Source organism: Streptomyces sp. NPDC001700 (assembly GCF_053596435.1).
Map to the genome: position 1 here is coordinate 112,303 of NZ_JBSFGE010000015.1, position 106,219 is coordinate 218,521.

Here is a 106,219-nt window from a genome sequence, read left to right on the forward strand (position 1 = left end):
TGGCGGGGATCACCGCCGCCCTCGCGGTGCTGACGCTGGTGGCGGTGGGGGTGGTGTGGCTGCTGAGCGACCGCTCGGAGGGCACGACCGGCACCGGCGCGCCGAACGACGCCTCCGCCGAGGCCGGGTTCGCGCGCGACATGTCCACCCACCATCAGCAGGCGGTGGAGATGTCGCTCATCGTGCGCGACCAGACCGACGACGAGGACGTGCGGCGGCTGGCGTTCGACATCCTCACGGCGCAGGCCACCGAGCGCGGGATCCTGCAGGGCTGGCTGGACCGGTGGGGTCTCGACCGGGCGTCCGAGGACGCGCCGATGACGTGGATGAAGGACGCCGAGACGGACCCCATGGACGGCATGGACGGCATGGACGGCACGGACGGCACGGACCATGGCTCGATGAAGGGCATGGACCACGCCTACAAGCCGCATGACGGCTCGCTCATGCCGGGCATGGCCACCAACACCGAGCTGGACAAGCTGCGTGACGCCAAGGGCAAGGCGGCCGAGGTGCTCTACCTGAAGCTGATGACCGCCCACCACAAGGGCGGTGTCGCGATGGCGAAGGGTGCGGTGGAGCTGGTCGCGGACCCGACCGAGAAGCAGCTGGCCACATCGATGGTCAAGGCCCAGCAGTCGGAGATCCAGCTGATGGCCGACATGCTGAAGGAGCGCGGCAGCGGCTCCTGAAGGCCCCGGTGACACCCCGCTGACACCCCGGTGACGCCCCCGGCCCGCTGCTCACGGGCCGGGGGCCTCGCCGTCCCTGCGGAACGCCCCCGCGCGCGCCGCCTGATAGACCGCCTCGGCGCTGGTCCGCACCAGCCGGGCGTCGATGGTCCCGCGCAGGATGAGCACCCGGTAGTAGAACGGCGCACCCAGCGCGGCGATGACGTCCATCGCGTCGGTGTCCGGGGGCACCTCGCCCCGGTCGGCCGCGTGCCGCACGATCTGCGTCACCTGCTCGATCCGGCCGACGAAGGCATTGCGGACGATCTCCTCGGCCCGTGGATCGTGGGCGGCGGCCGTCAGCAGCGCCTGGATGAGGTTGCGGTTGTTCATCGCGGTGTTGAAGTCGGCGATGGTCTGGGCGAGTTGGCGCAGATCCCGCCGGAAGTCGCCCGAGTCGGGGGTGAGCAGCGCTGAGCTGCGCTGGTCCAGCAGATCGACGACGACGCCCTCCACCGTCCGCCAGCGCCGCCGGATCGTCGACACGTGCACCCCGGAGCGCTGGGCGATCTTGTCGAGGGTCAGCTCGGTGTACGCGTCGTCGCCCAACGCGTCGTAGGCGGCGGCCAGCACGGCGGCGCGGGTCCGTGCCGTGCGCCCGCCGGGGCGCGCCGAGCCGTGGGGTGGTCGGGCGTTCATGGATGGTGAGCCGCCATGTCTCCTGTGCCGCGAGTGGGGTCCGTAACGGGGCCGACCCTACGTCCCGCCAAACCCGGGTGCACGAGATCTTCACTACTTCAAGCCGCTACTGGCCGGTACTGCATTGCGTGACGTGCCCACGTCTGGATACGGTGACGCCCCCAGCTTAACGCGCGCCCATGAGCATTAAGGGTGAGGCGTGAAAGTAGGCGTGCTGGACCTTCCGTACGCGGGGAGGGAAGGTCCAGCGCGCTTGCAGCCCCGCGTTCCTGGGGTCACCCCTCCGGCACCGAGCGCTCCATGATGCGCGCCATCTGCCCCTGCGTCAGGGCGGGTTCGGCGATGGCGCGGGCGGCGTCGGCGCGCAGGCCGTCGAGGAAGAACGCCAGGCAGCGCCGCCAGGCCCGGGGCGCCGTGTCGATGGACTCCCGGATCACCTGGGACATCGCCCAGACCAGCACGGCGAGATCCTGTGGCGCGAAGTCGGGGCGCAGCGCGCCGCTCTCCTTGGCACGGTCGATGATCTGCTCGGTGTGGCCGAGGCAGCGGCGGGACGCCTCGTTCAGCTCGGCGGCGGCGGGGAAGCGCCGGGCGAGCGCGTCGTTGAGCCCGCGGTCCTCGGCCTGCAGGGCGAACAGCCCCTCCACGTAACCGGTGAACCCGCCCCAGGGGCTGGGGTCGGCGAGCGCGGCGGCGGCGATCCGGTCCAGGGCGGCGAGCCGCTCCGGGAAGATCGCGTCGAGCAGCGCCTCCCGGGTGGGGAAGTGGTTGTAGAGCGTGCCGATGCTGACCCCGGCCCGGCGGGCCACCTCCTCCAGCGGGGCTTCGAGGCCGCGCTCCCCGAACACCTCGGTGGCGGCGGTCAGCAGTTTGCCGCGATTGCGCGCGGCGTCGGCCCGCAGGGGCCTGGATCCGGCTGTCATGGCGGCCATTCTACAAAAGTCGAGGCTTCCCTCATGTTCCGTGCTACCGTCACGAACGTAAGGTGAGGCACCCCTCAACTTCTTCTTGCTCCGGAAAGGACATCCGTATGTCCGCACCACCTCGCAAGACCGCCGTCGTCATCGGAGCCGGGCCCGGCCTCGGCATGTCCATCGCCCATCGCTTCGGCCGCGAGGGGTACACCGTGGCCCTGGTGTCGCGCAGCGGAGCGCGGCACGCCGGATATCTGGAGGAGCTGGCCTCGGCGGGCGTCGAGGCCGGGTCCTTCCCGGCCGACGTGCGCGACGCCGGGAGCCTGCGGTCCGCTCTGGACGCCATCGCCGAGCGGTACGGAACCATCGACCTCGTCTACTACGGACCGGCCTCGGCCGATGCCGACGCCTGGCCCACCCCGATCACCGAGTCCGACGCGGCGAGCGTCGCCGACGCGATGACCTGGATGTACCCGGCCGTCGACGTGGTCCAGCAGGTCCTGCCCGGCATGACCGAACGCGGCGGCGGGGGGCTGCTGTTCGCGACCGGCCTCAGCGCCGTGCTGCCGATGCCCGCGCTCGGCAATCTGGCGATCCTCTCCTCCGCGCTGCGCGCCTACGGCGTGACGCTCAACGCGGCCCTGGCGGAGCGGGGGATCTACGCGGGGGTGCTGGTCATCGGCGGGGCCGTCGAGCGCGGCGACATCTACCGGATGGTGGCGTCCCAGCCGGAGCGGTTCGGGGAGGTGAAGAACATGTCGCTGGACCCCGATGACATCGCCGACACCGCGTGGGACCTGTTCTCCGGACGCGACCGGCCCGAAGCGGTCTTCAACGCGCTGCCGAGCTGAGCCACCGGCGGGCAGCGAACGGCCCCGGCGGTGGCTCGCATCGCCGGGGCCGGGGGGGGACGGCGGGTCAGCGGGTGAAGGCCGGGGTGAAGTCGACCGGGATGGACGACACACCGCGCATCATCAGCGCGGAGCGCCACTGCAGTTCGTCGGGGGTGACCGACAGGGCCACGTCCGGGAGGCGGTCGATCAGGACCTCGATCGCGGCCATGGCGATGTTCTCGGCCAGCTCGCGGGCGGCCCGGGGGCAGCCGTGCGGGCCGTGGCTGAAGGACATGTGGGCCTGGTTGCCGGACGCCCCGGCCCGGAAGTCCGGGCGTACGTCGGGGTCGGCGTTGGCCGCCGCGAGGCCCAGCATCACGCAGTCGCCCTTGCGGATGTGGCGCCCGGCGAACATGGTGTCCTCGGACGCCCAGCGGCCGACCCAGTTGGGGACCGGGGTGGCCTCCCACAGCACCTCGTTGAGCGCCTGGCCGACGCTGCGCCGCCCGCCCGCCATCGTCACCGCGAACCGCTCGTCGGTGAGCATGAGCCGCAGCGCGTTGCCGATGAGGTCGGTGGTGGGCTGGTGGGCCGCGTAGACGTTGCCCAGGAGGTCGTTGATGATCTCCTCGTCGTTGAGGCCCGCCGGGTGGTGCGCCAGCACCGAGGCGATGTTGGACGCGCCGGGGTTGGCCCGGGCGTGCTCCAGCAGCGCCACCATCCGGTTGGTCAGCCGCTCGAACGCGGCCGGTCCGGCCTTCCCGCTGACCAGGTCGACCATCTCCTGCGTCAGGGCCGGGTCGTCGTCCAGCCCGTACATGGGGTTCAGCACCCGCAGCGGGATCTGGCTGGCGTACTCGGCCATCAGATCGGCGCGCCCGCTGCCCGCGAAGACGTCGATCAGCGCGTCCGCGACCCGCTCGCACTGCGCCCGCAGCTCGGACGGGTCCACGGACTCCATGCTCTCGATGATCGCCTCGGAGCGGCGCTCATGTTCGGCGCCCTCGGAGAACAGCATCGTCGGCCGGTAGGCGACGAACGTCATCAGCTCCCAGTCGGCCGGGACCCGGTCCCAGGAGTGCCAGCGGCGTGAGTCGCGGGCGAACAGGTTGGGGTCCGTGGTGACCCGCAGCAGCTCCCGGTAGCCGAGCACCAGCCAGACGGGGATGTCCGGTTCGAGCAGTACGGGGACGACGGGACCGTGCTCGCGGCGGAGCCCCCGGTACAGCTCGTCCGGATCGGCGCGGAGCAGATCCATGTCCAGCCGCACCGCGCCGGGCTGCTCCGGCCAGCCCTGCGGGGGTGGTGCGGCGGGGGCGAAGGGGTCCTCTGGTGGGGACATGGGGTCCGGGGTGGTCACGCGGTGGTCTCCCGGGCGGCGGAGGAGGTGGACAGGGAGTAGAGGTGACGGGCCAGCGCGACCAGCACGGCCTTGCTGGAGTCGCGCTCACGGGCGTCGCAGTCGATCATGGGGATGTCCGGGGGCAGATCGAGCGCGTCCCGGACCTCCTCCAGGGTGTGCTGCGGTTCGGTGAAGTTGTTGCGGGCCACGATGAACGGCGTCCCGTGGTATTCGAGCCGGTCGATGGCGTACCAGGAGTCGGCGAGCCGGTTGGTGTCGACCAGGACGACCGCGCCCAGGGTCCCGGCGAAGAGCCGGTCCCACAGGAACCAGAAACGTTCCTGCCCGGGTGCGCCGAACAGATAGAGCACCATCTGCTCGTCCAGGCTGATCCGGCCGAAGTCGAAGGCGACCGTGGTGGTCGTCTTCGACTGGACGAACGAGGCGTCGTCGATCCCGACGCCCGCCTGGGTCATCGTCTCCTCGGTGCTGAGCGGGCGGATCTCGCTCACCGACTGGACCATGGTCGTCTTGCCCACGCCGAATCCGCCGACGACGACGATCTTGAGGCCATCGCTCGCGCTCGCCCGCAGTGGCGCCCGGTCGTCGGCGCGTTCAGAGGTTCTGGAGTGCAACGAGCACCTTCTTCAGCGTTTCGGGCTCCGGCAGCCCTCCGTTGTCGGGGCGGGCCGCATGGGGATGGCGCGCGGTGATCTTGCCGGTGTCGAGCAGGTCGCAGAGCAGGATCTTGACCACGCTGACGGGCAGTCCCAGGTACGAGGAGATCTCCACGACCGCCATGGGCCGACGGCACATCCGGAGGATCTTGACGTGCTCGGACTGCATGCCGAGTGAGGGGTCGGATTCGCTGACGATGAGCGTGACCATGTCGAACACGCTCTCGTCGGCGCGGCTGCGGCCACCGGTGACGGTGTACAGCCGGTCAGGGTCCTCGCTGTCGAGCGGCCCTCGGATCATGCGTTCGCCCCGCCGCCCCGGCCGCCGTTCGCGAAGGTACGGGGCGCCGCCCGCAGATGGTCGCCGATCTGCTCGACCATCTCGTTCATGTTGTGGCCGATGATGCCGACGTCGGCCTCGTCGTGCGCCACGACGGCCAGGTGAGCGCCCTCGCCCGCCTCGACGATGAACAGGATTCCCCCGTGGAACTCCGTCATGGACTGCCGGACGCCGCCGCTGCCGTCCCCGAACTCGATCGACGCGCCGTGGGAGAGGCTCTGGATACCCGAGGCGATGGCCGACAGCTGGTCCGCCTGGTCCACGGAGAGACCGGACGTCAGGCACAGCTTGAGACCGTCCCGGGACAGCACCAGCGCGTGCCGGGCCCCCGGCGTCTTCTCCAGCAGGTTCTCCAGCAGCCAGTCCAAGCTGCGGTCTGTGGTGTTCATCGGCGTTCCTATCATCACGGCTGGTCGTTCTCAGCGGACTCAGCGGACTCGGCGGACTCGGCGGACGGCGCGGGGCAGCCGCGCGTGGCGTCACGGAAGGCACCGAAGCGGGCTCCGGCGTCGGTACGCGGGGGCTTCGGCTTGGCATCGGGCGCGGGCTTCGGCGTGGCCCGGGTGGCCGCGGCGAGCGTCTCGCCCCGGCGCCGCCGGGGCAGCCCGTTGATGCGCGGCTCCGCCGGAGCGTCGGCGCCGGAGGGGCCATCGGATGAGCCGGGCGCGCCGGAGGGCTCGGCAGCCGGGGACGGCTCCGCCACGGGCGGCGCGGACGCCGCCGGGGCGGGCTGGGCCACCGGAGCCGAAGGGGCCGCCGGTGCGGGTGCCTCGGCCACCGGCTCGGGGCGCTCGGCGCTCGCGGCGACGCGGGGGTCGGCCGCCGCCGGGGCGGCGGTACGCGGCCGGGCGGGCTCGACCCGGTTCCGTACGGGCGCCTCGGGCACCGCGTCCTGGTTGATGTGCGTGATCAGCTGCTGCGGGATCAGAACCACGACGCCGGTACCTCCCCGGGCGGACGGCCGGAAGGAGACCGTCAGCCCGTGCTTGCGGGCCAGACAGCCGACGACCGCGAGGCCGAGCCGGGTGCCGGACAGGGTCGTCAGGTCGAGTGTCTGCGAGGAGACCGCCTTCTGGGCGCGGGCCAGCGCGGACGGGCCCATGACCAGGCCGCCGTCCTCGATGGTGACCACGACGCCGGTGTGGGTCTCCTCGACGTAGACGTGCACCTCCTCGGTGGGAGGCGAGAAGCTGGTGGCGTTGTCCATCAGCTCGGCGAGGGCGTGCATGACGCCCTCGGCCGCGTAACCGGCCACCGCCGCGTTGCTGGCCGCGTGGACCCGTACCCGCTGATAGGCGCTGATCCGGCCGACCGCGCCGCGCAGGATGGACTCCATCACGATGGGCTTGGTCCAGCGGCGCCCGGAGCGGGCGCCGGTGAGCACCGCGATGCTGTCCGCGATACGGCCCGTCTGGGCGGTGGTGTGGTCGAGCTTCAGCAGGTCGCCGAGGACGCTCTCGTCGTGCCGGTTCTCCATCTCGCGCAGGTCCGCGAGCATGCTGGTGGCCAGGGCCTGGACCCGGCCGGCCGCGTTGGCGCAGGCGGCCATCGCGGAGGCGCGCATGCGCTCACCGGTGCCGATCTCCTGCACCACCCGGCGCAGCACCCGGCCGTGCGCCTGGTCGCCGGGCTTGGTCACCTGCATCAGCACGGTGTCCACGGAACCGCCGTCCCGCAGGCCCTTCACCGCAGCGGGAATCGTTTCGTCAGCGAGCCGGGCGGCCTCCGCGGAGTACTGCGCGGCGGAGGCTTCCAGGCTCGCGATCCGGGACTGGAGACGGCCGATGGTCCGCGACCGGTGGGCGGCGACCGCGAGGGCCACGCCCAGCAGGACGGCCGCCAGCGCGCAGAAGACGGCGACGAGGACGCGCTGGGCTTCGGGCACCTCTGCCGTCACCCACGCTCCCGCCCCGCCGGCGACGACCGCGGCCCCCAGGGGCACGGCCAGGGCCTGCCGGGTCACGGCAGGCCCTTTGTAGGGATGGCTGGATATATGTGCTGACATCTATCAGGTCCTCATGGGCGCGTTCGTGGGTTGAGGGTGGACCACGCGGACATCAAGCCGTGGGCGGCACATGGTAGTACTGCTCAGAGAATTTTGAACGACCGCGCTCGGCACACGGACCATGACGACCTGTCAGCATCGAGGTCCGGCACCGGACGTTGTCCGATCGCGCCAAAGGTGAACGGTTCTGAGCTGGGGTCACGTATCCCTATTCGACAGACAGCACACCTGACGGCCGGAGCTAGAATGACTAGCACTACTAGACACGCCCGGACGCGTGAGCCGACGGCTCCAGACCGGCCTCCGGCGGTTCCGGCAGGGCCAGTTCGGCCCAGATGACCTTGCCGCCCGGGGTGTAGCGGGTACCCCAGCGCTCGGCGAACTGCGCGACCAGGAACAGCCCGCGGCCGCCCTCGTCGATCGGCGTCGCGTACCGCAGATGCGGTGAGGTGCTGCTGGTGTCGGACACCTCGCAGATCAGGGCGCGGTCGCGGAGCAGCTGCAGCCCGATCGGGCCGGTGGCGTGCCGGATGGCGTTGGTGATCAGCTCACTGAGGACGAGTTCGGCGGTGAACGCGATCTCCTCCATGCCCCACTCCGCCAGCTGCCGCTGCACCTCGGCCCGGACCCTGGCCACCGCGGCGGGGTCGTTCGGCACGTCCGAGGACACCACCCGGCCGGGGCCCAGCACCCGGGTCCGGGCGGCGATCAGCGCGATGTCGTCGCCCGGCTGGGTCGGCAGCATCGCGTCGAGCACCTCGGTGCAGACCTCCTCGGGCGACCGCCCCGGGTGCGACAGGGCGTCGCGCAGCATCTCCAGACCGATGTCGATCTCCCGGCGGCGGTCCTCGATGAGCCCGTCGGTGTAGAGGACGATATGGCTGTTTTCGGCCAACTCCAGTTCGGCCGTGTCGAACGGCAGCCCGCCGAGGCCGAGCGGGGGCCCCGCGGGCAGGTCCGGGAACTCCACCGAGCCGTCCGGGCTCACCACGGCGGGCGGCGGATGCCCGGCCCGGGCCATGGTGCAGCGCCGGGTCACCGGGTCGTAGATCGCGTACAGACAGGTGGCGCCGGTCGCCCCGGTGGTGGGCTCGCCCCCGGGGACGCCCTGGCCGAGCGGGCTCTCGTCCTGGTCGATGCGGGCCACCAGGTCGTCCAGGTGGGACAGGATCTCGTCGGGCGGCAGGTCGAGGGTGGAGAAGTTGTGCACGGCGGTGCGCAGCCGCCCCATCGTGGCCGCCGCGTGCAGCCCGTGCCCGACGACGTCGCCCACCACCAGCGCCACCCGCGCGCCCGGCAGCGGGATGACGTCGAACCAGTCGCCGCCGACGCCCGACTCGGCGGGCAGATAGCGGAAGGCCACGTCCAGCGCGCTCTGCACGGGCACGGCGCGGGGCAGCAGGCTGTGCTGGAGGGTCACCGCCATGGTGTGCTCGCGGGTGTAGCGGCGGGCGTTGTCGATGCACACCGCCGCGTGCGAGGCCAGCTCCTGGGCGAGAATCACCTCTTCGTCCTCGAAGGGGTCGCGCTCCGCCATCCGCCAGAAGTTGACCACCCCGAGCAGCACGCCACGGGCCCGCAGCGGCACGGTGACCAGCGACCGTACGCCGTACTCGATGACCTTGCGGGTCTGGTCGGGGTCCTGCGCCTGCCAGCCGTACGCCTGGGTCAGATCGTCCTCCACGACCGCCTGACCGCTGCCCAGGCCCCACGCCTGGGGCGTGGACTCGGCGAACGAGAACCGCTCGCCCACGCGGTAGAAGGGGTGGTCGGACCGGATGCCGTGGACGGCCGCCCGGCACATCTCCGCGCCGCCGACCGCGGGCGGCTCCTCCCCGCGCGCCACGGGATCCGCCAGGTCGACCGTGACGAAGTCGGCGAACCGCGGCACCGCCACCCGCGCCAGCTCCACGGCGGTACGCCCCACGTCGAGCGTGGTGCCGACCTCCACGCTGGCGTCGTACAGCAGCTTGAGCCGCTTCTGCGCCACGTCGGCGCGGCCCGAGAGGGCGCGCAGCTCGGTGGAGTCGCGCAGGGTCGCGACGCTGCCGGGCGGGCCGCCGTCGCGGTCGGTGGGCCGGTTGTTCACCGCCAGCAGCCGGTCGCCCTCCACCAGCACCTCGTCGGTGACGACGCGCCGGGAGAGCAGCAGCCCGGCCATCCCGGGATCCAGGCCCAGCTGGCGGATCGGGCGCCCCTCGGGGCGCGGCGGCAGGCCGAGCAGCCGGGACGCCTCGTCGTTGGCGAGCACCAGCCGGGCGTCGCCGTCGACGATCAGCACGCCCTCGCGGACGGCGTGCAGCACCGCGTCGTGGTGCTCGTACATCCGCGTCATCTCGCCCGGGTCAAGACCCCGGGTCTGGCGCCGCAACCGTCGGCTGACCATGGCGGTGCCGCCGGTGGCCAGCGCGAGCGAGGCGGAGATGGCGCCGATGAGCAGCGGCAGCTGGCGGTCGGCGAGCCCGCTCACCGTGTTGATCGTGATCCCCGCGCCGACCGCGCCGACGACCTTGTGGTGACGGTCGAAGATCGGCGCCACCGCGTCCATCGCCTGCCCCAGGGTGCCGGGGCCGACATCGGTGGTGGTATGCCCCCGCATCGCCGGTTCGATGGTGCCGATGTAGTGCTTGCCGATCCGGTCGGGCTTGGGGTGGGTGAGCCGGATGCCGTCGGTCTTCATGACGACGACGAAATCGAGCCCGGACTGCTTCCGGACGGCCTCCGCCTTCGGCTGGAGCACGGCGGTCGGATCGCGGCTGCGCAGGGCCTCGACCATCCCCGGCGAGTTGGCGAAGGACTCGGCGACCGCGACCGAGCGGCTGCGGGCCTCGTCGGTGGCGTCGTGCCGTACCTGGAGCACCAGGGCGACGGTCGCCGCGGCACCGAGCAGCAGCACGATGATCAGCTGGAGGACGAAGACCTGGCCGGCGACGCTGCGGACGCTCATCCACGCCCGAGGGCGTCCCGCCTCCTGAGGGCGCTCACGCCGCCGACTCCGTGGGCGCCGACCGGGGAACACGCGGGCAACCCACGATCGACCCATGAACCGGGCCATAGAGATACATCTACACCGCTCATCCCCGGAAGGCGAGCCCCATCCGCCCGGTATGCCCAGGAGAGTCACCATCCGCCGGGAAGGGATGACTTTGCGTGCAGGCGGCCGCCCGGAACGCGGGGTGCCGAGCCCGGCGGACTGTGTAAACCTGACATCAGGGCAATTCACCCGAATTGCCGCGAAACGGCGGCCGCCGGGCCGTCGATCGCGCCTGACGAAGGAGCCCGACATGGCCACTCACGCGGGTGGAGTCCACCCCGGAACCGCCCCACGCGCCCACGGCGCGGTAAGCGGACGTCTCGTCTTCGGTGCCGTCATGATGCTCTTCGGTGGTCTGATGACCCTGGCCCAGGGCATCGCGGCCGTACGCAACGACAGGGTGTTCGTGGAGACCCAGAGCTACGTTTTCAGCTACGACCTCAGCGGGTGGGGCTGGATCCACATGATCGTCGGCATCGTCCTGGTGGTCGCCGGACTGGCGACGTTCACCGGAGCGATGTGGGCCCGGACCGCGGGTGTGGTGATCGCGGGACTCGCCCTGCTGGCCAACTTCCTGTGGCTGCCGTACACCCCGCTGTGGGCGACGGTCCTGATGCTCATCGACGCGTTCGTCATCTGGGCCCTGTGCACCGGGGGCCAGGGCACGGAACCCGGAATGGGCGGAGCGCGAATGAGCGCGGCGGGCGGCCCCACGGGCGGCGGCCAGGGGTACGACACCCGAGGCGGCGGGGGCGGCCAGGGCTACGACACCCGAGGCGGCGGGGGCGGCCAGGGGTACGACACCCGAGGCGGCGGCCAGGGCTACGACACCCGCGGCGGCGGTCAGGGTCCCGACCCCCGGGGCGACGGACCGGATTACCCCGAAGCCCGATGACGACGGGGGCGGTGTCATCGGCGGCCCGTCCGCCGGTGACACGGAGCCCGTCGGTGTAGCCACGGGCGCGCCCGGGCCGTACGCCACGGGCGCGTACGCGACGGCGTGCGGCCGGGCGGTGGCGGAGGCAGGGTGGAGCCATGCTGCTGGCCGATGTCGCACGCACCTCCCGGCAGGTCGCGGCCACCTCCGCCCGCTCGGAGAAGATCGCCGCCCTGGCCGGGCTGTTCCGCCGCACCGAACCCGCCGAGGCCCCCGTGGTGATCACCTATCTCGCGGGGAAGCTGCCGCAGCGCCGCACCGGTGTCGGCTGGTCCACCCTGCGCCACCGGCACGAGCCCGCCGCCGCGCCACGGCTCGCCGTCCTCGACGTGGACGCCGCGCTCAGCCGGATCGCCGCCGTCTCCGGCACCGGCGCCGGGGCGGAGCGAAAGCGCCTCGTCGGCGCGCTGATGGCCGACGCCACCGAGGACGAGCAGCGCTTCCTGCTCGGGCTCATCGGCGGGGAGCTGCGCCAGGGCGCGCTGGAGGCGCTGGCCGTGGAGGGGCTGGCGCAGGCGGTCGGCGCGCCGCCCGCCGAGGTGCGCCGGGCGGTGATGCTCGGCGGTTCGCTGGGCGCGGTCGCCGAGGCGCTGCTCACACGCGGCCCGGCCGCGCTGGCCGACTTCCGGCTGGAGGTGGGGCGCCCGGTGCTGCCGATGCTCGCCCAGAGCGCGGGGAACCTGGACGAGGCCATGGACCGGCTCGGCCCGTGCGTGATCGAGGAGAAGCTGGACGGCATCCGGGTCCAGGTGCACCGCGACGGGGACGACGTACGGATCTACACCCGCACCCTGGACGAGATCACCGACCGGCTGCCCGAGGTCGTCGCGGCGGCCCGCGAACTCGCCGTGCGGCGGGCCGTACTCGACGGCGAGGTGATCCTGCTGGACGAGGCCGGGCGGCCGCGCCCGTTCCAGGAGACCTCCGCCCGGGTCGGCTCCCGGCTCGACATCGCCGGGGCGTCCGCCGCGCTGCCGCTGTCCCCCGTCTTCTTCGACCTGCTCGCCGTGGACGACCGCGATCTGCTCACGCTGCCGACCCGCGAGCGCCACGCCGAGCTGTCCCGGGTGGCCCCCGCGCCGCGCCGGGTGCGGCAGCTGCTCGCCGAGGACCCGGCGGCCCCGGAGATCCGGCGGGCGGCGCGCGCGTTCGCCGCCGACGTGCTGGAGCGGGGCCACGAGGGCGTGCTCGCCAAGGGCCTGGAGGCCCCGTACGGCGCGGGCCGCCGCGGCGCGTCCTGGCTGAAGGTCAAGCCGGTGCACACGCTGGACCTGGTGGTCCTGGCCGCCGAATGGGGCCACGGCCGCCGCACCGGCAGGCTCTCCAACCTCCACCTGGGCGCCCGCCGCCCGGACGGCACGTTCCTGATGCTCGGCAAGACCTTCAAGGGCCTGACCGACGCGCTGCTGGAGTGGCAGACGGAGGCGCTGCTGGGGATCGCGGTCAGCGACGACGGCTGGGTGGTGCGGGTCCGTCCCGAGCTGGTGGTGGAGGTGGCCTTCGACGGCCTCCAGCGCTCCTCCCGCTACCCGGCGGGCGTCACCCTCCGCTTCGCCCGCGTCCTCCGCTACCGGGAGGACAAACCCGCGGCCGAGGCGGACACGGTAGAGATGGTGTTGGCCCTGCGGCGCCCCTGAGACGGCCCCACGCCCCGCGCCCGGCCGCCGGGCGCACGCCGGTGTGCCGCGAGGTTCGCGTGCCGCACGGTCGACACCGTGCTGGCGCTGCGACGGCCATGAGCCGGGCCCGCGCCCCACGCCCCCGCCGCGGACCGCGGGCGCCGCACGCCTGCGTGCGCCACGCGGCCGAGACCGCACCGGCGCTGCGACTGCCGCGAGCCGGTCAATGCCCCAAGGGCCCCGGCGGCCCGGCCGGACCGCCGGGGGCGGGGACCGGCGGCCGGGTGCGCCACGAGGCCGCGGGGCCGGGGGCTGACTTCCCGGCGTTGCTGACGTGACGTCAATGCCGCCCACACGCAGCCTGGTTGCGGAACCCCAGGGCGGCTCGGGGTTTCGGGGTGGGCGCGGGACAATGGGCGTTCCCTCACCGAACGAGAGGCCCCGCGTGGAGACGACTGTCGTTGCGGACCGTGCCGACGGGCGCGAGTCCGGTCGGCGGGCCGCTGTCCGCCGCCTTGTCCGGTTACCCGAACGGGGCCGAGTGGCGGCCTGGTGGGCGGTGGCGCTGCTCGGCGGGGTGAGCGTCGTACTGGGGTGCCGGGCCGTGGGGACCGATGGCGTCACGCCCGTACCGCAGCTGCTGGCCTTTCTGCCCTGGCTGCTGGTCCCCGCCCTGCTGGGGCTGCTGCTCAGCGTGGCCGCGCGCTGGCCGCTGGGGTGCGGCTGGGCGCTGCTGACCGCCGCGGTGACCGGCTGGTTCATCCAGCCGTACGACCCCGGCCCTGCGCCCGCGCCGCGCGGCCCGGTCGCCGCTCAGCTGCGGGTGCTCAGCGCGAACCTGGAGTTCGGCCAGGCCACGGACGGGCTGCTGGCCGCGCTGCGCCGGGAGCGGCCGGACGTGGTGTCCGTCCAGGAGTGCGACGTCCACTGCGCGGACGCGCTCGGCTCGGCGGCCGTCCGTAAGGCGTATCCGTACCGGGAGATCGTCACCGGCAGCCCCGCCGAGGGCTCGGCGATCCTCAGCGCCTTCCCGCTGACCCGGGCGCGGGGCGTGGCCGGGGAGCTGTCGATGCCGGGCGCGGTCGCGCGGATCGCGGGCGTACGGCTGCGGCTCCAGGTCGCGCACCCGATGCCGCCGATGCCGGGGCAGCTGGACGTGTGGCGCACCGAGCTGGGGCGGCTGCGCGCGTACGCGGCCGGGCGCGGCGACGCCCCCACGCTGATCGCGGGCGACTTCAACGCGACCCAGGACCACGCCGCCTTCCGGGACCTCCTGGACACCGGCATGCGGGACAGCGCACGGGCCACCGGGCTGTCCCGGACGCCGAGCTGGCCGAGCACCACGACCCCGGTACTGGGCGCGCAGATCGACCACGTGCTGGTCAGCGACGCGCTGCGGCCGCGCACCGCCCGCTTCCTGGACCTGGGGAACACCGACCACCGGGCGCTGCTGGTCGACCTGGACCTGCACGCGGGCTAGAGGGCGTCCGGGTCGTCCGCGGTGGCCAGTTCGAAGGGGTCCTGGGCCGGCCCCTCGCCGGGCCCGTGACGCTCGCGCCGCCACCGCTCCTTCTCCGCCTCCAGCGCGTTCCACAGCAGGTTGAGCGGATGGTCGGCGCCGTACCCCGCGCGCTCACCGCGCCGGGTGAAGGCGCCCAGCAGCACCTCCAGCTTCGGCCCGGTGTCATGGGCCAGTTCGACGGCGCGCAAGCCCCGCGCGTACGCCGCCTGCGGGTCGCCCGCCGCGTCCGCGACGCCCCCGGTGACCAGCATGCAGCCGCGCACCACCCCCGAACGCAGCAGCTCGAAGCCGTAGTTGACGTTGTCGATCTCGGCGGCGATGCGCAGGGTGTCGCGGTATCCGGCGCCGAACCAGGCGTGCAGCACCCCGGCCATCACCCCGCCCGCCGAGACCACCAGCGGCAGCGTGGCCAGTTCGCCGCGTTCGACGGCCGGTCCTGGCAGTTCGTCCACCGGCAGATTGGTCACCAGCGACACCGCGCTGCGCCGCCACTCCATCACGTCGAAGGCGTCGAGTTCGGTGGGCTGGGTCCCCGGCTCGGTCACCACACTCCCGCACACCAGATCGATTTCCTTGGCGCGCAGTTTCGCCAGCACGTCCCGGGTCCGCACATGGCCGACCCTGAGGTCGATCCCGCGTTCCCGGAACTCCCCGGCGACCCGCTCCCGGGCGCTCGCGAGATAGCCGAGGGTGAGGCGCGTGGTGCCCACCATCAGGCTCCGGCCGAGGCGACGGCGGGAGCCGTGGATGCCGTCCAGCCAGTCGCCCAGCGTTTCCCCCGCCAACGCGACGAGCGCCTCGCCCGTGCCGGTGAACAGCACATCCTTGCCGCGCCCCTGCTTGAGCACCAGAGGCTCACCGCACAGCTCGGAGAAGTTGCGGTTCATGGTGTCGAGCTGCTTCTGCACACTGGCCTGTTCCCGCCCCAGCGCCCGGGCGGCGCCCAGCGCCGTACCGGTCTCATGGACCACGACCAGCGTGCGGAGCTGGTCCATCGTGGTGTCCATGAGCGCGAGCGGACTGTCCAGCAATGCGGTCCTTCTCATTGTTTCCCCGTCCCCGTCGTACTTCCCCGTCGTGCTTCCCCGTATCTCCCCTCGCTCCCCGCCAAGGGGTCCCGAAATGCTCTTCCCCTACGGCGTCATCACCAAATCGGATCTCGCGAACGACGTGAACGACCCCTGGGCCCGTGCGGGCACCAGGGGTCGTTCGCCGCGCGGTGGTCAGGCGCCGATGTCGCCGCCGTCGCGCCGCCAGACGCTCACCACCGACGGGCGGACCAGCGTGCCCGGCCCCTCCGGCCACGTGGACGCGGGCTTCTCCACGCTCGCGCCGTCCAGCTCGCCCGGATGCTGCACCGCGACCAGCACCCGCCGGTCCTGCACGATCGGGCCGCAGGTCTCGGCGCCGTTCGGGACGGTCAGGAACTGCCGCACCTCACCGCGCCTGCCCCCCGCCGTCGCCACCCCGAACAGCCCGTCGTGGTTGCCGAGCGCGTTGCCGTCGGTGGAGATCCAGAGGTTGCCGAACGCGTCGAAGGTGAGGTTGTCCGGGCAGGAGATCGGGCTGACCTCGTCCTTCGGGAAGCCGCCGAAGTACGTGCTCGGGTCCTCCGGGTCGCCGCACACCAGGAACAGCCGCCAGTTGAAGCTCTTGGAGCCCGGGTTGTTGCGGCGCTCGGTCAGCTCCAGGATCTGGCCGTGCTTGTTGCCGTTGCGCGGATTGGCCTCGTCGACCGGCGCCTTGCCGTCCTTGCCTCGGTCGGTGTTGTTCGTCAGCGCGATGTAGACCCGGCCGGTGCGCGGGCTCGGCTCGACGTCCTCGGGGCGGTCCATCTTCGTCGCGCCCACCTTGTCGGCGGCGATCCGCGTGAAGACGTACACCTCCTCGGCGGTCATCCCGTCCACGTGCGAGGTGTCGCCGGTCGCCAGCGGTATCCACTCGCCCGAACCGTCGAACTCGCCGTCGTCGGGCAGCTTCCCGGAGCCGTCGATCTCCTTCGCCGGGCTGTCACCGGTGAACTTGGCGACGTACAGCGTGCCCTCGTCCAGCAGCGTGCGGTTGTGCTCGCGGGCGGTGCGGCTGCCGCCCTTCATCATGCGCTTGGCCGACACGAACTTGTAGAAGTAGTCGAACTTCTCGTCGTCGCCCATGTAGAGCACCGGGCGGCCGTCGGTCGTCAGCCTCGGCTCGGCGGCCTCGTGCTTGAAGCGGCCCAGCGCGGTGAGCTTGCGCGGGGTGGAGTCCGGGTCGAACGGGTCCACCTCGATGACCCAGCCGAACCGGTTCGGCTCGTTGGGCTCCTTCGCCACGTCGAAGCGGTCGTCGAAACGCTCCCACTTGCGCTCGGAGGCGCCCTCCTCGAAGCCGTAGCGCTTCAGGCGCGTCTTCGAGGTCGCGTCGGGGGCCTTGTCGGCGTTGGCGAAGTACTGGTTGAAGTTCTCCTCGCCCGACAGCACGGTGCCCCACGGGGTGATGCCGCCACCGCAGTTGTTCAGCGTGCCGAGGATGCGCTTGCCGGACGGGTCCGCCGTGGTGCGCAGCAGCTTGCCGCCCGCCGCCGGGCCCGTCACCTCGAACGGCGTCGTCGCGGTGATCCGCCGGTTGAGCTGGTGGCGCGGGACAGCCGTCAGCTTGCCGACCGTACGGTGCTCCTCCGCCACCACGACCGACAGCCCGTGCGCCGCCCAGCCGATCTCGGCCTGCTCCCGGGTGGGGTTGTCCGCGTCGTACCCCGCGAACATCAGCACCTCGTCGGTGTACTCATGGTTGACCACCAGCACCTGGCGGTCGCGCTCGTGCGGGACGTCCAGCACGGCCATGTAGTCGTTGTTGTAGCCGAACTGGCCCGCCTGGGCCTTCGCCGACTGGTTGTCCGGGTCGAAGGCGGGAGCCCCGCGGAGGATCGGGTCGCCCCAGCGGATGACAAGGTTCTGGTCATGTCCCTCGGGGATGACCACCGCGTCCTTCGTGTTCGGCGCGACCGTGGGAAAGCGCAGCCCACGGGCGGGCTTGCCCTTGGGATCCGGCTTGCCCGACGCGGCCTCGGCCCGGGGCGCCTGCCCCACGGCCGCGACCCCGGTCGCCGCCGCGACGGTCACCACGGCACTCGCCCGCATCAGCGAACGGCGCGACAGGGCGCCCGCGATGACGTCCCCCACGTAGGCGTTGTCACTCGTGTTCGGCGTCTCGTGGAAACAAGCGTCACCACAGCGGTACCGGCAGGTCAGTGCGGAACGACCGCCCGGATGTGAGCTGATGAGCGGCAGGAGCTTGGGCACGACTTCCCCTCCGTAGGACGTCACATCGTGGCGGCCCCCGCCGACATGACGTCGGAATCCTTTGGCCGCGAAGCTAGGCGTGTAGAACCGCACAACGACGACCGCACCGTGAACCGAAGGTGAACGACGGGCGACCGGAATCGGCGACCGAAACCAGCCGGTCGGACCGCTAGCCTTTCGACACCACGGTCATGCGCCGTCATGCACCGCACTCGAACACGTGAGAGGTATCTCCCATGGGCATACGGGACCTACTGCGCAAAGTATTCGGACGCTCCCGAGACACCCGGGTGGACGATTCCGCTGCGCCGGAGGCGGCAGTTGTCCCGGCCCCCCAATCCGAGTCGGAGTCGGCTCCCGAGCCGAAGCCCGACCCGGCGCCGGAAGAACCCGCCCACGACCCGGCTCTGGCCGAGCCCCTGAAGACCCTGGACGAAATCCTGGGCACCCCCGCCACCCCCAAGGCCCCAAAGGACCAGCCCAAGTCCCCGGCCGAGACGCAGCCCACGTCGGCGGACGAGGACGCCGAGGCGAAGGCGGCCGCCGAGAGCGAGCCCGTGGCAACCGCCGACGACCAGCCCGCCCCGGCCGACACCGCCACGGCCGAGGCCAAGCCCGAGCCGACCGCCAGCACCGACGCAGCGCCCGAGCCGGTGACGGCCGAAGCCGCCGACGAGCCCACCCCGGCAGCAGAAGTCGCCACAGCTGCGGACGCCGAGGACACTTCGGCGGAGGACGCCAAGGCCGAAAGCGCCAGCGCGGAAGCAACACCCGCCCCGGTAGCGACCGCTACGCCGGACGACCAGCCGACCGCAGCGGCGGAAGCTCTCGCTGACCACGCCCCCGAGCCGGTGGCCGCCGCGTCCGCCGAGGACGCCCAGGCCGAGCCGGAGGTGGCCGCCGCCGTCGCAGGCGAGGTCATCACCCCGGCCGACGTCACAACCGACGCCGCCCCGGAGCCCCAGCCCTCGGCCGCCCCGGTGGCAGAAGCCGCCGCCACCACGCCCGACAGCACGCCTGCCGCGACTGCGGACGCCAAGGACACCCCGGCGGACGACGCCAAGGCCGAGGCGGACGCCGAGAGCGAGCCCGTGGCGAAGGCCGACGACAAGGCCACCCAGGCCGCGCCCGACGTGGCCGCCGCCGTCGCAGGCGACGTCGTTACCCCGGCCAACGTCACGACGGATGTCGCACCGGCGCAGGAGGACGCGGCCGCCCCGGTGGCCGAAGCCGCCGCCACCACGCCCGACAGCACGCCTGCCGCGACTGCGGACGCCAAGGACACCCCGGCGGACGACGCCAAGGCCGACAGCGCCAGCGCGGAAGCAACACCCGCCCCGGCAGCGACCGCTACGCCGGACGACCAGCCGACCGCAGCGGCGGAAGCCCCCGCTGACAACGCCCCCGAGCCGGTGGCGGCCGCGTCCGCCAAGGACGCGGTGGCCGAGCCGGAGACAGCCGCTGCGGACGACGCCACGGCCGAGGCGAACGCCGACGACAAGGCCGCCCCGGCCGCGCCCGAGGTAGCCGCCGCCGTTGCGGGCGAGGGCGTTACCCCGGCGGACGTCGCACCGGAGGCGCAGGCCGCCGCCGCCCTCGGTGGGCCGCTGGCCGGGATGGGGGCCGCCGCGTCCGGCGCCCTGGCGGGGCGCGGGCTGGGCGGCACGCGTGCCGTCGTCTACCTCGTACTGGACCGCTCCGGCTCGATGCGGAACTACTTCAAGGACGGCACCGTCCAGCACTTCGCCGAGCAGACGCTCGCCCTCTCCGCGAGCGTCAACGACAGCGGCACCCTGCCCATCGTGTTCTTCTCGACGGACATCGACGGCACCGCCGAGATCGGCGTGGACGACCACCAGGGCCGCGTCGAGGAGCTGCACGCCTCGCTCGGGCACATGGGGCGCACGAACTACCACCGGGCCGTCGAAGCGGTGATCGAGCACTACAAGGCGTCCGGCACGAAGGACCCCGCCCTGGTGATCTTCCAGACGGACGGCGCGCCCACCGGCAAGGCGGCGGCCGAGAAGGCGCTGTGCGAGGCGGCGGGGCTGCCGCTGTTCTGGCAGTTCGTCGGGTTCGGCGACCCCGAGGCGAAGGGGTTCGACTTCCTCCGTAAGCTCGGCACCTCCCCGGCCCTCGCCGTGCCGGAGAAGCGGGCGCTCGACAACGCGGCGTTCTTCCACGCCGGTCTCGACCCCCGGTCACTGTCCGACGCCGAGCTGTACGAGGAGCTGCTGAAGGCGTTCCCGGGGTGGCTGGAGAGCGCCCGGGCCGCGGGCGTGCTCAAGTAAGACCGACACAGCACACAGACGAGGGCCGTCCGCGCACCGGAATACCGCGCGGGTGGCCCTCACTGCTCAGATACGATATGGGCGGCCGTCGCCGCCCGCGCGGCAGGCCGAAAGTCACCCACCGTACCGACTTGGGAGCAGCCTGCAATGGCTCGACACCTCATCACCAGCGCCCTTCCCTACATCAACGGGATCAAGCACCTGGGCAACATGGTGGGGTCCATGCTCCCGGCCGACGTCTACGCCCGCTATATGCGCCAGCGCGGCCACGAGGTGCTCTACATCTGCGCGACCGACGAGCACGGCACCCCGGCCGAGCTGGCCGCCAAGGAGGCCGGGCTGCCGGTGGACGTGTTCTGCGCGCAGCAGCACGACGCGCAGAAGGCGATCTACGACGGCTTCGGCCTGGCCTTCGACTACTTCGGCCGCAGCTCCTCCCCGCAGAACGTCGAGATCACCCAGCGGATCGCGCGCGAGCTGAAGGCGAACGGCTTCATCGAGGAGCGCTCGATCCGGCAGGTCTTCTCGATCGCCGACGACCGCTTCCTCCCCGACCGCTACATCGAGGGCACCTGCCCGCACTGCGGCTACGACCGGGCCCGAGGCGACCAGTGCGAGAACTGCACCCGGGTGCTGGACCCCACCGACCTGATCGACGCCCGCTCCGCGATCAGCGGCAGCAGCGATCTGGAGGTCCGGGAGACCAAGCACCTGTTCCTGCTCCAGTCGAAGCTGGCCGAGGAGGTCGGCGCCTGGGTCGAGGAGCGCGGGAAGGACTGGCCGACGCTCGCCTCCTCCATCGCCCGCAAGTGGCTGACGGAGGGGCTCCAGGACCGCGCGATCACCCGCGACCTGGACTGGGGCGTTCCGGTCCCGGCGGACACCTGGCCGGAGCTGGCGGCCGAGGGCAAGGTCTTCTACGTATGGTTCGACGCCCCGATCGAGTACATCGGCGCGACCAAGGAGTGGGCGGACAAGGACCCGGCGCAGCGCGACTGGAAGTCGTGGTGGTACGACGTGGACACGACCGTCCGCTACACCGAGTTCATGGCCAAGGACAACGTCCCGTTCCACACGGTGATGTTCCCGGCCACCCTGCTCGGCACCCGGGACGTGTGGAAGAAGGTCGACATCGTCAAGGCCTTCAACTGGCTGACGTACTACGGCGGCAAGTTCTCCACGTCGCAGAAGCGCGGGGTCTTCACGGACGCCGCGCTGGAGGTGCTGCCCGCCGACTACTGGCGCTACTTCCTGATGGCGAACGCGCCCGAGTCCGACGACACCTCCTTCACCTGGGAGCACTTCACCGCCACGGTCAACAAGGACCTGGCGGACACCCTCGGCAACTTCGTCAACCGGGTGCTGTCGTTCTCCCGTAAGCGGTTCGGCGACGAGGTCCCGGCCGGGAAGGCCGCGGGGGAGGCCGAGGAGCGCCTCGGCGAGGAGATCGCGCGGCTGCTCGCGGAGTACGAGGAGCACATGGACGCGCTCCAGTTCCGCAAGGCGGCCGCCGCGCTGCGCGCCCTGTGGAGCGCGGGCAACTCCTACCTGGAGGAGAAGGCCCCCTGGCTGGAGATCAAGGCCGACCCGGAGGCCGCGGCGCTCACCCTCCGCACGGCGATGAACCTGATCCACCTCTACGCGATCGTCTCGGAGCCCTTCATCCCGGCGTCGGCGGCGGCCATGCGGTCGGCGTTCGCGCTGGCCGGGGACACCGCGCGGTGGGTCGGCCAGGAGGAGGCCAGGTCGCTGTCCTCGGTCCCGGCGGGCACGGCCTTCACGGTGCCGCCGGTGCTCTTCGCGAAGATCACCGAGGAGGACCTGGAGTCCTACCGGGAGCGCTTCGGCGGCACGGAGGAGCCGGTGGCGGCCGAGGAGCCCACCGAGCCCAAGGCCAAGTAACGGCGTCGATCGTTCGGCAACCGTACGTTTAGCCCGCGCGATGACCCTGTGGAGGAAACCTCCACAGGGAAGTCGAGGAACCCAGTGCCGGACCCATGTGTCACGGTGTCGGTCCACGGCCCCGATCCGCTCGCGCGGGCCGGGGTCGTCCGCCATCTGGATCAGCAGCCGGGCGTCGAGCTGACGCACCAGACCGGCACGGTGGCCGTCATGCTCGCCGAACGCCTCGACGCCCGCGCCGGCGCCGAGCTGCGCCACCTGGTACGGGGCGGACGGCAGCGGGTGGTGCTGGTCGCGGGCGAGCTGCGCGAGGCGGAGCTGCTGACGGTGATGGAGTACGGCGTACGAGCGGTGCTGTGGCAGCACCGCACCACACCCCGCCGCCTGCTGCGCGCCGTACACCGCGCCGCCCGCGCACAGCGGGGCGAGCCGTGCGGCGTGGACCGCCGCCTGACCGACCTCTTCCCGCGCTGAGCGCCGCGCTGCGGCCCGGGGAGCGCGGAACCCCCGGAGAGCCCCCCACGAGCTCCCCGGGGGCCGCCGTCACATGCCGGTGCCGTCGTTGGTCGCGTCGGGGTCGACCCCGAGGGTGAGCGAGCCGACGACGCCCTTGGCGATCTTCCCCTTGCGGTACTGGAGCTTCAGCAGACCGCCCTCCGCCCCGTTGCCCGGGTAGATGCCGTCCTCGTCGAGGGTGGTGCGCGGCGTGGTGCTGGTGCTGTACGGCGCCACCTCGGCGGAGTCGAGCACGGCCTCCTCGGCGAAGAAGAGCTGCCCGGTGTGGCAGGCGTGGCCGCCCTCGTAGCCGGAGTCGGTCAGCTTGCCGTCCACGTGCACCTTGGTGTGGATGTGCACGCACCGGCCCCGGTACCAGCCGGGGAAGACGGTGGTGAACTCGACGAAGCCGTGCCGGTCGGTGAGCTGGGTGCCGCGCAGGTACCGCTTGTCGTCGGTCGGGTCCTGGTGGCCGCCGCCGGGCGGGGCCCCGGTGGGCGGGGTGCCGGTGGGCTCCCCGGTCGGCGTACCGGTGGGCGGGGCTCCGGTCGGCGGGGTGCCGCCGCCGCTGCTGGAGTCCTCGTAGCCGGAGTAGAGCCCGAGCGCGTCGCAGTGCCAGATGTCGACGGCCGCTTTCGCGAGCGGTTTACAGGTGACGGAGTCGATGAGTTTGAGCCGGAGGGTCATCGGGATGCCCTCCTTGCCCTCCGTGATGTTCTTTCTGATCTTGTCGGCGTCGATGTAGTACGGACCCTCGGTGGTCTCCGAGGTGAGCCGGTAGCAGACCTCCTGGGACGAGGAGGAGGCCGACGCCGACGGGGAGGCGGCGGAGGTGGAACCGTCGGGGGAGGCCGAGGCGGTGGTGGCGGCGATGGTGCCCACACCGGCTGCCGCGACCACGGCGCCGCCCGCCACGACGACCCGGCGCCTCGTCATGTCCCGCCCGTTCGCGGGGGTGTTCTTCTGGGGTTCGGTCATGGCAGGGGACACTAGGGCCGCAACCTGTCAACGACATGGGTGCTCGCTTTGAATCCTCCCCTCCCTGAAGGGAGGGGATTCCTGGCTCAGGCCGCCTCCTGGAGCAGCGCTCCAGGAGGTCTTCCGCCATCAGCACCAGCCGGGTTGAGACCAGCCCGGACGAGCATCACGTGTGCGGAGTTCTTGTCCCGTGGGGACACGGTTCCGCACACGGCGCAGGTGTAGGTGCGCTCACCCAGCGGCAGGCGATGCTTGGCTCTCGCATCGCAGTGCGCGCAGTCCATCGTGGTGTACGCGGGGTGGACAAGGCGGATGTCCCGCCCATGCTTGCGGCCCATCGCCACCAGAGCGGCCTTGGTGGCGCCGATGGCGGCATCAGCGGCCTTGCGGGCCATGGTGGTCCTGGCGAGGAACTTCGGGCGGAAGTCCTCCACAGCGATAGCGTCATGGTCGCGGACCACCTTCTTGGCCCACTTACGGCCCGTGTCTTCACGCTGCCTGGCGGCCTGCTTGTACGCCTTCGCCCGCAGTTTCTTCGCCTCGCGGTAGCCCTTCGACGCCGGTTGCCCCTTCTTCGGCCTGCGGCGGGCCATCATCCGGTCGTACCGGGTCAGCTTCGCCTGGGCCTTCCTGCCGTACCCGGCGTGCGGCAGGTCGTACGCGTCGGACGTGGTGGTCGCGGTCTCCCTCACGCCCCAGTCGACACCGAGTACGCGGCCCGTCTCCCGCATGGGCTGTACCTGGGCGGGCACGACGAAGGAGCAGTACCAGTGCCCGAGGCAGTCCCGGTACACACGCACCGAGGACGGCTCACCCGGCAGTTCCCGCGACCACACCACCACCACGACGATGCCGCCCGCCAGATGCAGCCGACCGCCCTTCAACCGGAACCCGCGCCGGGTGTAGTTGAGGGTCGGCAGTGCCTCGCGCTTGGATTTCCACTTCGGCATCCCAGCCCGGCACGCCATGGGCAGGCCTGCGCGGATGTCCTTGTGCGCCTTGGCGCGGGAGCGGCCGAAGTCGCGGATGATCTGCTGTTGAGGAACCGAAGAGCCCTCACGCAGCCACGGCGTCCTCTGCCTGGCTGCGGTCAGCATCCTGTCGAGCTGAGCCGGGCCGCACGTGGCCTTCTGACCGGTGGACTTGTTGTGCGGGTGCACGGTCTTGGACTTGGCGACACATTCGTTCCACACCCAGCGGCACCGGTCCCACTCCGCCACCAGGACGGTGCGAGCGGTGGACGGCACGCGCAGCCGGTAGGTGTACCGCGCATGACCGCCCACCACCCCGACCAGCGAACAAGGGCACACGCGTTCGCATCACCTCGGCGATACCGGTCAGCCGGGACAGAGTCAGCGGGCCAGCGAGTCCTCGGGCCCCATCACCACGACCGGGTGGCGGTCGGGGTCGAGGGTGCGCAGCAGCGTCCGCATATGCGCCCTGGAGAGGCTGATGCAGCCCTGGGTGGGCCCGTTGTGGTCGACGTGGAACCAGATGCCGCCGCCCCGGTCGTCGCCCAGCGGCCTGGTCCAGTCGCGCGGGGAGGTCCCGGCCTCGCGGTTGTAGTTGATCGCCACGACGTAGTCGAAGGACCCGGCCAGCGGCTCGCCCTCGGCGCCGGTGCCGCTGATGGTGAAGCCCTGGACGGCGTGGTCGTAGGTGAGCTTGGTGCCCGGATCGGGCAGCTTCCCGCCCCCGTCGGTGAGGCGGAAGACGCCGGTCGGGGAGCGGAGGTCGCCCTGCCGGTGGTGGTCGGTCCAGCCGCGGGCGGCGTTGTGCGCCTTCCAGGAGGGCCCGGCCCGCCAGACGGGGCCGCCTCCGGCGTCGCCCTCCCGGTCGCCGGTCGTCCCGCCCGCCGCGGAGCGCTCGTAGAGCACGACGGAGGAACGGGTGGCGTCCCGGCCGCTGCCGGTGACGACGACCACCTGCTCGGCGTCCCGGGGCACGTCGGCGCGGGTGCGCGGCCCGAGCCCGGGCAGGTCGCCCGCCCGCTCGGCGGGGGCGGGCCGCCCGGCGGGGCTCTGCGTCCCCTTGGGCGCGCCCGCCGCGCCGGAGCGGCCCGCGGAGCCCTTGGCGTCCGCGGTGCCCCTGGTGTCCGTGGCGTGCTTACGGGACCCGTCCCCGGGACCCGCGCAGCCCGCGAGCGCCGCGATGAGCAGCGCCGTGGCCGCGGCCGGAATCCGTACCCTCACTGTGTCCTCCGCCCCTGGAGCCCCTGGAAACGCACCGGGCGCGGGTCTCTCCTCGCTTCCGCGCCGTTACTCGGCGTCTTTCCCCTCAACCTGCTTCTCAGACTTCCCGGCGCCCTTCTCGGCCTGCTTGACCTGCGGCTTGCGCACCGACAGGTGCAGCTCCCGCAGCCGGGCGTCCTCCACCTCGCTGGGCGCGCCCATCAGCAGGTCCTGGGCGTTGCCGTTGAGCGGGAACGCGATGGTCTCGCGGATGTTCGGCTCGTCGGCGAGCAGCATGACGATGCGGTCGACACCGGGGGCGATGCCGCCGTGCGGCGGTGCCCCGAAGTGGAACGCGCGCAGCATGCCGCCGAATTCCCGCTCGACGTCCTCGCGGGAGTATCCGGCGATCTCGAACGCCTTGAACATCACGTCCGGCTCGTGGTTCCGGATGGCGCCGGACGACAGCTCGGTGCCGTTGCAGACGATGTCGTACTGCCACGCGAGGATGTCCAGCGGGTCCTGGTTCTCCAGCGCGTCCAGACCGCCCTGCGGCATGGAGAACGGGTTGTGGGAGAACTCGATCTCGCCGGTGTCCTCGTTCCGCTCGAACATGGGGAAGTCCACGATCCAGCAGAAGCGGAAGACGTTCTCCTCGAAGTGGCCGGTCCGCTTGGCGGCCTCGACGCGCACGGCGCCCATGATCTTGGAGACCTCGTCGAAGTCGCCCGCGCCGAAGAAGACCGACGTGCCGGGCTTGCCCTCGACCTCGGCGATCAGCTTCTCGACGTCCTCATCCGTGAGGAACTTGGCGATCGGCCCGGTGAGCTTGGAGTCCTCGCCGATCCGGACCCAGGCGAGACCCTTGGCGCCCTGCAGAGCGGCGAACTCACCGAGCTGGTCGAAGAACTTCCGGGGCAGCTCGGCGGTGTCCGGCACGGCCAGCGCGCGCACGTGCTTGTCGGCGAACGCCTTGAAGCCGGAGCCCGCGAAGACCTGGCTGACGTCGACCAGTTCCAGCTTGGCGCGCAGGTCCGGCTTGTCGGAGCCGTACTTCAGCATCGCCTCGCGGAACGGGATCCGCAGGAACGGCGAGGTGACGTGACGGCCGCCGCCGAACTCCTCGAACAGCTCGGTCATCACCTTCTCGATGACCTCGAAGACGTCCTCCTGCTCGACGAAGCTCATCTCGACGTCGAGCTGGTAGAACTCGCCCGGCGAGCGGTCGGCGCGGGCGTCCTCGTCGCGGAAGCAGGGCGCGATCTGGAAGTAGCGGTCGAAGCCCGCGATCATCAGCAGCTGCTTGAACTGCTGCGGGGCCTGCGGCAGGGCGTAGAACCGGCCCGCGTGCAGCCGGGAGGGGACCAGGAAGTCGCGCGCGCCCTCGGGGGAGGTGGCGGACAGGATCGGGGTCGCCATCTCGTTGAAGCCCTGCGCGGTCATCTTCTGCCGGATCGCGGAGATCACGGCGGAGCGCAGCATGATGTTGCGGTGCATCCGCTCCCGGCGCAGGTCCAGGAAGCGGTGCTCCAGGCGCCGCTCCTCGCCCACCCCGTCCTCCGGGTAGACGGTGAAGGGCAGCGGGTCGGCCGCGCCGAGCACCTCGACGTCGGCGATCTCGACCTCGATCTCGCCGGTCGGCAGCTCGGGGTTGACGTTGTCGGCGCCGCGGGCGATCACCCGGCCGTCGACGCGGACGACGCTCTCCTTGGAGATCGAGCTGAGCTTCTCGTTGGCGGCGGTGTCGGGCCGGACGACGAGCTGGACCAGGCCGTAGTGGTCGCGCAGATCGATGAAGAGGATGCCGCCCAGGTTCCGTCGATTGTGCAGCCAGCCGGAGAGCCGAACGTCGGTGTCGACGTCAGCGGCGCGGAGCTGGCCACAGGTGTGGGACCGGTACCGATGCATCATTCATCCAAGTCGTCAGGTGGGGAGTGTTGCGTACCCTCGTTAAGCTTCCGGCCAAGCGTACCGGCGCCGTGACCTTCACTGGTAAGCGCGCGGAAAATGCCCATAAGGTAGCGCAATGCGCACCGAGGACCTGCTGGCCGCCATAGCGACCGGACTATGGCGGTGGGACAGCGTCTCGGGCGCCGTCTCCTACGACGCCGAGGCGGCCCGTCTGGTGGGCCTGCCCGCCGAGGCGGTCACGCTCCCCGAGTCCACCGCCCGGGCCCGCTTCCACCCGGCGGACTGGCTGGAGCTGCAGTCCATCGTGATGCTGGCGGCGGCCGAGGGCACCCTCGCCGAGGCCCTGATGCGCATCGTGGACGAGAAGGGCAAGGTGCTGCGGACCGTGCGCACCCGGTCCCGGCCGGTCGACCACCCCGACGACGAGGGCGGCCAGCTGATGCTCGGCACGCTCCAGGAGGTCCCCGAGCCGCTGCCCGGCACCACCGCGGGCCGCTCCCCGGTCACCGGCGACTGGCGGCGCAACCGCGAGGCGTTCCTGCTGGACGCGGGGCGGGCGCTGGCCGAGGCGATGTCCACCGCCGAGGTGCTGCGGGTGGCCGCCGGGCTGTCCATGCCCGGTTTCTCGCCGGACGGGCTCGCCGTCTTCGGCGTCAAGGGTGACCGGATCTCGCTCATCGGCCACCACGGCCACCGGCTGGACACCGAGCATCCGTCCGCCGACATGCCGGTGGCCACCGACCACCCGGCGGCCGAGGTGGCCCGCACCGGCCGGGCCGTCTACCTGCCCTCTCCGGAGGAGTACCGGGGCCGGTTCCCCGCCGCCTGGCACCGGATGCGGCCGCTGAAGCGCCGCTCCTGGGCCTTTCTGCCACTGATCGTCGCGGGCCGCACCATCGGCGCGTGGATGGCCGGATTCGCCCACCCCGTCGCGTTCTCGCCCGACGAGCGCTCGGTGCTCACCACGATCGCGCGGATGCTGGCCCAGGCGCTGTCCCGGGCGGCCCTCCAGGAGACCGAGCGCGAGCTGTCGGACGGCCTCCAGCGCTCGATGCTGCCCGCCGCCAAGCCCGACATCCCGGGGCTCACGGTGGCCGCGCGCTACGTGCCGACCGGCGGCGGGCTCCAGGTCGGCGGCGACTGGTACGACGTGATCGCGCTGCCCTCGGGGCGAACCGCCCTGGTGATCGGCGACGTCCAGGGGCATGACGTCCGGGCCGCCGGGATCATGGGGCAGCTGCGGATCGCGGTGCGGGCGTACGCCTCCGAGGGCCACCACCCGGACGCGGTGCTCGCCCGCGCCTCCCGCTTCCTGTGCGGGCTCGCCGACCCGGGTGGGGACGGGGCGAACGACCCCCGGTTCGCGACCTGCCTCTATATGGAGGTGGACCCGGTCGCGGGCACCCTGGACATCGCCCGCGCGGGCCATCCGGACCCGGCGGTCCGGCTGGCCGACGGCACGATGATGATCCGCCCCACCGCGGGCGGGCTGCCGCTGGGCGTCGACCCGGAGGGCGACTACCCCACCACCCGGGTGGTGCTGGAGCCCGGCGAGACGCTGCTGATGTGCACCGATGGGCTGATCGAGACCGGCGGCCACGACCTGACGACCGGCTGGGACCGGATCCGGTCGGTCTTCGAGCACCCGGCCACCGCGACGGATGGCCCGCACGACATGGAAGCCCTCGCCGAGGCCCTGGTGCAGGCCGTGCACGGACCGCCCTCGCACCACACCACCGGCCCGCTCGCCGACCGCCGCGAGGACGACATAGCGCTGCTGCTGATCCGCCGGGACGCGGAGGTGTGCCTGGTCGGACCGGGTTCGGCGCCGGTGCGGCGCACCGCGATCACGCTCGCGCAGGCCGAGCCGGAGCGGATAGCGGGCGCCCGCAGGCAGCTGCGCGACATGCTGCACGACTGGGCCGACCCGGACCAGGTCGAGTCGGCGGTGCTGCTGCTCTCCGAGATGGTCACCAACGTCCTGGTGCACACCGACGGGGACGCCCTGCTGGTCGCCGAGGTCAGCGGGCGGCGCGGATCGCGGCGGCTGCGGCTCGACGTCGCGGACGGCAGCGACGAGCTGCCGCACCGCCGCCGCCCCGGCGAACTCGCTTCGTCGGGGCGGGGGCTGATGCTGATGGAGATGCTGGCCGACGCCTGGGGCGTCGACCCGCGCGGCGACGGCAAGTGCATCTGGTACGAACTCCACGAGCGCCCACCGGAGTCGTAGCCGCAGCCGTGCGCCCTGGCTACTCGTCCTCGGCCGGTATCGTGCCGAGCTTCCCGGCGCGGAAGTCGTCGAAGGCCTGGGCCAGTTCGGCGTGGGTGTTCATCACGAACGGGCCGTAGTGCATCATCGGCTCGCGGATCGGCTGCCCGCCGAGCAGCACCACCTCGAAGTTGGGGCTGCGCGACTCCTGGGCCGCGTCCGCCCGTATCGTCAGCGTGTCACCGGCGCCGAAGACCACCGTCTGCCCGGTGCGGAAGGGCCGCTGCTCCGCGCCCGCCGTGCCGCGCCCGGCGAGGCCGTAGGCGAGCGCGTTGAAGTCCGGGCGCCAGGGCAGGGTCAGCTCGGCGCCGGGGTTCAGCGAGACGTGCAGCATGGTGATCGGGGTGTGGGTGATGCCCGGCCCCTGGTGGCCGTCGATGTCGCCCGCGATCACCCGCAGCAGCGCGCCGCCGTCGGCGGAGGTGAGCAGCTTGACCTTGGCGCCACCGATGTCCTGGTAGCGCGGCGGCATCATCTTGTCCTTGCTCGGCAGGTTCACCCACAGCTGGAGGCCGTGGAAGAGACCGCCGGACATGACCAGCGACTCCGGCGGGGCCTCGATGTGGAGCAGCCCGGAGCCCGCGGTCATCCACTGGGTGTCGCCGTCGTTGATCGTGCCGCCGCCACCCTGCGAGTCCTGGTGCACGAAGGTGCCGTCGATGAGGTACGTCACGGTCTCGAAGCCGCGGTGGGGGTGCCAGGGGGTGCCCTTGGGCTCGCCCGGCGCGTACTCCACCTCGCCCATCTGATCCATCATGATGAACGGGTCGAGGTGCTGGTAGTCGATCCCGGCGAAGGCGCGCCGCACCGGGAATCCCTCGCCCTCGAAGCCACTGGGCGCGGTGGTGACACCGAGCGCCGGACGGGGGCGCGCGTCGGCGGGCGCCGCGACCCGGGGCAGGGTCAGGGGGTTGTCTACGGTCACTGCGGGCATGACGGCCTCCTCGGTCGTTCATCATTCAACTTAATTGAAGGCTGAACGACTCGCAAGAGGGGCCCTATTCCGGCTCTAGCGGGACACGAGGGGCATGCGATGCACCCGAGAGCCGTGCAGGTCAGCCATACATGCGGCGCATCGCGAAGTCGACCATCTGCTCCACCGCCTTGGCGTCGAAGACCATGCGGTGCTCACCCTCCATGTCGAGGACGAAGCCGTAGCCGGTCGGCAGCAGGTCGATCACCTCGGCACCGGTGATCACGAAGTACTTGGACTCCTTGCCCGCGTACCGCCGCAGCTCCTTGAGCGAGGTGAACATCGGGATCACCGGCTGCTGGGTGTTGTGCAGCGCGAGGAAACCGGGGTTGTCACCGCGCGGGCAGTACACCTTGGAGGCCGCGAAGATCTGCTGGAAGTCCTCCGCCGCCATGGAGCCCGTGGTGAAGGCGCGCACGGCGTCCGCGAGGGACGGCGGCGAGGGCTCGGGGTACAGCGGCTGCCCACCGTAGCCGGGTCCCGGCTGTGAGTGGTGTGACGCATGCGGCTGCTGTTGCGGCGGAGGTGGCGGGGCGGCATAACCCTGCCCTGCGCTCGCGTTCTGGTCGTAGCCGTACATGGACTGAAGCGTACTGAGTCACAGTTGGCCGCTTGAGGGTTGCCCTTTATTACCCACGGGTAGCATCATGGCGACACCGGATTGACCGCACCGGAGTGCTGATCGATACCGCGCCACGAAGAGGTCCCGCCTCTCCCCGAGTCCTTACGGAGCCGTCGCCATGGGGCACTACAAGTCGAATCTCCGCGACATCGAGTTCAACCTCTTCGAGGTGCTCGGCCGCGACAAGCTGTACGGCACCGGCCCGTTCGCGGAGATGGACATCGAGACCGCCAAGAGCGTGCTCGCCGAGATATCCCGGCTCTCCGAGAACGAGCTGGCCGCCTCCTACGCCGACTCGGACCGCAACCCGCCGGTCTTCGACCCGAAGACGAACACGGCGCCGCTGCCCGAGTCGTTCAAGAAGAGCTACCAGGCGTACATGGACGCCGAGTGGTGGCGGCTCGGGGTCCCGGAGGCCCTCGGCGGCACCTCCTGCCCGCGCTCCCTGCTGTGGGCCTCCGCCGAATCGATCCTCGGCGCCAACACCCCGATCTGGATGTACGCCTCCGGGCCGGCCTTCGCCGGGGTGCTGTACGACGAGGGCACCGAGGAGCAGCTGAAGATCGCGCAGCTGATGGTGGACAAGCAGTGGGGCTCCACCATGGTGCTGACCGAGCCCGACGCGGGTTCGGACGTGGGCGCGGGCCGCGCCAAGGCCGTCCAGCAGGAGGACGGCACCTGGCACATCGACGGGGTGAAGCGGTTCATCACCTCCGGTGAGCACGACGTCTCCGACAACATCATCCACTTCGTGCTGGCCCGCCCCGAGGGCGCCGGACCCGGCACCAAGGGGCTGTCCCTGTTCGTCGTCCCCAAGTACGACTTCGACTGGGACAGCGGCGAGCTGGGCGAGCGCAACGGCGTCTACGCGACCAACGTCGAGCACAAGATGGGGCTGCGCGTCTCCAACACCTGCGAGCTGACCTTCGGCGCCGACCGCCCGGCCAGGGGCTGGCTGCTGGGCGAGAAGCACGACGGCATCCGCCAGATGTTCAAGATCATCGAGTTCGCCCGGATGATGGTCGGCACGAAGGCCATGGCCACCCTCTCCACCGGCTACCTCAACGCGCTGGAGTACGCCAAGGAGCGCGTCCAGGGCCCGGACCTGGCGGCCTTCACCGACAAGACCGCCCCGCGCGTCACCATCACCCACCACCCGGACGTGCGCCGCTCGCTCATGACGCAGAAGGCGTACGCGGAGGGCCTGCGCTCGCTCACCCTCTACACCGCCTCCGTGCAGGACGAGATCATGGTCAAGGAGGCCGCGGGCGAGGACGCCTCGGCCGAATCCCGCCTCAACGACCTGCTGCTGCCGATCGTCAAGGGCTACGGCTCGGAGAAGGCGTACGAGCAGCTGGCGCAGTCCCTGCAGACCATCGGCGGCTCCGGCTACCTCCAGGAGTACCCGCTGGAGCAGTACATCCGGGACGCCAAGATCGACACCCTCTACGAGGGCACCACCGCCATCCAGGGCCAGGACTTCTTCTTCCGCAAGATCGTCCGGGACCAGGGCCAGGCGCTGACCGTCCTCTCCGAGGAGATCAAGAAGTTCCTGGCGGAGGCCGCGGGCGGCGAGGAGCTGGCTCCGGCCCGCGACCGGCTCGCCCAGGCCGCGGTCGACCTGGAGGGCATCGTGGGCGCCATGCTCACCGACCTCTCGGCCACCGAGCAGGACGTCAGCTCCATCTACAAGGTCGGCCTCAACGCCACCCGGCTGCTGCTCGCCTCCGGCGACGTGGTCCTCGGCTACCTCCTGCTGCGCGGCGCGGCCGTCGCCGCGGAGAAGCTGGGCGGGGCCGCCACCAAGGACGTGGCGTTCTACCAGGGCAAGATCGCGGCGGCGAAGTTCTTCGCCCACGAGATCCTGCCGGGCGTCTCGGTGCAGCGCGCGCTGGCCGAGTCCGTCACCAAGGAGCTGATGGACCTGGACGAGGCCGCGTTCTAGGTCTCGCCCCTATAAGCCCGGGAGCCGGTCGCCCCTCTCCTTCACCGAGGAGCGCCCGGCTCCCGCCTTTTCAGCGCTCCTGGTCGGGCGGGTGCTCCCGCAGGGCCCGCTCCACCTCCTCACGCGCCTGCCGCCGCAGCTCCTCGTTCTGCGCCAGCAGTTCTTCGACCGTCTCCTGTCCGGCGCCGGGCGGACGCGGCCGGGCCCGCAGCTTGGCCAGCAGGTCCTGGCACGCCTCGTCCTCGGTGGCGAAGCGGCTGACGTCCTTGTCCACCGAGCGCTCCCACAGCCCGGTCACCCAGCCGCCGTCCGGCGCGGGCCGCAGGAAGTAGTAGGCGTCCGGCTGGACTTCGATGTCCCGCACGCCGGGAATGTCGTACAAAGCGTCCGGGACCTGCTCGGCGCGCAGCACCCGGACGAGTTCCGTTCTGTCCACGGCACCAGGATGCGCGGTCAGTTCAGCGGCCGCAGGTTACCCGCGGCAACGAGCTGAGGAATCGATGGTCCCGTCAGATATTGCAGCCCGTAACCCGGCTGGCCGAACCAGGGTCTGATGGGCCCCGCGTCCACCAGGAAAGGCTTGGTGACCTCGTAGAGGTGATAGCCGTTCGGATAGGCGGGGTCATAGGTGTTGAGGTTGCTCGGCGGCAGCGCCCGCTCCGCGTACGGGGTGCCCGCCGGGGCGAGGAAGTGGCCGAAGCCGCTGCCGAAGAGATCGACCTTCTGACCCACCTTCAGCGTGATGGTGGTCTTCAGCGGTACGCCGTTCAGCAGCACCCAGCCGTCCGGGTACGGATACCACCAGCCGCCGGTCTGCTCGTTCCAGTAGCACTTCAGGAAGGCCGGGGCCGACAGGCCGTCCAGCCGCTCGTAGTCCTTCAGCATCTTCCCGATCGCGCCCGTGCGCGGCAGTTCGGCGGGGCCGAGCCGCCAGTCGCCCTTGTAGTAGCGCTGGAAGGGCTGCGTGGGTGCGGAGTTGGTCCCCCCGGTGCGGTCCGTCGTCGGACAGGGCGGGTGGCCCTTGGCGCCGGATTCCGCCCCGTCCTCCGTCTCGGCGGCGTCGGGTGAGGGCGTGGGCGCCGGAGCCGGGGCGGGCAGCTGTCCGGCGGGGACGAGCCCGGCGGTATGCGCCACGGCCGGGCCCGCGCCGCAGAGCAGCAGCAGCGACCCCAGAATGACGAGGAGGTGTCGAAGAACGCGCATCCGCTGTCCCCTTGAGTGCGATGGTGAGCGGTTAAGGGGACTATCGGCCGATACGCGACTTTTATACCGCCGGTCTGACGTGCTTTCATCAGATTGGATCAACGGGACCCCACGGATGGGCGCTCGCGCGATCCCGCCCCCGAACACGGCAGCCCGGCAGGCAAGGCGGTCCCGAATCTATGCTGATGTCATGAGCGCACACCCCGGCATCGACCGCGGCCATACGGATGACCTGATGTCCTTCCTCCGCGCCAGCCCCTCGCCGTACCACGCGGTGGCGAACACGGCCGAGCGCCTGGAGAAGGCGGGTTTCCGGCAGGTCGAGGAGACGGCGGCCTGGGACAGCGCGGCGGGCGGGCGGTATGTCCTGCGGGGCGGCGCGATCGTCGCCTGGTACGTCCCGGAGGACGCGAACCCGTCCACTCCGTACCGGATTGTGGGCGCTCATACCGACTCTCCCAATCTGCGCGTCAAGCCGATCCCGGACACCGGGGCCCACGGCTGGCGGCAGATCGCCGTCGAGATCTACGGCGGCGCCCTCCTCAACACCTGGCTCGACCGCGATCTCGGGCTCTCCGGGCGGATCACCCTCCGGGACGGCTCCAGCCATCTCGTCACCGTGGACAGACCCTTGCTGCGCGTGCCGCAGCTCGCCGTGCATCTCGACCGTTCCGTCAACGTCGACGGCCTCAAGCTCGACAAGCAGCGCCATATGACACCCGTATGGGGGCTGGGCAGCGCCGAGGAGGGCGACCTCATCCGGTTCGTCGCCGAGGAGACCGGGGTGGCGGCCGAGGACGTGACGGGCTGGGACCTGATGGTCCACAGCGTCGAGCCGCCCGCCTACCTCGGCCGGGACCGCGAGCTGGTCGCCGGGCCCCGGATGGACAACCTGCTGTCCGTGCACGCCGGGACGGCCGCGCTCACCGCCGTCGCGGCCCGCCCAGAGCTGCCGTACATCCCGGTGCTCGCCGCCTTCGACCACGAGGAGAACGGCAGCCAGTCCGACACCGGCGCCGACGGCCCGCTCCTCGGCCATGTGCTGGAACGGTCCGTCTACGCGCGCGGCGGCGGCTACGAGGACCGGGCGCGGGCCTTCGCGGGCACCATCTGCCTGTCCTCCGACACCGGCCACGCCGTCCACCCCAACTACGCCGAACGCCACGAGCCGGGCCACCACCCGCGCCCCAACGGAGGACCCATCCTCAAGGTCAACGTCAACCAGCGATACGCCACCGACGGCTCCGGGCGGGCCGTCTTCGTCGGCGCGTGCGAGCGCGCGGGCGTGCCCTGGCAGAGCTTCGTCTCGCACAACGCGATGCCGTGCGGGACCACCATCGGCCCGATCACCGCCGCCCGGCACGGCATCACCACCGTCGACATCGGCGTCGCGATCCTGTCCATGCACTCCGCACGCGAACTGTGCGGCGCACAGGACCCGCGACTGCTGGCCAAGGCACTCACCGCCTTTCTGGAGGGCTGAGTTGGACTTCTCCCTGCTGGGGCCGGTGACCGTGACCACAGGCCCCGCGGCGGCCCCCGTCGAGCTTCCGCTGGGACCGGCCAAGCGCCGCAGCGTGCTCGCGATGCTGCTTCTGCGTCCCAACTCGACCGTCTCGGTCGACCAGTTGGTGGCCGGTCTGTGGGAAGACGAGCCGCCCGCCCACGCCCGTACCGTCATCCAGGGCCATGTCTCCCGGCTGCGCGCGGCGCTCGCCGAGGGCGGCGCCGGGGAACACGGCGTCGAACTGACCACCCACAGCTCCGCCTATCTGCTCCGGCTGCCCGCCTCGCTGGTGGACACCGTGCGCTTCGACGACCTGGTGGCCCGGGCCGACCCCGAGTCGGCCCCGGCCGAGGCCGTGCCGATGCTGCGGCAGGCGCTCGGGCTGTGGCGCGGCCCGGCGCTCACCGGGACGGTGGCCAGCCCGCCGTTCGCGGCCGCCGCGCACGCCCTGGAGGAGCGGCGGCTGACCGCCGTGGAGGCCCTCGCGCGGGCGCACGGGGCGCTCGGCGAGTACGAGAAGGCGGCGGGCGCGCTGCACCCGGCGGCGCTCGGCAACCCGCTGCGCGAGGGGCTGATCGCGGCCCTGATGCTGGTGCTGTACCGCACCGGGCGGCAGTCCGACGCGATCGCCTGGTTCCACCGCACCCGCGAGATGCTCGCCGACGACCTGGGCGTCGACCCGGGGGAGCGGCTGAACGCCGCGTACCAGGAGATCCTGCGGGCGGCGCCCGTGGCGGAACCGCCGCCCGAGCCGCGCGCCCCGCGCGAGCCGCACGCCGCACGTGACCCGCGCGTCGCCGCCGAGGCCACGGCAGCCCCGGCCGCCCCGGCCGGACAACCCGCCGCACCCTCGGCGGCCTCCGGCCCCGCGCCCGAGCTGCTGCCCCGGCCCCCCGCCGGGTTCCTGGGCCGGGACGCGGAGCTGGCCGAGCTGACCCGGCTGGCGCTGCCCGGCGCCGGGCAGGACCACCCGTACGGCGGCGCTCCCACCGGGCTCCCCGCCGAGGGCTGCATCACCCTCGTCACCGGACCCGCCGGGGTCGGCAAGACGGGCCTGGCCGTGCACTGGGGCCACGCGTACGCCACCGCCTTCCCCGACGGGCGGCTCTTCGCCGATCTGCGCGGCTTCAGCGGCGGCGAGGAGGCCGAACCGGCCGCCGTGCTGCGCGAGTTCCTGCTCGCCATGGGCACCCCGGCCGACCAGATACCGCCCTCGGAGCAGGCCGCCGGGGCGCTCTACCGCTCGCTGGTGGCCCAGCGGCGGCTGCTGGTGGTGCTGGACAACGCGAGCAGCTCGGCCCAGGTGCGGCCGCTGCTGCCCGGCGGGCAGCACTGCGCCACGCTGGTCACCAGCCGGTCCCGGCTGGACGGGCTGATCGCCACCGACGCCGCCCGGCCGGTGCGGCTGCACGCGCTCGGCCCCGAACACGGGGTAGCCCTGATCGGCGCGCTGCTCGGCCCCGACCGGGTCGCCGAGGACCCGGCCGCCGCGCAGGAGCTGGTGACGCTGTGCGACGGGCTGCCGCTCGCGCTGCGCGCCGCCTCCGCCCAGCTGGTGGCCCGGCCCCGGTGGCGGCTGGCCCGGCTGGCCACGGCGCTGCGCGACGAGCGGCGGCGGCTGGCCCTGCTGTCGGCGGAGGACGCCGGGGTGGCGGCCGCGCTGCGCAACTCGGTGGCCCGGCTCTCGGCGGACGACGCCCAGCTGCTGCGGGCGCTGGGGGCCGGTTTCGCCCGGGAGGTCAACACCGCGGAGGCGGCCGCGCTGTCCGGCGCGGACCCCGACCTGATCCAGGACTCCCTGGAGCGGCTTGCCGAGATGCATCTGCTGGACGAGGAGGCCACCAACCGCTACGTCATGAGTGACCTGGTGAAACTCTTCGCCCAGGGCGACGGCGGCCGTGGCGCCGGGAGGCCCGGCGAGGGCCCGGTCGAGGGGGCCGGTCCGGCCTAACGGCGGGGCGTTAGTGAGGCGTTAGCGTTCGGCAGCCGCGCGGCAGCCGAACGCCAGCGGCCCCGGACAGAGTGGTTGTCGTACCGGAAAGCACGGGACAGCAGCCGAACCTCACCCCCGGGGGAACCCACCATGTCGCACGCCGCCTTCCTCGCCCGCCACGCCCGCACCATCCGCTCCGTCGCCGCCGGTCTCACGGTCGTCGCCGCGGGCCTGACCCTCACGGCCTGCGGCGACAACGACGGCACGGGCGCCAAGAGCTCGGGCAAGGCCGACTCCTCGGTCACCGCCCCGGCGGACCAGGGCGGCGCCGACGCCGGGGCGCGGGGCGAGAGCGGCACCGGCGGGAACGGCACGGGGGGCACCGGCGGCTCGGAGAGCGGCGGCACCGGCGGCGTGAAGGACGCCGCCGAGCAGGCCGGGAAGGCCTCCCAGCAGAACGGCGGCGCGGCCCAGCAGAACGGGAGCGGCGCCGAGTCGGACGGCGAGCGGGAGATCGGCACCTGCGATGTCAACAAGGCCATGGTGACCGTCGACTCCGTCAAGCGGCCCATCAACCACCTGCTGCTGAAGTTCACCAACCGGGCCGGAGTGGACTGCGAGGTCCCCAGCTTCCCGATCCTCCGCTTCGACGACGCGCAGGCCGCCACCCCGGCCGCCGGGGAGACCACGCCGCAGTCCGTCATCACGCTGGCCCCCGGCGAGTCCGCCTACGCGGGCATCACCACCTCGCGCGGTGACGACCCGGACGCGGGCGGCGCCGACATGTCCCAGCTCGGGGTGTCCCTGGAGGGCCTCGACGCCGAGACCACCCTGGACCTGCCCGGCGGCTCGGTGTACGTCGACAACACCGCCCAGGTGACCTACTGGCAGAACAGCGCCTCCGACGCGCTCACCTGGTAACCGGCACCCGAGGTTTCCCCAGACGGACCCGTAGCCGACTCCCCCCGGCTACGTGTCCCCGACGGCCCCCGCCCCGGCGGGGGCCGTCCGCTGTCCGCCCGAGGTCCGCCCGCTGTCCCGTCATGTCCCGTGGCGCCGCCGCCGATGTCCCGCACCGGGCCCTGCCCAGCCATGTCCCCGCAGGTCGAAGGGGTGTGACGGGATGGGACGTCCCACGGGACGAAGACTCCCCCGAACTCCCCCGCCCCGCAGCCGAGAGTGGTTCCCGTCGCCGCAGGGGGAACGGCCCGGCGGCCTCGACCGCACAGGGGGATTCACACATGACGCACTCCACCACAACCGCCCGGCGCCGGACCATCTGGCGCAAGGTCCTCCCCACGATCGCCGCCGCAGGTCTAGGCGCCACCGGACTCGTGGGCTGCTCGGGCGACGGGGGCACCGGAGGCCATGACGCGAAGGCGGCGAAGGCGGGCAGCGCCCGGGGGGCCGACAAGAACGCCATGAGCCGCGACACGGGGGCCGCGAAGGGCGGGAGCGCCCTCAAGCTGAAGACGACCAGCGGGGAGTTCGGCACCAAGGCGGCGGCCGCCGCCGACTTCCCCACCTGGGGCACGCGCTGGGTCGTCCACGAGACGGCCGACACCAGCAGCCCGTCCGTCGGCATGATCAACAAGGACCAGGCGGGGCAGGACCGCATCACCGCCGACTACCAGGTCGACACCGGCAAGAAGGCGTGCGAGGGCAGCACCTGCTCGACGTACATGGCGCACATCACCGGGCCGGTCACCGGCTTCCTGAGCGTCCTCGCGGTGGACATCCCCGAGGACTCGCTGCCCGGGGTCCCCGTGCAGAACGGCGGTCAGCAGCCGCCGAAGCCGCCCCAGCCCGGCGGCACCCGCGCCGAGGCGCTGCAGCGCGCCTCCACCTGGCTCACGGCCAACGGCGGCGGCCGGGTCCCGTACAGCCAGGCCAAGATCTGGAAGGACGGCTACCGCCAGGACTGCTCGGGCTACGTCTCCATGGCGCTCGGCCTGAAGACCCCCGGCACCAACACGGTCGGCCTCACCGGCTCCGGCATCACCAAGCCGATCGCGGTGAACGACCTCAAGCCCGGCGATCTGCTGATCGACGCCGCCGGGAACAGCAACACCCGCCATGTCGTGATGTTCGAGAAGTGGAACAACGACGCCCACACCTCGTACACCTCGTACGAGCAGCGCGGCGACTTCGGTACGGACCACACGACGCGCACCTATGGCCTGGAGCCGGGCAGCGAGTACAAGCCCTACCGGCCGCTGAAGTTCACGGACTGATGCGGTAATTCACGGGCCGGTGCGCAAGCGATCCGGTTCCGGTAACGAGCGGCACGTCCACCTCGGGGGTGTGGACGTGTCGCTCGTCATGTTCATGATCCACATGCTCCAATGGGGAGCGTGCCAGCGCATCCGAATCATTCCGAGAACCCACGACGAAAGCCGCTCGCCCCGCTTCCCGAGGAACTCTCCGGCCCGGTACGGGAATTCGTGACCGCACTGCGCCACATGCACGGCGAACTGGGCCTGAGCCTCAAGGAGCTGGAGGGCCGCCTGCCCGCCAGCCGCTCGTCCCTGTCCCGCTATCTGCGGGGTCAAAGCCTCCCCGACGAGCGGCTCCTGGTCCAGTGGGGCAAGCTCTCCTTCACCGCCGAGGACCGGCTGCCCGACCTGGTGAAGCTGCTCCACCGGGCCAACGAGGCCGCCGACGCGCCTCCGGAAGACCCGCCGCCGGACAGCCCGCCCCCGGACGGCACACCCCGTGAGGCCGGGGCCCGGCCGCCCCGGCGGCGGCTGCGGCTCGCGCTCGCGGCGGCGGGCACGGTCACCGTCCTGGCCGGGACCGCGGTCGCCGTCCTCGCCCTCCGGGCGTCGGACTCATCCGACACCGACAAGCCCCCGGCAGCCCTGGGCAACGCCCGGATCACCGTCTTCAACGCCGAGAAGAGCTGCCGGGGCGAGCACGTCCGCAGCTGCTCCCTGGGCCTGGCGGAGGATCCGTACATGGCCTACCGCCCCGCCAACATCACCGGCCGGGCCTACCACGGCGACGTGCTGCGCGCCGACTGCCGCATCGCCAACGGCGTCACCGTCACCGACGAGGCGGGCGGGCACAGCAGCATGTGGTTCCGCGTCTTACGAGACGACCGGCGGATGTGGATCCCGGCCATCCGCATCGATCATGACCAGGTGCAGTACACGAAGCTCCCCAACTGCCCCGACTAGCCGGACTCCTCCTCGTCCAGCCCGGCCAGCACCAGCGGCAGCCGCGCCGCGCCGCCCTCGGTGACCCGGACCGGAACGCCCCAGTCCTGCTGGTGCACATGGCACGCCGGGTACTCGTTCGCTGGGTCGTCGTCGCAGGACGCGGCCATCGCCGAGACGTGCAGCACGCCCTCGGTCACCCCCTCGGCCAGCACCAGTTCCCGGCGCAGGTCCGTGCCCGCGCCCTCGCCGCCCGCGAGCAGCCCGGGCGGGGTGGAGCTGACCAGCAGCCGGGTGGAGGGGCCGTAGCGGGTGTCGAGCTTCTGGCCCGCGGGCGCCTGGAAGACCACGTCCAGCCGGAGCGTGCCCGGCGCGATGTCGGTGGCCGCGCGCTGGGTGCGGTGGGCCACCGCCTCGACCCGTACGGCCTCCTCGGGCAGCCGCAGCCGGGTCAGCCGGTGCCGGGCGGACTCCACCACCACGATGTCCTGGTCGACCAGGACCGCGTCGGACGGCTCGCGCAGATCCGTGGCGAGCGTGGAGACCTCGCCGGTGGCCGGGTCGTAGCGGCGCAGCGCGTGGTTGTACGTGTCGGCGACGGCGACCGAGCCGTCGGGCAGCGCGGTGACGCCCAGCGGGTGCTGCAGCAGGGCCTGGTCGGCGGCGCCGTCGCGGTGGCCGAAGTCGAAGAGCCCGGTGCCGACGGCGGTGCGGACCGCGAAGCCGGCGCCGTCCCGCTCGACCCAGCGCACCGCGGAGCTTTCGGAGTCGGCGACCCACAGCCGGTCGTCCGTCGCGGCGAGCCCGGACGGCTGGGAGAACCACGCCTGGTCCGCGTCCCCGTCGACCAGCCCCTCGTTGGTGGTCCCGGCGGCGGCCGCGACGGCCCCCGCCTCAGGGTCGTACGTCCACAGCTGGTGCACGCCCGCCATGGCGATCCACAGCCGGTCGGCGAACCAGGCCAGGTCCCAGGGGGAGGACAGGTCGATCTCGCGGGCCGGTCCCTCGGCGGGCGAGCCCTGCCACCACTGGCGGCCGGTCCCGGCGAGCGTTGCGACCTCGCCGGTGGCGGGGTCGAAGCGGCGCAGCGCGTGGTTCACGGTGTCGGCGACCGCCACCGTGCCGTCGGGCAGCGCGGCGAGCCCCTGCGGCTCGCTGAACCGGGCCCGGTCCGCCGGGCCGTCGGCGAAGCCGCGCTCGCCCGCGCCGATGCGCCGCAGCACGGTCTCGCCGTCCGCCGCCAGCTCGACCAGCTGGTGGCGGGTGGTGTCCGAGACCAGGAAGGTGCCGCCGGGCAGCAGCAGCGCCTTGCCGGGGAAGCGCAGCTCGGTGGGGACCGGCTCCGGCGGTACATAGGGGCCGTCGCCGCGGCGCAGCGTGCCCTTGGCCTCGTGCTCGGTCTCCAGCTGCCCCACCAGCGTCTCGATGGCGTGGGCGTGGCCCTCGCCCGCGTGCTGGGCGACGACGTACCCCTCGGGGTCGATGACGACGAGGGTGGGCCAGGCGCGGACCGCGTACTGCTTCCAGGTGGCCAGCTCCGGGTCGTCCAGGACCGGGTGGTGCACCTCGTAGCGCTCGACGGCGTCGACGACGGCCCGGTGGTCGGCCTCGTGGACGAACTTCGGCGAGTGCACCCCGACGATCACGACGGTGTCGCGGTGCTTCTCCTCCAGCTCGCGCAGCTCGTCCAGGACGTGGAGGCAGTTCACACAGCAGAACGTCCAGAAGTCGAGGATGACGATGCGGCCTCGCAGCTCCGCGAGGCCGAGGTCTTTCCCGCCGGTGTTGAGCCAGCCGCCGCGACCGGTCAGCTCGGGGGCGCGGACGCGGGGGCGGGGCGGAACGGGGCCATTGGTGCTCATGACACCAAGGGTGCCAGGGCCCGGCGCGCCTACCCGCCCCGCGTCCTGCTCAGGCCGCCGATACGTCCCGCTCAGCCCGTCAGATTGCGGGCGAGCGTCCAGGCCACGGCGGTGGCGAGCACGGCGGCGATACCGCCCCGCCCCGGCCGGGGTTCCCAGCGGCGGCCCCGCAGCCCCTCCGCCAGCCAGCGGGCGCCGAGGTACGCCGCCACCGGCAACCCCAGCACCAGCAGCGCGGCGTTGTCGTGGAAGGCGGCCGCGAGATCCCCGTGCAGCAGGTCGTACGCCATGCGCGTGCCCCCGCAGGCGGGGCAGAGCAGCCCCGTAGCCCAGTTGAAGGGGCAGCGGGGCAGCGGCTGGCCGGACGCGTGCGGGTTCGTGCCCCACAGATAGACCACTCCGGCCGCCCCCGCCGCCAGCGCGGCGAGCGGAGCGGCGGCGGGGTGGACGGGACGCCGCTCAGGCACGCAACGGACGCCCCTGCTTGTCCGTGAAGTTGTCGCTGGCGAGCATCATGATCGCGTCGATGAGGGCCCAGATGCCGGCGCCGCCACAGGTGAAGAGCTGGATGAAGGCGATGCCGACGTGGCCGGTGTAGAAGCGGCCCACCCCGAACATGCCCAGGAAGAGCTGGAGCAGCCCGGCGGCGATCTTGGACTTGTCGGAGTAGGGGCGGCCGTACCGGTCATAGCCGAAGGGAGCGTTGGGGTCGACCTGGTGCATACCCGGCGCGGCCGGGTAGCCGTACTGCGGCTGGCCCTGCTGCGGATAGCCGTACTGCGACTGCTGCGGACCGGGCTGCTGACCCTGCTGCGGGTAGCCGTACGGCGACTGCTGCGGGCCGGGCGGCTGGCTGTAGGGGTTCTGGTTGGACACAAAGCTCCCCGAGGTCCCGATGGCTGGGCATCGGGAACTGATGAACGGACATTCCGCTTGCCATCCTGTCAGCCGTGCGCCATCGGGGGCGAAGAGGGCTCGGCGGGCGCGCTTTCCGGGCCTACGATCGGACTCGAAGCACTGCCCTCGCGCGCGTGGGCAGCGTAACTTGAAGCCACACACCCGCACCCAGCCCGCGTACCAACCGCCCGAGGGGTCCCGTGACCGTCCATCCCAGCCTTCAGACCTCGATCGACGCCTGGACGCATTCCATCGACGCCATATCGGAGTTGGTGAATCCGCTCGCGGAGAGCGAATGGAACCGCGCCACCGAATGCCCGGGATGGTCGGTGCGGGACCTCGTCTCGCACGTCATCGGCCTCGACTGCGAGCTGCTCGGCGATCCGCGTCCGATCCACACGCTGCCGCGCGACCTGTTCCACATCACCGGCGAGATGTCGCGTTACATGGAAGTCCAGGTCGACGTGCGGCGCTGCCATACCGCCCCCGAGATGACCTCCGAGCTGGAGTACACCGTCATCCGGCGGGCCCGCCAGCTGCGCAACGAGAAGCGCGCGCCGGACACCATGGTGCGCTGGCCCGGCGGCGGCGAGCTGACCCTGGAGGAGGCGCTGACCCGCCGCGCCTTCGATGTGTGGGTGCACGAGCAGGATCTGCGGCGGGCCCTGAACCAGCCCGGCAACCTGGACTCGCCGGGCGCGTACCTCTCCCGGGACGTGCTGCTGTCCGCGCTGCCGAGGGTGGTCGCCAAGGACGCGGGCGCCGCGCCCCAGTCGGCGGTGGTCTTCGACGTGCACGGCCCGATGGAGTTCATGCGCACCGTGCGGGTGGACGCGGAGGGCCGGGCCTCGATCGACGGCAGTGTGTCGCTGGGCCCGACCCTCACGCTCTCCGTGGACTGGGAGACGTACGTACGGCTCGCCTGCGGCCGGGTGCGCCCCGAGGCGGTCGCCGAGCGGGTGAAGGTCGAGGGGGACCAGCAGCTGGCCGACGCCATCCTGGCCCACTTCGCCATCACCCCGTGACCACCTGAGCGGGCCCTCACGCCGGTACGTGCACCGCCTCGACGCGGCTCGCGACCACGCGCTCGCGCTCCCTGCGGTGCGCGCGGCCGCGCAGCCGCAGCATCTGGGAGACGCCCAGCGCCTGGAGCACGAACACCACCGCGAAGGCGATGCGGAAGTCCTGACCGGTCATGTCCAGGAGTACGCCGACGGCGAGCAAAGTACTCATCGAGGCCGTGAATCCGCCCATGTTGACGATCCCGGAGGCGGTCCCGGTCCGCTCGGGCGGGTTGGCGGGGCGGGCGAAGTCGAAGCCGATCATCGACGCGGGACCGCACGCGCCGAGCACCACGCACATGACGGACAGCATCCACAGCGGCGCGTGGTCGCCCGGCCAGAACAGCGCGGTGCCCCACACCAGCGCGGTGGCGCCGACCGTGCCGAGGGCCAGCGGGGTGCGGGCGGCGTGGTGGCGGGCGATAATCTGCCCGTAGACCAGGCCGATGGCGATGTTGGACACCACGACCACCGTCAGCAGCTCACCGGCGGTCGCCCGGGACAGCCCCTGCGCCTCCACCAGGAACGGCATCCCCCACAGCAGCAGGAAGGCCATGGCGGGGAACTGGGTGGTGAAGTGCGTCCACATGCCCAGCCGGGTGCCGGGCTCGCGCCAGGCGGCCACGATCTGCTGGCGTACGAAGCCCTTGTCCGTCCGGTCGACGGGCGGCGGCTCGTGCCCCTCCGGGTGGTCCTTGAGGAAGAGCAGCACCAGGACGAGGATGACCACCCCGCCGACCGCGCTGCCCGCGAAGGTCGGGGTCCAGCCGACGCTGTGCAGGGTCTGGGCGATCACCAGCGTGGAGACCAGGTTGCCCGCCATGCCGATCAGCCCGGCGATCTGGCCCACCAGCGGCACCCGGCGGGCCGGGAACCAGCGGGAGCCGAGCCGCAGCACGCTGATGAACGTCATCGCGTCGCCGCAGCCGAGCACCGCCCGGGAGGCCAGCGCCATCGTGTACGTGTGGGAGAGCGCGAAGCCGAACTGCCCGATGGTGAACAGCACGATCCCGAGCGCGAGCACTTTACGGGTGCCGAGCCGGTCCACCATCAGCCCGACCGGTATCTGCATGCCCGCGTAGACCAGCACCTGGAGCACGGAGAAGGTGGACAGCGCCGAGGCGTTGACGTGGAAGCGCTCGGCGGCGTCGATCCCGGCCACGCCCAGGCTGGTGCGGTAGACGATGGCGACGAAGTAGACGGCGACACCGAGGCCCCAGATGGCGACGGCACGCCGTCCGCCGGGCGGGTCCCCGGGCAATCGTGCCGTGGTCATCGCACGTCCCCCCGGGCGAGCGTGTTCACCCAGCTGATGTGGCGCTGGACGAGTCCGGCCGCCGAACTCGCGTCCCCGGCGCGCAGCGCCTGGAGGATCTCGGTGTGCTCGGCGATGTTCTTGGCGATCCGGTCCGGCTCGGCGTGCATGGTGGCCACGCCCATCCGCAGCTGCCGGTCGCGCAGCTGGTCGTACAGGTGGGCCAGGATCGTGTTCCCCGCCGCCCGGACGATCTCCGCGTGGAAGCAGCGGTCGGCGACGGCGAACGCGGCCAGGTCACCGGCGGCCGCGTGCCCCTTCTGCTCCTCCAGCAGCTCTTCCAGCCGCCGCAGCAGCTGCGGCCCGGCGGGCACCGCCTTGGCGACCGCGTGCTGCTCGACCAGCAGCCGGGTCTCCACCACGTCCGCGATCTCCTGGGCGGAGACGGGCAGTACCAGCGCGCCCTTCTTGGGGTAGAGCTTCAGCAGCCCCTCGGCCTCCAGCCGCAGCAGGGCCTCGCGGACCGGCGTACGGGAGACCCCGACGGCCTCGGCCAGCTCGCCCTCGCTCAGCAGCGTGCCGCCCTCGTAGCGGCGCTCCAGGACGGCTTGTTTGACATGGGTGTAGACGCGTTCGGCGGCGGGCGGCGGCTTGGTGGCCGTATCGGTGGGACTCATGATGCGCACAGCATAGATACAACAGGTATTCCTGCGTATCCCCCGTCCGCCATGCGGACGGGGGGTACTTCCTTCTTAACCCCAGGTGATCAGACGCTTGGGGCGTTCCAGGATGGCCGCGACGTCCGCGAGCACCTTGGAGCCCAGCTCGCCGTCGACCAGCCGGTGGTCGAAGGAGAGCGCGAGGGTCGTCACCTGGCGCGGCTTGACCTCGCCCTTGTGAACCCACGGCTGGAGCTTGACCGCGCCGAAGGCGAGGATCGCCGACTCCCCGGGGTTGAGGATCGGAGTGCCGGTGTCGATGCCGAAGACGCCGACGTTGGTGATGGTCACCGTGCCGCCGGTCATCTCCGCCGGGCTGGTCTTGCCCTCGCGGGCGGTGGACACCAGGTCGCCGAGGGACTCGGCCAGCTGGGGCAGCGTCTTGGCGTCCGCGTCCTTGATGTTGGGGACGATCAGACCGCGCGGGGTGGCGGCGGCGATGCCCAGGTTGACGTAGTCCTTGTAGACGATCTCCTGGTTGTCCTCGTCCCAGGAGGCGTTGACGTCCGGGTTGCGCTTGATGGCCACCAGCAGCGCCTTGGCGACCAGGAGCAGCGGGTTCACCCGCAGCCCGGCCAGCTCCGGGTCCTGCTTGAGGTCGGCCACCAGCTTCATGGTGCGGGTGACGTCGACGGTCACGAACTCCGTCACATGCGGGGCGGTGAAGGCGCTGCCCACCATCGCCTGCGCGGTGGCCTTCCGTACGCCCTTCACGGGCACCCGGCGCTCCCGCGCGCCCGCGACCGGGGCCGCGGGCCCGGCGGCGGGCTCCGGGGCCGTGGCGGGGGCCTCGACGGCCGCGTGGACGTCGTCGCGGGTGATGATCCCGCCCGGCCCGGTCGGGGTGATCGTCGCCAGGTCGATGCCGAGGTCCTTGGCGAGCTTGCGGACCGGCGGCTTGGCCAGCGGACGGGCGGTCCCGGCGTGCCCGTTCAGCTCGGGCGCGGGCTCCGGGCGTACGGGAGCCACGGGGGCGGGCGCGGGAGCCGGGGCCTGGGGTGCCTCGGCGGCCGGACGCGCACCCGGCTGCGGCTTGCGGGGGCGGCGCTTGGTGGAGGAGGGGGCGGCCCCGTAGCCCACCAGGTTGGCCTGGCGCCCCTCCGGCTCGGCCTCGGCGGCGGGCTGCGGCGCGGCGGCGGCCTCGGGCGCGTCCCCGGCGCCCGGGTCGGTGTCCACCGAGATGATCGCCGTGCCCACGTCCACCGTGGTGCCCTCGCCGAAGCGCAGCTCATGCACCACGCCGGTGAACGGGATGGGCAGCTCCACGGCGGCCTTGGCGGTCTCGACCTCGCAGACCACCTGGCCGTCGGTCACGGTGTCGCCCGGCGCCACCAGCCACTTGAGGATCTCGGCCTCGGTCAGTCCCTCGCCCACGTCGGGCATCTTGAACTCACGGAAGCGCTGTTCGACTGCGGTCATCGTCACGATCTCCTCAAGCCCTTCAGTACGCCAACGCACGGTCTACGGCGTCGAGCACCCGGTCCAGGTCGGGCAGGTACTCGTCCTCCAGCCGCGAGGGCGGGTACGGCGCGTGATAGCCGCCGACCCGCAGCACCGGGGCCTGGAGGTGGTAGAAACACCGCTCGGTGATGCGCGCGGCGATCTCCGACCCGGTCCCCAGGAAGACCGGTGCCTCATGCACCACGACCAGCCTGCCGGTCCGTTCGACCGACCGCTGGAGCGTGTCGAAGTCGATCGGCGACATCGACCGCAGATCCACGACCTCCAGCGACTTCCCCTCCTCGGCGGCGGCCGCGGCGGCGTCCTGCGCGACCTTCACCATGGGCCCGTAGGCCGCGAGGGTGAGGTCGGTGCCGGGCCGCACCACGCGGGCGGCGTGCAGGGGGCCGGGGATGGCCGAGGTGTCGACCTCGCCCTTGTCGTGGTAGCGGCGCTTGGGCTCGAAGTAGATCACCGGGTCGTCGCTGCCGATGGCCTGCTGGAGCATCCAGTAGGCGTCGGAGGCGTTGGAAGGCGAGATCACCTTCAACCCGGCCACGTGCGCGAACAGCGCCTCGGGGGACTCGCTGTGGTGCTCGACCGCGCCGATGCCGCCGCCGTAGGGGATGCGGATGACGACCGGCATCTTGACCTTGCCGAGCGACCGGGCGTGCATCTTGGCGAGCTGCGTGACGATCTGGTCGTACGCGGGGAAGACGAAACCGTCGAACTGGATCTCCACCACCGGCCGGTAGCCGCGCAGCGCGAGCCCGATCGCGGTGCCGACGATGCCGGACTCGGCCAGCGGGGTGTCGATGACCCGGTCCTCGCCGAAGTCCTTCTGCAGCCCGTCGGTGACCCGGAAGACGCCCCCGAGCTTGCCGACGTCCTCCCCCATGATCAGGACCTTGGGGTCGGTTTCGAGCGCCGTGCGCAGCGACGCGTTGATCGCCTTGGAGAGCGACATCTTCTGGGCAGCCATGTCAGATGCCTTCCTCGGCGGTCTCGAACGAAGCCTGGTACGCGGCGAACTGGGCCCGCTCCTCGTCCACGAGCGCGTGACCGTCGGCGTAGGTGTGCTCGAACATCGCCATGTCGTCGGGGTCGGGCATCGACCGGACCGCCTCCCGCACCCGCTTGGCGAGCGCGTCGGACTCCTGCTCCAGGGCGTCGAAGAACGCGTCGTCCGCGAGCTTCTCCTTGGTGAGGAGGGTGTGCAGCCGCAGGATCGGGTCCTTGGTCTCCCACAGCTCGCGCTCCTCGGACGAGCGGTAGCGCGTCGGGTCGTCGGAGGTCGTGTGGGCGCCCATGCGGTACGTGAACGCCTCGACGAGCATCGGGCCCTGGCCGGTGCGGGCCCGCTCCAGCGCCGCCCTGGTGACGGCGAGACAGGCGAGCACGTCGTTGCCGTCCACCCGGACGCCCGGGAAGCCGTAGCCCTGGGCGCGCTGGTAGAGCGGGACCCGGGTCTGCTTCTCGGTGGGCTCGGAGATGGCCCACTGGTTGTTCTGGCAGAAGAAGACGACCGGGGCGTTGTAGACCGCGGAGTAGGTGAACGATTCGGCCACGTCGCCCTGGCTGGAGGCGCCGTCACCGAAGTAGGCCAGCACGGCGGTGTCCGCGCCGTCCTTGGCCACGCCCATCGCGTAGCCGGTCGCGTGGAGCGTCTGCGAGCCGATGACGATGGTGTAGAGGTGGAAGTTGTTGCTGTTGGGATCCCATCCGCCGTGGTTCACCCCGCGGAACATCCCCAGCAGATTGGTCGGGTCGACCCCCCGGCACCAGGCGACGCCGTGCTCGCGGTAGGTCGGGAAGACGTAGTCGTCGTCGTGCAGCGCCCGGCCGGAGCCGATCTGCGCGGCCTCCTGTCCGAGCAGCGAGGCCCACAGGCCCAGTTCGCCCTGGCGCTGCAGGGTGGTGGCCTCGGCGTCGAAGCGCCGCGTCAGTACCATGTCCCGGTACAGACCGCGCAGCTCGTCGGGGGTCAGGTCGATCGCGTAGTCGGGGTGCTCGACCCGCTCGCCCTCCGGGGTCAGCAGCTGTACGAGTTCCGGTTCCGCCTGCTGCTTCTTCGTGCTCCGCGCGCTGGTGCTGCGCTTGGCTCCGCTGCGGCGCGGCTTGCGCGCGGCAGTGCTCTCCACGGTCACGTGTGCTCCTCCGTCTGTCCGGCCTCCGGGATCCGCCGGCGGCCAGTTGCGGCTCGCCCGTCCGACGACGACGCACGGGGTGGGTGCGACGAAACGTCCGTCCGGGCGTGACAGGTGCCCGGCGGTCGGCCCCGCACAAGGCACGTTACCCAGTGCTTAGCATTCCTGCGAAACCCCACCTGACCTGCAATTTTGCTTGGATTTCCAAGTAAATCGCGCGGTTGGGTGAACATCCACTGGTCACAGCCTCGCCGACCGTCGGTCCACCGCACGTTATCCCGCAGGACAAAGGCACGGGAAGACTTCGTGTGTGAGACTGGAGCCGTGCGCGAAGAAGGAAAAATCAGGATTTTCCTACTCGACGACCATGAAGTCGTACGACGCGGCGTGCGCGAGCTGCTGGCGAGCGAGCCGGACATGGAGGTGGTCGGCGAGGCGGGCACCGCGGCCGACGCCCTGGCCCGGATCCTCGCGACCCGCCCCGATGTGGCCGTGCTCGACATCCGGCTGCCCGACCGCAGCGGTGTCGAGGTCTGCCGGGAGATCCGCTCGCGCGACGCGGCCATCCACTGCATGATGCTCACCTCCTTCGCCGACGACGAGGCCCTGTTCGACGCGATCATGGCGGGCGCGTCCGGCTATGTCCTCAAGGACATCCGCGGCAGCGAACTGCTCGCCGCCGTCCGGGACGTGGCCGCGGGCCGCTCGCTGCTCGACCCGGTGGCCACCGCCCGGGTGCTGGAGCGGCTGCGCGGCGGCACCAAGCCCGACGACCGGCTCGCGGCCCTCACCGAGCAGGAGCGCCGCATCCTGATCCTGATCGGGGAGGGGCTGACCAACCGGGTGATCGGGGAGCGGCTGCACCTCGCCGAGAAGACCATCAAGAACTACGTCTCCAGTCTGCTCGCCAAGCTCGGCATGGAGCGCCGCTCGCAGGCCGCCGCCTTCGTGGCCCGGATGCAGGCCCAGAAGCACTAGCGGGTCTCCTGGGGCTTCCCCAAGCACCATTCGGCCTGCCGCGTCAACTCACGCACGGCCCGTGACGCCGGGTGATCTAACATCTGGCACGTGCCGCGCTCACATGTAGACCTCGCCGAGGCCGCTCCCGACGGGGAAACCCTGGGCGCCCTGCTCCGCCGCTACGACCGGGCCGGTGAGCCGGTGTCCTGCGACCCCCTCACCGAGGGTCTGCTCAACCGCGGCTACCGGCTCGCCACCACCCGCGGCCGGTTCTTCCTCAAGCACCACCTCGACGGCGACCGCACCGCCATCGCCCGCCAGCACCGGGCCACCCAGCGGCTGGGCGCGCTCGGCCTGCCGGTCGCCCCGCCGGTCCCGGACGCCCACGGCCGTACGGTCGCCGTCATCGGCGGCCGCTGCTACGCCCTGCACCCGTGGATCGACGGGCGGCACCGCGACGGCGCCGCCCTGACCACGCCCCAGTGCTGGCGGCTGGGCGGGCTGCTGGGGTTCGCCCACACCTGTCTGGAGCAGGTCATGCGGGCCGGGACCAGCGACCGCGAGCCGCCCGAGCCCGCGGCCGACCCCGAGGACACGTACGCCCTCATCGACGAGCTGCTGACCCTGGTCCGCGGCCACCGGCCGCGCGACACCTTCGACGAACTCGCCGAGCACCGCCTCACCGAGCGCCGCGCGCTGCTGGACCGGCACGCCCACCGGCGGCCCGAGGCGGACGCGATCCCGGCCACCGGCTGGGTGCACGGCGACTTCCACCCGCTGAACCTGCTCTACCGCGACACCGAACCGGCCGCGATCGTCGACTGGGACCGGCTGGGCGTCCAGCCGCGCGCCGAGGAGGCCGTCCGCGCCGCCGCGATCTTCTTCGTACGCCCCGGCGGCACCCTGGAGCTGACCAAGGTCCGGTCCTACGCCCGCGCCTACCGCCGCATGGCGGGCGCCGGGGCCGCCGAGATGGCCGCGGCCGTGCACCGGGTGTGGTGGGAGCGGCTCAACGACTTCTGGATGCTGCGCTGGCACTACCAGCGCGGCGACCACCGCGCCGATCCGCAGTTCCCGGCCGCGGCCGCGCTGGTGGTGTGGTGGACGCGGGAGTACGAGGCGGTCCGCGACGCCTTCTGCTGCTGACGGCCCGCCCTGGCCCGGCCCTCATACGACGGCCCCGCATACGACTGCCCCGGCACCGCTCGCGCGGGCCGGGGCAGTCGGGGGCTTGGCCGGATCAGGGAAGGTCGCTGGCCGGGGGGTCGACGGTCGGCTCGCCGTCGCCACCGTCGTCGGGCGGCGTCGTCGGATCGTCGCCCTCGTCGGGCGGTGTGGTCGGGCCGCCGCTGCCGTCGCCCGGCGTGGTCTGCGGGTCCGTCGGGAGGCCGGTCGGGCCGCTGGTCGGCTCGTTCGGGTACCCCGGGTTGCTGGGCTGGCCGGTGTACGACGGGCCGGTCGGGTCCTGGGACGGGGTGTAGTCGCCGGTGCCGCCGGTGGAGTCGTCGGTCTCCGGGGCCTCCGTCGTCTCCTCCGTGGGCTCCTCGCTCGGCTCCTTGCTTTCCTTCTGCTGGGTCGCCGACGGGTTCTTGGTCGGCTGCTTGCCCTTGTCACCGCCGCCGCCGAGGTCCAGCGCGAACGCCACCCCGACCGCCACGGCGATCACCGCGAGCGCCGCGACCAGCCACATCTTGCCGCGGCCACCCCGGCGGCCCCGGCCGGAGCCCCCGCCGTAACCACCGTCGTAGCCGCCCCCGGCGTTCCCCCCGCCGGGCGCGACCATCGGCTGCTGCGACGTCTGGCCGTGGTCCGGATGCGGCATCGCGGTCGTCCCCGCCATGCCCATCGCACCCGTGGAACCGCCGAGGTGCTGGGTGACCGGGCCGGTGTTCCAGACACCGGTGTGGCCGCCCGCCTCCTGGAGCATCTGCAGCGCGTACTGGACGAGTCCGCGCATCTCCTCGGCGCTCTGGAACCGGTCGTCCGGGTCCTTCGCGAGCGAGCGCATCACCAGGCCGTCCAGCTCCGGCGGAACCTGCCCGCCCGAAATTTCGGACGGTGGCACCGGATTGTCCTGAACGTGCTGATAAACGACCGAAAGAGGAGTCTCACCGGTGAACGGCGGGCGCAGCGCGAGCAGTTCGTAGAGCAGACACCCGGTCGCGTACAGGTCGGAACGGTGGTCCACGGCCTTGCCGAGCGCCTGCTCGGGCGAGAGGTACTGCGGGGTGCCCATGACCATGCCGGTCTGGGTCATGGTGGACTGCGCGCCGTGCAGGGCACGGGCGATGCCGAAGTCCATGACCTTGACCGCGCCGCTCTTGGTGATGATCACGTTCGCGGGCTTGATGTCACGGTGCACGATGCCGTGCTGGTGGCTGTAGGCGAGCGCCTCCAGCACCCCCGAGACGATGATCAGCGCCTGGTCCGGCGGCGGCGCCTCGGCGTTCAGCAGCAGATCGCGGATGGTGTGGCCCTCGACCAGCTCCATCACGATGTAGGGGACGGTGTTCGGCCCGACGACGTCCTCGCCGGAGTCGTACACCGCGACGACCGCGTGGTGGTTCAGCCCCGCGACGGACTGTGCCTCGCGGGTGAAGCGGGCCTTGGACACCGGGTCCTCGGCCAGGTCGGCGCGGAGCAGCTTCACCGCGACCGTTCTGCCGAGCCGGACGTCCTCGGCGGCGAAGACCTCCGCCATGCCGCCTCGGCCCAGGCGACCGGTGAGACGGTAACGGCCATCGCCGACCAGCCCACCATTTCCCCACGCCTCGGGCACATCAGACATTCCGGACCCGGTAGCGTCAGGTTCGGAGGGCCCCTGGGCGCTCTGGGTCTGTGCCATCGGTCCTCGCCGTCTCGGTCTAGGTGGGGGTCTGGTCAAGATCGCCCCGCCCGCGGGCGGTACGGTTCCTGCTAGGCACGCTACAGCCTTCGCGCCGCGCATCGGTTCGTGATGGACCGGCCATCAAACCTGTTGACGGTGAAGTGTTGCAAATCGCGTGACGGGTTCTTGAGCATCCGGTCACGGAACGGGCACGTGGCTTGACGTGTCCGTGGCCTGGGGCAGACTTGGCCACGATATCGGGAACACGAAGATCATGGCGTCGAAACGTGCGGGTCCGGGCGGTGAGTGCGCCGAGGGGGATGCAAGACATGAGCCAGCACGGCGCTCCGGGCCGTTACCAGGGCAGCTCCCTGGCCGGCGGCCGTTACCAATTGCGGGACCTGCTCGGCGAAGGCGGCATGGCATCCGTGCACCTCGCGTACGACTCCGTGCTGGACCGCCAGGTAGCGATCAAGACGCTGCATACGGAGCTGGGCCGCGAGCAGTCCTTCCGTGAGCGCTTCCGCCGCGAGGCCCAGGCCGTGGCCAAGCTCACGCACACCAATATCGTCTCGGTCTACGACACCGGCGAAGATTCGATCGACGGCGCGCTCATGCCGTACATCGTCATGGAGTACGTCGAGGGACTTCCGCTGCGTTCCGCGCTCGACGCCGACGTCCGGCAATACGGCGCGATGCCGACGGAAAAAGCGCTGAAAATCACCAGTGATGTTCTGGCGGCGCTGGAGATCAGCCACGAAATGGGGCTGGTTCACCGCGACATCAAGCCCGGTAACGTGATGATGACCAAGCGTAATGTGGTCAAAGTCATGGACTTCGGCATCGCCCGCGCCATGCAGTCCGGGGTCACCTCCATGACCCAGACCGGCATGGTCGTCGGCACCCCGCAGTACCTCTCGCCCGAGCAGGCGCTGGGCCGTGGCGTGGACGCCCGCAGCGACCTGTACTCGGTCGGCATCATGCTCTTCGAGCTGCTGACCGGGCGTCTCCCCTTCGACGCCGACTCGCCGCTCGCCATCGCGTACGCGCACGTCCAGGAGGAGCCGGTCGCGACCTCCTCGATCAACCAGTCCATCCCGCCCGCGGTGGACGCGCTGGTCGCCCGCGCCCTGAAGAAGAACCCGAACGAGCGCTTCCCCACCGCCGAGGCCATGCGCGACGAGATCGCCCGCGTCTCGCGCAGCGGCCAGACCGGCGCCTCCCCGATCATCATCGCCGGCGGGCCGCCCTCCGTCAGCGGCTCCGGCGTCGGCGCGGCGGTCTTCCCGCCCGTCGACCAGCAGACCCCCGGCCCGGGCGGCGTCCAGACGCCGTACCAGCCGCAGCCCGGCTCGGGGCAGTACGGCGCCTTCGGCCCGTCCACCCCGCCGCCGCCCACCCATCCGGTGGGCCAGCCGGTGGGCCAGCAGCCGTACGGCACGCCCCCGTCCCCGTACCAGGGCGGCCACGGGCCGAGCACCCCGCCGCCGTACTCGATCTCGCCCACGCCTTCGCCCTCGCCGAACTCCTCCGGGGGTGGCGGCAGCAACAAGCGCGTGATCATCGGATCCACCGTGGTGGCCGCGATCGCGGTCCTCGGCGTGATCCTGGTGATCGCCCTCAACGGCTCCAACGACGGCAAGAAGGACGAGACCAAGGGCGGCGGCGAGAAGAAGTCCTCCGCTTCCGCGTCCGAGACGGCCGCCGCGGGTTTCCGCATGGGCGACAAGACGAAGACGATCGACCCGGCCAAGTGCACGGACGCGTACGAGGACTCGGACGAGAAGGGCACCTACAGCGTGCCCGACTTCCAGAACCTCTACGTGGACTCGGTGAAGAAGTGCATCCGGGCCGCGGGGTGGAAGTACCGCGTCACGTCCCAGGACGAGAACCTGTGGGGCAAGGGCACGGTCCTCAACTACACGTACCGCAACTACGAGCCGTACAACCCGGACACGGACACCATCGAGCTGACGGTCTCCACCGGGAACCCGGGCTGAGGCCCGCCGCATGAGTTCGTGGGCGTAGCCGGACCGCTTCGGTCCGGCTACGCCTCTTTGGCTATCGGTATGTCGCTATCGGTGCATCGCTACAGGTACGTCGCTACAGGTACGGGCCCGAGCGGGCCCCGCCGTGCTCCGGGCCCATGCCCTGGCCCTCCTCGCCGCCGCTGACGCCCGGGGGCAGCGCCCTGCGCATCTGCTCCAGCTGGGCGCGGGCCGCCATCTGCTGGGCGAACAGCGTCGTCTGGATGCCGTGGAACAGCCCCTCCAGCCAGCCGACCAACTGCGCCTGGGCGATGCGCAGTTCGGCCTCGGTCGGGACCGACTCCTCCGTAAAGGGCAGCGACAGCCGCTCCAGCTCCCCGATCAGCTCGGGGGCGAGACCGTCCTCCAGCTCCTTGACCGAACTGGAGTGGATCTCCTTGAGACGCGCGCGGCTCGCCTCGTCGAGGGGTGCGGCGCGGACCTCCTCCAGCAGCTGCTTGATCATGCTTCCGATCCGCATGACCTTCGCGGGCTGTTCGACCATGTCCGTCACGGGAACCTCGCGCGACTCGTCGTCACCACTGCCATCGCCAGGAGTGAGACCGCCGAGCGCCATGCCGTCCGGACCGACGACCAGGACGTGCGGGCTCTCCTGCGATCGTTCGTTCATCGGCTGGTTCATACCCCCATTGTTCCGCACCGGCACCTCAGAGGGAGGCTGTGGGTCGCCTCAGGCCCCGCGGCCCCCCGGCCCGGCTCCGCCTCAGTGGCGCCGTAGCCGCAGTCCGAGGAAGGCCAGCCCGAGCCCCAGCCCGGCCAGCGCCAGCCCGGTACCCAGCGGCAGCACCCGCGTCGCCCGGTCACCAGGCGCGGCGGCGGTCCGCTCGGTGCCGTACGGCCGATCATCCTGGGGCGGCTCGTCCGCTCCGCGCCGCTCCTGCTCAGGGGGGAGCCGGAGCGAGGACGGCGTCCAGTCCGGGACCAGCGACATGCGCCGGTCCGTCTGGTCACGCCCGCCGTCCGTGTCGGCCGGGGTGTGCGGTGCGGCGGACGAGGGGGTGGGCGCCGCGGACCGGCCGGGGTGGGACCGGCCCTCCCCGGCGCGGGTGCCCGCGAGGTCGCCGTCGTCGGCGCGCGCCACCGCGTGCGGGGCGGCGAGCAGCGCGGTGCCCGCCAGCAGGGCCGCGGCGGGCAGGGTACGGAGTACGGGGTCCACGGTCGTCGCCCTCCCGTGCCGGGCGGTTGGCTCGGGCGCCCGACGGGATGAGCGTCACATGGCGGGGCGTACGGGGCATTCCGGGCGCGGCCGAACAGGCCACGCCCGGAACCCTTCGGTTCAGAGCGTCAGCAGGACCTTGCCCACGTGCCCGCTGGAATCGAGCAGCCGGTGCGCCTCCGCCGCGTCCCGCATCGGGAACGTACGGTCCACGATCGCGCGGACCCGGCCGCTGCCGATCAGCGGCCAGATGTGCTCCCGTACCGCCGCGACGATCGCCGCCTTCTCGCCCAGCGAGCGGCCGCGCAGCCCGGCGGCCGTCACCGCGCCGCTCTTGCCCAGCAGCTTGACCAGGTTCAGCTCGGCCTTCGCCCCGCCCTGCAGGCCGATGATCGCCAGCCGACCGTTGGTGGCCAGCGCGTCCACGTTCCGGTCCAGGTACTTCGCCCCGACGATGTCCAGGATGACGTCCGCCCCGGCGCCGTCCGTGGCCGTCCGGATCTCCTCCACGAAGTCCTGCTCGCGGTAGTTGATCAGCACATCGGCGCCCAGCTCGCGGCAGGCCGCCAGCTTCTCCGCCGACCCGGCCGTGACCGCCACCCGCGCCCCGGCCGCCTTGGCGAGCTGGATGGCCATGGTGCCGATGCCGCTCGACCCGCCGTGCACCAACAGCGTCTCGCCCGGCCGCAGGTGGGCGATCATGAAGACGTTCGACCATACGGTCGCGGTCACTTCGGGCAGTCCGGCGGCGGTGACGAGGTCGACGCCGTCCGGCACCGGCAGCAGCTGCCCGGCCGGGACCGCCACCTTCCCGGCGTACCCGCCGCCCGCCAGCAGCGCGCACACCTCGTCGCCCAACGCCCAGCCGCTGACGCCCTGGCCCAGCTCCACGATCCGGCCCGAGCACTCCAGACCGGGGTACGCGGGGGCGCCGGGCGGCGGCGGATAGTGGCCCTGCCGCTGCATCAGATCGGCGCGGTTGACGCCACTGGCCACGATCTCGACCAGGACCTCCCCCTCGCCGGGCGTGGGATCGGGCACCTCGGTCCACTGGAGTGCGTCGGGGCCGCCGGGTTCAGGAATGGTGATCGCATGCATGGCCGCGAGGCTACTCCTGGGGCGTCGCTACTCCGAGGGCGCCGCTACTCCGGGGCGTCGCTACTCCGGGGCGTCGCTACTCCGGGGGCGTCGGCGCGCGAACGATGGTGATCAGTCGGTCGGCGGCCTGCAGCGGGCTCGCGTCGGGGTCGTCGTACGCGAGCAGCCGGTGCCCGCGCCGTACGGACACCACGAGGTCCTCCGTATCCCGCACCGACCTGCCCACCTCGGCCTTCACCACCGTGCGCTCCACCAGGTCCAGACCGCTGCCCTGCTGGATCAGGTCCTCGATCACCGCGCCCGCGGTCGGCGACTGCACGCTCAGCCCCAGCAGCCGTCCCGCCGCGCTCGCGCTCGTGATCACCGCGTCGGCGCCCGACTGGCGCAGCAGCGGCGCGTTCTCCTCCTCGCGCACCGCCGCCACGATGTTCGCGGACTTGTTGATCTGCCGCGCGGTCAGCGTGACCAGCACCGCCGTATCGTCCCGCTGGGTCGCGATCACGAACTGGCGGGCCCGCTGCGCCTCCGCCCGCAGCAGCACATCGCTGCGGGTCGCGTCCCCCACGACGCCCACGTACCCCTCCGAGGTCGCGGACTCGATCACCTTGTGGTTCGGATCGACCACGACCACCCGCCCCTTGGGCAGCCCGCCCGCGACGAGCGTCTGGACGGCGGACCGTCCCTTGGTGCCGAAGCCGATGACGACGGTGTGATCGCGCAAGGCGGACCTCCAGCGGTTCAGGCGGTATTGCTCGCGGGTGCGCTCGGCGAGGACTTCGAGGGTGGTGCCGACCAGGATGATCAGGAACAGCACGCGCAACGGGGTGACCAGCAGGATGTTGGTGAGCCGTGCGCTGTCGCTGTGCGGGACGATGTCGCCGTAGCCGGTCGTGGACAGCGTCACGGTGGAGTAGTAGACGGAGTCGAGGAAGTCGACGTTGTCGTCGGCGTTGTCGTGGTAGCCGCTGCGGTCCATGTAGACGATCAGGACCGTCAGGACGAGGACGAGCAGCGCCAGCAGCAGTCGGCGGAGCACCTGGCGCAGCGGGCCGTCCGGGTAGCGCGGCAGGTGGACACGGTGGCCGGTGTCCTCGGGTGGCGTACGGGCCGCCGCGTCATGACTGGGCAGCTTCACGCGTGGCCCTCCTGGGTGCGTATGCCATCGTCGTCCTCCTGCTGGCTTCTGCCGCCGCTGGTCCTGCTGTTCTCGCCGATCCCGGCGTTCCCGGCGTTCCCGGCGCTCCCAGTGGCCCAGGGCAGCTCCAGCACCTCGACCTCCGCGCCGCGCCCGGCCCCGCCCGGCGGGATCACCGCGAGACCGTCCGCGACGGCGACGCCGCGCAGCATGGCCGGACCGCTGAAGCGCAGCGGCCGCGCCTCGTCGTACTCGTCGTACCGGAACGCCACCGGCACCAGCCGGGTGTCCTGCGGATGCCCGCTCACCGCCTCGGCCAGCGACGCCGGGTGGCGCTCGGGCGCGGGGCGGCCCGCCAGCGTCCGCAGCAGCGGCTCCGCGAGCGTCAGCAGCCCCGATACGGCGGCCAGCGGATTACCGGGCAGGCCGACCAGATGCCGCTCGGGCCCGAGGCGGGCCAGCAGCATCGGATGGCCCGGCCGCACCTCCACCCCGTCCACCAGCAGCTCGGCCCCCAGCCGGTGCAGCGTGGGGTGCACGTGGTCCACCGGGCCCGCGGCCGTGCCCCCGGTCGTCACGATCAGGTCCGCCGGTGATCCCTGGATCGCCGCGTACAGCGCGTCCGCATCGTCGGCGATCCGGCGGGTGCCTGTCACCTCCGCGCCCAGCGCCCGCAGCCACGGCCCCAGCATGGGCCCAAGCGCGTCCCGGATGGCGCCCTCGCGGGGCAGCCCGCGGTGCAGCAGCTCGTCCCCGAGGACCAGCACCTCCACGCGCGGCCGGCGCACGGTCGCCACCTCGTCGTACCCGGCGGCGGCCGCGAGCCCCAGCACGGCGGGGGTGACCCGCGTGCCCGCGGGCAGCAGCTGATCGCCGCTGCGGCACTCCTGGCCGCGGGGGCGGATGTCCTGCCCGAAGCCGACCGGCCGGGGGGCGCTCGCCGCGTGCAGCCAGCCGTCCCCGGTGTCCGTGCCGTACTCCGTGCGCAGCACGGCGGTGGCGCCGGGCGGGATGCGGGCGCCGGTGGCGATCCGCACCGCGTGCCCGTCGGACAGCGGCTCGACGGCGCCGGTCCCGGCCAGGATCCCGCGCCCGGCCTTGCCGCTCGCGGTGAGCCGCCAGGGGCCGGGTCCGGCCAGGGCCCAGCCGTCCATGGCGGACGTGTCGAACGGCGGCAGGTCGGTCAGCGCGGTGAGGGGTTCGGCGAGGACGTGGCCGAGCGCGTCGTCCAGCGGGCGCGGGACGGGCGCCGCGGTGGCCCTGGCGGGAGCGGCGCGGGCGGCTCGGGCGGCGATGCGGCGGGCGTCTGGCCAGGCAGTCAGGGGAGCCTCGGGTTTGTCGGGTGCGGGTCCGGGTGGGTGCGCGTCGGGTGCGTTGTCGGGTGCGGGGGCGAGGCCTCCGGGACGAGGGTCCTGGACCGTATATTTACGGCGCCGGGAGCCCCGAGGCGCGGAGTCGTCCGGAAGTCCACGGCGCCACAAATACACGTCAGCGTCCAGGACCCCCGCCCCTGCGACCCCGCCCCCTCCCGGGTACGGCGGCTCTCCCTCCGGTGGCCCCGCTTCCGGTCGATCCAGGGTCGGCGGCGGCCAGCCCAGCTCATCGTCGGGCTCGGGCGGGCTCGATTTCCGGCTGTCGGGGCCCCCGTGGCGGATCGTGCGCGCCACGCTCGGCGGGGGCCAGCCCAGCTCGGGGTCCGGCACGTCCGGCGGCGGCGATGCCCGTTTCGCGGTGGCCTGCTCGTTGGCCAGGGCCAGGGCCTCGTCCACCTGGCGGTCGAGCTTGTTCACGTCCCCGGAACGGGGGTCCCGCTGGGTCATTCCTCGTCAGCCCAACGCGCCGCCAGGGCCGCCGCCTTGCGGCTGGCGTCGGCCAGGGCCTCGGGGCCGCCGCCCTGCTGCGCGGCGGCGTAGCCGACGAGGAACGTGGTCAGCGGGGCGGCGGGCCGGGCGACGCCGTGCGCGGCGTCCCGGGCCAGGTCGAGGAGGGCGGCGGTGTCGACGTCGAGGTCGATCCCGAGTTCCGCTTTGACTGCGGCAATCCATTCTTCCAGCACCCGTCCATGCTCCCTGATCCGCGCACGGGCGGTGGTGATGTCCTCCCAGGTGTCGCAGTCGAAGGACGCGGTGGCGTGCGGGATGTGGTGGAGGTTCAGCTCGGTGGTGAGCAACCGGAGCGGCAGCCCGCCGAGACCGCCGTGCTCGGCGGCGAGCAGGGCGATCTCACGCCGCAGCGGTTCGGCGCGGTAGGCGGCGACGAGGGGCTGCTCGCGCCCGTCGGGGTCGGTGAGCACGGCGCCGTCGGCCTGTCCGAGCCCGGCGAGCAGGGTTCGCACGGTCTCCCCGGTGAGGAACGGCAGGTCGGCGGAGAGCAGCAGGACCACGGGGGCGGTGGTCCCCCGTACGCCCGCGTCGACGGCCGCGACCGGCCCGCCACCGGGCGGCTCCTCCCGCGCCCACCGCACGGGCCGTACGGTGGGTCGGCGCGGGCCGACGACGACGGTCTGCCCGGCTCCCCGGCAGGCCCCGAGCACCCGGTCCAGCAGGGCCCGTCCGCCCACGCGCAGCGCGGGCTTGTCCACGCCACCGAGCCGCCGGGCGGCACCCCCGGCCAGGATCACCGCGTCATAGGTCACCCTCCGAGTATGGCCGCTACAACCCCCGCAGCAGCACGGAGGGCTGCTCGACGCAGTCCGCCACGTACCGCAGGAACCCGCCTGCCGTCCCGCCGTCGCACACCCGGTGGTCGAAGGTGAACGACAGCTGCACGACGTGGCGGACCGCCAGTTCGCCGTGGTGCACCCACGGTTTCTGGGCGATGCGGCCGACACCGAGCATGGCCGCCTCGGGGTGGTTGATGATCGGCGTGGAGCCGTCGACCCCGAACACGCCGTAGTTGTTGAGCGTGAACGTGCCGCCCGTGAGGTCGGCCGGGGTCAGCGCGCCCGCTCGCGCGGCCTCGGTCAGGCGCCCTATCTCGGTGGCCAGCCCCTCGACGCTGCGGGTATGGGCGTCACGGACGACGGGGACGACGAGTCCACGGTCGGTTTGCGCCGCGAAGCCGAGGTGCACACCGCTGAGTTTGACCACTTCGCGGCGTTCCATGTCCACCGTGGAGTTGAGGTCGGGGAAGCGCGCGAGGGCGGCCGTGCAGATGCGGGCCAGCAGGGCGAGGACGGAGATCTTGGGGCCGCCGGTGGCGTTCATGGCGGTGCGGGCGGCGAGCAGTTCGGTCGCGTCGGCGTCCACCCAGCAGGTCGCGTCGGGGATCTCGCGGCGGCTGCGGGCGAGCTTGTCGGCCACGGCTCCCCGGACCCCGCGCAGGGGGACGCGCTCCCCGTGCTCCTCACTCACCGTCTTCGCCGTGCCGGTGCCGGGCATGGGGATGGCCCGCTCGACGTCGGCGCGCAGAATCAGGCCCTCGGGGCCGGAGCCCACCAGCTGCCGCAGATCGATGCCGTGCTGCCGGGCCAGCCGCCGGACCAGGGGAGAGATCACCGGAACGGGGCCCTCCCGGGTCTTGGTCACCACCTCTCCGTTGGCAGACGCGTTGGCAGGCCGCACCCGGCGCCGCCGTGCGGCGGGTGCGCCCGTGCCGTATCCGACGAGCACATTGCCGGAACCCTCGGCGGAGCCGGTCGCCGCACTCCGCTCACCGGACGACGCGGCGTCGTCCGAGCCGGAAGCGGAACCGCCCTCATCTGGTCCACCGGAAGACGCCACCGTCAGCAGGGGCGCGCCCACCGGCAGCTCCGTGCCCTCCTCGCCGAAGCGCGCGGTCACCACCCCGGCATACGGACACGGCACGTCCACCATGGCCTTCGCGGTCTCGACCTCCACGACCGGCTGGTCGACCGCGACGACGTCGCCGACCTCGACCAGCCACCGCACGATCTCGGCCCCGGTGAGCCCCTCCCCCAGGTCGGGCAGCGTGAACTCCCGCACGACGGCCATCAGACCCTGCTCCCCTCGGTCCACTCCGACTCCCACTGCAACCGGGCGACGGCGTCCAGCACCCGGTCCACGCCGGGCAGATGGTGCCGCTCCAGCATCGGCGGCGGATACGGGATGTCGAACCCGGCGACCCGCAGCACCGGCGCCTCCAGGTGGTGGAAGCACCGCTCGGTCACGCGGGCGGCGATCTCGCCGCCGGGGCCGCCGAAACCGGCGGCCTCGTGGACCACGACCGCCCGGCCGGTGCGGCGCACGGAGGCGCACACGGTGTCGTCGTCGAAGGGGACCAGCGAGCGCAGGTCCACGACCTCCAGGTGCCAGCCCTCGGCCCGCGCCGCCTCGGCGGCTTCGAGACAGACCGGGACGGAGGGCCCGTACGAGATCAGAGTGGCGCTCCGGCCCCCGGTCCCGGCGTGGTGCACCACCGCCCGCCCGATCGGCGGGACCTCGGCGGGGCGCTCGGGGTCCCAGTCGGACTTGGACCAGTACAGCCGCTTGGGTTCGAGGAAGACGACCGGATCGTCGGAGGCGATGGCGGCCCGCAGCAGCCCGTACGCGTCGGCGACGGTCGCCGGGGCGACGACATGGAGGCCGGGGGTGGCCATGTAGTACGCCTCGGATGAGTCGCTGTGGTGCTCCACGCCGCCGATGCCGCCGCCGTACGGCACCCGCACGGTGAGCGGCAGCGGTACCGCGCCCCTGGTGCGGTTGCGCATGCGGGAGACATGGCTGACCAGCTGCTCGAAGGAGGGGTAGGCGAAGGCGTCGAACTGCATCTCGACCACGGGCCGCAGCCCGTACATCGCCATGCCGACGGCGGTGCCCAGGATTCCCGCCTCGGCCAGCGGCGTGTCCGTACAGCGGTCGTCGCCGAACTCCTCGGCGAGCCCGCTGGTGATCCGGAAGACGCCGCCCAGGGTGCCGACGTCCTCGCCGAGGACATGGACGGCCGGGTCGGCGGCCATGGCGTCGCGCAGCGCCCGGCCGAGGGCTTGGGCCATGGTGGCGGGCTTGCGGTCGATGGCGGTGGTCATCGCTCCCCCTCGGCGTCCAGCTCGGCCCGCAGCTGCGCGGCCTGCTCCCGCAGCTGACCGGTCTTCTCGGCGTAGACGTGCTCGAACAGCTCCAGGGGGTCGAGGACCGGATCCTGGTGCATGCGGGTGCGCAGATCGGCGGCCAGCCGCTCCGCCGAGTCGCGCACGGCCTGGACGCCGTCGTCGTCCAGCAGCCCCCGGTCCCGCATGGCCCCCTCAAGGAGCGCGATCGGGTCGTGCTCGCGCCAGGCCTCGACCTCGGCGTCGGAGCGGTAGCGGGTGGCGTCGTCGGCGTTGGTGTGGGCGTCGACCCGGTAGGTGACGGCCTCGACCAGCGTGGGGCCGCCACCGCCCCGGGCCCGGCGGACGGCCTCGCCGAGGACGTGGTGCACGGCGGCCGCGTCGTTGCCGTCGACCAGGCGGCCGGGCATCCCGTAGCCGACCGCCTTGTGGGACAGCGAGGGGGCGGCGGTCTGCTTGGCGAGCGGGACGGAGATCGCGAAGCCGTTGTTCTGGATCAGGAAGACGACCGGGGCCTGCCAGACGGCCGCGAAGTTGAGCGCCTCGTGGAAGTCGCCCTCGCTGGTGCCGCCGTCGCCGACCAGGGCGAGCGCCACGACGTCGTCGCCCTTGAGGCGCGCGGCGTGGGCCAGGCCCACCGCGTGCGGCAGCTGGGTGGCCAGCGGGGTGCTCAGCGGGGCGACCCGGTGCTCCCGGGGGTCGTAGCCCGAGTGCCAGTCGCCGCGCAGCAGGGTGAGGGCCCGGACGGGGTCGAGCCCCCGGACGACGGCGGCCAGGGTGTCGCGGTAGCTGGGAAAGAGCCAGTCCCGCTCCTCCAGCACCAGGCCGGCGGCCACCTGGCACGCCTCCTGCCCGGTCGAGGAGGGGTAGACGGCCAGGCGGCCCTGCCGGGTGAGGGCGGTGGCCTGGACGTTGTACCGGCGGCCGTGGACCAGCTCCCGGTGGAGCCGGGTCAGCAGGTCGGGGTCGAGGTCAGCGGCGGCGGAGGTGCCCAGCATGCGGTACGGCTCGGGGTCGGGCAGCAGCGGTGCGGCGTCGGTGCGGGGCCGCCAGGCGGGCGGGGGAGTGGGGCGGTAGGCGCCGGGCTGCTCTAGGACCGTCATGACACGACCTCCTGGGCGGGCAGACTGCTGGAGGGCGGGCGTGCCGTGCGGCATCGCCCTCACCTACCGATTGTTCGGTCGTTGACGCATTTTGGCTACAGGCGGCCTGAGCCTGTGGACAAACGGTTCTCCACAGCCTGAGATGAAAACAGGACGTCCATGATGGGGAGGCGGGGCGGTATGCAGGGCGAACAGATGGCCAATCCGGACGGCAAACCTCCCGCGCGCCCGCTGGATCCCATCGACCGCGACATCCTGCGGCTGCTCCGGACGGACGGGCGCGCCTCCATACGCTCGGTGGCCGAGCAGGTGCACGTCTCGCGCGCCAACGCCTACGCGCGGATCAACCGGCTTCTGGACGACGGGGTGATCCGGGGCTTCAGCGCCCGGGTGGACCAGGAGCGGGCCGGGCAGGGGGCGTCCGCGTACATCACGCTGAAGATCGTGCAGAACTCCTGGCGCACCGTGCGCGAACAGCTCAGGCTGCTGCCGGGAGCGGCGCACATCGCCCTGGTCAGCGGGGATTTCGATGTGCTGCTACTGGTGCACACCGAGGACAACCGCTCGCTGCGCGAGCTGGTCCTCACCCGGATCCAGGCCATACCGGAGGTGCTGAGCACCCGCACCCTGCTGGTCTTCGAGGAAACGGACCTGGACCCGGAGGTCTAGGGGGCGGCCTGGTCCCCGGGGACGCGCAGGCCCGCGAAGGCCGTACGGACCACGGCCTCGGCCACCTCGTCGGCGCCCGCGGCCCCGCCCCGGCCCGGCCGGTACCACTCCACAATGGAGTTGATCATGCCGAAGAGCAGCCGGGTCGCCAGCCGCGCGTCCACGTCGGCGCGCAGATCGCCGTCGGCGGCCGCCCGCTTGAGCAGGGCGGCGACCTCGTGGTCGAACTCCCTCCGGCGCTCCATGGCCCACCGCTCGGTGTCCGTGTTGCCGCGCACGCGCAGCAGCAGCGTGACGTACGGCAGCTCCTCCATCAGCACCTCGGCGGTGCGCCGGGTCACGTACTCCAGCCGTCCGATCGCCCGGCCGTCGCGCGCGCCCGGCTCCTGGAGGATGCCGAACAGCCCGTCCAGCGCACGGCTTATGGCCCGCTTGAGCAGCTCTTCCTTGCCCTTGACGTGGTGGTAGATCGACGACTTGGAGATCCCGGCGGCGCGGGAGAGATGCTCCATGGAGGTGCCGTCGTACCCGCGCTCGTTGAACACCTCCACGGCGACCGCGAGCAGCGATTCGGGCGTATAGGTGTCGCGCTTGGCCATGGTCATGATTAGAGCAGCTTTCCTTGGGTGGCAGCACGCCGGATCAGGGCCTGTGAGGGGGCGTAGCGGCCGGTGGGCCAGGCGTCGTGGAGGTTTTCCAGGACATCACACACCCAGGCGGCACCGAGCTGGTCCCCCCACCGCAGCGGACCGCGCGGATAGTTGACGCCGGTGCGCATGGCGGTGTCGATGTCCCCGGCGCTCGCCACCCCTCGGGCGACGGCGTCAGCGGCGAAGTCCACGAGCATCGCGACGGTGCGGGCCACGATCATGCCGGGGAGGTCTTCCACCACGCTCACCTGCTTGCCGAGCGCCTGGAAGAGCCCCGTCGCGGCCGCGGTGGCCTCCGGCGCGGCGGTCGCGGAGGGGGCGAGCGCGATGCGGGTGGCGGCGCGGTAGTCCAGTGCCAGGTCGAACCGGATGCCGGGGGCGGACGGGTCCGTGGTGGCGGCGGAGCCGTCGGTCAGGGACAGCCGGGTGCCGTCGGGCAGCGCGAGGAAGCCCCCTTGCCCGGCCTCCGCCCCGGGCTCCGGTTTCACGTGAAACGTCCTCCCCCGCCGTTTCTGAACGGGGGCCGGGGACCGGACCAGCGCGATGCCCGCCTCTTCTATGAGCGGCACGAGCCCGGCGGCGGGGCCCAGATCCCCATGGAGGGCGACCTTCGCGGGGGCCTCGCACGGCTCGGCGGTGTGCGGGCGGGGGCGCGGCGCTTCGTCGGCGTGGTCGTACCAGCCACGGCCGGTCTTGCGCCCGTGGAGCCCGGCGTCGACCAGGCGGCGCTGGGCGAGGGACGGAGTGAATTTCGGATCGTGGAACAGCGATTCCCAGACGGATCGGGTGACGGCCTCGTTCACGTCCTGGCCGATGAGGTCGGTCAGCTCGAACGGGCCCATCCGGAAGCCGCCGGACTCGCGCAGCACGGCGTCGATGGTGGCGGGGTCGGCGCCGCCCTCCTCGTACAGCCGGAAGGCCTCGGCGTAGAAGGGGCGGGCGATCCGGTTGACGATGAATCCGGGGGTGTCGGCGCAGCGCACCGGGGTCTTGCCCCATGCGGCGACGGTGCCGTACGCGCGGTCGGCGGCGGCCCGGTCGGTGGCGAAGCCGCGGACGACCTCGACCAGCGGCAGCACCGGGGCCGGGTTGAAGAAGTGGAGGCCGACGAGGCGGCCCGGGCAGCGGAGGGCGCCCGCTACGGCCGTGACGGAGAGGGAGGAGGTGTTGGTGGCGAGCAGACAGCGGTCGGAGACGACGGTTTCGAGGGCGGTGAACAGCTGCTGCTTGGCGCCCAGTTCCTCCAGGATGGCCTCGATGGCCAGCTCGGTGTCGGCGAGGTCGGCGAGCCGGTCGACGGGGGCGAGGCGGCCGAGGGCGGCGTCGCGGTCGGCGGCGGCGAGGGCGCCCTTGGCGACCAGCCTGCCGAGGCGGGCCGCGATGGCGTCCGCCGCCTGGGCGGCGCGGCCGGGCGCGGCGTCATAGAGCCGCACCGGGTGCCCGGCGGCCAGCGCCACCTGGGCGATTCCCTGGCCCATGGTGCCGGTGCCGACGACGGCTACGGTGCTGGTGCGCGGGAGCCCACGGTCGCTGGTGCCGCTCGCAGTCATACGGCTGATCCTTTTCGACGAAGTTATCCACAGGTCCGCCAGCCCCTCTTGTCCCGACCGATCGTTCGGTTAATCTAACTCTGTCGCCACTTCCAGCCCAGCTCAATCCCAGCTCGACGAGGAGTTGGTCAGCCGTGACCGCCGGACTCACCACAGACCAGTTGACGAAGACGCACCGTCCCACCCTCGACCAGGCCCTGGAGGCGATCCGTACCCGCGCCTATTGGTCCCCGCACCCCGAACATCCGAAGGCGTACGGCGGGGAGGGCCAGGGCGGGCGCCCGAGCCTGAGCGTCGCCGAGGGCCAGACCGCCTTCGAGGCGCTGCGCGGCACGCGCCTGGAGCTGGACCAGCCGGGCACCGACGGCTGGACGGGCTCCGAGGTCTCGCCGTACGGGGCCGAGATGGGCATGGAGTATCCGCATCCGGATCTCGATGTGCTGCTTCCGGCCATGCGCGCGGGGATGCCCGCCTGGCGGGATGCCGGGCCCGAGGCGCGGGCCATGGTGTGCCTGGAGATCCTGGCCCGGATCAGCGCCCGCTCGCATGAGTTCGCGCAGGCGGTCATGCACACCAGCGGGCAGGCCTACATGATGGCGTTCCAGGCGGGCGGCCCACACGCCCAGGACCGCGGCCTGGAGGCGGTGGCGTACTCGTTCGCGGAGCAGACGCGCACGCCGGGCGCCGCCGACTGGTCCAAGCCGCAGGGCAAGCGCGATCCGCTGGAGCTGCGCAAGACCTTCACCGCCGTCCCGCGCGGCATCGCGCTGCTGATCGGCTGCAACACGTTCCCCACGTGGAACGGGTACCCGGGCCTGTTCGCCTCGCTGGCCACCGGCAACCCGGTGCTGGTCAAGCCGCATCCGCAGGCGGTGCTGCCGCTCGCGCTGACGGTCCAGGTGGCGCGCGAGGTGCTGCGGGAGGCGGGCTTCGACCCCAACCTGGTGGCGCTGGCCGCCGAGCGGCCGGACGAGGGCATCGCCAAGGTCCTCGCCGTGCGCCCCGAGATCCGGATCATCGACTACACGGGCTCGACCGCCTTCGGCGACTGGCTGGAGGCCCACGCCCGGCAGGCCCAGGTCTTCACGGAGAAGGCCGGGGTCAACACCGTCGTCATCGACTCCACCGACGACTACAAGGGCATGCTGGCCAACCTGGCGTTCTCGCTCTCCCTCTACAGCGGCCAGATGTGCACCACCCCGCAGAATCTGCTGATCCCCCGCGAGGGCATCGCCACCGACGCGGGCCCCAAGTCGTATGACGAGGTGGTGGCCGATCTGGCGGCCGCGGTCGGCGGGCTGCTGGGCGACGACGCCCGGGCGAGCGCGCTGCTCGGCGCGATCGTGGGCCCGCGGGTGCGGGAGCGGCTGGAGGCCGCCCCCGGGCTCGGCGCGGTCGCCCTCGCCTCCCGCGAGGTGACCCACCCCGAATTCCCTGGCGCCACGGTGCGTACGCCGCTGATGGTGAAGGCGGACGGAGCGCGGAAGTTCTGGGAGGGGGCGGACGCGGACGCGCCCTATCTCTCCGAATGCTTCGGCCCGGTGTCCTTCGCCGTCGCGGTCGACTCGGCGGCCGACGCGGTCGCCCTGCTGCGCCGCACCACCCGGGACAAGGGCGCGATGACGGTCGGCGCGTACACGACGTCGCCGGAGGTGGAGCGGCTGATCGAGGAGGCCTGTCTGGAGGAGTGCGCCCAGCTGTCGCTGAACCTGACCGGCGGGGTGTATGTGAACCAGACCGCAGCCTTCTCGGACTTCCACGGCTCGGGCGGCAACCCCTCGGCCAACGCCGCACTGTGCGACGGGGCGTTCGTGGCGAGCCGCTTCCGCGTGGTGGAGGTGCGCCGCCCCGCCTAGGCGGGGTCCTTCGGGGGCGCGGCGGGTCCTCCCCAGTGGAACAGGGCCATGGCCACGCTGGTGGCCAGGTTGTAGCTGGACACCTGAGGCCGCATGGGGAGGGCCACCAGCCGGGTGGCCCGCTCGCGCAGCTCCGGCGACAGCCCGTGCCGCTCGGAGCCGAAGGCCAGCAGCGCGTCATCGGGTATGACCAGGGACCGGATGTCCTCCCCCTCCGCGTCCAGGGCGTACAGCGGCCCCGGCGGAAGGGCGTCGGCCGCCAGCCGTTCGACGGCGGTGGCGAAGTGGAGGCCCGCACCCGAGCGCACCGCGTTCGGGTGCCAGGGGTCGATGTCCCCGGTGGTCACCACCCCCGTGGCCCCGAACCCGGCGGCAAGCCGGACCACGGCGCCGACGTTCCCGAGGTTGCGGGGGTTGTCCAGGACGACGACCGGCGCGGGCCTCTCCGGCCGCGCCAGGGCGTCCAGATTCCCCTGCCGCCCGCGCCGGACCGCGAGCGCGGCGACCCGGGTGGGGTGCACCCGGGGGACGAGGGCGCGCAGGGCCTGGTCGTCCACCTCCACCAGCAGGTCCGCGATCACCTTGGTGAGGTCACCGGCCAGCTCCGTCGCCAGCTCCATCGCGGCGGCCTTGTCACTGGTGACCGCTACCCGCACCTCGGCACCGAAGCGGAGCGCGTGCTTCAGCGCATGGAAGCCGTCGAGCAGCACGGTCTCGGGGGCCGTCTCGCGCCACTGCCGCACGGCCCGCGTGGCCTGGTCCTCAGTCATCCCCTCAGCGTACGGGTGCCAGGGGCGGTGACCAGGCGCTTCACCGGTGATCCGGGCCCCGCCGAGCGGATCGCCGCGTACGAAGTGATCGCCGACCCGGACCGGCTGGGCGGGCTGGAGCTGGCCGTCCTCGACGGATGACGCGCCGGGGCAGGCGCGGCCGCTCAGCCGGTGAGTGTGGGGGCGGGCTGCTCGTCGTCCGGCCGCTCGTCGTCCTCCCGCGCCCGCTGCCTGGGCAGGCGGACGGCGCGCGCGGCCAGCCGGTCGCGGACCCCGGTCGCCTTCCGGCCGGTCCAGAGCAGGAAGGCGGTCGGCAGGAACACCGCGTCCGCGGCGATGGCGGCGAGCGAGAAGAAGGGCAGGCCGAGCGCGACGGCGATGCCGATGTGCTCCAGCATCAGCAGCACCAGCATGGCGTTCTTGGCCCGGCGGTTCAGCAGGGTGAAGGGGAAGGCGACCTGGACGACGACCGTGCCGTAGGTCAGCAGCATCACCAGGGTGCCGCTGCTCGCGAGCGCGTCGGCCAGGGACGGCCAGGGGGAGAAGTAGTCCAGGTGCAGCGGGTAGTAGAGGGCGGTGCCGTCCTGCCAGCGCGATCCCTGGACCTTGTACCACCCGGCGGAGGCGTAGAGCAGGCACACCTCGCCCATGATCACCACGAGGGTGCCGTTGTGCGCCAGGTTGGCGAGCATGTCCAGGACGGTGCGCGGCTCCCCCGGTGCGTAGCGGCACGCGAGCCACCAGCCGCCCTGGACGAGCCACAGCCCCCACAGGACCGTGGCCCAGCCGAGGCCGGGCAGCGGGCCGTCGGCGGTCGGGGACAGTCCGGCGCCGGTGAAGAACTGGATCCAGGCCAGGGCGAGCCCCAGGACGGTCCACAGCACGATCCCGGTCGTATCGCGCGGCGGCTCCCGCCCGTCGTCCGGGCGGCGGGCGGCGCGGCGGGCGTCGAGCGACCAGACCTGGCCGCACCGGGTGAGCACCAGGTAGAGCGACATCAGGTGGATGAGGTTGTCGCCGCCGTCGCCGACGAAGATGGAGCGGTTCTGCAGCGCCAGCACGCCCAGCATGAACAGCACGGACATGGTGCGGGTGCGCCAGCCGAGCAGGAGCAGCAGGGCCGAGACGAGGGCGAGGGCGTAGACGGTCTCGAACCACAGGCCGCTGTCGGACCACATGAGCGCGGTGAAGGCGCGGTTGCCGTCGATGAGCTGACGGGCCATGTCCCAGTTCCAGGGGCCGTCGGGGCCGTACAGCTCCCGGCGGTGGGGCCATTCGCGGAGCAGGAAGAGCAGCCAGGTGAAGGAGAAGCCGATGCGCACCACGGCCGTCTGGTACGGGCCGAGTGCGGAGCCGGTGACGCGGGCGTGGCCGCGCGCCACGGCGGTCTGGACGCGCGCCAGGGCGGCCTGGGCAGCGGATATCGTCACCGGCGCGTCCCCTCCGGAAGGTCGGCCTCGGTCGCCGTCCACCAGGGCAGGGTCCGGTAGTACGTCTTGGTGTCGGTCTTCTCGTCGCTCCACGGCGGTGCGGCCAGCGGCGTGGTCGCGGACCGTACCTGGACGCGCTGCACCCTGCCGCCTTCCGGCTCCGGGCCGAGCCGGAGCATGACGATCCGGCGTATGTACTGCTCGGAGAGGCTGCCGCGGGTGCCGGTCGGCCGTTCCCGCGCGTCGTGCGAACCGGCGTAGAACTCCCAGGCGCGGCGCAGTTCGTTCTGCTGGGTGTGGCTGGGCAGCGGGTTGTGGTGGATGGCGGCGCCGTCCTGGGCGGAGAGGTTGGTCCAGTCGGTCGTCGCGAGGCCGCCCTCGGGGGTGCGGATCTCGGCCCGGGCCTGGATGGCGATGTCCTGCTGGAGGGGGTTGGGCGCGAAGAGCTTCCAGTTCCGCTCGAACTCCGGGTAGGTGTACTCGTCCATGGCCGCGCCGTGCCGCTTGCTGATCGTGTTGGGCGGCGAAACGCTCAGGAACGCCATCCCGAGGTGGATGGCCACGGCGACCGCGACGGCGGCGACCGCCACCGCGACGATCAGCTGTGACGGCAGTGAGAGCGCGGCGAGCCGTTCCGCCGCCTCGTCGTCCGGCTCGGTTACCGCCATGCCCCGCCCCACTCCCGATGGTCCAGGTCCCCGCACCCGGCCCGGACAGCCGCGCACCCACGGCCCCCAGGGGGTGTCCCTGCGTCCGGCACGCTACCGACGCGGCCCACCGGGCACAGCATCCTCAGCGTTATCCACAGGCTTGACACCCTACGTTCCCTCGGCACACCATTGAACCGAACGATCGGTCGGTAGGTTATTGGCCTGGCGAAGGGGCTTCGCATGACGACGATGGCGGCGGATGCCGGGGCGGAGGCCTACGAGGCGGTGTTCGACGCCGCCCTGGCCGCGGACGAGCGCATCGAGCCGCGCGACTGGATGCCCGACGCCTACCGGGCGTCCCTGGTCCGGCAGATCGCGCAGCACGCCCACTCCGAGATCATCGGCATGCAGCCCGAGGCCAACTGGATCACCCGCGCCCCCTCGCTGCGGCGCAAGGCGATCCTGATGGCGAAGGTCCAGGACGAGGCGGGCCACGGCCTGTATCTCTACAGCGCGGCGGAGACCCTGGGCACCAGCCGGGACGAGCTGCTCGACAAGCTCCACACGGGCCGCCAGAAGTACTCGTCGATCTTCAACTACCCGACGCTGACCTGGGCCGACGTGGGCGCCATCGGCTGGCTGGTGGACGGCGCGGCGATCACCAACCAGGTCCCGCTGTGCCGCTGCTCGTATGGGCCGTACGCCCGCGCGATGGTGCGGATCTGCAAGGAGGAGTCCTTCCATCAGCGCCAGGGATATGAGCTGCTGCTGGCCCTGAGCCGGGGCACCGAGGCCCAGCACGCCATGGCCCAGGACGCGGTGGACCGCTGGTGGTGGCCGTCGCTGATGATGTTCGGCCCGCCCGACGACGCCTCGGCGCACTCCGCCCAGTCGATGGCCTGGAAGATCAAGCGGCATTCCAACGACGAGCTGCGCCAGCGCTTCGTGGACATCTGCGTCCCGCAGGCCGAATCCCTCGGCCTCGCCCTCCCCGACCCCGATCTGAAGTGGAACGAGGAGCGGGGCCACCACGACTTCGGCGCGATCGACTGGGACGAGTTCGGCGAGGTGCTGCGGGGAAACGGGCCGTGCAACGCCCAGCGGATGTCCCAGCGGCGCCGGGCCCATGAGGAAGGCGCCTGGGTGCGCGAGGCGGCCGCGGTGTACGCGGCCAAGCACGGGGAGGCACAGGCATGAGCGGTAGCGGAGACGGCGCATGGCCGCTGTGGGAGGTGTTCGTCCGCGGCAGGCGCGGCCTCGCGCACACCCACGCGGGCTCGCTGCACGCCCCGGACGCGGAGATGGCCCTGCGGAACGCGCGCGATCTGTACACCCGGCGCTCGGAAGGCGTCTCGATCTGGGTGGTGCCGTCCGCCTCGGTCACCGCCTCCTCGCCGGACGAGAAGGACCCGTTCTTCGAGCCCGCCGCCGACAAGCCCTACCGGCACCCCACGTTCTACGAGATCCCGGAGGGGGTGCGGCACCTGTGACCGCGGCCCTCGCCCTGGGCGACGACGCGCTGGTGCTCTCCCACCGGCTGGGGGAGTGGGCGGGCCACGCCCCCGTGCTGGAGGAGGAGGTCGCGCTCGCCAACATCGCCCTCGACCTGCTCGGCCAGGCCCGGGTGCTGCTCTCCCTCGCCGGCGACGAGGACGAGTTGGCGTATCTGCGCGAGGAGCGGGCGTTCCGCAACGTCCAGTTGGTCGAGCAGCCCAACGGGGACTTCGCCCACACCATCGCCCGCCAGCTCTACTTCTCCACCTACCAGGAGCTGTTGTACGAGGAGCTGGCGCACGGCGACGGCCCCTTCGCGCCGCTGGCCGCCAAGGCGGTCAAGGAGGTCGCCTACCACCGCGACCACGCCGAGCACTGGACGCTGCGGCTCGGCGACGGCACGGAGGAGAGCCATCAGCGGATGCGCCACGGGGTGGACGCGCTGTGGCGGTTCACCGGTGAGCTGTTCGAACCGGTCGAGGGGTGCGAGGCCGAGTGGTCCGCGCTGCAGGGCGCCTGGCTGGAGCGCGTCAGCGCCGTCCTCACCCGGGCCACGCTGAGCGTGCCCGAGGGGCCGCGGCGCGATGGCTGGGCAGCCGGTGCCGGGCGCCAGGGCATCCACACCGAGCCGTTCGGCCCGATGCTCGCGCAGATGCAGCATCTGCACCGCAGCCACCCGGGGGCGGCGTGGTGACGCCCGCGCCCCACGCCCCCACCGCGCTCGAGGAGGAGCTGCGGCGGCTGGCCGGATCCGTGCCGGATCCCGAGCTGCCGATGGTGTCCCTGGCCGAGCTGGGCGTGCTGCGGGGGCTGCGGGTCCCGGCACCGGGCCGGGTCGAGGTCGACCTGACCCCCACCTACACCGGCTGCCCGGCGGTGGAGACGATGGCCGCCGACATCGAGCGGGTGCTGCGTGACCGCGGCATGGCCGAGGTCGAGGTCCGTACGGTGCTCGCCCCGCCCTGGACCACGGACGCGATCAGCGCCGAGGGTCGCCGCAAGCTCGCGGAGTCCGGCATCGCGCCGCCCGCACCGACGCGGGCCGCGGCGTCCGGGCCGGTGCCCATCGCGCTGACGGTGCGCTGTCCGCGCTGCGGCTCGACCGAGACCACGCTGCTCAGCCGCTTCTCCTCCACCGCGTGCAAGGCGCTGCGCCGCTGCGAGACCTGCCGCGAACCGTTCGACCACTTCAAGGAGTTGTGATGGCCGCGGAAGTGGTGCCGAGCACCGCGCCCCGCCACGGCGCGTTCCATCCGCTGCGGGTAGCGGCCGTCGACCCGCTCGCCGATGACGCGGTGGCCGTCACCCTCCGGGTGCCGCCCGCGCTGCGCGAGACGTTCCGCTTCGTCCCCGGGCAGCACATCGCGGTGCGGCGGTTCACGGACGGCGCGGAGATCCGGCGTACGTATTCGATCTGCGTCCCCGCCCCGGGGCCGGAGGGGCCGGAGCTGCTGCGGGTCGGGGTGCGGCTGGTGGAGGGCGGCGCGTTCTCCACGTACGCGCTCAAGGAGCTGGCGGCCGGGGAGGTGGTGGAGGTGATGGCCCCGGCCGGGCGGTTCGTGCTCGACCCCAGGCCCGGTCATTTCGCCGCGGTCGTCGGCGGCAGCGGCATCACACCCGTGCTCTCCATCGCCGCCACCCTGCTGGAGCGGCAGCCCGAAGCCCGGTTCTGTCTGATCCGCAGCGACCGCACCGCGGCGTCCACGATGTTCCTGGAGGAGGTCGCCGACCTCAAGGACCGCTGGCCCGACCGGTTCCAGCTGGTGTGCGCCCTCTCCCGGGAGGAACAGCAGTCCGGGCTGGTGTCCGGGCGGCTGGATCAGGAGCGGCTGACCGGGCTGCTGCCCGCGCTGCTGCCGGTGCCCTCGGTGGACGGCTGGTTCCTGTGCGGTCCGTACGGGCTGGTGCGCGCCGCCGAGCAGGCGCTGCGCGGGCTCGGGGTGCCGCGCGGCCGGGTCCATCAGGAGATCTTCCATGTGGCGGGCGAGCCCGGTGAGGGCGTCTCCCCCGCCCCCCGCCCGGCCGCCGCGTCCTCGCACAGCACGGTGACGGCGACCCTGGACGGCCGGTCGGGCAGCTGGCCGGTGCGGGACGGGGAGCCGCTGCTGGAGACCGTGCTGCGCAATCGCGCGGACGCGCCGTATGCCTGCAAGGGCGGGGTGTGCGGGACCTGCCGGGCGTTCCTGGTCTCCGGGGAGGTGCGGATGGACCGGAACTTCGCGCTGGAGCCGGACGAGGTGGAGGCGGGCTATGTGCTGTCCTGTCAGTCCCATCCGGTCGGCGAGCGGGTGGAGCTGGACTTCGACCGCTGACGTTCCCCGCTTGCGGGCGTTCCCTCCTTATAGGCGTTCCCTTCTTATAGAACGTGTTCTATCTTGACGGTCCGTCAGACGAAGCTCGCGGCGCGGGAGGACGGACAGTGGACTTCACCTTCACCGAGGAGCAACAGGCGGCGGTCGAGGCGGCGAAGGCCGTCTTCTCCTCCACCACACCGGACGCGGTGCCCAGCCCCGCCCTCACCCCCGGCGCCGTCGCCGAGGACATCGACCGCGCGCTGTGGCGCAGGCTCGCCGACGCCGATCTGCTCGGGCTGATCGTCGACCCGCGCTACGGCGGCTCCGGGCTCGACCCCCTCGCCCTGTGCCTGGTGCTGCGCGAGTCCGCGAAGGTGCTGGCCCGGGTGCCCCTGCTGGAGACCGCCGCGGCCGCCCTCGCCGTGCAGCGGTACGGCGCGCCCGAGCTGTGCGCCGCCGTGCTGCCCCGGGCCGCCCGCGGCGATCTCGTGCTCACCGTGGCCACCGCCGGACGCACCGGCCACGGCCCGGCCGAACTCGCCGTCCAGGCACGCCAGGACGGCGCCGACTGGGTGCTGGACGGAGTGCAGACCGCCGTCCCCTGGGCCGCCGACGCCGACCTCCTGCTGATCCCCGCGCACACCGGCGCGGGCCGGGCGCTCCTCGCCCTGGTCCCCCGCGACCGGGCGGGTATCGGCCTGGACGGGCAGGTGTCCACCAGCGGCGAGCGACTGGCCGAGGTCCGGCTGGACGCGGTCCGGGCGGCCGGTCACGAGGTGCTGGACACGGACGGCGCCTGGGACTGGCTGCGCGCGCTGCTCACCACCGGCACCTGTGCGCTGGCCCTGGGCGTCGGCACGGCTGTGCTCGGCCTGACCAGCTCCTACACATCCACCCGTGAGCAGTTCGGCCATCCGCTCGCCACGTTCCAGGCGGTCGCCGTCCAGACCGCCGACCGGTACATCGATCTGCGGGCCATGGAGGCCACGCTGTGGCAGGCCGCCTGGCGGCTCTCCCAGGACGAGAAGGGCACGGACGAGAAGGGCACGGACGCGACGGCGAACGGGGTGCTGCCGGTCGCCGGAGACGTGGCGGTCGCCAAGATGTGGGCCGCCGACGGCGTACGCCGGGTCGTCCAGACCGCGCAGCATCTGCACGGCGGCTTCGGCGCGGTCACCGACTATCCGCTGCACCGCTATCACGCCTGGGCCAAGCATCTGGAGCTGTCGCTCGGCCCCGCCGCCGCCCACGAGGAGGAGCTGGGCGAACTCCTCGCCGCCCACCCCCTCGCCTGAGGCGACCCGCGACAGAGTAGGGGTATCCCTAGAGCACGAAGGCGCCGTCGGCCGTGCCGTCCTGGCCGCCGACCATCGGCCGACCGGACGCCTCCCAGGCGAGCATCCCGCCGTCCACGTTCACCGCGTCCAGGCCCTGGGCGACCAGATACTGCGTCACCTGCGCGGACCGCCCGCCGACCCGGCACATCACATGCACCCGGCGCCCCTCATCGACCGACTCGGTCAGCTCGCCGAACCGGGCGACGACCTGGCTCATCGGGATGTGAAGCGCGCCCTCGACATGCCCGGCCGCCCACTCGTCGTCCTCCCGGACGTCGAGCAGAAAGCCATCGGCCGGCACCGCCGCGGCCTCCACCTGGGGAAGCTGGGCAAAATGCATCACACACACCTCTCACATGACATGGGCGGCCCAGTGACATGGGCAGCCCGGCAAACCTACTACCGCGCCAGCTCCGCGAGCTGGGCCTCCTTCTCGGAAACCTGGGCGATCAGCTGCTCGGCGATCTCGTCCAGCAGCCGGTCCGGATCCTCCGGCGCCATCTTGATCATCGCGCCGATCGCGCTCGACTCAAGCTCGTTCGCGGCCTCGGCCAGCATCTCCTTGCGCTCGGCCAGCCACTCCAGCCGGGCGTACAGCTCCTCGCTGCGGCTCGCCCGCCGCTCGGGCGGCGGCGGACCGGCCTCCCACTCCTCGGCCAGCGCCCGCAGCGCCGCCTCGTCCCCGGCCGCGTACGCCGCGTTGACCCGCACGATGAACTCACCGCGCCGCTCCCGCTCGGCCCCCTCCTCGGCCAGGTCCGGATGCGCCTTGCGGGCCAGGTCCCGGTAGATCCGGCGGGCCTCCTCGCTCGGCCGCACCCGGGGCGGCGGCTGCACCGGCTGCTCGGTGAGCATCGCGGACGCCTCCGGCGACAGTCCGTCCGAGTCGATCCAGCCGTGGAACAGCTCCTCCACACCGGGCATCGGCTGCACCAGACCGCGTGCCTCACGGGCCCGTCGCTGGTCCTCCGGATCGCCGGTGCGCGCCGCGACCGCCTCGGCGATCAGCGCGTCCAGCTCGTCCAGGCGGGAGTACATCGGCCCGAGCCGCTGATGGTGCAACCGGGAGAAGTTCTCCACCTCGACCCGGAAGGTCTCCACCGCGATCTCGAACTCGATCAGCGCCTGCTCGGCCGCCCGCACCGCCCGCTCAAGACGCTCGGCGGCCCGCGCCTCTTCCTCGGACCGTGGTTCCTCGGACCGTGCTTCGTCGGATCCCGCGTGCTCGGACCGTGCCTCTTCCTCGGATCGCGCCTCCTCGGAACGTGCCTGCTCGGACTGTGCCTCGGCGGCCGCCCGGGATTCCCCCTGGGGCTCCGCCTCGGGCACCGCCCGCTGTGCCTGCTGCTGCGCTTCCCGGTTCGTCACCCGCTCAGCCTACGTGGGGCCTCTCTCGGGCCCCGAGCCTCACACCCCCGGCTCGGCCGCTATCCGCCCGGCGCGCACCGCGGTCAGCAGTTCCGCGTGGTCGGCCTCCGTACGGTCCGCGTACGCCACCGCGAAGTCGGCCATCGCCTCGTCCAGCTCCTCCCCCTTGCCGCAGTACCCGGCGAGCAGCCGCGGATCCGCGCTGTGCGCATGGGCCCGCGCCAGCAGCGCGCCCGTCATCCGCCCGTAGTCGTCCATCTGGTCGGCGGCCAGCGCCGCCGGGTCCACGCTCCCCTTGCGGTTGCGGAACTGCCGCACCTGGTACGGCCGCCCGCGCACCGTGGTCCAGCCCAGCAGAATGTCGCTGACGACCTGCATCCGCTTCTGGCCGAGCACCACCCGCCGCCCCTCGTGGACGACCTCGGGTATCTCGAAACCGGCCCGCCCCAGATGCGGCAGCAGCGCGGACGGCCGGGCCTCCTTCACCTGGAGCACCAACGGCTCGCCCCGGTGGTCGAGCAGCAGCACCACATACGAACGCGTCCCCACGCTGCCCGTGCCCACGACCCGGAACGCCACATCGTGCACCTCGTAGCGGGCGAGCAGCGGCAGCCGGTCCTCGGGCAGCGTGCCCAGATAGTCGCCGAGGGCCGCCGCGACCGCCACCGCCTCGGCGTCCGGCACCCGCCGCAGCACCGGCGGCGCGTCCACGAAGCGCCGGGCCACGGGCCGCCCGGAGGAGCCCCCGTCCCCGGGGACCGCCTCGGTGGCCTTGGCGGCGAAGCGCGCGCTCGTGTTCCGCCGGGCCTTCTCGGCGACCCGCCCCAGCGTCCCGGCCAGGTCCCGGGCGTCGGTGTGCGAGACCAGCTCCTCGTCCGCGATCGCGTTCCACGCGTCGGCGGCCGGGAGCTTGGCCAGCAGCCGCGCCGTGCGCCGGTAGGCGCCCGCCGCGTCGCGGGCGGCCGACCGGCAGGTGCCCTCGTCGGCACCGGCCTCCCGCCCGGCCAGCACCAGCGAGGCCGCGAGCCGCTTCACATCCCACTCCCACGGACCGTGGACGGTCTCGTCGAAGTCGTTCAGATCGATGACCAGACCGCCGCGCGCGTCCCCGTAGAGCCCGAAGTTGGCGGCGTGCGCGTCACCGCAGAGCTGGGCGCCGACGCCGGTCACCGGGGTGCCCGCCAGGTCGTGCGCCATCAGCCCGGCCGAACCGCGGAGGAAGGAGAACGGGCTCTCGATCATCCGCCCCACCCGTATCGGCGTCAGCTCCGGCAGCCGCCCGGCGTTCGACCGCTCGACCGCCGCGACCGCGTCCGGCCGCCCGGGGCCGGGGGACGGCAGCGCGGCGTGCGCCGAGCGCGGCACCCGCTTCCGCAGCGCCTTCCCCTCCTGCCGGGGCGAGGGGCCCTCACCGCGCCAGGCGGCGAACCCCGGGACCTGGGGCAGCCGCCGGGCCGCCCCGCCCACACCCGTGCCGTCAGCCATCACGCCCCCGCTTCGTTCTTCGCCCGTCACCAGCATCGCCGTCACCGGCATCGCCGACGGCGGCTCACTGCCGACGGCGGCTCACCGTCGACCGACCAGCACCGTACCCCCGATCACCCAGATCCCGTCAGGGCCTGTGGATAACTCCGGTAAGTCCGGCGAAGTCCCTGCTCAGGGCCGGAACTGGTCCGGACAGCCACCGCCTTCGGGCATATGGTCCTCGGCCCACCGCCCCAGTTCCTTCAGCGCGGGCTCCAGCGCCTTCCCCGCCTCCGTCAGCCGGTAGGCCACCCGCAGCGGAGGCCCGGAGTCCACTTCCCGGATCACCAGCCCCGCCGCCGCCAGTTCGGTGAGCCGGTCCGACAGCATCCGCTCGCTGATGCCCGGGATGGCCCGTCGCAACTCCGCGAAGTACGCCCCCTGTTGGGTCAGAACGGCCACGATCAGCCCCGTCCACCGCTTGCCGAACAGCTCGAAGACCCGGGTCATCTTGCCGTCGACCTGCTTGCACACGTGCTCGTCGTGGATCTCGTGCTCGCCGTGGGTCTCGCGCCCACCTCCGTCCGCCATGGAATACACGATACTGCGTTCCCGTTCGGTACTGCAGAAAAGTAAGCTACTGTGCCAATCGTAGGTACGTAGAAAACCACCGCTCCTTTGTGGAGCGCCTTGTCCACGGAGGCACCTCCATGCCCACACTTCTTCACCTCGACACCTCGGTCTTCCCCGGCGAAGCCTCCGCCTCCCGCGCGGTGACCGCCACCTTCCGCAAGGAGTGGGAGGCCCAGCACCCGACCGGCACGGTCATCTACCGCGACCTGGCCGCCGAGCCGCTGCCGCACCTCGACGGTCTCGCCGCCCAGGCCGGATTCGTCCCCGCCGAGGCCCACACCCCCGAGCAGCAGGCCGCCTTCGCGCTGCGCGACACCCTGGCCGGTGAGCTGGAGCAGGCGGACGTGGTCCTCATCGGCGCCCCGATGTACAACTTCACGATCCCCTCCACGCTCAAGGCGTGGCTGGACCACGTGATCATCATGGGCCGCACCTCCGGCGCCGAGCAGACCTCCACCTCGGGCACCCCGGCGATCGTCGTCGCCAGCCGGGGCGGCGGCTACGGCCCGGGCACGCCGCGGGAGAGCTACGAGTTCGTCACGACCTACCTGGAGAAGGCGCTGAAGGACGCGCTGGGCCTCGACGTCGAGTTCGTCGTGCCGGAGCTGACCCTGGCCCGCAGCAACCCGGCCATGGCCGAGCTGGTCGAGCTGTCGGACGCCTCCAAGGCGAAGGCCCACGAGGACGTCGCCTCGAAGGCCAAGTCGCTCGCCTCCCGCTTCGCCGCCTGATCAGCGGCCGGCCGCGGAACCGCGGGGCCGCCCCACCCGGGGAGGCCCCGCTTCCGTTTGTCCAAAAGGAGTCCAAACCGACGTCCCGGCCGAGCCGTTGAAGGCTGATGTGGATCAAGCCGAAGTGGCAGTGGATCAAGCCGAACTCGAGTCGGAACCGAGGAGAGCCACATAACGCGAAGCGGGCCCCTCCGAGCGACTTTCGTCACTCCGGAGAGGCCCGCTCCGACTGGTGCGCGAGGGGGGAGTTGAACCCCCACGCCCTTTCGGGCACTGGAACCTGAATCCAGCGCGTCTGCCTATTCCGCCACCCGCGCATGGGTGCTTGTCTTCCGCTCACCGCCTGTTCCGCGGGCCTTTCGGTCCGGTTCGCTGCGGCGCCTTCCGACATCCAGAACACTAGCACGCTGGGCAGGGTGGATTCACACTCGTTGTCGAGCCCCCGCGCGGAGGGGCTCCGTCGCGGTTGCGGGACACTGTCCAGAGGGCACCTCTACGATCCTGTGAGAGGTGACACTGCTCCGCAGGGCCAGGAAGGGGAACCACCCGATTTCCCGACGCGTGGATACGATCAGTAAGCAGTACCAGGACGACACTGAGCACGACTGAGGAAGGAGGTGCCCCGTGGGAGTACTGAAGCGCTTCGAGCAGCGTCTCGAGGGTCTCGTGAACGGCACCTTCGCCAAGGTGTTCAAGTCGGAGGTCCAGCCCGTCGAGATCGCGGGCGCGCTCCAGCGCGAGTGCGACAACAACGCGACCATCTGGAACCGGGACCGGACCGTCGTCCCCAACGACTTCATCGTCGAGCTGAGCACCGGCGACTACGAGCGGCTCGCGCCGTACTCCGGGCAGCTCGGCGACGAGCTGTCCGGCATGGTCCGCGAGTACGCCAAGCAGCAGCGGTACACCTTCATGGGCGGCGTCAAGGTCCACCTGGAGAAGGCCGACGACCTCGACACCGGCCTGTACCGGGTGCGCAGCCGGACCCTGGCCTCCAGCGAGTCCCAGAGCCCGGCGGCGGCCCAGCAGGCCCCGGCCCGCGGCGGCGGAGCACCGCAGCAGCGCCCGGGCGGCTACGGCCAGCCCGCGGGCGCGCAGCCCGCGGGCGCGCCGCCCATGCCCAGCGCCCCTCCCGCCGCCCGCCCCGGAGCCCGGAGCGGAGGCGCGGGCGTCGGCCCGCAGCCGCAGGGTCAGACCCGGCGCTGGATTGAGATCAATGGCACTCGCCACCAGATCTCCCGGTCCACCCTGGTTCTGGGCCGCAGTACCGACGCTGACGTGCGCATTGACGATCCCGGTGTCTCCCGCAGGCACTGCGAAATCCGGGTCGGAACACCGCCGACCGTCCAGGATCTGGGGTCGACGAACGGCATCGTGGTGGACGGACAGCACACCACCCGCGCTACGCTCCGCGACGGCTCACGGATCGTCGTGGGCAGCACCACCATCGTTTACCGGCAAGCCGAAGGGTGAAGCGGGGGCAATGTCAGAGCTGACCCTCACGGTCATGCGGTTGGGTTTCCTCGCCGTACTGTGGCTGTTCGTCATCGTGGCCGTTCAGGTCATCCGTAGCGACCTGTTCGGGACCCGCGTGACACAGCGCGGTTCGGCGCGCCGTAGCGCCCCCGACCGGCCGCAGCAGCAACAGCGGCAGCAACAGCAGACCGCACCGCCCCAGCAGCGCCAGCAGCCCTCGGGCCGCGGTCGCCGCGGGGCCCCCACCAAGCTGGTGGTCTCCGAAGGCACCCTGACCGGCACCACGGTCGCGCTCCAGGGTCAGACCATCACTCTCGGTCGTGCGCACGATTCAACAATCGTGCTGGACGACGACTACGCCTCCAGCCGGCATGCCAGGATCTACCCGGACCGTGACGGCCAGTGGATCGTCGAGGATCTCGGCTCCACCAATGGCACCTATCTCGACCGGAACCGGCTCACCACACCGACACCGATTCAGCTGGGTGCACCGATCCGCATCGGCAAGACCGTCATCGAGCTGCGGAAGTAGTAGGACCATGACGACCGGAGGGTGGGCAGCGTGGTTGGCAAGGGGCTGTACCCGGAGCCGACGGGCGAGGTGCGCATGAGTCTGTCACTGCGTTTCGCCGCCGGGTCCCACAAGGGCATGATCCGGGAGGGCAACGAGGACTCCGGCTATGCCGGCCCCCGGCTGCTCGCCATCGCCGACGGCATGGGTGGCCAGGCCGCCGGCGAGGTCGCCAGCTCCGAGGTGATCTCCACCCTGGTCCAGCTCGACGACGACGTCCCCGGCTCGGACATCCTGACCTCCCTGGGCAGCGCCGTGCAGCGGGCCAACGACCAGCTGCGGGTCATGGTCGAGGAGGACCCCCAGCTGGAGGGCATGGGCACCACGCTCACCGCCCTGCTGTGGACCGGTCAGCGGCTCGGCCTCGTACACGTGGGCGACTCGCGCGCGTATCTGCTGCGCGACGGCGTGCTCACTCAGATCACCCAGGACCACACCTGGGTGCAGCGGCTCGTCGACGAGGGCCGCATCACCGAGGAGGAGGCGGGCACCCACCCGCAGCGCTCCCTGCTGATGCGCGCGCTCGGCAGCGGCGACCACGTCGAGCCCGACCTGTCCATCCGTGAGGTCCGGGCCGGCGACCGCTACCTCATCTGCTCCGACGGCCTGTCCGGCGTCGTGAGCCACCAGACCCTCGAGGACACCCTCGCCAGCTACCAGGGACCGCACGAGACGATCCAGGAGCTGATCCAGCTCGCGCTGCGCGGCGGCGGCCCCGACAACATCACCTGCATCGTCGCCGACGTCCTCGACGTGGACGGCGGCGACACCCTGGCCGGTCAGCTCAACGACACCCCGGTGATCGTGGGCGCGGTGGCCGAGAACCAGATCCCCCTCGGGGACGGCGGCGCCGGCAACACCCCGGCGAGCCGCGCCGCCGAGCTGGGGCGCAACCGTCCCGTACCGCAGCAGGGCGACGAACCGGGCGGCTTCGGTCCGCCCGGCAGCGGCGACCCGGGCCTCGGCGGACCGCCCGAGGGCAGTTACGGGGCCTACGCGGAGGGCGACTACACCAAGAAGAGCGGCCGCACGACCTGGGTCAAGCGGTCGCTGTTCATCGCGCTGGGCCTCGCCGTGCTCGGCGGCGGCCTCTACAGCGGCTATCAGTGGACGCAGACGCAGTACTACGTGGGCTCCAACGGGGACCACGTGGCGATCTACCGGGGCATCAGTCAGGACCTCGCGTGGATCAAGCTCAACAAGGTCCATGAGGATCACCGCGAGATCGAACTCAAGTACCTCCCGACCGATCAGCGCAGCCGCGTGGAGGACACCATCGCGGTCAGCGGGCTCGGTCAGGCCGAGGACAAGACGAAGGATCTCGCCACTCTCGCCAGCGCCTGCAGAAAGGCTGACGCACAGCGCAAGGCCGAGGAGAGCCAGAAGGACCTCACCGGCGGCAAGGGGCAGGCCGGCGGCGGATCCGGAGGCAAGACAGGTAGCAGCGGCAGCACGCCGCAGAGTCAGAGCGCGACGACGGGGTTGCGCGCCGCCAAGGCCACACCGACGCCGAAGAACACGGCGCCGTCCTCTCCCACTCCGAAGCCGGGTCCCACCCTGTCGGAGCAGGAGAAGGAGTTGGTCCCGCAGTGCAGCAGCACCCAGCCGTGAAGCCGTGAGAGGGCCGCCCACCCATGAGCAGTAGTACGACCAACACGACCACGATCAGTACGGCCGGTCCACCGAGCCGCCGCAACACCGAACTGGCCATGCTGGCGTTCGCGGTGATCATCCCGGTCTTCGCGTACGCCAACGCGGGCCTGGCGCTCAGCGACGAGCTGCCCTCGGGCATGCTCAGCTACGGCATCGGGCTCGGCCTGCTCGCGGGCATCGGCCACATCGTGGTGCGCAAGTTCACCCCGTACGCCGATCCGCTGCTGCTGCCGATCGCCACGCTCCTCAACGGCCTCGGCCTCGTGATCATCTGGCGGCTGGACCAGTCGAGGCGGCTGGCCCAGCGGGCGGAGGACATCGGTCAGACCTTCGCCCCCTCCGCGCCCAACCAGCTGATGTACTCGGCGATGGGCGTGGCCCTGTTCGTGGCCGTCCTGATCCTCCTCAAGGATCACCGGATTCTGCAGCGGTACACCTACATCTCCATGATCGGCGCGCTGATCCTGCTGATCCTGCCGATGTTCTTCCCGGCCCGGTTCGGCGCACGCATCTGGATCACCGTCGGCTCCTTCTCCATCCAGCCCGGCGAGTTCGCCAAGATCATCATCGCGGTCTTCTTCTCCGGCTACCTCATGGTGAAGCGGGACGCGCTCGCGCTGGCCAGCCGCCGCTTCATGGGGCTCTACCTGCCGCGTGGCCGTGACCTCGGTCCGATCCTGATCGTCTGGGCCATGAGCATCCTGATCCTGGTCTTCGAGACCGACCTCGGAAGCTCGCTGCTGTTCTTCGGCCTGTTCGTCGTCATGCTGTACGTGGCGACCGAGCGCACCAGCTGGATCGTCTTCGGTCTGCTGATGTCCGCGGTCGGCGCGGTCGGCGTCGCCTCGTTCGAGTCGCACGTGAAGGTCCGTGTGATGGCGTGGCTGCACCCGTTCGCCGTCTACGACACCCCCCGGCCCAGCTGGGCCACCACCGACCAGATCGCCCTCTCCCTGATGGCCTTCGGCTCCGGCGGCGTCTCCGGCACCGGCTGGGGCCAGGGCGCCTCCGACCTGATCGGCTTCGCGGCCAACTCCGACTTCATCCTCGCCACCGTCGGCGAGGAGCTGGGGCTGGCCGGCACCATGGCGTTCCTCCTGCTCTACGGCCTGATCGTGGAGCGCGGCATGCGCACCGCCCTGGCCGCCCGGGACCCGTTCGGCAAGCTGCTGGCGGCGGGCCTGTCCGCCGCGTTCGGCATCCAGGTCTTCGTCGTCGCGGGCGGTGTGATGGGTCTCATCCCGCTGACCGGTATGACGATGCCGTTCGTGGCCTACGGCGGTTCGTCGGTGCTCGCCAACTGGGCACTGGTCGCGCTTCTCATCAAGATCAGCGACACCGCCCGGCGGCCCGCGCCCGCGCCCGCCCCCTCCACTGACGCCGAGATGACTCAGGTGGTCCGCCCGTGAACAAGCCTCTGCGCCGAATCGCGATCTTCTGCGGCCTCCTCGTCCTCGCCCTGCTGGTGCGGGACAACTGGATCCAGTACGTCCAGGCGGACGGCCTCAAGACCCATGAGCAGAACCGCCGTGTGGCGATCGAGCAGTACAGCCAGCCGCGCGGCAACATCATCGTCGACGGCCGACCGATCACCGGGTCCGTGGAGACCGACGGGGTCGACTTCAAGTACAAGCGCACGTACAAGAACGGTCCGATGTGGGCGCCGGTCACCGGATACGCCTCGCAGGCGTTCGGCGCGACCCAGATCGAGAGCATCGAGGACGGCATCCTCACCGGCAACGACGACCGGATGTTCTTCAACCGTACGGTCGACATGTTCACCGGCAAGAAGCCGAAGGGCGGTGACGTCATCACCACCCTGAACGCCAAGGCCCAGGAAGCCGCTTACAAGGGCCTCGGCAAGAACAAGGGCGCCGTCGCCGCGCTCGACCCGCGCACCGGCAAGGTCCTCGCCCTCGCCTCCACCCCGAGCTACGACCCGTCGAAGTTCGCGGGCAGCTCGACGAGCGACGCGGACGTCTGGAAGGGGATGTCGAAGGACAAGGAGGAGCCGACGCTGAACCGGGCGCTGCGGCAGACGTACCCGCCCGGCTCCACGTTCAAGGTCGTCACCGCCGCGGCGGCGCTGGAGAACGGCAAGTACACGGACATCGACGGAGCGACCAACTCGCCGCTGCCGTGGAAACTGCCGCTGTCCAGCCAGCCCCTGCCCAACGAGGGCAACATCCCCTGCAAGAACGCCACCATGCGGCAGGCCCTGCGCTACTCCTGCAACACCGTCTTCGGCAAGCTCGGTGACGATCTGGGCAAGGACAAGATGCTGGAGCAGGCGAAGAAGTTCGGCTTCAACGACGAGGTCTTCATGCCCGTCCGCGCCTCCGAGAGCGTCTACCCCGAGAAGATGGACCGGCCGGGCAACGCCCTGTCCTCCATCGGCCAGTTCGACACCCGCGCCACCCCGCTGCAGATGGCCATGGTCGCCTCCGGGATCGCCAACGACGGCAAGCTGATGAAGCCGTACATGATCGACTCGCTGCGCGCCCCGAACCTGACCACGATCGACCAGACCAGCCCGGAGGAGATGAGCCAGCCGCTCAGCTCGGAGAACGCGGGCAAGCTCCAGGACATGATGGAGACCGTGGTCAAGGAGGGCACCGGCACCAACGCCCAGATCCCGGGCGCCACGGTCGGCGGCAAGACCGGTACCGCGCAGCACGGCGTCGACAACAGCGAGAACCCGTACGCCTGGTTCATCTCGTACGCCAAGACCGACGAGGGTTCCCCGGTCGCGGTCGCGGTCGTGGTGGAGAGTTCCGACACCCTCCGCGACGACATCGCGGGCGGCAAGCTGGCGGCGCCGATCGCCAAGGATGTGATGAAGGCGGTACTGGACAGCGAGCGCGACAAGTGACGCCGGTCACGCCCTGATGCCAATCCCGCACGTCGTCGTACCGGTCCGGTATCAAGAATCGGCCGAGGCCGGGTCCCGTAAGACGTGCCGGGTACCGTATGCGCGAGCAGCACTTCGCCGGCCCCCCACACAGGGTGCGGCCGGGAATGACGGAAGAGGGCTGGAGTAGCTATGGAAGAGCCGCGTCGCCTCGGCGGCCGGTACGAGCTGGGCTCGGTGCTCGGCCGCGGTGGCATGGCCGAGGTCTACCTCGCGCACGACACCCGCCTCGGCCGCACTGTCGCCGTGAAGACGCTCCGGGTGGACCTCGCCCGCGATCCGTCCTTCCAGGCCCGGTTCCGCCGAGAGGCCCAGTCGGCAGCCTCGCTCAACCATCCCGCGATCGTCGCGGTCTACGACACCGGCGAGGACTACGTCGACGGTGTCTCGATCCCGTACATCGTGATGGAGTACGTCGACGGCTCGACTCTGCGTGAGCTTCTCCACTCCGGGAGAAAGCTGCTCCCCGAGCGCTCGATGGAGATGACGGTCGGGATCCTCCAGGCCCTGGAGTACTCGCACCGGAACAACATCGTCCACCGGGACATCAAGCCGGCGAACGTGATGCTCACGCGCAGCGGCCAGGTCAAGGTGATGGACTTCGGCATCGCCCGCGCCATGGGCGACGCCGGTATGACCATGACGCAGACGGCGGCCGTCATCGGCACCGCGCAGTACCTCTCCCCCGAGCAGGCCAAGGGCGAGACCGTCGACGCGCGCAGCGACCTCTACTCCAGCGGCTGTCTGCTGTACGAGCTGCTGACGGTGCGGCCGCCGTTCGTCGGGGACTCCCCGGTGGCCGTGGCCTACCAGCACGTACGGGAAGAGCCGCAGCCGCCGAGCACGTACGACCCCGACATCACCCCGGAGATGGACGCGATCGTCCTGCGGGCCCTGGTCAAGGACCCCGACTACCGCTACCAGTCGGCCGACGAGATGCGCGCCGACATCGAGGCGGCACTTGAGGGCCAGCCGGTCGCCGCGACCGCCGCGCTGGGCGCGGTCGGCTACGGCTCGGGCGACCAGCCCACGACGATGCTGCGGCCGCAGGACGCCGGTCCGGCGACCTCGATGCTGCCCCCGATGCGGGACGACGACGGCGGCTTCGGCTACGACGACCGGTCGGACCGGCGGCGCGGCGGCCCGGAGAAGAAGAGCAACCTCTCGACGATCCTGCTGGTGGTGGCCGGCGTCCTGGTGCTCGTCGGCGCGATCTTCGTCGGCAAGGCGATCTTCAGCGGCAACGCCAAGAACGACTCGATGGTCCCGGTGCCCTCGCTGGTCGGGAAGACGTTCAAGGAGGCCAGCGCCCAGGGGGAGAACGGCGACTTCAAGGTCGAGAAGGCCGGCACCGACTTCTGCGACCAGCCGAAGGACACGGTCTGCCGCCAGGATCCCGAGAACGGTGAGGTCAAGCGCTACGACACGGTCCAGCTGACCATGTCGAAGGGCAAGAAGCCGGCCGAGAAGGTCGAGGTCCCCGACGTCCTCAACGTCCAGTTCGACTCGGCGAAGGCGTCCCTGGAGGCGAAGGGCTTCGAGGTCGACAAGGCGACCGAGGAGTCCGACCAGACCGCGAACAAGGTGATCCGCCAGAGCGTGGACTCGGGCAAGAAGGTCGCCAAGGGCACCAAGATCACCCTGACCGTCGCCGCGCCGCAGCAGCAGGTCCCCGTCCCCGACGTGACCACCAAGCCGCTCGCGGACGCCGAGACGGCCCTCAAGGCCCAGGGCTTCAAGGTCCAGTCGACGGAGCAGGACAGCGCCGACGCCCAGGCGGGCACGGTCATCAGCCAGGACCCGGCCGGTGGCGGAACGGCCGCGCCGGGGTCGGTCATCAACCTGACCGTCGCCAAGGCCCCGGATCAGCAGCAGCAGGTCCCGGTGCCCAACCTGGGCGGCCAGAAGCTCAAGGACGCCAAGAAGGCCCTCCAGGACCTCGGGCTCAACGTGGGCAACATCAACGGCCCGCAGGACGACAACGCGACCGTGGTCGCCAGCAACCCCGGCGCGGGCACCCAGGTGCCCAAGGGCCAGTCCGTGAACCTCGTGACGGTCCAGGGCAACGGGAACGGGAACGGCGACGATGACGACGGAGGCTTCTTCGGCGGCCTCGGCTAGCCCGCCTCGCGGACAGCACAGCGCGTCACAGCACGTATCGCACGGGGAAGCCCCCGGCGCCCATCGAGAGGGCGCCGGGGGCTTCCCCGTGGTGCGGACAGCTGTGGAGTGCGCTCAGCGCAGCTCTTCGGGGGGCGTACGGTCCGCGTCGACCTTCTCGGTACGCACCAGCTCGCCCCAGACGACGTAGCGGTACTGCGAGGTGTAGACCGGAGTGCAGGTCGAGAGCGTGATGTAGCGGCCCGCCTTCTTCTTGCCCGACTCCTTCGGGACCGCGTTCAGCACGTCCACGTTGAACTTCGAGGTCTCGGGCAGCGTCTCGTAGACCTTGTAGACGTACCAGCTGTCCCGGGTCTCGAAGACCACCGGATCGCCGTCGTGGATCTTGTCGATGCCGTGGAACTTGGCGCCGTGCCCGTCCCGGTGGGCGGCCAGCGAGAAGTTGCCCTTCTTATCCCACGGCATCGCGGACTTGACCGGCTCCGTGTAGTACCCGGCGACGCCGTCGTTGAGGATCTTGGCCGAGGTGCCCTTCTTCACCAGCACCTCACCGTCGCCCATGGCCGGTACGTGCAGGAAGCCGATGCCGTCCTTGGTGTCGAGCCTGCCCGGCCCCCGGTCGGCCCAGTGCTTGCGCACCTGGTCGCCCTGCTTCTTCGCCTCCCGGTCGGCGAGAACGTTCGTCCACCACAGGGAGTAGGCCACGAAGAGGGCCAGGATCAGCCCCGCGGTGATCAGCAGCTCGCCCAGCACTCCGATGGCCGCCGCGATCCGCCCGCGGCCGGAGGAGCCGCGGGTCGGCTGGGCGGGCTGGGTGGGCTGGGCTGGCGGGGCGGGGTCCTGCCCCTGCCGCTGGTCGTCGTCGGTCCGTGCCACCGCGTCGTTCCCCTTTTCTGGATCTTCCCGGTCCTACTCGACCAGTGCGTCCGGCTTCCCCTCGCTGCGCGGCCGCTCGTCGACCATCTTGCCCCAGACGATCATCCGATAAGTGCTGGTGAACTCGGGGGTGCAGGTCGTCAGCGTGAGGTAGCGGCCCGGTTTGCTGAAGCCGGAGCCGGGCGGCACCGGGCCGATGACGCCCGTGTTGGAGGGGGACGTCTGCGGCAGGATGCTGGTCATGTCGTAGGTGTAGAACCGGCTCTGCGTCTCGACGACGATCTTGTCGCCGGGCTTGAGGCGGTTGATGTAGCGGAACGGCTCGCCATGGGTGTTGCGGTGCCCGGCGAGCGCGAAGTTGCCCTTCTTGTCCCACGGCATCGCGGTCTTGAGCTTGCCCTTGGCGTAGTGGCCGACCATGCCGCGGTCGAGGACCTTGTTCTTGTCGATCCCCTCGGCGATCGGGGCCTTCACGTCCAGCTTCGGGATGTAGATGATCGCGAAGCCCTGGCCGGGGGAGAACACGCCCGGATCGCGGTCCGCGCCCTTCGTGTCCCACTGCTTCTGCAGATCGCCCGCCGCGCCGTTCGCCTGCTGGTGCGCCCGGATATTGGTCCACCACAGCTGGTACGTCACGAAAAGCAGCATCACCACGCCGAGGGTGATGAATACCTCGCCCACCACCCGGCTCGCCAGCACGCCCGGGCTGTCCTTGCGGGCGCGGGCGGCGCGCTTGGCCTCCATGCGGGTGCGGGGCCGCGCCGCCGCTCCCGCCGAGGCGCCTGTAGCCCCTGTGGCGGCCGTACCGCCCCGCGCCCGGGCACCGTGCCGTCCGCCGCGCTTCGCGGCCTCCTGAGCCGCTTTGCGGCGGGCCGCGCGGCCACCGGGGGACGGCGCCTCGTCCGCCCGGTTCTGCTCGACGGTCCGCAGCGGCATGGTCCGGTCGTGGGCGGGGGGCGCGGCGCTGGCGGCCACGGCCCGCAGTGCCATCGTCTCGTCGTCGTCCCCGGAAGCCGCCGGGGGAGCCGCCGGGGGAGCCGCCGGAAGGTCGGAAGCGACGGGGGCCAGGACGGCCGTCTCGCCCGCGCTCACGGGGGCGGCGGGAGCGGCGGGTCCTGTGGGTCCTGTGGGTCCTGTGTGCCCGGCGGGGCCTGCCGCTGCCGACCGGGCGCGCCGTCGGCCGGTGGGCGCCGCGGCCGCCTCGTCGGGGCGCTCGTCCGTGGCCGCGGGACGGGCGCGGCGGCGCCGTCCGGTGGGGTGCGGCTCGGGACCCGGTACGGCGCCCGGGGCAGGCTCCGGGGCGCCCTGGGCCGCGCCCTCGGGCCCGGGGCGCGGTGCGGTCACTCGACGGCCTTGCCGCCGACCGCCCCGACCACCGGGGCGAGCCCCGTGGACCGCTCTATCGCGTCCGTGTCGCCGCACTCCGCCAGCCAGTTGGCGAGCATGCGGTGGCCCCATTCGGTGAGCACCGACTCGGGGTGGAACTGGACACCCTCGACCCGTAGTTCACGGTGGCGCAGCCCCATGGCGATGCCCGTCTCCGTCCATGCGGTGATCTCCAACGCGTCCGGGACGGTGCCCCGTTCGACCGCGAGGGAGTGGTAGCGGGTGGCGGTGAAGGGCGACGGCAGCCCGCTGAAGACGCCCGCGCCCTCGTGGGTCACCAGCGACGTCTTGCCGTGCAGCAGCTCCGGAGCGCGGCCGACGACGCCGCCGTAGGCGACGGCCATGGACTGCATCCCCAGGCAGACGCCGAACACCGGCACGCCGGTGTCCGCGCAGTGCCGCACCATGTCGACGCAGACGCCCGCCTTCTCGGGGGTGCCGGGGCCAGGGGAGAGCAGCACGCCGTCGAAGCCGTCCTGGGCGTGCGCGAGGGAGACCTCGTCGTTGCGCACCACCTCGCACTCGGCGCCGAGCTGGTAGAGGTACTGGACGAGGTTGAAGACGAAGCTGTCGTAGTTGTCGACGACCAGGACGCGCGCGCTCATCGGGGACCCGCCATTCCCTGGTCGACGGTCACGTCGTTGAACGGCAGCAGCGGCTCCGCCCACGGGAAGACGTACTGGAAGAGCACGAACACGATCGCCAGCACGAGTACGAGCGAAATCGCCGCCCGCGTCCATGCGTTACCCGGCAGATGCCGCCAGATCCAGCCGTACATGCCGTCCCTACTCACCGATGACGAAGTCGATTGCAGCACCGGAGTGCAGGACCAGAGTAAAGGTCCGGGGGTGGGGCCGGTGGGTCAGCCGGACAAAGCCTTGGGCTTGCCTTGGGCAACGGTTTGGGTGGCGTCGAGGTGCGCCCAGGCGATCAGCCGGTGGCTGTGCCCCCACTCCGGCTCACAGGTCGTGAGCGTCAGATAGCGCCCGGGGCCGCGGAAGCCGGATGCGCGCGGGACCGGGTCGAGCACTCCGACGTCGGTCGGCAGGGTGCGGTAGGGGCGTCCGGCGATGCGGTACGTGTACCAGGTGGTGCCGTCGGACAGTACGACCGCGTCGCCGGGGCGCAGCCGGGGGAAGTCCTTGAAGGGGTCGCCGTAGGTGCGGCGGTGCCCGGCGACCGCGAAGTTTCCCGTGGCGCCGAGGCGGGCGGTGCCCGCGTAGTGCCCGAGCCCTTTGCGCAGGGTGGCGGCTTCGGTGCCCTGGAGGACGGGCTTGGCCCAGTCGGCGCCGAAGCGCGGGATGTACATGATCGCGAAGGATCCGCCGCTCTCGTAGCGGCGCGGCCGTGGCGCGGACCGGTCGGCACCGGCCGCGGCGACCGGCCCGGCGGCCCAGCGGTCCTGGAGGTGGTCGATCTCGCCGTCCATGGCCTGGTCGGCGCGGACGGAGGTCCAGTAGAGGAGGTAGACGACGAAGAGGAGGATCAGGGTGCCCGCGGTGACGCACAGCTCGCTGAGCGTCCTGATGACCAGCCGGATCCTCTTCGGCCCCTTCGGCCCCATCGGCCCCCCATCGGCGCGCGGCTACGGGACGGGCTGTGCCTGGTGCAGATCCACTGTGCCGGAGTAGCCGGGAAGAGTCACCGTGTCGTGCTGGTCGACTTTCCAGCCGAGGCCGTACGCCTCGACATAGGAGCGGTAGTTCTGGATGGCGGGGGAGGCGGTGAGCGCGGTGTTCAGCCGGTCCCGGTCACCCACGGCGGTGATCTTGTAAGGCGGGGAGTAGACCCGGCCCTGGAGGATCAGGGTGTTGCCGACGCAGCGCACGGCGCTGGTGGAGATCAGCCGCTGGTCCATCACCTTGATCCCCTTGGCGCCGCCCTGCCACAGCGCGTTGACCACGGCCTGCAGGTCCTGCTGGTGGATGACGAGGTCATTGGGCTGCGGGTCGGGCACGCCGGGGATCTGGGGGGTGGCGTTCGGCGGGGCGTCGGTGAGGGTGACGGTGAGCCCGGAGCCGCTCAGCCCCCGGGTTCCCGCGGTCTTCTCCAGGTTCTCCAGCTTGCGCTGCTCGGCCTTGCTGCTGCCGTTGTCGCGGCGGGCGAGGGCGTCGACGTCGGAGCGCATCTTGGCGGCGCTCTCGTCGAGGGTGCCGTTCTTGCGGCTGCGCTCCTGGATGAGATCGGACAGCCGCAGCATCGATTCATCGCTGCGGATGTCGGTGCCCTGGGCCGTGTTGAAGCTGGTCCAGAAGATGATCCCGGCCAGCGCGAAGACGGCTCCGGTCAGCAGCCGGACGGGCCGGAAAGCGGGGCGGCGGGACGCCGGGGTGGGGGAGTCAGCGGAATTGCTCAACGTACCCTTACTCCTTACGACGCCGCGGAAGGACTACGCTAACTGACGTGTCGGGGAGGGCAGTGGTCCCCTTCACCGTCCCGCCCCGGCGCCGTCCGTACACAGCCCCCGCGCGGTCACGCAGCGCATCGACAGGAGAGTTCCTCGTGCCGAAGTCACGGATCCGCAAGAAGGACGATTTCACGCCGCCGCCGGCCAAGCAGGCGACCAGCATCAGCCTGAGCAGCGGCCGCCGCTGGGTGGCGCCGCTGATGCTGGCGATGTTCCTGATCGGCCTCGCCTGGATCGTCCTCTTCTACGTGACGACAGGGGACATGCCGGTCAAGTCCCTGGGCAACTGGAACATCGTGGTCGGCTTCGGCTTCATCGCCGCGGGGTTCGTCGTCTCCACCCAGTGGAAGTAGAACCGCTCCGCAGAGCCTGTCCACAGGGTTATCCACAGGCGGGGAAAACTCAGAAGATCTGTGGATAACCTCTGTCGCATTGACGCCGGTGTGACCGGTAGAACGGTCGCGTTCGATCACTCACACCGGCGTCTTCCTGCGAAAACGCAGGTCAGCGGGGAAACGCACAGATGTTCTCCACAGGCTGCGCAAGATCGACCACGTGCTGTGGACAACTGACCGAACCCACCCCGTTCGAGACCCCGCCCGGGCCCGCCCCGCGCCGCGCCGCGGTCCCGCCCCGCGCCGCGGTCAGCCGGTGAGCTGGAGCGTACGGACCCAGACCGTCGCCACGATCGCGAGCAGCATCACGGCGCAGGCGGCCCGCTGCACCAGGGCGCGCCGCTCGCGCGGGGCGTGCACCATCGCGTACGCCACCAGCGTGCCGACCACCAGGCCGCCCACATGCGCCTGCCAGGCGATGCCGGACCAGCCGAAGGTGAAGATGAGGTTCAGCACGAGCAGCGCGATGACGGGGCGCATGTCGTAGTTGAGCCGTCGCATCAGGACGGCGGTGGCGCCCAGCAGGCCGAAGACCGCGCCGGAGGCGCCCAGCGAGGGCTGGTTCTGCGCGGCGAGCAGATACGACAGCGCGCTGCCGCCGAGCCCGGACAGCAGGTAGAGCGTGAGGTAGCGGGCGCGGCCGAGCGCGGCCTCCAGCGGGGCGCCGATCCACCACAGGGACAGCATGTTGAACGCGATGTGCATGGGCTCCTGGTGCAGGAAGACCGCGGTCAGCAGCCGGTACCACTGCCCCTCGGCGACGCCCACTATGTCGGCGGTGCCCGGGTTGAAGGCCCGGCCGACCAGGTCGAAGTCGTCCACCAGCCGGTCGCCGGTCCCCAGCACCGCCAGCCAGACGGCGACGTTGAGGCCGATCAGGATCTTGGTGACCAGGCGCGGATCGGCGGTGTACGCGCCGCCGGCTATGGTCCGCGGCTCGGCCGCGCGCCGCGGCGGCCCGGGGGGCTCACCGGGGGCGGACGCACCACCGCGCACGCACTCCGGGCAGTGGAACCCGACCGAGGCGCTGATCATGCACTCCGGACAGATCGGGCGCTCACAGCGGGTACAGCTGATGCCGGTCTCCCGCTGCGGGTGCCGGTAACAGCAGACCGCCTGGTCCTCCATGGTGTCCCTTCGCCCCCTGTCCGCGGACTCGCGCGCGTTCCCCCGCCCCGCTTGTACACACGGACAAGCGGGGCGCGGAGTTCCCGTGCGGGGTTCAGCCCTCCCGGGTCTCCACGACGACGGACTCGATCACGACGTCCTGGAGCGGGCGGTCGGTGCGCGGGTTGGTCGCGGCACCCCCGATGGTGTCGACGACCTTCTTGCTGGCCTCGTCGACGACCTCGCCGAAGATGCTGTGCTTGCCGGTCAGCCAGGTGGTCGGGGCAAGGGTGATGAAGAACTGCGAGCCGTTGGTGCCCGGGCCGGCGTTGGCCATGGCCAGCAGGTACGGCTTGTTGAACGACAGGTCCGGGTGGAACTCGTCACCGAACTCGTATCCGGGGCCGCCGGTGCCGTTGCCCAGCGGGTCACCGCCCTGGATCATGAAACCGCTGATCACGCGGTGGAAGACGGTGCCGTCGTAGAGCTTCTCCGCGGCCTTCTTGCCGGTGGCCGGGTGGGTCCACTCGCGCGTGCCCTCCGCGAGCTCCACGAAGTTCTTCACCGTCTTGGGGGCGTGGTTCGGCAGCAGCCGGACCACGATGTCGCCGTTGTTGGTCTTGAGGGTGGCGTACAGCTGCTCGGCCACGATCTACCTTCCATCGTTTTCGCTTCCTTGCCCTGATCCTCGCACGGACCCGAGCGCGACGAGTAGCCGCCGAAGGCGCACGCGGCGCGCCATTCCGCGTGTTTTCCGGGAGAATCTTCCCTATGACCCGGATGCCGGTTCACGCATGCCGCGTGGGCTGCGAACGGGCATGATCTCCACAAACAGGCATGATCTTTCTTCGGATGGAAACACGAAACTGCGCACATGCAGCTCAGCACTCTGCACCCCGGAGCATCACCACGCCACCGAGGAGGAGGATCCCGTGACCCGCATTGACAGCGTGCGAGCCGCGACCGGCACCGCGAAGGACAGCGTCCTGCACGCCGCGGAGGCGGTGGCGCCGTACGCCGGCACGGCCAAGGACACCGCCACGCATTACGCGCACGAGGCCCGCGTACGGCTGGCACCGAAGGTCTCCCAGGCCGCGCACCAGGCCCGCTGCGCGGCCGGGGGCCAGTACCACGCGCATGTCGCACCCCGGCTCAACCAGGCCCGCGGCACCCTGCCGCCCAAGGTGGACGCGGCCGCCGTCCGCGCCGCCAAGCGCACCCGCAAGGCCGCGCGGCAGGCCGCCGACTACACCGGGCCGCGCGTCGAGCACGCGGTGGCCGGAGCGCGCGCGGCCGCCGGACCGGCACGCGAGGAGGCCGTCACGCGGGCGGGCGCCGCCGTCGCGGCGCTGCGCACCCATGTGACGGCGGCCGACATCGAGAAGCTCGCCCGCAAGCGCCGCCGCCGGGCCAGCATGGGCCGCGCCGCCAAGCGGGCCACCTTCATCGGCCTGGTGGGCGCCGGTGTCTACGCCGCCTGGAAGTGGTGGGACCGGCAGGCCAACCCCGACTGGCTGGTCGAGCCCCCGGCGGCGACCGAGGTGGGCGACCGCGAGCGGCTGGCCGCGGTGGACGGCAGCGACCAGAGCACCCTCGACCCCGAGGTGCAGGCCAAGCAGGCCGAGGCCGAGGCCGGGAAGGACGACGACCAGCGCTGACGCTCTCGCCGTCGCACCCTCGTCGCACCCGGCCGAGGGGCGGAGGACCGCGGAATTCCGGCCGCGGGATCCCTCCGCCCCTCGGCCCGTTCTCCGGCTCCTCCCCGGCTACTCCTTGGCTTCCCGTTCGCTGTAGCGGCGCCGCTCCAGGAAGATCTCGGTGAAGACGGAGACCTTGGCCCGCAGCGCCCAGGGGTCGATCGGCTTGGCCATGTAGTCCACCGCCCCCGCCGCGTAGCCGCGCGAGGTGTGCTCGGGATCGGCGCCCATCGCGGTGAGAAAGATGATCGGCACGTCCCGGTTGCGCGGGCGCCGCTTGATGTGGGCGGCCGTCTCATAGCCATCCATCTCGGGCATCTGCACATCGAGCAGGATCACCGCGAAGTCATCGTGGTCCAGCAGCGCCTTCAGCGCCTCCTGACCAGAGGTCGCGGTCACCAGCTCCTGGTCGAGGGTGGCCAGCACCGCCTCCATGACCAGCAGGTTGTTCTGCTGGTCGTCGACCACAAGGATCTTGGGCCGCGGCCCGGGCACGAACGACCGGGCAGGAACGCCGGGCTCCTCGTCCTGGCGCGGAACCGCCGCCGTCCGCTGTGACTCCACCATGGCCAGCTGTCGCTCCAGCATCTGGCATCGGTCCTCCGCCAGCCGTCCCCGCTGCCGCTCGTCCTCCAGTTCCTCAGTGAGCCGGTGCACCTCCTGCCGCAGCAGGTCCCGCTCCTTCACCAGCTCCTGGTGATCCGGGAGGGTCATATCCAGGGCGTCGGCGCGCGCCCGCTCCGCAGCCCAGGCCGCCTCGGTCTGGCTCAGCCGCACCTCCAGGTCGGCGATGCGGTGCCGACGGTCGAGCAGCGCCTCGCCCAGCGCGTCCTCCTTCACACTGGAGCTCCGCGCCTCCCGGTCGGCGTCGGCCAGCTGGATCTGAAGGATCTCCACGGCGTGCCCCGGGGATCCACTGGTGCGCACCGCGGACCGGTGCAAGTCCCGCACCACCTCGATGGCGGCCGGGGTGGCCGCGGAGCCCCGGCACGCCGCGAGATCCGCCAACAGTTCCACCACGAACTCCCACGACGGGACTCTCGTCCCGCTGAGATAGCGGGAGATCGTACTGGGGTCCCGGAACCTGCGTGCGGCGTAGCGGCGCACCGAGACCCCCAGCCCGTCGAAGAGCTTCCGCAGCTCCACGGCGAACGCCCGGCACTCCTCGGGCAGGTTCTCCCCCAGCGGATGCAGCTCACCCATTGCGTCCCCTTGTGCGGCGACTCACGCCGATCAGACGATTCCCGGGCGGCTTGCCCGAGTTGTGAAACAGCGTGGGGCATCAGGGGGGTGTTGCACGGGCCAACACCAAGAGCGGCAACACCACTTTGATTGCGTACGCGGTCATGCCGCGGACCCGGCGCGGCGGCGCCCTGCTGGGCCGGGCCACCCCTGTGCGCGAACGCGAACTCTCCTCGCGTTTCGTGGTGTCGGCCCAGCTGGCGATCGCCGCCGTGATGCTGATCGGCTTCGTCGGCGCGTACGGCCTGGAAGACGGACTGTTCCCGTACGCGGGGACGGCCCTTCTCAGCCAGACCGGACGGGACGCCCTCGAAGGACATGCGGCGGCGCTGCGACGGATCATCGAGGAGTCCCAGCGGGCCGCTACCCGGCACGAGGGGCGGGAGTCCTGGGCGGCGCCCGATCCGGCACCTACCCAAAAAGCTCTCCTGACCTGCGTTTTTGCAGGTCAGGAGAGCTCTCATAGAGTGGAGCCTAGGAGAGTCGAACTCCTGACATCCGCCATGCAAAGACGGCGCTCTACCAACTGAGCTAAGGCCCCTTCGCCGATCAGGATACCTGGTACCGGCGGCCTTTCCCGACCGGGTATCGCTCGCGGGTAGCGCTCTCCGTAGGATGCCACGCAAGATTCGCGGCAGCGAAGCGAAGGGGAGAGCGAGATGGACGCAACACAGCAGGATGCCACCGCGCGCGCACGAGAGCTGCAGCGCAGTTGGTACGGGGAACCGCTGGGGGCGCTCTTTCGCCGTCTCATCGACGACCTCGGTCTCAACCAGGCGCGCCTGGCCGCCATCCTCGGGCTCTCGGCGCCCATGCTGTCCCAGCTCATGAGCGGACAGCGCGCCAAGATCGGCAATCCGGCGGTGGTCCAGCGGGTACAGGCGCTCCAGGAGCTGTCCAGTCAGGCGGCGGACGGCCGGGTGAGCGCCGCCGAGGCGGCGGAGCGCATGGAAGAGATCAAGAAGACTGCGGGCGGGTCGGTGCTCAACTCCACCCAGACCGCCGCCAGCACCGGGGCTCCGACCGTGCGGCGCGTGGTCCGCGAAATCCAGTCGCTGCTGCGGTCCGTGGCCGCAGCCGGGGACATCATCGATGCGGCGGATTCTCTCGCCCCCACCCACCCCGAGCTGGCAGAGTTCCTTCGTGTGTATGGCGCGGGGCGGACCGCCGAGGCGGTCGCGCACTACGAGGCGCACCAGAGCTGACGGGCTGTTGGACTGCTGACCATTCGATGACGGGGCGGGCACGGCGCGATGGGTGAGATCTTCGCGGGCCGGTACGAACTGGTGGACCCGATCGGGCGCGGAGGCGTGGGCGCCGTGTGGCGGGTCTGGGACCATCGCCGCCGCCGGTACGTCGCGGCGAAGGTGCTTCAGCAACGCGACGCGCACACACTGCTGCGCTTCGTACGGGAACAGGCCCTGCGGATCGACCACCCCCATGTGCTGGCTCCGGCGAGCTGGGCGGCGGACGACGACAAGGTGCTGTTCACCATGGACCTGGTGGCCGGCGGCTCGTTCGCACACCTCATCGGCGACTACGGTCCACTGCCAACCCGCTACGTGTGCACCCTGCTGGACCAGTTGCTCTCCGGGCTGGCCGCGGTCCACGCGGAGGGAGTGGTCCACCGGGACATCAAGCCCGCGAACATCCTGCTGGAGTCCACCGGAACCGGCCGTCCCCATGTCCGGCTGGGCGACTTCGGCATCGCGCTCACCAAAGGCGAGCCCCGCCTCACCGAGGCCAACTACGTGATGGGCACGCCCGGTTACTTCGCGCCCGAGCAGATGATGGGCGAGGAGCCGGACTTCCCGGCCGACCTGTTCGCCGTAGGCCTGGTGACGCTGTATCTGCTCCGCGGGCACAAGCCCGACGGGGAAGCGATCGTGAAGCTGTTCGGCGAGCACGGCGTGCCGCACGCCCCCGAGGGCGTGCCCGAGCCGCTGTGGCAGGTGATAGGCGGGCTGCTGCAGCCCGACCCGGAGGACCGGTTCCGGTCCGCCACCGGGGCGCGCAAGGCGCTCGCGTCGGCGGTCGAGATGCTGCCCGAGGCCGGTCTCGACGACGAGGCGATCGAGGTCTTCGACCATCTCGGGCCGCTGCCGACCGGATTCGGCCCGAACGGCCCGGCCCGGCCCGGCCGCCGTCACGCGAAGGCCGACCCGCCCGGGGGCACCGCGACGGCGCCGCGCCCCTCGCCGCCCGCCACCGAACCAGCCGAACCCCACCAGTCCGCTGACCCCGCCGCCGGACCCGCCGCCGGGCAGAACGCCGGACCCGCCGCCGAACTGCCCGCGGCCGAGCCGCCCGCCCAGCCGTCGATGTCGGACACCGGCAGCTTCACCCTCCCGCCACCGCAGCCGCGGACGCCGCACCCCGGGACCCCGCACCCTCAGCCTGAACAGCCCCGGACGCCGCCCCCGCGGATATCGCCGCTCCCGGCGCCGCCCCAGCAGGCGCCGACTCCACACCCCGCGACACCGCATCCACAAACCCCCCATCCTCAAACCCCGCACCCGCAAACCCCGCTCCCTCAGCCCCCACAGCAGCCGCCGACCCCGTCGACCGCGGCGCCGCTCCCGCAGCCGCCCCAGTCGCCCCAGCCGCCCGCACACCAGCCACAGGGCCCACAGCCCGGACAGCCGGGCCCATCGCCCCAGCCCGCGCACCTTCATACGCCCCCCACTCCCACGCCCGCACCGGCCGCCGCGCCCCTGCCGGCGCCGCGTGATTACCCCCTCACCCGTGCATACACCGCTCGGACGCCCCAGGTTCCCGCCGCCCGCGCCGCGCGGCGCCGGGGGCCGTCCCGCAAGACGACGGTCGCGATCCTGATCGTCGCGGTGCTGTGCTTCGCCGTGGGGGCGTGGGCACTGGTGGCCGCGGGCTGAACTAGCGGGCTGAACTACCAGGCGGGCGGCGGCCCGTACCGGTGCTGTCCGGTCGTCGGATCCACCGCTTCCGGCTCCTCCCGCACGCCGTCCGCCACGGCCCGGCGCCGGGCGGTCAGGATCCATACGCCCAGCCCGACCAGCAGCAGCGAGCCCGTCCCGAAGCTCGTGTAGGCCACCGTCTGGAGCGTGGCGCGGTGCTCGGCGCCCGGGCGGCCCATGGAGTCGGGCTGGAGCGGCGAGGCCGCCTTGCGGGCCTCCCGCTTCTCGGCGTCCGTGAGCCCGAAGCCCGCCGTGACCGCGTTCCCGTCGTAGGCCGGGCCGCTGCTCGCCTCCCCCGCGATCCGTACCCGCAGCGTCACCGGAACCGTCCGGTCCAAATGGGGTTCCACATTCGGGGGATTGAGCGTGACCGCCAGGTAGTACCCGCCGGTGAGGCTCATGGCGCGCACCGAGTAGTCGGCCTTCGCGTACCGGTTCCCGTACGCCGCCGGGGCCGTGCTGACCTCGGACTGCGGCCGCTCGCCTTCCGGGGCCAGGGCGGTGCCCCGCTTCGCCAGCCCCCGCGCCGGGTTGTAGGCGCGCATGACCACCGCCTGGCCGAGCAGACGGGTGCTCTTGTCCGCTCCGTCGGCGGGGAGTTCGGCGATGGCGGATATCCGCTGTCCCCAGTCGACCGGAACCCGGTAGAAGTGGGTCTCCCCCGGCTCGAAGTCGTCCTGCCACACCCCCGTGGACACCAGCGGCGCGTCGGAGAAGCCCCGCCCGCCCTGCCGTGGCCTGGCGCCGCCGGACGGCGGCTGAGGCGGCTCGGCGTGCCAACTGCCCTCCGGAGCCTGGCCGGTGGAGCCGCCCTTCACCGGCGGCTCCACCATCAGCCGCAGCTCCAGCGGCCAGCTGTCGGGGTCCGCGGAACCGGCCTGGCGCTCCACGGTGACCAGATACCGGCCCGCCGTGCGGCAGGAGGTCACCGAGCCCGAGCCGGTCTGACGGGTGACATAGTCGGCGAGGGGATAGGCGACCCCTTTCGTCTCGATCCGCCGGGGAGTGGTGTCGCAGATGCCGCCCTCGGGGTTCTTCAGCGTCACCGTGACGCCGTCGCGGTACGAGACGACGCCCGCGCCCGGCCGGGGCGCGGCGACCGCCGAGACGTAGGCGGCGGACTTCGCGTCGAGGTCGACGCCGTAGAACCGCTTCTCGCCGGGCCCCAAGCGGTCCGCGTACGTCCGGCCGGGTCTCAGGGACGGGGCGTCCGCGCCGCTCCCGGTGCCGCGCACCGGGGTGCCCTGGACCCGGTACTCCCGGGCCCCGGCGGCACTGTCGGCGACCGCGACCGGGATCTGCACCGCCATCGTCGCCACGGCGCACAGCGCCGTCACCGCGGTGAAACCTGCCCTGTGCCTGCTGCGGTGCTCCATCGCGTCCCCCTCGTCGCACCGGTCTCATACCGGTCGACCAGCACGTCACATTTGCTTATGCAAGCGATTTGTTTGCGAGAGTAAAGACGAGGGCCCCGACCGCTGCAGCGATCGGGGCCCTCGTAACGGGACTGTGGGGGTCACACACCCGAACCTGCGGGCACGGAGTCGGTCGCCTCCGTCCACAGATCCTGCTCGGCGCGATCCGCCTGGATCTGGCGGTACACGAGGAGCCCGCCGATGGCGGCCAGTGCGACCAGGAGAAGCTTCTTCACCGCGCTACCTCGTCTCTTTCTTGACGTAGGGGACCTCTGGCGCCCGATGATACACACCGACCGATACCGTTCGGTGACCTATGCGCGGCATCGGCGGGCGGTATCCGGTCATCAACTCCCCGGGCACCCAAATGAATCAGCCTGGACGGAGAATCTCCGTCCAGGCTGATCGCGCCGGTGGGGCTAACAGGACTTGAACCTGTGGCCTCTTCCTTATCAGGGAAGCGCTCTAACCGTCTGAGCTATAGCCCCGCGCTGCACCGAAAGATTAGCGCACCACCTGCCCAGTCCCAAAATCGGTAACGGCGGCCGTCCCGGTCCGGCTACTCGTCCTCGGCGAGGGTCAGCTCCACGCCGCCCACGAAGCCCGCCGACAGGTTGTAGATGAACGCGCCCAGCGTGGACAGAGCGGTCGCCAGCACCACGTTGATCACGGCGATCACCGAGGTGAACGTCATGACGCGGGGAAGCGACAGGAACGACTCCAGATCGAAGCCGCCGCCCTGCTGCCCCTCGGTCGCCTCGCTGATCGTCCCGCCCACCGCGCTGAAGACGCCCATGGCGTCCATGACCATCCACAGCACCGACGCGGCGACCACCGTGCAGATCCCGAGCGCTATCGCGAGCAGGAAGCTGACCTTCATGACCGACCACGGGTCGACCTTCGCCACCCGCAGCCGCGCCTTGCGCGTACGCGGCGCCGGGCGCGCGGCGGGCACACCGCCGCCGGTACCGGGGCGGCGGGCCGCCGCCCCGTGGGGCTGCTGCCCGGGCACGGCGGGCTGCTGCGCCGTGGAGGCTCCGCGTCCGGCCGTGGCCGACGCGCCCGCAGCGCCCGCCGCGCCGCCGCCGGGCGAAGTCGAGGCCGTGCACCTCGACGCCCTTGCGGACGATGCCGCGGATCGCCGCGTTCAGCCCAGGGCAGTCACCGCCACCCGTCAGCACTCCC

94 protein-coding genes, 3 tRNA genes and 2 pseudogenes (1 of these 99 cut by a window edge) are annotated in these 106,219 nt (G+C 71.9%); 38 read left to right on the forward strand and 61 right to left on the reverse strand.

Annotation, left to right across the window (positions count from 1 at the left end; all coding sequences use genetic code 11):
- Positions 1–692, forward strand: partial view of a DUF305 domain-containing protein gene (locus ACWC5C_RS26705; protein WP_450879291.1) — the 3' portion only. The gene continues 49 nt to the left of window position 1, outside the view; only the last 692 of its 741 coding nucleotides appear in the window; the start codon falls outside the window, past its left edge; its stop codon occupies positions 690–692.
- A gap of 51 nt (positions 693–743) precedes the next feature.
- On the opposite strand, the gene ACWC5C_RS26710 is transcribed toward ACWC5C_RS26705, so the two are convergent.
- Positions 744–1,370 (reverse strand): TetR-like C-terminal domain-containing protein, encoded by a 627-nt coding sequence (locus ACWC5C_RS26710; protein WP_450879293.1) that lies wholly within the window; start codon positions 1,368–1,370, stop codon positions 744–746.
- 275 nt (positions 1,371–1,645) lie between these two features.
- Positions 1,646–2,293, reverse strand: coding sequence for a TetR/AcrR family transcriptional regulator (locus ACWC5C_RS26715; RefSeq protein WP_450879295.1), 648 nt, complete (start codon positions 2,291–2,293; stop codon positions 1,646–1,648).
- Between the two features lie 107 nt (positions 2,294–2,400).
- On the opposite strand from ACWC5C_RS26715, the gene ACWC5C_RS26720 reads away from it, so the two are divergent.
- Entirely contained in the window at positions 2,401–3,135 is a 735-nt protein-coding gene (locus tag ACWC5C_RS26720; protein WP_450879297.1) for an SDR family NAD(P)-dependent oxidoreductase, read from the forward strand.
- Positions 3,136–3,202: 67 nt separating this feature from the next.
- Here ACWC5C_RS26720 and ACWC5C_RS26725 read toward each other — a convergent pair whose 3' ends face one another.
- The 6 genes from ACWC5C_RS26725 to ACWC5C_RS26750 all read right to left on the reverse strand — a co-directional run bounded on the left by ACWC5C_RS26725 (position 3,203) and on the right by ACWC5C_RS26750 (position 10,428).
- Positions 3,203–4,459: a cytochrome P450 gene (locus ACWC5C_RS26725; protein ID WP_450879299.1), complete on the reverse strand. Its 1,257-nt coding sequence runs from the start codon at positions 4,457–4,459 to the stop codon at positions 3,203–3,205.
- Between the two features lie 14 nt (positions 4,460–4,473).
- A complete protein-coding gene (locus tag ACWC5C_RS26730; protein WP_450879301.1) occupies positions 4,474–5,094 on the reverse strand; it encodes a GTP-binding protein in 621 nt (206 codons plus the stop codon).
- On the reverse strand, positions 5,075–5,437 hold the full coding sequence (locus ACWC5C_RS26735) for a DUF742 domain-containing protein (RefSeq protein WP_385445530.1): 363 nt from the start codon (positions 5,435–5,437) through the stop codon (positions 5,075–5,077). The genes ACWC5C_RS26730 and ACWC5C_RS26735 overlap by 20 nt, the downstream gene beginning before the upstream one ends.
- Positions 5,434–5,865, reverse strand: coding sequence for a roadblock/LC7 domain-containing protein (locus ACWC5C_RS26740; protein WP_450879303.1), 432 nt, complete (start codon positions 5,863–5,865; stop codon positions 5,434–5,436). Before ACWC5C_RS26740 ends, ACWC5C_RS26735 begins: the two co-directional genes overlap by 4 nt.
- A gap of 14 nt (positions 5,866–5,879) precedes the next feature.
- The gene (locus tag ACWC5C_RS26745) at positions 5,880–7,481 is read right to left on the reverse strand and encodes a sensor histidine kinase (RefSeq protein WP_450879305.1); all 1,602 of its coding nucleotides are present in this window, start codon (positions 7,479–7,481) and stop codon (positions 5,880–5,882) included.
- A gap of 259 nt (positions 7,482–7,740) precedes the next feature.
- Entirely contained in the window at positions 7,741–10,428 is a 2,688-nt protein-coding gene (locus tag ACWC5C_RS26750) for a SpoIIE family protein phosphatase (RefSeq protein WP_450879307.1), read from the reverse strand.
- Positions 10,429–10,765: 337 nt separating this feature from the next.
- On the opposite strand from ACWC5C_RS26750, the gene ACWC5C_RS26755 reads away from it, so the two are divergent.
- The 3 genes from ACWC5C_RS26755 to ACWC5C_RS26765 all read left to right on the forward strand — a co-directional run bounded on the left by ACWC5C_RS26755 (position 10,766) and on the right by ACWC5C_RS26765 (position 14,551).
- Positions 10,766–11,410, forward strand: a complete 645-nt coding sequence (locus tag ACWC5C_RS26755; protein ID WP_450879308.1) for a DUF7144 family membrane protein — start codon at positions 10,766–10,768, stop codon at positions 11,408–11,410.
- A 140-nt stretch (positions 11,411–11,550) separates the two neighbouring features.
- Positions 11,551–13,089, forward strand: a complete 1,539-nt coding sequence (locus tag ACWC5C_RS26760; RefSeq protein ID WP_450879310.1) for an ATP-dependent DNA ligase — start codon at positions 11,551–11,553, stop codon at positions 13,087–13,089.
- A 394-nt stretch (positions 13,090–13,483) separates the two neighbouring features.
- On the forward strand, positions 13,484–14,551 hold the full coding sequence (locus ACWC5C_RS26765; protein WP_450879312.1) for an endonuclease/exonuclease/phosphatase family protein: 1,068 nt from the start codon (positions 13,484–13,486) through the stop codon (positions 14,549–14,551).
- Here the strand turns inward: ACWC5C_RS26765 and ACWC5C_RS26770 are convergent.
- Positions 14,548–15,600: a LysR family transcriptional regulator gene (locus ACWC5C_RS26770; RefSeq protein ID WP_450879313.1), complete on the reverse strand. Its 1,053-nt coding sequence runs from the start codon at positions 15,598–15,600 to the stop codon at positions 14,548–14,550. The two genes, ACWC5C_RS26765 and ACWC5C_RS26770, sit on opposite strands and share 4 nt — an antisense overlap.
- Before the next feature lie 216 nt (positions 15,601–15,816).
- Positions 15,817–17,874 (reverse strand): PhoX family protein, encoded by a 2,058-nt coding sequence (locus ACWC5C_RS26775; RefSeq protein ID WP_450879314.1) that lies wholly within the window; start codon positions 17,872–17,874, stop codon positions 15,817–15,819.
- Positions 17,875–18,164: 290 nt separating this feature from the next.
- Between ACWC5C_RS26775 and ACWC5C_RS26780 the strand changes: the two genes are divergently transcribed.
- From ACWC5C_RS26780 to ACWC5C_RS26790, 3 genes are all read left to right on the forward strand, one after another.
- Positions 18,165–20,165 carry a VWA domain-containing protein gene (locus ACWC5C_RS26780; RefSeq protein WP_450879316.1) on the forward strand — a complete coding sequence of 667 codons (2,001 nt, stop codon included), beginning with the start codon at positions 18,165–18,167 and terminating at the stop codon, positions 20,163–20,165.
- A 147-nt stretch (positions 20,166–20,312) separates the two neighbouring features.
- On the forward strand, positions 20,313–22,067 hold the full coding sequence (metG, locus tag ACWC5C_RS26785; RefSeq protein ID WP_450879318.1) for a methionine--tRNA ligase: 1,755 nt from the start codon (positions 20,313–20,315) through the stop codon (positions 22,065–22,067).
- A gap of 84 nt (positions 22,068–22,151) precedes the next feature.
- Positions 22,152–22,541 carry a DNA-binding response regulator gene (locus tag ACWC5C_RS26790; RefSeq protein WP_385445519.1) on the forward strand — a complete coding sequence of 130 codons (390 nt, stop codon included), beginning with the start codon at positions 22,152–22,154 and terminating at the stop codon, positions 22,539–22,541.
- Between the two features lie 69 nt (positions 22,542–22,610).
- Here ACWC5C_RS26790 and ACWC5C_RS26795 read toward each other — a convergent pair whose 3' ends face one another.
- From ACWC5C_RS26795 to aspS, 4 genes are all read right to left on the reverse strand, one after another.
- Positions 22,611–23,540, reverse strand: coding sequence for an intradiol ring-cleavage dioxygenase (locus ACWC5C_RS26795; protein WP_385445518.1), 930 nt, complete (start codon positions 23,538–23,540; stop codon positions 22,611–22,613).
- 86 nt (positions 23,541–23,626) lie between these two features.
- Complete coding sequence (locus tag ACWC5C_RS26800) at positions 23,627–24,787, reverse strand: RNA-guided endonuclease InsQ/TnpB family protein (RefSeq protein WP_450879320.1); 1,161 nt, start codon at positions 24,785–24,787, stop codon at positions 23,627–23,629.
- 105 nt (positions 24,788–24,892) lie between these two features.
- Positions 24,893–25,732, reverse strand: coding sequence for a L,D-transpeptidase family protein (locus tag ACWC5C_RS26805; protein WP_450879322.1), 840 nt, complete (start codon positions 25,730–25,732; stop codon positions 24,893–24,895).
- 66 nt (positions 25,733–25,798) lie between these two features.
- Positions 25,799–27,619, reverse strand: a complete 1,821-nt coding sequence (gene aspS, locus ACWC5C_RS26810) for an aspartate--tRNA ligase (protein ID WP_450879446.1) — start codon at positions 27,617–27,619, stop codon at positions 25,799–25,801.
- A gap of 118 nt (positions 27,620–27,737) precedes the next feature.
- Here aspS and ACWC5C_RS26815 point away from each other — a divergent pair, with 118 nt between their 5' ends.
- Positions 27,738–29,852 (forward strand): ATP-binding SpoIIE family protein phosphatase, encoded by a 2,115-nt coding sequence (locus ACWC5C_RS26815; RefSeq protein WP_450879324.1) that lies wholly within the window; start codon positions 27,738–27,740, stop codon positions 29,850–29,852.
- A 19-nt stretch (positions 29,853–29,871) separates the two neighbouring features.
- Here ACWC5C_RS26815 and ACWC5C_RS26820 read toward each other — a convergent pair whose 3' ends face one another.
- Both ACWC5C_RS26820 and ACWC5C_RS26825 read right to left on the reverse strand, forming a co-directional pair.
- Positions 29,872–30,825: a pirin family protein gene (locus tag ACWC5C_RS26820; protein WP_450879326.1), complete on the reverse strand. Its 954-nt coding sequence runs from the start codon at positions 30,823–30,825 to the stop codon at positions 29,872–29,874.
- Between the two features lie 121 nt (positions 30,826–30,946).
- Positions 30,947–31,444: an SseB family protein gene (locus ACWC5C_RS26825; RefSeq protein WP_009716404.1), complete on the reverse strand. Its 498-nt coding sequence runs from the start codon at positions 31,442–31,444 to the stop codon at positions 30,947–30,949.
- Between the two features lie 160 nt (positions 31,445–31,604).
- On the opposite strand from ACWC5C_RS26825, the gene ACWC5C_RS26830 reads away from it, so the two are divergent.
- The gene (locus ACWC5C_RS26830; protein WP_450879328.1) at positions 31,605–33,431 is read left to right on the forward strand and encodes an acyl-CoA dehydrogenase; all 1,827 of its coding nucleotides are present in this window, start codon (positions 31,605–31,607) and stop codon (positions 33,429–33,431) included.
- 70 nt (positions 33,432–33,501) lie between these two features.
- On the opposite strand, the gene ACWC5C_RS26835 is transcribed toward ACWC5C_RS26830, so the two are convergent.
- Both ACWC5C_RS26835 and ACWC5C_RS26840 read right to left on the reverse strand, forming a co-directional pair.
- Entirely contained in the window at positions 33,502–33,867 is a 366-nt protein-coding gene (locus ACWC5C_RS26835; protein ID WP_450879330.1) for a hypothetical protein, read from the reverse strand.
- A gap of 17 nt (positions 33,868–33,884) precedes the next feature.
- Complete coding sequence (locus tag ACWC5C_RS26840) at positions 33,885–34,634, reverse strand: TNT domain-containing protein (protein ID WP_450879332.1); 750 nt, start codon at positions 34,632–34,634, stop codon at positions 33,885–33,887.
- Positions 34,635–34,824: 190 nt separating this feature from the next.
- Here ACWC5C_RS26840 and ACWC5C_RS26845 point away from each other — a divergent pair, with 190 nt between their 5' ends.
- The 5 genes from ACWC5C_RS26845 to ACWC5C_RS26865 all read left to right on the forward strand — a co-directional run bounded on the left by ACWC5C_RS26845 (position 34,825) and on the right by ACWC5C_RS26865 (position 41,253).
- Complete coding sequence (locus ACWC5C_RS26845) at positions 34,825–36,117, forward strand: M18 family aminopeptidase (RefSeq protein WP_450879334.1); 1,293 nt, start codon at positions 34,825–34,827, stop codon at positions 36,115–36,117.
- Position 36,118: 1 nt separating this feature from the next.
- Positions 36,119–38,092 (forward strand): BTAD domain-containing putative transcriptional regulator, encoded by a 1,974-nt coding sequence (locus tag ACWC5C_RS26850; RefSeq protein WP_450879336.1) that lies wholly within the window; start codon positions 36,119–36,121, stop codon positions 38,090–38,092.
- Positions 38,093–38,224: 132 nt separating this feature from the next.
- A complete protein-coding gene (locus ACWC5C_RS26855; RefSeq protein WP_450879338.1) occupies positions 38,225–38,995 on the forward strand; it encodes a DUF4232 domain-containing protein in 771 nt (256 codons plus the stop codon).
- Positions 38,996–39,315: 320 nt separating this feature from the next.
- On the forward strand, positions 39,316–40,308 hold the full coding sequence (locus tag ACWC5C_RS26860; protein ID WP_450879340.1) for a hypothetical protein: 993 nt from the start codon (positions 39,316–39,318) through the stop codon (positions 40,306–40,308).
- Positions 40,309–40,419: 111 nt separating this feature from the next.
- Complete coding sequence (locus ACWC5C_RS26865; protein ID WP_450879342.1) at positions 40,420–41,253, forward strand: XRE family transcriptional regulator; 834 nt, start codon at positions 40,420–40,422, stop codon at positions 41,251–41,253.
- Here ACWC5C_RS26865 and ACWC5C_RS26870 read toward each other — a convergent pair.
- From ACWC5C_RS26870 to ACWC5C_RS26880, 3 genes are all read right to left on the reverse strand, one after another.
- A complete protein-coding gene (locus ACWC5C_RS26870) occupies positions 41,250–43,094 on the reverse strand; it encodes an NHL domain-containing thioredoxin family protein (protein WP_450879344.1) in 1,845 nt (614 codons plus the stop codon). The two genes, ACWC5C_RS26865 and ACWC5C_RS26870, sit on opposite strands and share 4 nt — an antisense overlap.
- Before the next feature lie 71 nt (positions 43,095–43,165).
- Entirely contained in the window at positions 43,166–43,561 is a 396-nt protein-coding gene (locus ACWC5C_RS26875; RefSeq protein ID WP_450879346.1) for a DUF2752 domain-containing protein, read from the reverse strand.
- Entirely contained in the window at positions 43,554–43,970 is a 417-nt protein-coding gene (locus tag ACWC5C_RS26880) for a TM2 domain-containing protein (protein ID WP_450879348.1), read from the reverse strand. The genes ACWC5C_RS26875 and ACWC5C_RS26880 overlap by 8 nt, the downstream gene beginning before the upstream one ends.
- A gap of 221 nt (positions 43,971–44,191) precedes the next feature.
- On the opposite strand from ACWC5C_RS26880, the gene ACWC5C_RS26885 reads away from it, so the two are divergent.
- Positions 44,192–45,016 (forward strand): maleylpyruvate isomerase family mycothiol-dependent enzyme, encoded by an 825-nt coding sequence (locus tag ACWC5C_RS26885; protein ID WP_450879350.1) that lies wholly within the window; start codon positions 44,192–44,194, stop codon positions 45,014–45,016.
- A gap of 16 nt (positions 45,017–45,032) precedes the next feature.
- Here ACWC5C_RS26885 and ACWC5C_RS26890 read toward each other — a convergent pair whose 3' ends face one another.
- The 5 genes from ACWC5C_RS26890 to pdhA (ACWC5C_RS26910) all read right to left on the reverse strand — a co-directional run bounded on the left by ACWC5C_RS26890 (position 45,033) and on the right by pdhA (ACWC5C_RS26910) (position 50,613).
- Entirely contained in the window at positions 45,033–46,328 is a 1,296-nt protein-coding gene (locus ACWC5C_RS26890; protein ID WP_450879352.1) for an MFS transporter, read from the reverse strand.
- Complete coding sequence (locus ACWC5C_RS26895) at positions 46,325–46,984, reverse strand: GntR family transcriptional regulator (protein ID WP_450879354.1); 660 nt, start codon at positions 46,982–46,984, stop codon at positions 46,325–46,327. Before ACWC5C_RS26895 ends, ACWC5C_RS26890 begins: the two co-directional genes overlap by 4 nt.
- Positions 46,985–47,059: 75 nt before the next feature.
- Positions 47,060–48,445, reverse strand: coding sequence for a dihydrolipoamide acetyltransferase family protein (locus ACWC5C_RS26900; protein ID WP_450879356.1), 1,386 nt, complete (start codon positions 48,443–48,445; stop codon positions 47,060–47,062).
- Between the two features lie 22 nt (positions 48,446–48,467).
- Positions 48,468–49,448 carry an alpha-ketoacid dehydrogenase subunit beta gene (locus ACWC5C_RS26905; protein ID WP_385445499.1) on the reverse strand — a complete coding sequence of 327 codons (981 nt, stop codon included), beginning with the start codon at positions 49,446–49,448 and terminating at the stop codon, positions 48,468–48,470.
- Between the two features lies 1 nt (position 49,449).
- Positions 49,450–50,613 carry a pyruvate dehydrogenase (acetyl-transferring) E1 component subunit alpha gene (pdhA, locus tag ACWC5C_RS26910; protein ID WP_385445498.1) on the reverse strand — a complete coding sequence of 388 codons (1,164 nt, stop codon included), beginning with the start codon at positions 50,611–50,613 and terminating at the stop codon, positions 49,450–49,452.
- A gap of 324 nt (positions 50,614–50,937) precedes the next feature.
- Here pdhA (ACWC5C_RS26910) and ACWC5C_RS26915 point away from each other — a divergent pair, with 324 nt between their 5' ends.
- Both ACWC5C_RS26915 and ACWC5C_RS26920 read left to right on the forward strand, forming a co-directional pair.
- Entirely contained in the window at positions 50,938–51,591 is a 654-nt protein-coding gene (locus ACWC5C_RS26915; protein WP_450879358.1) for a response regulator, read from the forward strand.
- A gap of 90 nt (positions 51,592–51,681) precedes the next feature.
- The gene (locus ACWC5C_RS26920) at positions 51,682–52,719 is read left to right on the forward strand and encodes a phosphotransferase (RefSeq protein WP_450879360.1); all 1,038 of its coding nucleotides are present in this window, start codon (positions 51,682–51,684) and stop codon (positions 52,717–52,719) included.
- Positions 52,720–52,813: 94 nt separating this feature from the next.
- On the opposite strand, the gene ACWC5C_RS26925 is transcribed toward ACWC5C_RS26920, so the two are convergent.
- Positions 52,814–54,418, reverse strand: a complete 1,605-nt coding sequence (locus ACWC5C_RS26925; protein ID WP_450879362.1) for a protein kinase domain-containing protein — start codon at positions 54,416–54,418, stop codon at positions 52,814–52,816.
- 311 nt (positions 54,419–54,729) lie between these two features.
- Between ACWC5C_RS26925 and ACWC5C_RS26930 the strand changes: the two genes are divergently transcribed.
- Entirely contained in the window at positions 54,730–56,400 is a 1,671-nt protein-coding gene (locus ACWC5C_RS26930; protein WP_450879364.1) for a protein kinase domain-containing protein, read from the forward strand.
- A 103-nt stretch (positions 56,401–56,503) separates the two neighbouring features.
- On the opposite strand, the gene ACWC5C_RS26935 is transcribed toward ACWC5C_RS26930, so the two are convergent.
- The 9 genes from ACWC5C_RS26935 to pdhA (ACWC5C_RS26975) form a co-directional block, all read right to left on the reverse strand.
- Entirely contained in the window at positions 56,504–57,070 is a 567-nt protein-coding gene (locus tag ACWC5C_RS26935; RefSeq protein WP_385445493.1) for a bacterial proteasome activator family protein, read from the reverse strand.
- Positions 57,071–57,151: 81 nt separating this feature from the next.
- Positions 57,152–57,604: a hypothetical protein gene (locus ACWC5C_RS26940; RefSeq protein ID WP_450879365.1), complete on the reverse strand. Its 453-nt coding sequence runs from the start codon at positions 57,602–57,604 to the stop codon at positions 57,152–57,154.
- A 120-nt stretch (positions 57,605–57,724) separates the two neighbouring features.
- Entirely contained in the window at positions 57,725–58,702 is a 978-nt protein-coding gene (locus ACWC5C_RS26945; protein ID WP_450879366.1) for an NAD(P)H-quinone oxidoreductase, read from the reverse strand.
- A gap of 76 nt (positions 58,703–58,778) precedes the next feature.
- Positions 58,779–59,837, reverse strand: coding sequence for a potassium channel family protein (locus ACWC5C_RS26950; RefSeq protein WP_450879368.1), 1,059 nt, complete (start codon positions 59,835–59,837; stop codon positions 58,779–58,781).
- Positions 59,834–61,657, reverse strand: a complete 1,824-nt coding sequence (locus ACWC5C_RS26955) for a molybdopterin molybdotransferase MoeA (protein ID WP_450879370.1) — start codon at positions 61,655–61,657, stop codon at positions 59,834–59,836. The genes ACWC5C_RS26950 and ACWC5C_RS26955 overlap by 4 nt, the downstream gene beginning before the upstream one ends.
- Positions 61,654–62,472 carry an NTP transferase domain-containing protein gene (locus tag ACWC5C_RS26960; protein WP_450879372.1) on the reverse strand — a complete coding sequence of 273 codons (819 nt, stop codon included), beginning with the start codon at positions 62,470–62,472 and terminating at the stop codon, positions 61,654–61,656. Before ACWC5C_RS26960 ends, ACWC5C_RS26955 begins: the two co-directional genes overlap by 4 nt.
- A 16-nt stretch (positions 62,473–62,488) precedes the next feature.
- On the reverse strand, positions 62,489–63,790 hold the full coding sequence (locus ACWC5C_RS26965) for a dihydrolipoamide acetyltransferase family protein (RefSeq protein WP_450879374.1): 1,302 nt from the start codon (positions 63,788–63,790) through the stop codon (positions 62,489–62,491).
- The gene (locus tag ACWC5C_RS26970) at positions 63,790–64,824 is read right to left on the reverse strand and encodes an alpha-ketoacid dehydrogenase subunit beta (protein WP_450879376.1); all 1,035 of its coding nucleotides are present in this window, start codon (positions 64,822–64,824) and stop codon (positions 63,790–63,792) included. The genes ACWC5C_RS26965 and ACWC5C_RS26970 overlap by 1 nt, the downstream gene beginning before the upstream one ends.
- On the reverse strand, positions 64,821–65,948 hold the full coding sequence (pdhA, locus tag ACWC5C_RS26975) for a pyruvate dehydrogenase (acetyl-transferring) E1 component subunit alpha (protein ID WP_450879378.1): 1,128 nt from the start codon (positions 65,946–65,948) through the stop codon (positions 64,821–64,823). Before pdhA (ACWC5C_RS26975) ends, ACWC5C_RS26970 begins: the two co-directional genes overlap by 4 nt.
- 180 nt (positions 65,949–66,128) lie before the next feature.
- Here pdhA (ACWC5C_RS26975) and ACWC5C_RS26980 point away from each other — a divergent pair, with 180 nt between their 5' ends.
- Positions 66,129–66,617: an Lrp/AsnC family transcriptional regulator gene (locus tag ACWC5C_RS26980; protein WP_385445484.1), complete on the forward strand. Its 489-nt coding sequence runs from the start codon at positions 66,129–66,131 to the stop codon at positions 66,615–66,617.
- Here ACWC5C_RS26980 and ACWC5C_RS26985 read toward each other — a convergent pair.
- On the reverse strand, positions 66,614–67,222 hold the full coding sequence (locus ACWC5C_RS26985; RefSeq protein ID WP_450879380.1) for a TetR/AcrR family transcriptional regulator: 609 nt from the start codon (positions 67,220–67,222) through the stop codon (positions 66,614–66,616). The genes ACWC5C_RS26980 and ACWC5C_RS26985 overlap by 4 nt on opposite strands.
- 2 nt (positions 67,223–67,224) lie before the next feature.
- Positions 67,225–68,817 (reverse strand): 3-hydroxyacyl-CoA dehydrogenase, encoded by a 1,593-nt coding sequence (locus tag ACWC5C_RS26990; RefSeq protein WP_450879382.1) that lies wholly within the window; start codon positions 68,815–68,817, stop codon positions 67,225–67,227.
- Between the two features lie 134 nt (positions 68,818–68,951).
- Here ACWC5C_RS26990 and paaN point away from each other — a divergent pair, with 134 nt between their 5' ends.
- Positions 68,952–70,673, forward strand: a complete 1,722-nt coding sequence (gene paaN / locus ACWC5C_RS26995; protein ID WP_450879384.1) for a phenylacetic acid degradation protein PaaN — start codon at positions 68,952–68,954, stop codon at positions 70,671–70,673.
- Here the strand turns inward: paaN and ACWC5C_RS27000 are convergent.
- The 3 genes from ACWC5C_RS27000 to ACWC5C_RS27010 all read right to left on the reverse strand — a co-directional run bounded on the left by ACWC5C_RS27000 (position 70,670) and on the right by ACWC5C_RS27010 (position 73,541).
- A complete protein-coding gene (locus ACWC5C_RS27000) occupies positions 70,670–71,443 on the reverse strand; it encodes a TrmH family RNA methyltransferase (RefSeq protein WP_450879386.1) in 774 nt (257 codons plus the stop codon). The two genes, paaN and ACWC5C_RS27000, sit on opposite strands and share 4 nt — an antisense overlap.
- Positions 71,444–71,607: 164 nt before the next feature.
- A complete protein-coding gene (locus ACWC5C_RS27005; protein ID WP_450879448.1) occupies positions 71,608–72,867 on the reverse strand; it encodes an HTTM domain-containing protein in 1,260 nt (419 codons plus the stop codon).
- Positions 72,868–72,869: 2 nt separating this feature from the next.
- Positions 72,870–73,541 (reverse strand): DUF5819 family protein, encoded by a 672-nt coding sequence (locus tag ACWC5C_RS27010; RefSeq protein WP_450879388.1) that lies wholly within the window; start codon positions 73,539–73,541, stop codon positions 72,870–72,872.
- 222 nt (positions 73,542–73,763) lie between these two features.
- Here ACWC5C_RS27010 and paaA point away from each other — a divergent pair, with 222 nt between their 5' ends.
- The 6 genes from paaA to ACWC5C_RS27040 all read left to right on the forward strand — a co-directional run bounded on the left by paaA (position 73,764) and on the right by ACWC5C_RS27040 (position 78,606).
- Complete coding sequence (paaA, locus tag ACWC5C_RS27015; protein WP_450879390.1) at positions 73,764–74,720, forward strand: 1,2-phenylacetyl-CoA epoxidase subunit PaaA; 957 nt, start codon at positions 73,764–73,766, stop codon at positions 74,718–74,720.
- Positions 74,717–75,013 carry a 1,2-phenylacetyl-CoA epoxidase subunit PaaB gene (paaB, locus tag ACWC5C_RS27020; protein WP_385446005.1) on the forward strand — a complete coding sequence of 99 codons (297 nt, stop codon included), beginning with the start codon at positions 74,717–74,719 and terminating at the stop codon, positions 75,011–75,013. Before paaA ends, paaB begins: the two co-directional genes overlap by 4 nt.
- Positions 75,010–75,711 (forward strand): 1,2-phenylacetyl-CoA epoxidase subunit PaaC, encoded by a 702-nt coding sequence (gene paaC / locus ACWC5C_RS27025; protein WP_450879392.1) that lies wholly within the window; start codon positions 75,010–75,012, stop codon positions 75,709–75,711. Before paaB ends, paaC begins: the two co-directional genes overlap by 4 nt.
- Positions 75,705–76,220: a 1,2-phenylacetyl-CoA epoxidase subunit PaaD gene (paaD, locus tag ACWC5C_RS27030; protein ID WP_450879394.1), complete on the forward strand. Its 516-nt coding sequence runs from the start codon at positions 75,705–75,707 to the stop codon at positions 76,218–76,220. The genes paaC and paaD overlap by 7 nt, the downstream gene beginning before the upstream one ends.
- The gene (locus ACWC5C_RS27035; protein ID WP_450879396.1) at positions 76,220–77,329 is read left to right on the forward strand and encodes a 2Fe-2S iron-sulfur cluster-binding protein; all 1,110 of its coding nucleotides are present in this window, start codon (positions 76,220–76,222) and stop codon (positions 77,327–77,329) included. Before paaD ends, ACWC5C_RS27035 begins: the two co-directional genes overlap by 1 nt.
- Before the next feature lie 107 nt (positions 77,330–77,436).
- Positions 77,437–78,606 carry an acyl-CoA dehydrogenase family protein gene (locus ACWC5C_RS27040; protein WP_450879398.1) on the forward strand — a complete coding sequence of 390 codons (1,170 nt, stop codon included), beginning with the start codon at positions 77,437–77,439 and terminating at the stop codon, positions 78,604–78,606.
- A gap of 28 nt (positions 78,607–78,634) precedes the next feature.
- Here the strand turns inward: ACWC5C_RS27040 and ACWC5C_RS27045 are convergent, their stop codons facing one another.
- The 4 genes from ACWC5C_RS27045 to ACWC5C_RS27060 form a co-directional block, all read right to left on the reverse strand.
- Positions 78,635–78,988, reverse strand: a complete 354-nt coding sequence (locus ACWC5C_RS27045) for a rhodanese-like domain-containing protein (RefSeq protein ID WP_450879400.1) — start codon at positions 78,986–78,988, stop codon at positions 78,635–78,637.
- Positions 78,989–79,047: 59 nt separating this feature from the next.
- Complete coding sequence (locus tag ACWC5C_RS27050; RefSeq protein ID WP_450879402.1) at positions 79,048–80,016, reverse strand: hypothetical protein; 969 nt, start codon at positions 80,014–80,016, stop codon at positions 79,048–79,050.
- A 39-nt stretch (positions 80,017–80,055) separates the two neighbouring features.
- Entirely contained in the window at positions 80,056–81,501 is a 1,446-nt protein-coding gene (locus tag ACWC5C_RS27055) for a DUF2252 domain-containing protein (RefSeq protein ID WP_450879404.1), read from the reverse strand.
- A gap of 171 nt (positions 81,502–81,672) precedes the next feature.
- Positions 81,673–82,071 carry a winged helix-turn-helix transcriptional regulator gene (locus ACWC5C_RS27060; protein WP_450879406.1) on the reverse strand — a complete coding sequence of 133 codons (399 nt, stop codon included), beginning with the start codon at positions 82,069–82,071 and terminating at the stop codon, positions 81,673–81,675.
- A gap of 119 nt (positions 82,072–82,190) precedes the next feature.
- Here ACWC5C_RS27060 and ACWC5C_RS27065 point away from each other — a divergent pair, with 119 nt between their 5' ends.
- Entirely contained in the window at positions 82,191–82,844 is a 654-nt protein-coding gene (locus ACWC5C_RS27065; protein WP_450879408.1) for an FMN-dependent NADH-azoreductase, read from the forward strand.
- A 230-nt stretch (positions 82,845–83,074) separates the two neighbouring features.
- Here the strand turns inward: ACWC5C_RS27065 and ACWC5C_RS27070 are convergent.
- Positions 83,075–83,161: transfer RNA gene (locus ACWC5C_RS27070), tRNA-Leu, on the reverse strand.
- 307 nt (positions 83,162–83,468) lie between these two features.
- Here ACWC5C_RS27070 and ACWC5C_RS27075 point away from each other — a divergent pair.
- The 6 genes from ACWC5C_RS27075 to pknB all read left to right on the forward strand — a co-directional run bounded on the left by ACWC5C_RS27075 (position 83,469) and on the right by pknB (position 91,576).
- Positions 83,469–84,317, forward strand: a complete 849-nt coding sequence (locus tag ACWC5C_RS27075; protein ID WP_450879410.1) for an FhaA domain-containing protein — start codon at positions 83,469–83,471, stop codon at positions 84,315–84,317.
- Positions 84,318–84,327: 10 nt separating this feature from the next.
- Positions 84,328–84,852, forward strand: a complete 525-nt coding sequence (locus ACWC5C_RS27080; protein WP_385446017.1) for an FHA domain-containing protein FhaB/FipA — start codon at positions 84,328–84,330, stop codon at positions 84,850–84,852.
- A 75-nt stretch (positions 84,853–84,927) separates the two neighbouring features.
- The gene (locus ACWC5C_RS27085) at positions 84,928–86,502 is read left to right on the forward strand and encodes a PP2C family protein-serine/threonine phosphatase (RefSeq protein WP_450879450.1); all 1,575 of its coding nucleotides are present in this window, start codon (positions 84,928–84,930) and stop codon (positions 86,500–86,502) included.
- Between the two features lie 23 nt (positions 86,503–86,525).
- Positions 86,526–87,953: an FtsW/RodA/SpoVE family cell cycle protein gene (locus tag ACWC5C_RS27090; protein ID WP_385446020.1), complete on the forward strand. Its 1,428-nt coding sequence runs from the start codon at positions 86,526–86,528 to the stop codon at positions 87,951–87,953.
- Complete coding sequence (locus ACWC5C_RS27095; protein WP_450879412.1) at positions 87,950–89,416, forward strand: peptidoglycan D,D-transpeptidase FtsI family protein; 1,467 nt, start codon at positions 87,950–87,952, stop codon at positions 89,414–89,416. The genes ACWC5C_RS27090 and ACWC5C_RS27095 overlap by 4 nt, the downstream gene beginning before the upstream one ends.
- Positions 89,417–89,587: 171 nt before the next feature.
- Positions 89,588–91,576: a Stk1 family PASTA domain-containing Ser/Thr kinase gene (gene pknB, locus ACWC5C_RS27100; protein WP_450879414.1), complete on the forward strand. Its 1,989-nt coding sequence runs from the start codon at positions 89,588–89,590 to the stop codon at positions 91,574–91,576.
- Between the two features lie 114 nt (positions 91,577–91,690).
- On the opposite strand, the gene ACWC5C_RS27105 is transcribed toward pknB, so the two are convergent.
- The 6 genes from ACWC5C_RS27105 to ACWC5C_RS27130 all read right to left on the reverse strand — a co-directional run bounded on the left by ACWC5C_RS27105 (position 91,691) and on the right by ACWC5C_RS27130 (position 96,194).
- Positions 91,691–92,452: a class E sortase gene (locus tag ACWC5C_RS27105; RefSeq protein ID WP_450879416.1), complete on the reverse strand. Its 762-nt coding sequence runs from the start codon at positions 92,450–92,452 to the stop codon at positions 91,691–91,693.
- 33 nt (positions 92,453–92,485) lie between these two features.
- A complete protein-coding gene (locus tag ACWC5C_RS27110) occupies positions 92,486–93,796 on the reverse strand; it encodes a class E sortase (protein WP_450879418.1) in 1,311 nt (436 codons plus the stop codon).
- Positions 93,793–94,443 carry an aminodeoxychorismate/anthranilate synthase component II gene (locus ACWC5C_RS27115; protein WP_450879420.1) on the reverse strand — a complete coding sequence of 217 codons (651 nt, stop codon included), beginning with the start codon at positions 94,441–94,443 and terminating at the stop codon, positions 93,793–93,795. Before ACWC5C_RS27115 ends, ACWC5C_RS27110 begins: the two co-directional genes overlap by 4 nt.
- Complete coding sequence (locus tag ACWC5C_RS27120) at positions 94,440–94,631, reverse strand: hypothetical protein (RefSeq protein WP_450879452.1); 192 nt, start codon at positions 94,629–94,631, stop codon at positions 94,440–94,442. Before ACWC5C_RS27120 ends, ACWC5C_RS27115 begins: the two co-directional genes overlap by 4 nt.
- Positions 94,632–94,700: 69 nt before the next feature.
- A complete protein-coding gene (locus ACWC5C_RS27125; protein ID WP_450879422.1) occupies positions 94,701–95,402 on the reverse strand; it encodes a class E sortase in 702 nt (233 codons plus the stop codon).
- Between the two features lie 21 nt (positions 95,403–95,423).
- Positions 95,424–96,194 (reverse strand): DUF881 domain-containing protein, encoded by a 771-nt coding sequence (locus tag ACWC5C_RS27130; protein ID WP_385446028.1) that lies wholly within the window; start codon positions 96,192–96,194, stop codon positions 95,424–95,426.
- A 146-nt stretch (positions 96,195–96,340) separates the two neighbouring features.
- Here ACWC5C_RS27130 and crgA point away from each other — a divergent pair, with 146 nt between their 5' ends.
- Positions 96,341–96,598 (forward strand): cell division protein CrgA, encoded by a 258-nt coding sequence (gene crgA / locus ACWC5C_RS27135; RefSeq protein ID WP_385446029.1) that lies wholly within the window; start codon positions 96,341–96,343, stop codon positions 96,596–96,598.
- 291 nt (positions 96,599–96,889) lie between these two features.
- Here the strand turns inward: crgA and ACWC5C_RS27140 are convergent, their stop codons facing one another.
- Positions 96,890–97,768: a rhomboid family intramembrane serine protease gene (locus tag ACWC5C_RS27140; RefSeq protein ID WP_450879424.1), complete on the reverse strand. Its 879-nt coding sequence runs from the start codon at positions 97,766–97,768 to the stop codon at positions 96,890–96,892.
- A 94-nt stretch (positions 97,769–97,862) separates the two neighbouring features.
- Entirely contained in the window at positions 97,863–98,396 is a 534-nt protein-coding gene (locus tag ACWC5C_RS27145; protein WP_385446032.1) for a peptidylprolyl isomerase, read from the reverse strand.
- 283 nt (positions 98,397–98,679) lie between these two features.
- On the opposite strand from ACWC5C_RS27145, the gene ACWC5C_RS27150 reads away from it, so the two are divergent.
- A complete protein-coding gene (locus tag ACWC5C_RS27150) occupies positions 98,680–99,405 on the forward strand; it encodes a DUF5324 family protein (protein ID WP_385446033.1) in 726 nt (241 codons plus the stop codon).
- A 108-nt stretch (positions 99,406–99,513) separates the two neighbouring features.
- On the opposite strand, the gene ACWC5C_RS27155 is transcribed toward ACWC5C_RS27150, so the two are convergent.
- Together ACWC5C_RS27155 and ACWC5C_RS27160 are read right to left on the reverse strand one after the other, a co-directional pair.
- On the reverse strand, positions 99,514–100,647 hold the full coding sequence (locus tag ACWC5C_RS27155) for a response regulator (protein WP_450879427.1): 1,134 nt from the start codon (positions 100,645–100,647) through the stop codon (positions 99,514–99,516).
- A 507-nt stretch (positions 100,648–101,154) separates the two neighbouring features.
- Positions 101,155–101,227, reverse strand: a tRNA-Ala gene (locus ACWC5C_RS27160).
- 118 nt (positions 101,228–101,345) lie between these two features.
- Between ACWC5C_RS27160 and ACWC5C_RS27165 the strand changes: the two genes are divergently transcribed.
- Together ACWC5C_RS27165 and ACWC5C_RS27170 are read left to right on the forward strand one after the other, a co-directional pair.
- The gene (locus ACWC5C_RS27165; protein WP_358618980.1) at positions 101,346–101,891 is read left to right on the forward strand and encodes a DNA-binding protein; all 546 of its coding nucleotides are present in this window, start codon (positions 101,346–101,348) and stop codon (positions 101,889–101,891) included.
- Positions 101,892–101,939: 48 nt separating this feature from the next.
- Entirely contained in the window at positions 101,940–103,577 is a 1,638-nt protein-coding gene (locus ACWC5C_RS27170) for a serine/threonine-protein kinase (protein WP_450879429.1), read from the forward strand.
- 14 nt (positions 103,578–103,591) lie between these two features.
- Here ACWC5C_RS27170 and ACWC5C_RS27175 read toward each other — a convergent pair whose 3' ends face one another.
- The 5 genes and pseudogenes from ACWC5C_RS27175 to ACWC5C_RS27195 form a co-directional block, all read right to left on the reverse strand.
- Positions 103,592–104,995 (reverse strand): hypothetical protein, encoded by a 1,404-nt coding sequence (locus tag ACWC5C_RS27175; RefSeq protein WP_450879431.1) that lies wholly within the window; start codon positions 104,993–104,995, stop codon positions 103,592–103,594.
- A gap of 140 nt (positions 104,996–105,135) precedes the next feature.
- Positions 105,136–105,270: a DLW-39 family protein gene (locus ACWC5C_RS27180; RefSeq protein WP_003958712.1), complete on the reverse strand. Its 135-nt coding sequence runs from the start codon at positions 105,268–105,270 to the stop codon at positions 105,136–105,138.
- Between the two features lie 178 nt (positions 105,271–105,448).
- A tRNA-Ile gene (locus ACWC5C_RS27185) sits at positions 105,449–105,522 on the reverse strand.
- Between the two features lie 71 nt (positions 105,523–105,593).
- A pseudogene (locus ACWC5C_RS27190) lies at positions 105,594–106,136 on the reverse strand (DUF3566 domain-containing protein); the annotation flags it as partial.
- Positions 106,102–106,219: pseudogene (locus tag ACWC5C_RS27195) on the reverse strand (6-phosphofructokinase); the annotation flags it as partial. The pseudogenes ACWC5C_RS27195 and ACWC5C_RS27190, both read right to left, overlap by 35 nt.

Excerpts from the sequence above, each read along its gene's own strand:
- ACWC5C_RS26985 (WP_450879380.1), bottom strand. The coding sequence starts at position 67,222 with ATGACCATGGCCAAGCGCGACACCTATACGCCCGAATCGCTGCTCGCG.
- pknB (WP_450879414.1), top strand. The coding sequence starts at position 89,588 with ATGGAAGAGCCGCGTCGCCTCGGCGGCCGGTACGAGCTGGGCTCGGTG.
- ACWC5C_RS26945 (WP_450879366.1), bottom strand. The coding sequence starts at position 58,702 with ATGCATGCGATCACCATTCCTGAACCCGGCGGCCCCGACGCACTCCAG.
- ACWC5C_RS26840 (WP_450879332.1), bottom strand. The coding sequence starts at position 34,634 with ATGCGCGTTCTTCGACACCTCCTCGTCATTCTGGGGTCGCTGCTGCTG.
- ACWC5C_RS26770 (WP_450879313.1), bottom strand. The coding sequence starts at position 15,600 with ATGGACACCACGATGGACCAGCTCCGCACGCTGGTCGTGGTCCATGAG.
- ACWC5C_RS26855 (WP_450879338.1), top strand. The coding sequence starts at position 38,225 with ATGTCGCACGCCGCCTTCCTCGCCCGCCACGCCCGCACCATCCGCTCC.
- ACWC5C_RS26965 (WP_450879374.1), bottom strand. The coding sequence starts at position 63,790 with ATGGCCGTCGTGCGGGAGTTCACGCTGCCCGACCTGGGGGAGGGGCTC.
- ACWC5C_RS26935 (WP_385445493.1), bottom strand. The coding sequence starts at position 57,070 with ATGAACCAGCCGATGAACGAACGATCGCAGGAGAGCCCGCACGTCCTG.
- ACWC5C_RS27090 (WP_385446020.1), top strand. The coding sequence starts at position 86,526 with ATGAGCAGTAGTACGACCAACACGACCACGATCAGTACGGCCGGTCCA.
- ACWC5C_RS27010 (WP_450879388.1), bottom strand. The coding sequence starts at position 73,541 with ATGGCGGTAACCGAGCCGGACGACGAGGCGGCGGAACGGCTCGCCGCG.
- ACWC5C_RS26750 (WP_450879307.1), bottom strand. The coding sequence starts at position 10,428 with ATGAGCGTCCGCAGCGTCGCCGGCCAGGTCTTCGTCCTCCAGCTGATC.
- ACWC5C_RS27170 (WP_450879429.1), top strand. The coding sequence starts at position 101,940 with ATGGGTGAGATCTTCGCGGGCCGGTACGAACTGGTGGACCCGATCGGG.
- ACWC5C_RS27080 (WP_385446017.1), top strand. The coding sequence starts at position 84,328 with ATGTCAGAGCTGACCCTCACGGTCATGCGGTTGGGTTTCCTCGCCGTA.
- ACWC5C_RS26865 (WP_450879342.1), top strand. The coding sequence starts at position 40,420 with ATGGGGAGCGTGCCAGCGCATCCGAATCATTCCGAGAACCCACGACGA.
- ACWC5C_RS26895 (WP_450879354.1), bottom strand. The coding sequence starts at position 46,984 with ATGAGTCCCACCGATACGGCCACCAAGCCGCCGCCCGCCGCCGAACGC.
- ACWC5C_RS26760 (WP_450879310.1), top strand. The coding sequence starts at position 11,551 with ATGCTGCTGGCCGATGTCGCACGCACCTCCCGGCAGGTCGCGGCCACC.
- ACWC5C_RS26735 (WP_385445530.1), bottom strand. The coding sequence starts at position 5,437 with ATGATCCGAGGGCCGCTCGACAGCGAGGACCCTGACCGGCTGTACACC.
- ACWC5C_RS26905 (WP_385445499.1), bottom strand. The coding sequence starts at position 49,448 with ATGGCTGCCCAGAAGATGTCGCTCTCCAAGGCGATCAACGCGTCGCTG.
- ACWC5C_RS26990 (WP_450879382.1), bottom strand. The coding sequence starts at position 68,817 with ATGACTGCGAGCGGCACCAGCGACCGTGGGCTCCCGCGCACCAGCACC.
- ACWC5C_RS26725 (WP_450879299.1), bottom strand. The coding sequence starts at position 4,459 with ATGTCCCCACCAGAGGACCCCTTCGCCCCCGCCGCACCACCCCCGCAG.
- ACWC5C_RS27140 (WP_450879424.1), bottom strand. The coding sequence starts at position 97,768 with ATGGAGGACCAGGCGGTCTGCTGTTACCGGCACCCGCAGCGGGAGACC.
- ACWC5C_RS26710 (WP_450879293.1), bottom strand. The coding sequence starts at position 1,370 with ATGAACGCCCGACCACCCCACGGCTCGGCGCGCCCCGGCGGGCGCACG.
- ACWC5C_RS27175 (WP_450879431.1), bottom strand. The coding sequence starts at position 104,995 with ATGGAGCACCGCAGCAGGCACAGGGCAGGTTTCACCGCGGTGACGGCG.
- paaB (WP_385446005.1), top strand. The coding sequence starts at position 74,717 with ATGAGCGGTAGCGGAGACGGCGCATGGCCGCTGTGGGAGGTGTTCGTC.
- ACWC5C_RS27065 (WP_450879408.1), top strand. The coding sequence starts at position 82,191 with ATGCCCACACTTCTTCACCTCGACACCTCGGTCTTCCCCGGCGAAGCC.
- ACWC5C_RS26900 (WP_450879356.1), bottom strand. The coding sequence starts at position 48,445 with ATGACCGCAGTCGAACAGCGCTTCCGTGAGTTCAAGATGCCCGACGTG.
- ACWC5C_RS26815 (WP_450879324.1), top strand. The coding sequence starts at position 27,738 with ATGCGCACCGAGGACCTGCTGGCCGCCATAGCGACCGGACTATGGCGG.
- ACWC5C_RS26715 (WP_450879295.1), bottom strand. The coding sequence starts at position 2,293 with ATGACAGCCGGATCCAGGCCCCTGCGGGCCGACGCCGCGCGCAATCGC.
- ACWC5C_RS26825 (WP_009716404.1), bottom strand. The coding sequence starts at position 31,444 with ATGTACGGCTACGACCAGAACGCGAGCGCAGGGCAGGGTTATGCCGCC.
- ACWC5C_RS27045 (WP_450879400.1), bottom strand. The coding sequence starts at position 78,988 with ATGCATTTTGCCCAGCTTCCCCAGGTGGAGGCCGCGGCGGTGCCGGCC.
- ACWC5C_RS27035 (WP_450879396.1), top strand. The coding sequence starts at position 76,220 with ATGGCCGCGGAAGTGGTGCCGAGCACCGCGCCCCGCCACGGCGCGTTC.
- paaA (WP_450879390.1), top strand. The coding sequence starts at position 73,764 with ATGACGACGATGGCGGCGGATGCCGGGGCGGAGGCCTACGAGGCGGTG.
- ACWC5C_RS26720 (WP_450879297.1), top strand. The coding sequence starts at position 2,401 with ATGTCCGCACCACCTCGCAAGACCGCCGTCGTCATCGGAGCCGGGCCC.
- pdhA (WP_450879378.1), bottom strand. The coding sequence starts at position 65,948 with ATGACGGTCCTAGAGCAGCCCGGCGCCTACCGCCCCACTCCCCCGCCC.
- ACWC5C_RS26970 (WP_450879376.1), bottom strand. The coding sequence starts at position 64,824 with ATGACCACCGCCATCGACCGCAAGCCCGCCACCATGGCCCAAGCCCTC.
- ACWC5C_RS26765 (WP_450879312.1), top strand. The coding sequence starts at position 13,484 with ATGGGCGTTCCCTCACCGAACGAGAGGCCCCGCGTGGAGACGACTGTC.
- aspS (WP_450879446.1), bottom strand. The coding sequence starts at position 27,619 with ATGCATCGGTACCGGTCCCACACCTGTGGCCAGCTCCGCGCCGCTGAC.
- ACWC5C_RS26830 (WP_450879328.1), top strand. The coding sequence starts at position 31,605 with ATGGGGCACTACAAGTCGAATCTCCGCGACATCGAGTTCAACCTCTTC.
- ACWC5C_RS27085 (WP_450879450.1), top strand. The coding sequence starts at position 84,928 with ATGAGTCTGTCACTGCGTTTCGCCGCCGGGTCCCACAAGGGCATGATC.
- ACWC5C_RS26870 (WP_450879344.1), bottom strand. The coding sequence starts at position 43,094 with ATGAGCACCAATGGCCCCGTTCCGCCCCGCCCCCGCGTCCGCGCCCCC.
- ACWC5C_RS27055 (WP_450879404.1), bottom strand. The coding sequence starts at position 81,501 with ATGGCTGACGGCACGGGTGTGGGCGGGGCGGCCCGGCGGCTGCCCCAG.
- ACWC5C_RS26890 (WP_450879352.1), bottom strand. The coding sequence starts at position 46,328 with ATGACCACGGCACGATTGCCCGGGGACCCGCCCGGCGGACGGCGTGCC.
- ACWC5C_RS26955 (WP_450879370.1), bottom strand. The coding sequence starts at position 61,657 with ATGACCCAGCGGGACCCCCGTTCCGGGGACGTGAACAAGCTCGACCGC.
- ACWC5C_RS26745 (WP_450879305.1), bottom strand. The coding sequence starts at position 7,481 with ATGTCAGCACATATATCCAGCCATCCCTACAAAGGGCCTGCCGTGACC.
- ACWC5C_RS26740 (WP_450879303.1), bottom strand. The coding sequence starts at position 5,865 with ATGAACACCACAGACCGCAGCTTGGACTGGCTGCTGGAGAACCTGCTG.
- ACWC5C_RS26845 (WP_450879334.1), top strand. The coding sequence starts at position 34,825 with ATGAGCGCACACCCCGGCATCGACCGCGGCCATACGGATGACCTGATG.
- ACWC5C_RS27155 (WP_450879427.1), bottom strand. The coding sequence starts at position 100,647 with ATGGGTGAGCTGCATCCGCTGGGGGAGAACCTGCCCGAGGAGTGCCGG.
- ACWC5C_RS26860 (WP_450879340.1), top strand. The coding sequence starts at position 39,316 with ATGACGCACTCCACCACAACCGCCCGGCGCCGGACCATCTGGCGCAAG.
- ACWC5C_RS26755 (WP_450879308.1), top strand. The coding sequence starts at position 10,766 with ATGGCCACTCACGCGGGTGGAGTCCACCCCGGAACCGCCCCACGCGCC.
- ACWC5C_RS27115 (WP_450879420.1), bottom strand. The coding sequence starts at position 94,443 with ATGAGCGCGCGCGTCCTGGTCGTCGACAACTACGACAGCTTCGTCTTC.
- metG (WP_450879318.1), top strand. The coding sequence starts at position 20,313 with ATGGCTCGACACCTCATCACCAGCGCCCTTCCCTACATCAACGGGATC.
- ACWC5C_RS27000 (WP_450879386.1), bottom strand. The coding sequence starts at position 71,443 with ATGACTGAGGACCAGGCCACGCGGGCCGTGCGGCAGTGGCGCGAGACG.
- ACWC5C_RS26820 (WP_450879326.1), bottom strand. The coding sequence starts at position 30,825 with ATGCCCGCAGTGACCGTAGACAACCCCCTGACCCTGCCCCGGGTCGCG.
- ACWC5C_RS26795 (WP_385445518.1), bottom strand. The coding sequence starts at position 23,540 with ATGACCGAACCCCAGAAGAACACCCCCGCGAACGGGCGGGACATGACG.
- ACWC5C_RS26980 (WP_385445484.1), top strand. The coding sequence starts at position 66,129 with ATGCAGGGCGAACAGATGGCCAATCCGGACGGCAAACCTCCCGCGCGC.
- ACWC5C_RS27125 (WP_450879422.1), bottom strand. The coding sequence starts at position 95,402 with ATGGGGCCGAAGGGGCCGAAGAGGATCCGGCTGGTCATCAGGACGCTC.
- ACWC5C_RS27165 (WP_358618980.1), top strand. The coding sequence starts at position 101,346 with ATGGACGCAACACAGCAGGATGCCACCGCGCGCGCACGAGAGCTGCAG.
- ACWC5C_RS27060 (WP_450879406.1), bottom strand. The coding sequence starts at position 82,071 with ATGGCGGACGGAGGTGGGCGCGAGACCCACGGCGAGCACGAGATCCAC.
- ACWC5C_RS26930 (WP_450879364.1), top strand. The coding sequence starts at position 54,730 with ATGAGCCAGCACGGCGCTCCGGGCCGTTACCAGGGCAGCTCCCTGGCC.
- ACWC5C_RS26925 (WP_450879362.1), bottom strand. The coding sequence starts at position 54,418 with ATGGCACAGACCCAGAGCGCCCAGGGGCCCTCCGAACCTGACGCTACC.